Consider the following 115,343-nt stretch of genomic DNA (forward strand, 5'->3'; position numbering starts at 1 on the left):
AAGGAAATTTCCGTAATAGAAATATGCACAGGTGTTCCATTAAAGTGTTCCATGCTTATTAAAGGAAATAGTGCATTGATTGGCATATAAACAAAAGTATATAGTGTTCCTAAGAGTAATAAGGCAAACAATCCTTTGTTTTGTCTCAGAACCACAACTCCTTCTTTCATCTCCCTTATGAAATTTGGTTCTAAACTTTGCACTTGATTACCCAGCTTAGGTATACGTACAATTGCTACCGTAATAGATGCAATCACAGCACCCAATACGTCGATGGCAATAATAGCATTTAAATCCCAAACGGAGTATAAGAGTGCTGCAACTGCCGGACTAACAATATAGCTTATAGACTGCAAAGACTGACTATAGCCTGCGCATTTCGTTAGCTGTTCTTCTGGTACTAAAAGTGGTGTAACCGCATTGAGTGCTGGGGTATGAAAAGCTGTTCCAATGCTACGGATAAACAATACTATCATAATCATCCAGACAGGTAGCTCCATACAGAATGCAACAATAGCAAGCACTGCACCAGCTGCTGCGATAATTAAATCGGCACCAATCATTATCTTCTTCCTATCATGACGATCCACTAGCACACCAATGGCAGGTCCCAAAATCGCATAGGGTAAAAAACCTACTAATGAAGCCATAGACAAGACCATCGCAGATCCTGTTTTTTCTGTAAGGTAAAAAATAATCGCCATTTGCAGGATGGCACTAGTGATTAATGATACTGCTTGCCCTGCCCATATTGCATAAAATTTTCGTTTCCAATTGTTGTATTTTTCCATTTATATTATCTCCTGCATATTATTTTGCTTGAATTTCTATTTTGAATAGCATTCTAGGCAATAAAAAATGCAGGCCAAACCCCACAATGTGGCTTTTGGTCTGCATACATACAATTTGGAAACATTCATATTAAAGACATAGTTAAATAAAGGTATAGTTAAATAACCAATATCCTCACCGTAACTAATGAATGCTCAATATCGTATAAATAAGCACAACAAAAAAGCCTATCATCGGGTATAGATTCTGCTTTTTTTATTGCCAGCTTATCTTAAACGCATTGAGGCTGTCATAGTTTCGGTTCCTCCTACATCTTTGTTTATATCAATTTATAGTATAACACAACAAGATGATATGTTCAATATAAAAGTTATGGAATGAGACTCATACTTCCAATTCGATGCCAGATTTAAAGGATATGACGAAGTTTTCTTCATAGACTGTAACGCTCTGGATTATCTTCCTTAGTAGCAAGCGATTAGCTTTCACAAAATCTTCTGTTTGTAGTTTTAAAAATTCATCAGGATTTTCTAACTCAACCTCAAAATATTTCATTTTACATTCCCTCATTTCATTTATTGATAAATTGAGTTTGCAAAAAAGAGTGGACAATTTTTGTCTACTCTTAACCTTTAAAATAGTTTTTTTTAATCGATTTGAAGTTGCCTAAATTATTACTTATTATATAAAAAAATAGAGAAAATAAGATGGCTGGGGTACTAGGATTCGAACCTAGGGATGCCGAGATCAAAACCCGGTGCCTTACCGCTTGGCGATACCCCAACTGAAATTCTTTGATTGGAAATAAAGAAGATTTTATTTAGATAGTATGGCTGGGGTACTAGGATTCGAACCTAGGGATGCCGAGATCAAAACCCGGTGCCTTACCGCTTGGCGATACCCCAACTACTATTTGACTACAAGCTGATAAATGGTGCGGGACGAGGGACTTGAACCCACACACCTCTCGGCGCCAGAACCTAAATCTGGTGCGTCTACCAATTTCGCCAGTCCCGCAAATTTGGTGGCTACAGCGAGATTCGAACTTGCGACCCCAACATTATGAGTGTTGTGCTCTAACCAACTGAGCTATGTAGCCATCATTTGCTTTACCTTATCGGCTTTGCGGGGCGTATTATCCTGATTTGACCTATTCTCGTCAATCATTTTTTTGCAAAAAACGGATTTTTTGATTTAGTTGATTATAAATAAAACGCTTTTGCTATTTTTTGTTCACATCAAGAACGGAGATCATTCCCACAAAATGCTTCCAATGCAAAGAGCTAAATTGCCCTGGAATGTACCAATTAGAAATGGTTCCATCAAGATATAAAGCATCCTGGCAACCAATTTTAAGCAAACCTTGACTCAAGGTATAAAGATTAGGCTCACCTTTTATCGTCATCAAAAATAGTAATTCATTTTGCTTCGTCAAACACACTGCATTACGCTTATGATAGCTTTCTAGATTTGCTTTAAATTGCGAATTCATTTTGCCATGAATAATCAACATCGGGCCTGATTGCAACGCAAAATCCGGCTTGAGTTTGCTTTTCTGATAATCCGCTGTTGTTAAAATGTAGGGCTTATTTTTTGCAATGGCAAACACACCATTGGGTTGTACATGAAAGTTACCTTTGCCTGATTTTGTATTTAACGCATTGAGCTCTTTTCCATGCTCAATCCATAATCCCGCTGGCGTGTTATTCATGCTATAAATGCCTGCATTCATGATCATTTTCACGTTATAGCTAGGCTCTAAGGCATTTTTGAGACGCGTTAAACTTTGATAATCTTTACCTTCGGCATCTTTCCAATGTAGCTGTACTTCTTCGGGCTTTGCTTGAAAAATTCCGTAAGTAATATTGCCATCATCAAAAGTTCGGTATTCCGCTAGGGCTGGCACACTCATCAGTAACGATGCGCTACTGAAAAGTGCGGTCAAAAATTTAATCGTTTTTTTCATTTAAAGGATGGGTTAAATGCAACGCATTTGAAAAGGCATGCAACCCTTCTGCATTACCCGATCTCATCATGGATTGCATGGTTTGGGTTGGCGCATGAATGAGTTTATTCGTTAATTTATAACTCAATTCTTGCAGAATTTTTTCAGCATTCTCGCCTTGTTGAATTTGGTGTAAGGCTTTTTCGAGTAATTCTTGGCGAGTATTCTCTGCCTCATCACGATAATGACGAATCAAATTGGAGAACTGATGAACCTTCAACCACTCAAAGAAATCCGTGCATTCTTGTGTAATGATATCTTGCGCCTGCTCTGATGCTTGCTCACGTTGAGAAAGATTGCGTTGGATAATATCTTGCAAATCATCCACGGTGTAATGATACACACTTTCTAATTCCGAGACGTTTTCATCAATATCACGCGGTACCGCAATATCCACCATCAAAGTCGGTTTAAATTGGCGTGCTTTTTCCGCAATTTCAGCCATCGCTTTGGTGATTAAAACATTCGGGCTGCCTGTTGAGCTGATGACAATATCCGCTTGATTTAAAGGTGTTTGCAACTCTTCAAGAGAATACACCTCTATCGGTGTATTAGACGCTAAGTTTTCCACCAGCTGTTCAGCGCGAGATAAAGTGCGGTTAGCAATCATCAATTTTTTTACGCCGTGGCGTAATAAATGACGGCTTACCAATTCAATAGTTTCCCCTGCCCCAACAAGCAAAATTTGTAGTTCACGTAAAGATTCAAAAATCTGACGCGCCAGGCTACAAGCCGCATAAGCCACCGATACAGCGCTTTCACCAATATTGGTTTCAGTACGCACTCGTTTTGCTGTTGCAAAGGTTTTTTGGAACAAACGAGAAAGCGTGCTTGAAAGTGGAATATTCGCCGCTTGATAATAATCTTCACTGATTTGGAACGCTTGTTTCACCTGTCCTAAAATTTGCGGCTCGCCCAAAATTAATGAATCCAAACCACACGCCACGCGCATTAAATGATTTGCTGCTTGTTGATTTTGATGTGTGTAAATACTTTTATTTAATTCATCTACAGAAAGCTGATGAATGTTAGCAAACCAATTTATACAGTTCGTTTGCCATTGCTTACACTCTTGGGGTGAAATTTGACGATGGTGAAGATAAATCTCTGTACGGTTACAGGTAGAAAGAATAACCGCACTTTCAGCCAAATCTTGTTGGTGAATTTGTTGTAAGGCAAGCTGCCGCTTTTCTTCAGAAAAAGCGACTTTCTCACGAACAGCGACAGAAGCTGTTTTATGATTAATGCCTAGAACAAGAAGGGTCATAAAAACCTAATAAAAACAACCGCACTTTTATGAATAGGCGGCTTAAGTAGAAAGTAAAAGTTTCGCTATTTTAATGAATTGTTGAGAATTGAGCAAATTTCAAGAGAAAAAACTCAAACAAATAACTAAAATGAGTTAAAACTTATCTTTCGCTAAACGCCATTGTGTAAATTCGTCTAAATTTTTTGCTTGTAAAAACGGGTTAATTTGTTTCTCTAATCCAATCGTTGTTGGCAAACTCGGTTTACCCTCTGCTCGATAACGTTCCACCAAAACACGTTGATTTTTGACCGCACTTTTATCCGCCAATACGGTTTCCGCAAAAGCTAAATTACCCAGCGTATATTCATGAGCCGGGCAAACCACGGTTTCATTCGGTAATTGCTTAAAACGCTGCATGGTTTCAAACATTTGAGCAAAATTTCCCGTGAACACGCGACCACAGCCCGCAGAAAATAACGCATCGCCGCAAAATAGATGCCCATCCACCAAATAGCTGACATGCCCTGCCGTATGTCCACCACTTGGTAAAACCTCTATATGATAATGTGCCGTATCAATCACTCCCCTATCCGCGATATCGGTTGCCCCTTTATCTGCACATTCTGTTGGACCGAAAACTGGCACATTGGGATAATATTGCTTAAACGCCGCGACACCTTGCACATGATCATCGTGATTATGGGTTAATAACACCGCCTCTACGCCTAGCTTATGGGATTCTAAATACGGAATTAAACGGGTTATTTCTGGGATATCGATCACAATTACGGGGAAATTTTCTCGTCTATAAAGCCAAATATAGTTATCATTGAGCGCAGGAATAGGAACTAGCATAAATTACCTTATGAAAATAGGATTAACATTGAATTGGAAAGCCAAATGGCACAAACCACTTCTTTCACCTGAAAGTTGGCAAGCATTACCACAAGGTGAAGCCTATTGTAACGTATTAACCGATTATTTTGCCCAATGGACACCAAAAATTTTAGGCTATCAAATTCTGAAAATCGGTGCTTTAAGTGGTGAAATCGCCTTTGACTTGCCTTTACGTCACCAAATTGTCTTAGCTGAAAAAACAGTGCATTTTTCTACCGCACTTTTAAATGAAAGTGATAGCTTGCTCCAAGCATCGCCGTTAGCCTTGCCTTTTATTGAAAAAGAAATGGATGCCTGCTTGTTGGCAAACACCTTAAATTTTGCGCAAGATCCTCATCAAATATTGCGTGAAGCACATCGTGTTTTAAAGGATGACGGCTGGATTTTCATCACGTTATTTAATCCGATGAGTCCATTACTTTTCAAACCGAAATTAGGTGAGTTTAAATTCCGACAATATGCTACTTGGCGAGTCATTGACTGGCTATCGTTATTAAATTTTGATGTGATTGCAGAAGAAAGACTAGCCATAAAACAAGAAAAGAGTACGCTCTGCTCTCCGCTTACTGTAATCGTTGCCCAAAAACGAACTTATCCCTTAACACTGAATCCAGAGAAAGCGCGATCAAAAATGCCGGCGTTTTTAGAGCCGGCAGGTGCATTTAAAGAAATCAGAACAGAATGATTATTCTGTCACTTCTTTGATTACTGCAGAAGATGCATTATTCATTACAGACTCAACGCCTTTTTCTGCTGCAGCTTGAGAAGAATAATATTGGCTACGACCAATTTCTTGGTGGTTAGCCGCTTTTAAAATGAAGTAAGGTTTGTCATTTTTCGCTACGCGATATTCAAAGTTTTTCGCATCCACACCATTTTTTTGCACTGATGCAATGCCGTTTTCAGCTGATGCTTTTGTTTTGTAAAGTTCGCTAGTTAAAATAACTTGTCCGTTTGCTGCTTTTAAGTTGAACATAAATTGTCCGTCTTTAGCCACTTTTAATTCATAAAATCCTTGAGCCATGATGTCTCCCAATTGATTGATTTGTTTATAATTTTACCTACACAGAAAACGCCTTTCTGCGCCAAGCTAATTTACCCTTAAAAATCAAGGAAAACAAGCGCTAAAGCGTATAAATTTTATGCTTGATTAGCATCTCAAACTCCCCTATGATCCGAAAGTTTTTTATAACAGGAACAATTATGAACGAACAAACATTTATTCTCGGCAAAGATGCCGCACTTGAAGACAGTATTTCAAAATTTCAACAAAAATTGACCGCACTTGGTTTCAATATCGAAGAAGCCTCTTGGCTTAATCCTGTGCCAAATGTCTGGTCTGTACATATTCGTGATAAAGATTGCCCACAATGTTTCTCTAACGGTAAAGGCGCGAGCAAAAAAGCTGCGTTAGCATCTGCATTAGGTGAATATTTCGAACGTCTTTCCACCAACTATTTCTTTGCCGATTTCTATTTAGGGCAAGAGATTGCCAATAGCGATTTCGTCCATTATCCCACTGAAAAATGGTTTCCTATTGAAGATGAAGCCCTTTTACCACTAGGGATTTTAGATGATTACTTATGGGATTATTTCGATCCAAATCAAGAACTAACCCCAGAATTGCTTGTGGATCTGCAATCTGGTAATTACGATCGCGGTATTGTCGCGATGCCTTATGTGCGTCAATCCGATCAAGAAACCGTCTATATTCCACAAAGTATCATTGCGAATTTGTATGTGTCTAACGGAATGTCTGCCGGTAACACAAAAAATGAAGCACGAGTGCAAGGGCTTTCAGAAGTTTTTGAACGTTACGTAAAAAATCGCATTATTGCAGAAGCAATCAGTCTTCCTGAAATTCCAAAATCCGTGATGGATCGCTATCCATCTATTCAAGCCTCTATTGAAAAATTAGAGGAAGAAGGCTTCCCTATTTATGCCTTTGATGCGTCACTAGGTGGCAAATATCCTGTCATTTGCGTGGTATTACTCAACCCAAATAACGGCACTTGCTTTGCTTCTTTTGGTGCACATCCAAACTTCCAAGTGGCATTAGAGCGTACCGTAACGGAGCTTTTACAAGGTCGCAGTTTAAAAGATCTCGATGTATTCTCGCCTCCATCATTCAATAATGATGATGTGGCGGAGCATGCTAACCTTGAAACACACTTTATTGATTCTAGCGGTTTAATTTCTTGGGATTTATTTAAAAATACGCCAGATTATGAATTTGTAGATTGGGATTTCTCTGGTTCAACGCAAGAAGAATATGAAAACTTGATGGCAATCTTTAATGCAGAGGAAAAAGAAGTCTATATCATGGATTACAACCATTTAGACGTTTATGCTTGCCGCATTATCGTACCAGGCATGTCTGATATCTATCCTGCTGATGACCTCATTTATGCCAATAATAATATGGGTATGGATTGGCGTGAGATCTTATTGGATCTACCGCACCATCATCATGATGCTGAAACTTATGAAGAATTATTAGCAGAATTAGATGAGCAAGATATTGACGATGCCACACGCGTTCGCGAATTTATCGGTATCGTTGCACCAAAAGCAACCGGTTGGACAACATTACGTGTTGGTGAACTTAAATCCATGCTTTACTTAGCATTAGGTGAATTAGAATTAGCCTTAGATTGGGCAAACTGGACGATGAATATGAACAGCTCGGTGTTTACACCAGAGCGTGCAAATTACTATCGTGCCTTAATCAGCATCATTGAATTACATTTAGACAATACTCGCGATCCACAACAATATCGCAGTGTATTTGAAAGAATGTATGGCAAAGAAGCCGTTCAACAAGCTTGGGCTGCGGTGGCGGAAAAAGGTAACCCGTTCTATAACTTGCCAGCCAGCGATGAAACGCTTGAAAACTTCAAAGAACACCAAGCTTTACTTGGTGCCTATGCGAAATTACAAAAAGCCAAACGAGAAAATTGGAAATAGACGATTTTTTCTCAATCATAAGGCGGACTTAATGTCTGCCTTATTTATTTCCGCATTAAAAAAACGCTTTAAAATCAACCGCACTTTTCACACAAAAACGCTTAAATTTATGCTATAATCCGTCACAATTTTTTGATCAAAAAAGGAATAAAAATGACGGATTCAATCCATTCCTCTATTACCCCAGTCAATATTGAAGAAGAACTCAAATCTTCTTACCTTGACTACGCCATGTCGGTGATTGTTGGGCGTGCTTTGCCTGATGTGCGTGACGGTTTAAAACCGGTGCATCGACGTGTGCTTTTCTCCATGGATCAATCTGGCATCACTGCCGGCAAAAAATACGTAAAATCTGCCCGTGTGGTAGGTGATGTAATCGGTAAATATCACCCGCACGGTGATTTTGCGGTGTATTACACCATTGTGCGTATGGCACAGCCGTTCTCATTGCGCTACATGTTGGTAGATGGGCAAGGTAACTTCGGTTCAATCGACGGTGATGCGCCAGCGGCAATGCGTTATACCGAAGTCCGTATGCAAAAAATCACCCAAGCGTTATTAACTGACTTGGATAAAGAAACCGTGAATTTCTCGCCAAACTATGATGGCGAATTAATGATTCCAGACGTGCTACCGACCCGTATTCCGGCACTTTTAGCAAACGGTTCTTCCGGTATTGCGGTGGGGATGGCAACCAACATTCCACCGCATAACTTAAATGAAGTTTTAGATGGCTGCTTGGCTTATATTGATAACGAAAACATCACCATTGATGAATTAATGCAATATATCCCGGGCCCAGACTTTCCGACAGCGGCATTAATTAATGGCCGTAAAGGAATTGAAGAAGCTTATCGCACGGGGCGCGGCAAAGTGTATGTTCGTGCTCGTGCTAGCGTAGAAACAACGGATAAAGGCAAAGAGCAAATCATCGTGACCGAATTGCCTTATCAAGTGAACAAAGCGAAATTAGTGGAAAAAATTGCTGAGCTTATCAAAGATAAAAAAATCGAAGGTATCAGCAATATTATCGACCTTTCGAACAAAGAAGGGATCCGCATTGAAATCGACATCAAACGTGATGCGGTGGGTGAAGTAGTTTTAAATCACCTTTATGCCCTCACCCAAATGCAGGTGACCTTCGGGATCAACATGGTGGCCTTGGATCACGGTCAACCACGTTTATTCAACTTAAAACAAATCATTGAAGCCTTTGTGATGCACCGTCGCGAAGTGGTGATTCGCCGTTCTTTATTTGAATTACGCAAAGCCCGTGAGCGTACCCATATTTTAGAAGGTTTAGCGGTTGCAACATCAAATATCGATGAAATCATCGACATCATCCGTCAATCGAAAGAGCGTAAAGAAGCGGCAGAAAAATTAATCTCTCGCCCTTGGAAACTGAATAACGACATTTTAGGCTTGCTTGATGCGGCGGCACGTCCGGCTGAATTAGCGGCTGAATTTGGTATTCAAGGTTCTGATTACTATCTTTCTCCAGAACAAGTTGATGCAATCTTAGAACTTCGCTTGCACCGTTTAACCGGTCTTGCTACCGAAGAAGTGATCAATGAATACAAAGAGTTATTGGTTAAAATTGCAGAACTTCTCCACATCATCAACAGCCCTGAGCGCTTGATGGAAGTGATTCGTGAAGAGCTTGAACAAGTACGTGCTCAATTCGCTGACGAACGTCGTACCGAAATTACTGCCGCTTCCGGTGATATTGATTTAGAAGATTTAATTGCTCAAGAAGATGTGGTAGTGACCCTTTCTCACGAAGGTTATGTGAAATATCAACCGCTTACCGACTACGAAGCACAACGTCGTGGTGGTAAAGGTAAATCCGCAACGAAGATGAAAGATGAAGACTTCATCGAAAAACTCTTAGTGGCGAATACTCACGATACAATTCTCTGTTTCTCGAGCCGTGGCCGCTTATATTGGTTGAAAGTCTATCAATTACCACAAGCGAGCCGTGGTGCGCGTGGTCGTCCGATTGTAAATATTCTACCGTTACAAGAAAACGAGCGTATCACCGCAATCCTACCAATCTCTGCTTATGAAGAAGATAAATTCGTTATCATGGCAACCGCTGGCGGTATTGTGAAGAAAATTGCGCTAACTGAATTCAGCCGTCCACGTTCAAGCGGAATCATCGCCTTGAACTTACGTGATGAAGATGAATTAATCGGTGTGGATATCACTGACGGTTCTAACGAAATCATGTTGTTCTCTTCTCAAGGTCGCGTGGTACGTTTCGCTGAAAGCGCAGTACGTGCAATGGGGCGTTTAGCAACAGGTGTACGCGGTATTAAACTCGCTCTCACCAACGACATCGCTGACGATGAAAGTGCGGTCGAAATTGAAGAGGTTTCTGACGATAATGCAGAAGAAACCCTCGATCTCAACATCGATAAAGTGGTTTCCTTAGTTGTACCGAAAAATGATGGTGCAATTCTTACCGCGACACAAAATGGTTACGGTAAACGCACGCAATTAAGCGAATACCCAACCAAATCCCGTAATACCAAAGGGGTGATTTCGATTAAAGTGAGCGAACGTAACGGTAAAGTCGTTGCCGCGACACAAGTAGAAGAAACCGACCAAATTATGCTTATTACCGATGCGGGTACCTTAGTGCGTACTCGTGTAAGTGAAGTCAGTATCGTTGGCCGTAACACCCAAGGGGTTCGTTTAATTCGTACCGCAGAAGATGAGCACGTAGTCAGTCTTGAACGTGTTTGTGATGTGGATGATGAAGACGAAGGCACTGAAGATGTAACTTCTGAAGAATAATTGATCTTCTATTAAATAAAAGCCCTGCGTTTTGATTCGCGGGGCTTTTTTATTGGCATCTAAAAATCTCTTTTAGAGATCTATTCTATTGATGAAAACGACTCACCTTCCTCTAACTCATCAGCCATTGCCGCAAGAATTTCACGGGTTAAATATGCCAATGAGCGATAGAAAGGAAGCGTTGCATAAGTTTCTACTTGGGTTAAGAATTTCGCTGCACAAGGTAATAAGAAATCACCGAATAAATCTTGTTGAGCAGATAGCGATTCCGTGTTGTCTTCTAACCAAGAAGCCGTAAGCAATAACAAGGCGAAATGATCAACATTCTCTGCTTCAGGCACATTACGCGCATGACGAAAATCCACAAAACGTTGCACATCCATATCATAACTTGAAATAGCCGTTGGTACGTTACCGTTTGGACCAAACAATTTTTGATATTCTTGATCAAGCAACGTTAAATCAATTTTCATTTGTAAATTATCAATGGCCGCTTTGCTTTCTTTATCCGTAGAAAGTGCCCACACTTGACTTAAACCTTGTTGCTGCAGCCAATCAAATACCCCACTCAAAATTGGATCTGTAGGGCTGCGATAAAATAAATTGCCAAATAGACGGCTTATTAAAGAAAAATTATTCACTTGAGTTTCTGACATCTGTTGCTTTCCTATGATTGTGCTCACGATTGAGCTAAAAGTGCGGTCAATTTTGCCGTTGTTTTTTCGGCGGCTTCGTCAAGCATCGCTTGGCGAGCAACATCATCGATAATATGAATATCACCGAATAAAGTGTAATCCACATTCTCGATACCGCAATAATTAAATAAACCATTGATCAAACAATGATTAAGAGATTTATCCACGCCGTATTCTTGATATTTTGCTACGCTACTCCCTATAGTGATAAATTGTTGCATCACTTTACCTTGAAGCAGACCTTTGGATTCACCATTTTCTGTTTTATAAGCAAAACCATGGCTTAATACACGATCCAAATAGCCTTTTAGCATTGCAGGAAAACCCATCCACCATAAAGGATAAACCATCGTAATCAAATCTGCTTGGCGAATAAACTCATGCTCTTGCTGAATTTCTACCGGAATAATCCCTTTATTGGCCGATTGTAATTCTTCAAAGGAAATAATCGGATTAAATTCCATGGTGTAAAGATCGCGCAAATGGGTTTCAACACCAAGCTGTTGGCTTGCTTTTACAATGCGATCCACGATGGCGCGACCAAAACTTTTTTGGCTATTGGGATGTGCAAAAATAATTAAATGATTCATTCTGTGACCTTTTTCACTAACAATGTGATGCCATCAACGCGTTCTACTACCACAAGATCGTTCACTGTTAAATGCTCGCCTTGAATACGCCATGTGGTATCGCCAAAGGCACCACGACCAATCCCGTTAGAACCGATTTCTAATACCGTGCCTTTTTTACCTAACAAAGTATGATCTCGTTGATTTAAGGTTGTACGTGATTGATCCTGATTATCTTTGCTATGTTGGTATTTCCACCAAAGCAGCGAGAGAATAATCGCTAAAATCGCATAAAAAACGGCTAAAGCGGTTAAGGATAAACTTGGCACCAACGCCATCACGCCAGCAGCCACAATCGCGGCCAAGCCCCACCACAATAAAAATACGCCAGGTACGAGGGTTTCAGCGATTAATAATACAAAACCTAATACTAACCAATGCCACACCGACCAAGTTGTCAACCAACCTGCCATATCAACTCCTTGAGAGAAAAAGTGCGGTCATTTTTAACCGCACTTTAGGAAATTATGCTTTTTTGTCGCCTTTTAACAGTTCGGCAATGCCCGCTACCGAGCCGATTAAATTGCCGGCTTCAAGCGGCATCATAACCACTTTGCTATTCGGTGAACCACCGATTTGTTTTAAGGCTTCTGTATATTTTTGTGCGATGAAGTAATTGATTGCTTTGGTATCACCGCTAGCAATCGCTTCTGACACCATTTGAGTTGCTTTCGCTTCCGCTTCTGCCGCACGTTCACGCGCTTCTGCTTGTAAGAAAGCTTCTTGACGCTCCCCTTCCGCTTTCAGAATTCGGGCTTGTTTTTCCCCTTCGGCACGTAAAATTTCCGCCTGACGAATACCTTCCGCTTCCAACACTTCCGCACGTTTATTACGTTCCGCTTTCATTTGTGCATTCATGGAATCAATCAATTCACGTGGTGGACGCACATCACGAATTTCAATACGGGTGACTTTAATCCCCCAAGGATTGGTCGCTTCATCCACAATTGCCAATAAACGGCCATTAATGGAATCACGTTGAGAAAGCATTTCATCCAACTCCATCGAACCTAATACAGTACGAATGTTGGTCATGGTTAAATTGATAATTGCTTGTTCCAAATGATTTACTTCATAAGCTGCACTGCGAGCATCAATCACCTGTACAAAACAAACCGCATCAATGGATACGTTCGCGTTATCCTTAGAAATAACTTCTTGTGAGGGAATATCTAATACCTGTTCCATCATATTGATCTTACGACCAACACGATCCACAAACGGCACCACAAAGTTCAAGCCCGGCATTAAGGTGTGGGTATAACGCCCAAAACGCTCAATCGTCCAGTTGTAACCTTGCGGTACGGTTTTAAGTGCCGAAAATAGCACAACAACGGCTAATACAATAAAGACGATTGCGGCAATAGATAAGCCTTCCATAGATTGCTCCTTAATGATGAGGAAATATAAGAAAAGTCTATCAAATTAGACCGCACTTTGTATATAAATATATTTATCGTTTTCTCTTATAAATTCAAAAAGATGCGTAATGCAATTCGGGGCATCTAAATCTTGATGAGAGACAAATAAAAGTTGGGTTTTACTATTATTGACCAGTTGCTCAATAAAATTTTTTACGAGCTTGCGATTTAATCCATCAAGCCCTTGAAAAGGTTCATCTAAAATCAAAACAGGTGGATATTTCACCATCGCACGAGTAATGAGCAATAAACGTTGCTGTCCCCAAGAAAGTGAACGAAATGGCTTTTTGGCTAAATGAGTCAGATTTAAACGAGCTAACCACTGCATGGCTTTTAAACGAATTGCCTCTGGCACTTGTTGATAAATCCCAATACTATCAAAAAAGCCTGAAATAATGACATCTAGCACGGAACAATTCACACGATAATCTAAATGCAGTTGGCTGCTTACGTAGCCAATTTTTTGTTTAATATCCCAAATGGTTTCACCTGATCCACGTTGTTTACCAAAGATCACTACATGATTCGCAAATGCTTGAGGATGATCACCTGTAATTAACGAAAGTAACGTAGACTTTCCTGCGCCATTAGGTCCTTTAATCCACCAATTTTGATTTGGCTGAACAACCCAGTTTAACTGCTCCAAAATGACTTTATCGCCATACTGGACCGTGACATTTTTAAGCTCAAAGTGCGGTTGGTTTTCAGGCAATTTTAGTAATGGTGAGGCTGGCTCAGGCAAAGCTACATCAACAGACTGTTCCGCATAAACTAATTGTTGATAAATACTTTGTTGCTCAATGAATTGGCGTTCACCTTCTAATACTAACTCTAAATTTTCCAACATGGCTAAATGAGTCGCTTCAGCAGGAATATCGGCCAAACGATTAACAATTAGAACAATTGCACATTCTTTTTTCAGTTCGTTTAACATCGTCATCCAATCTTGCACAGATTGTTGATCTAGCCCTTCAAAAGGCTCATCTAAAATCAACAAATCAGGCTTTTGTAATAACGCTTGTACCAATAACACTTTACGCGTTTCCCCAGTAGAAAGTTTGATAAAGAAACGATCTAAGAGATAAGTAATTCCTAATTTTTCTGCAATTTGTTCACAAAAAGTAAGCGCCGTACTACCATTTAAAATGGTTTCTCTTGCTGTTTGACCAAAAAAATCGGGATCGGTATCATCGTTATTTAAGTTCTTTAATGTCGCTTCAAGAATTTCTCGTTGTTTTTCAAAAGAAAAGAAGTGAACACGTTTAAAGGAATTATGGTACTCCCCTTCCTGTAAAGGCAACTCATTTTGCAAGGCTAAAGCAAACGCCGATTTCCCACTCCCATTGCTCCCCACCACAACCCAATATTGCTGTGGCTCAATCGCAAAGTGCGGTAAGTTTAAGGCCTGTTTTTGATGAAGTTCAAATTTTGCTTGCTGAATTAAAAGTGTCATTCTCTTTCCCTTAAAAACAAAAGGCGAGCAATTGCCCGCCTTGTTAGATGAATTTAATTAACCGTTTTTACGCTCTTCTTCGATACATACTGCCGCAGTAAATAGTACATCAGTTGAAGAGTTAAGTGCAGTTTCTGTTGAGTCTTGTAAGATACCGATAACAAAACCGACACCGATCATTTGAGCTGCAATGTCATCATTAATACCGAATAAGCTACAAGCTAATGGGATTAACAATAATGAACCACCTGCCACACCAGACGCTCCACACGCACAAAGCGCAGCAACAATACTTAATAACAGCGCACTAATGAAAGAGACTTCGATACCTAATGTATGAACAGCTGCTAGCGTTAATACAGTAATGGTAATTGCCGCCCCCGCCATATTGATATTTGCACCCAATGGAATCGCCACAGAATAGGTTTCTTCATCAAGATTTAAGCGTTTTGCTAATTCAATGTTTACAGGAATGTTTGCTGCAGAACTACGCGTAAAGAATGCAGTTACACCACTTTCGCGTACACAAGTCCACACTAATGGATATGGATTACGACGAATTTTCCAATAAACGAGAATGGGGTTAAGTACAAAGGCTGTAAATAACATTGTACCAATTAACACGAATAATAAATGAACATATCCACCTAACGCAGATAAGCCTTTGTCAGATAATGTTTCAGCTACTAAACCGAATACACCGAAAGGTGCAAATGAAATAATCACGTGAACAATTTTAGAAATGCCTTCTGCAAAATCAGCCACCACTTGTTTTGTTGCATCTGATGCATGACGAAGGGCTAAACCTAAACCGATAGACCACGCTAAAACACCGATAAAGTTTGCTTTGAAAATTGCATTTAATGGGTTATCAACCACGTTCAATACTAAAGCAAGCATCACTTGGCCAATAGATTGAGGCGCAGAGCTCGCATCTTCTTTTACCGCAAGCGCTACATCTGATGGGAATGCCATACTTGCCACTACCGCAGCAACAGCGGCTAAGAAAGTTCCCACAAGATAAAGCACGACAATTTCTTTCATATTGCTTTTAGAACCCACTTTCTTATTAGCCAGTGCAGCCATAACAAGGAAGAAAATCAAAATTGGTGCAACTGCACGCAATGCTTTCACAAAAATTTGACCTAACACACCAAAGCTAGATGCAAGATCTATACCTGCTGAATTTTTTACATTCTCATTCACCAACGCAACAAGGATCCCGAGTACCAAACCAATAGCAATTCGTTTTACCAAATTACCTTGAAACAAAAAATGAAATAAACGTGATGTATTCATAATAGTTTTAAATGAAGATTAAGTTGAACCTCAGATCGTTACGATCCACCGAAACAGAGTAAAGATAGCTTAAATTTTGTTTAAAAGAAAATTTTTTCTTTATTATTTTGTTAAAAAATTGAACTTTTTAAGATTGGAATGAATTTTTTCTAAAATTTCCGCCTATAAAAAAATTTTTTCTATGCCCTATTGACATACTGTATTTAACTACAGTATATTGCACCTGTATAAACAACCAATGATTAAAAATACACTAACTAAAAGGAACACAAGATGATGAACTACGCAAATACAGTTGCACAAAATGATATGACGTTTTCTTATCATCCTATGCCATTTTTCAATGATGTTGAAAGTAAATCGACATTTAATAAAAAATTAGATCTCAACCTTTATTGCATAAAACGTCCACAACAAACTTGCTTCATTCGTGTTACCAATCCGAATATGCTTGCTTGGGGAATTGAAATGGGCGATATGTTAGTGGTTGAAAAAAATGACAGCCTTTTCATTGGTGATCTTGTAGTATTAGAAAAACAAGATGAATTCCATATTTATGAATTTGCCGGCGTAAGCGGTAATGAATTTGTATTCATGGCATTAGATTCTAAAGTGGAAAATATTAAAACAACACAATGGACAAACCTTCCATTAGTTGGCACGGTAACGAATACCATCCATCAAATGAAACCAAGAAGAGACTTAATGAAATTTGCGGCTTAAGCCAATAAATGATCTACGTAAAGAAAAAATGCGGTTAAAATTAACCGCACTTTTTTGTTGAAACAAAATTGTCATTACATCACACGACGAGATTGTGTGTAGGTTCTTGCCCAGTAATCTTCATCTAATGAACTAATTGTTACACCTTGGCTTGAACTTGCATGCATAAATTGGTTGTTACCAATATAAACACCTACATGGTTATTTCGACGGAAGAATACTAAATCGCCTTTACGCAATTCATTTTTTTGGATTTGACGACCTAAATAACGCTGTTCTGAAGTTGAACGTGGCAGTTCCATACCGTAAGCATCAAGGAAAGCTGTTTGCATAAATGCAGAGCAATCAATACCACGTTTTGTAGTTCCTCCCATTCTATAACGTGTTCCCACCCATTCGTCATAAACTTGATCAAGTGCTTTATCACCAATTAAACCAGATTTAGGACGGTTTGTTCTTAATTTAGGGTGAAGTCCACCTTTTTTTCCATCTAAACCAGCAATTAACCCTGTTAGCTCCACATCATCAGTCTCTGTAATTACACCATTATGGGCATGCCTAGGACCGTTAGAACAGGCTGTTGTTAATACAGCCAACCCTACAATAATCAAAATCTTCTTTAACATCGCTTTCAAATAATAAAAAAATATAAAAAAAACTGGGTGGATTCTACCAAAAAGTCATTATGCTCGCCAGTCTTTATTGAATTTTTATGCAATTTTGTGAGTGAGATCTCAAAAAAATAAGGGCGGCTCAATGAGCCGCCCTTAAAAAGATTAGAATTGATTATTTTTTCTTCGCTTTTGCATTTGGAAGATCGGTAATTGAACCTTCAAATACTTCAGCTGCAAGACCTATAGATTCATGAAGTGTTGGGTGAGCATGGATAGTTAATGCGATATCTTCTGCATCACAACCCATTTCAATCGCAAGACCGATTTCACCTAATAATTCACCACCGTTAGAACCTACGATAGCCCCACCAAGTATACGGTGAGTATCTTTATCGAAGATTAATTTAGTCATACCTTCAGCACATTCTGAAGCAATCGCACGACCAGAAGCTGCCCAAGGGAATTTAGCCACTTCGTAGTTTAAACCTTCTTGTTTACATTCTTTCTCAGTTTTACCCACCCAAGCCACTTCTGGTTCAGTATAAGCAATAGAAGGAATGACTTTTGGATCAAAGTAATGTTTTTGTCCTGCAATCACTTCTGCCGCAACATGACCTTCGTGCACACCTTTGTGAGCTAACATTGGTTGACCAACGATATCACCGATTGCAAAGATGTGAGGCACATTGGTACGCATTTGTTTATCAACATGAATGAAACCACGCTCATCCACTTCAACGCCTGCTTTACCTGCATCAATCAATTTACCGTTTGGCGTACGACCGATTGCGACTAATACTGCATCATAACGTTTAGTGTCGTTGCATGCTTTACCTTCCATTGAAACATAGATACCATCATCTTTTGCTTCAACTGCAGTCACTTTAGTTTCAAGCATTAACTTGAATTTTTTCTCAACTTGTTTGGTATAAATACCCACCACATCTTTATCTGCCGCAGGAATTACTTGGTCAAACATTTCAACCACTTCAACTTCAGAACCTAATGCATCATATACAGTACCCATCTCTAAACCGATGATACCACCGCCCATGATTAAAAGTTTTTTCGGTACTTCTTTTAATTTAAGTGCATCCGTTGAATCCCAAACGCGTGGATCTTCATGTGGAATGAATGGTAATTGAATTGGACGAGAACCCGCTGCGATAATCGCATTATCAAATTTAATTGTGGTTGGTTTACCATCACGATCACGTGCCACTAATGTATGTGGATCGGTAAACGCCGCTAAACCTTCAACAACGGTTACTTTACGTTGTTTAGCCATGCCTGCAAGACCGCCTGTTAATTTCGCCACAACCGCTTCTTTACCTGCGCGCACTTCATCTAAATCAATGCGAGGCTCGGCGAAATACACGCCGTTTTTGTTTGCGTGTTTTGCTTCTTCAATTACTTTCGCTACGTGAAGTAATGCTTTAGAAGGGATACAACCTACGTTTAAACATACCCCACCTAATGTTGAATAACGTTCAACAAGTACTGTTTCTAAACCTAAGTCCGCACAACGGAATGCCGCTGAATAACCTGCTGGACCAGCACCAAGTACCACAACTTGGGTTTTAATTTCTTTACTCATTTTTACCTCGTAAAAACGTTCAAATTTTTGACCGCACTTGCGATCCTTTCTGTAAGATGTGAGCCTAATCACTCACATCTTACTGCGTTAATTACATCACTAAGCGACGTAAGTCAGCTAATACGCCATTGATATAGCTTAAGAAACGAGCACCATCAGCACCATCGATCACACGGTGGTCGAAAGATAATGATAATGGAAGCATTAAGCGTGGCTCAAATTCTTTACCATTCCATACCGGTTGCATTTCTGATTTAGACACACCTAAAATAGCTACTTCAGGTGCATTTACGATTGGTGTAAAGTGAGTTGTACCAATACCACCTAAGCTTGAAATGGTGAAACAACCACCTTGCATATCAGAACCTGAAAGTTTACCGTCACGTGCTTTTTTGGAGATTTCCATTAATTCACGAGAGAGTTCGATAATACCTTTTTTGTTCACGTTTTTAAATACAGGTACAACAAGACCGTTTGGTGTATCTACCGCTACGCCAATATTGATGTATTTTTTAAGTGTTAATTTTTGTCCGTCTTCAGAGATCGAGCTATTGAAACGTGGGAACGCTTCTAATGCTTTTGCTACCGCTTTCATAATGAACACAACAGGTGTAATTTTCACATCCAATTTTTGTTTTTCAACAATTTTGTTCTGTTCTTTACGGAATGCTTCTAAATCGGTGATATCTGTGCGATCGAAGTGAGTAACATGTGGAATCATTACCCAGTTACGATGTAAGTTCGCTCCGGAGATTTTGTTGATACGGCTTAATTCAACTTCTTCTACTTCACCAAATTTGCTGAAGTCAACTTTCGGCCATGGTAATAAACCTAAGCCCGCACCATTTGCCACACCATTACCCGCAGCTGCAGAAGATACAGTGCCTGTTTCAAACGCTTTAACAGCAGTTTTCACGTAAGCTTGAATATCTTCTTTCACAACACGACCTTTACGACCCGTACCTTTTACGCGATCAAGGTTAATACCGTATTCACGCGCTAAGCGACGAATCACCGGTGTTGCGTGTGCATAGCCTGCGCTTGCGACAACTTGTTCTTGGCTTAAACCAGATACATTACCTGATTGTGCTGCCGGCGCTGCTGCAGATGCTGCTTGAGGCGCAGGAGCTGCCGCTGCCAGATCTGCTGCAGGAGCGGGTGCTGCGCCTGCCACTTCAAATTTCATAATTAATGAACCAGTTGAAACTTTATCACCTGATTTCACTAAAATTTCTTTTACCACACCCGCAAACGGAGCTGGCACTTCCATTGAGGCTTTATCACCTTCAACGGTAATTAAAGATTGGTCTTCAGAAACGCTGTCACCAACTGCAACCATGATTTCAGTTACATTAACTTCATCGCCACCGATATCTGGTACATTCACTTCTTTAATGGCTGAAGCTGTTGGTGCTGCTGCAGGCGCTGAAGCTTGTTGAGCAGGCGCTGCGGCTGGTGCTGCACCCGCTACTTCAAATTTCATGATTAATTTACCAGTAACAACTTTATCGCCCACGTTGATTAAAATTTCTTTTACTACGCCAGCAACCGGAGCAGGCACTTCCATTGAGGCTTTATCACCTTCAACATTGATGATTGATTGGTCTACTTCAACGGTATCGCCTACTTTCACCATAATATCAGTCACGTTTACTTCGTCTGAACCGATATCTGGTACATTCACTTCAACTACACTTGCAGCTGCTGGTGCGGCTGCCGGCGCAGATGCTGCTGCAGCTGGAGCAGGCGCTGCCGCATCCGCTGACTCTAAAACAAGCATTGGGGTGCCAGTTGTGACTTTATCACCCACTTTTACTAATACTTCTTTTACTACACCAGCTTCTGGTGCTGGTACTTCCATTGAAGCTTTATCACCTTCAACATTGATAATACTTTGATCAGCTGTAATGGTATCACCTACTTTCACCATCACTTCTGTTACGGTAACTTCATCACTACCGATATCAGGAATTTGAATTTGTTTTGACATGTTATCTTACCTTTAAAAAACGCAGTTAAAATTAACCGCACTTTATTTGTAGATGATCCTGTGTGCTTTCACACACAGGATATTCTTTATTAAGCGTAAAGTGGATTTAAAATTTCAGTTTTTAAACCAAATTTTGCGATTGCATCAGCGACCACTTTCGCATCAAATTTGCCTTGTTTTGCAAGCTCATGCAATGCTGCAACCACAACATAACGCGCATCCACTTCGAAGTGTTCACGTAAGTTTTCACGGCTATCTGAACGACCGAAACCGTCAGTACCTAATACGTGATAGCTTTGTGCTGGAATGAAGGCACGAACTTGTTCTGCGAACAACTTCATGTAGTCAGTAGCCGCAACTGCTGGTGCATCATTCATTACTTGAGCAATGTAAGGAACACGTGGTTTTTCAGTTGGGTGTAGCATATTCCAACGTACGGCATCTGCACCTTCACGCGCCACCTCTGTGAATGAAGGTGCGCTATACACGTCAGAGCTTACGCCATATTCATTTGCAAGGATTTGTGCCGCTTCACGAACGTGACGGAAGATAGCACCGGAACCTAATAATTGAACATGACCTTTGTTGCCTTTCGCTTCAACGGTTTCAAATTTATAAAGACCTTTACGAATACCTTCTTCTGCGCCTTTTGGCATTGCTGGTTGTTCGTAAGTTTCGTTTAATGTGGTGATGTAATAGAACACATCTTCTTGTTTTTCACCGTACATACGGTTGATACCGTCTTGTAGGATAACGGCCACTTCATAAACGTAAGCGGGGTCATAAGACACACAGTTAGGAATAACCAGAGATTGAATATGGCTGTGACCATCTTCGTGTTGCAAACCTTCACCATTTAATGTTGTACGGCCAGAAGTACCACCGATCATGAAACCGCGAGCTAATTGGTCACCCGCTGCCCACATTAAGTCACCCACACGTTGGAAACCAAACATTGAGTAGTAGATAAAGAATGGAATCATCGGAAGATTATTTACAGAGTATGAGTTCGCTGCCGCTAACCAAGATGATGCCGCACCTAATTCATTGATACCTTCTTGTAATACTTGACCATCTTTCGCTTCACGGTAGTAAGCGACTAACTCACGGTCAGAAGGCACATAGTTTTGACCATGCGGGTTGTAAATTCCGATTTGACGGAATAAACCTTCCATACCGAAAGTACGCGCTTCATCAGCAACAATTGGCACAATTTGTTTACCAATATTTTTATCTTTCAATAAGGTATTTAAGAAACGTACAAATGCCATTGTAGTTGAAATTGGACGCGCTTGCTCTTCCAATAATGGCGCAAACTCTTCCAATGCTGGCACTTTAAATTCGGTCGTAAATTTTGGTAAACGTTTTGGTAAGTAACCGTTTAACGCTTTACGTCTGCCGTGAAGATAATTGTACTCTTCCGAACCTTCTGGGAATGTGATGTACGGATAGTTAGGAATATCTTCATCTTTAATATCTAATTGGAAATGGTCGCGGAAAGATTTTAAACTCTCAATCGACATTTTTTTAGATTGGTGCGCAGTGTTTTTACTTTCTGCTTCAGGAATTTTATAACCTTTAACCATGTGCGCTAAGATCACAACAGGTTTACCTGCAGTTTGCGCTTTATGGAATGCGGCATAAAGTTTTTCTGAATCGTGACCACCACGTCTTAATGCCCAGATTTCATCATCTGTCATATCAGCCACTAATGCAGCAGTTTCTGGATAACGACCGAAGAAGTGTTCACGAACATATGCACCATTCTTAGATTTGAAGGTTAAATAGTCACCATCAAGCACTTCCATCATTAATTGGGTTAATTTGCCGCTAGTATCTTTTGCAAATAATTTATCCCAGCCACTACCCCACATGACTTTGATCACTTCCCAACCCGCACCAGCAAATAAACCTTCTAATTCTTGAACGATTTTGCCATTACCCGTTACTGGACCATCTAAACGTTGCAAGTTACAGCTTACAACGAAGATTAAGTTATCTAAGCCTTCACGTGCTGCGAATGTTAAATCACCTTTTGCTTCGATTTCATCCATCTCACCGTCACCAAGGAAAGCATACACTTTTTGATCTTTAGTGTCTTTTAAACCACGATTATCTAAATATTTTAAGAAACGAGCAGAACGGATAGCATTCACTGGACCTAGTCCCATAGATACCGTAGAGAATTGCCAGAATTCAGGCATTAATTTCGGGTGTGGGTAAGAAGAAAGGCCTTTACCTGGTTCACATTCCTGACGGAAATTATTCATTTGTTCTTCAGTAATACGACCTTCAACAAATGCACGAGCATACATACCTGGCGCTGCGTGGCCTTGGAAGAAGACTAAGTCACCGCCATTCTTATCTGTCGCCGCTTTAAAGAAGTGGTTAAAACAAACTTCATACATGCTTGCTGCAGATTGGTAAGTTGAAATGTGGCCACCTAATTCAAGATCTTTTTTCTGTCCACGCAATACCGCCATGATAGCATTCCAACGAACAGCACTACGAATACGACGCTCAATCGTTTTATCACCTGGATATACAGGTTGCTCAGAAGCGGGGATTGTATTGACATAAGGGGTAGTAAATCCACCTTTAGCAATATTCACACCACCGTTACGAGCCTGTTCAATTACTTGATTCATAATGTAATGCGCACGCTCTACGCCTTCTGCACGAATCAATGAATCAACTGCTGACAGCCAATCCTGCGTTTCAATTGGGTCAATATCGTTTACTAAGGTATCTGACATAGTCTTTCCTTATTTTTACTGAGTGAAAATAAAATTTGGTTCATAACCAAACGCGAAAATGAAAATTAAGCTTGCATCCATGTTACAAACATTTAACAAATGTTGTAAATTTTATAAGATTTTTTATAATAAAGATAGTAAATTTTCATTATACTGGTGCATTTACCCGTATTATTTTTATGCAGATTGTCAATCGTACGATTATTTTAGTACAATTCTGATACTTATTGCCTATTAATATGATAGCGCTGACTAAGATTAATTTAAAGCGTCAATAAAGATTTTTCATTTAGTCCAAGGAAAAATAATGAACACCACTACTCGCCGAATCTTTTCCTATAAGCATATAGCCTTAGTAGCTCATGATAGTTGTAAGCAAAATTTACTTACTTGGGTTCAAAAACATAAATCCGTGCTCACCCATCATCAGCTCTATGCAACGGGCACGACAGGCCATCTTTTATCGAAAGAAACAGGACTAAAAATAACTTCGCTATTGAGTGGCCCTATGGGTGGAGATCAACAACTTGGCGGACTGATTGCTGAGAAAAAGATTGATATGATGATTTTCTTTTGGGATCCGATGAATGCGGCCCCCCATGATCCTGATGTAAAAGCCTTAATACGTATTGCAACCGTTTGGAATATTCCCATTGCGATCAATCAAAGTACAGCCGATTTTCTGTTAACATCAAGCTTATTTGATCAAGAAATCAATATTGATATCCCCGATTATGACGGGTATTTAAAGGCGCGTTTAGATTAAAAATCAAATAATCCCGACCAAATAAAAAAGGAGATAAATCACTTTATCTCCTTTCTCATTATTTAATCATTAATTACTGACCTTGCGCTGCTGCACCCATCATTAACATAAATAACACGCCTTGAACTTGCTCTTCTGGAATCACTTGACCATTAAGTTTAAGTTCGCCCTTTTCAAGCACTAAGTTAAGCGTCACATTTTTATCATTATTTACCACAATATTTTGTGCTGCCGCTTGTTTAGCTTGCTCTTCAATTTGTGCTTTAATCAAAGCTCTCTCTTCTTCTGGTACAAATTGTGCAAGATTTTTTTCAACCATTTCTTTATCTACGTGAATATTTAACGCAAAATCCGTAAATTGTTTATATAAACTCCCCGCCATTAAATCAAATTTCGGATCTTTCGCTAACGCCACATTTAAATCTAATGAGACTTTACCCTGACTATTTGAAATTGAAATAGGGTTGAGTTTAATTTGAGGCTGATTATTAAAAATAGCCATACCATGATTTTCAGCCCATGAACTTAAAATTTCAGATACCATTTCCTGATTAGCATTTTCATCATCACTGACTGATTTGAAGACGGTGAAGAGTGCTTCAATTAACGCATTAGCCGCATTTGCTTCAATATGATTTAACTCGCTATTGTAAGTTAATTTTCCAAAATCCTTCCCATCAATAGCTATCGAGTCTACCGTATTTTCACTTTTAGCACTCACGAAATCGCCGTCGAGTGAAATATCAGATATTGCTTTAAAACCCTTTTGGACTACAGTGCTCTCTTTTCCAGCATAATCGAGCGTAGCCATTTCAAAACTGTCAACTAAAGAAGTAGCTTTCCCCGTATAAATGTAAGCCCACTTAGTTGGATTATATGAGCCTTCGACTTTCATGCCTTTCATTTTCATTGTGATTGATTTAGGTATATCTTCGCTATCGTGTTTCTCCATAACTTCTGACAAGACGGTAGCACTCACTTCATTCAAGACGGTAGCACTCACTTCATTTAAGGTCATATCATATTTGCCAGCGAGATCTTTATTGACATCAAAGCCCATATTGATATTTGACCAAGTGACTTTAGTTCTTGGTGACTCTGGATCAGTTAGCTCCCCCCCCGCTAATTCAACTTTACCTTTTGTCGATAAGTTATAGCTAGTAGTGGCTTGATATTGAACAGGTTTATCTGATTTAAGTAAATCAAATAAAGGTTGGGTTGTTTCATTTTTACCAATCACACCTTGTGCTGAAAACATTACTGGCATGAAATTAAATTTGGTTAATTGATCGAGTGGGAATGGTCCATGATAAAGTTTCGTTGAAAGGGGAATAGTGAATACTTTCCCTTCTTTAGGTAAAGAAATAACCACTTCATCTTCTACTTGAGAGGTAAAGAAACCGCGTTCAAACTGTTTATTTTGATAAACAACTTTAAATGAATCAGATAAGCCTAAAGCTTGAGCTTGTTTATTTGCTAATTCAATTTGGCGTAAATATTCAGTTTGTGCTTTTTCCCCGGTAAACCAAGCCCCACCGACACCTACCGCACCGAGAGCCACAATCACACCTAATGCTACGACTGATTTTTTCATTTCGATTCCTTTGTTAAATTAATAGATGATTAAAATTGTCGACAATTTACCACAAAACACAAATTTTTTCTTATTTTTTCAAAATAATTTTATATTTCCCCCTTGAACTTTGTTCAGCTGGACTTATTTTGTGAAACAAGAACGGAAATGACCGCACTTTAAAAGGAAGAAAAAATTTAAATCTTGCCTCTTGAAATGCGGAAAAGTATCCACATCTTATTCATCGTAATGATTTACAACGAATTTAAAATTTACTTAGGAGTAACAAAATGGGAAAAATTATTGGTATTGACTTAGGTACAACAAACTCTTGTGTGGCAGTAATGGATGGTGATAAACCACGCGTAATTGAAAACGCAGAAGGTGATCGCACTACTCCGTCAATTATTGCTTATACAAATGATAACGAAATTTTAGTGGGTCAACCGGCAAAACGCCAAGCAGTGACCAACCCGAAAAATACATTATTTGCAATTAAACGTTTAATCGGTCGTCGTTTTGACGATGCTGAAGTAAAACGTGATATCGACATTATGCCATTTGAAATCACCAAAGCAGACAACGGTGATGCATGGGTAAATGTAAAAGGTGACAAACTTGCGCCTCCACAAATCTCTGCAGAAGTATTGAAAAAAATGAAGAAAACTGCAGAAGATTTCTTGGGTGAGCCAGTAACTGAAGCAGTAATCACTGTTCCCGCATACTTTAACGATGCTCAACGTCAAGCGACAAAAGATGCAGGTCGTATCGCTGGTTTAGAAGTTAAACGTATCATCAACGAACCAACAGCAGCAGCATTAGCTTACGGTTTAGATAAAGGCCAAGGCAACAAAACTATCGCAGTATATGACTTAGGTGGTGGTACATTCGACTTATCTATCATCGAAATTGATGAAGTAGGTGGCGAAAAAACCTTTGAAGTATTGGCAACCAACGGTGATACTCACTTAGGTGGTGAAGACTTCGATAACCGTGTAATCAACTACTTAGTAGATGAGTTCAAAAAAGAACAAGGCGTTGATTTACGTAATGACCCACTTGCAATGCAACGTTTAAAAGAAGCGGGCGAAAAAGCGAAAATTGAACTTTCTTCTGCACAACAAACTGATGTGAACTTACCTTACATCACTGCAGATGCAACAGGTCCTAAACACTTAAACATCAAATTAACTCGCGCTAAATTAGAATCTTTAGTAGAAGATTTAGTGGCGAAATCACTTGAGCCTGTAAAAGTGGCATTAAACGATGCGGGTTTAAGTGCATCACAAATTGATGATGTTATTCTAGTGGGCGGTCAAACCCGTATGCCATTAGTACAACAAAAAGTAGAAGAATTCTTCGGTAAAGCACCTCGTAAAGATGTGAACCCAGATGAAGCCGTTGCTATCGGTGCAGCAGTTCAAGGTGGTGTATTAGCAGGTGATGTAACTGATGTATTATTGTTAGACGTAACACCGTTATCTTTAGGTATCGAAACCATGGGTGGTGTAATGACTACCTTAATTGAGAAAAACACGACGATTCCAACTAAGAAATCACAAGTGTTCTCAACAGCAGAAGATAACCAAAGTGCAGTAACCATTCACGTGTTACAAGGTGAACGTAAACAAGCATCAGCGAATAAGTCTTTAGGCCAATTCAACCTTGAAGGTATTAACCCTGCTCCACGCGGTATGCCACAAATTGAAGTAACCTTCGACATCGACGCTGACGGTATTATCCACGTTTCTGCGAAAGATAAAGGTACAGGTAAAGAACAACAAATCACCATCAAAGCCTCTTCGGGTTTAAGTGATGAAGAAATTCAACAAATGGTTCGTGATGCAGAAGCAAATGCTGAAGCAGACCGTAAATTTGAAGAATTAGTACAAGCGCGAAACCAAGCAGATCACCTTGTACACAGCACACGTAAACAATTAGAAGAAGCAGGTGACAAAGTTCCAGCTGAAGATCGTGCCGCAATTGAAAGCGCATTAAGCGATTTAGAAACTGCAGCGAAAGGTGAAGATAAAGCAGCAATCGAAGCTAAACTTCAAGCACTTGCAGAAGTGGCTCAAAAACTTGCTCAAGCTGCACAACCACAAGGTGATGCACAACAAGCTCAAAGTAGCAATCCAAATGATGATGTTGTTGATGCTGAGTTTGAAGAAGTGAAAGACAATAAATAATTCACCGCTCTTCTTACCATAAACAAAGGGCGTGGAAACACGCCCTTTTGGTGTATCTAACAAGTTCCCCTCTTTAGAAAAGAGGGGGGGGGGAGGGGTGATTTGATAGCGATATCAAATTTTCTTATGAGCTAAATTTACTTCTGCCAAATCTCCCCCCGCCCCTCTTTGCTAAAGAAGGGAGTATGTTACAAGCGGTCAAATTTACCCAGAATTTTGTAAATTTAAGTAATGGTTATGCCACTTACACTTTATCCACTTGCTAAAATTCGTACGCATAACACAAAGGAAAATCCCGCAGAAAAGATTGGACAGCTTTGGCAGAATAATTTTACCAAATTGCCTCAAAATGAGCCTTATTATGGTGTTTATCTGAATTACGAATCGGATTTTACGGGCTATTATGATGTTGCTGTTGCTCAAGAAAGTAAACCTGAAGGCAGTTTTTCAACCATTGAAATTGAAGATCTGACTTGGTATGAAATCTTCCCTACGACTTATAAATCAGTAGTTCAAACGTGGCAACATATTTGGAATAAAGAAAAGCAAGGCTTATTAAAACGTGCTTATAACGTGGATTTTGAAAAATATTATCCAAATGGAAAAGTGGATATTTACATTTCAATTTGCCCACATTGCTAAAAATAGCGAATGTAAGCGGTCAGAAATGACAAAATATTTGCAAATAAAAATACGGAAACATTATGGCAAAGAAAGATTATTACGACGTTCTTGGTGTTGAACGTGGCGCAGATGAAAAAGCAATTAAACGTGCTTACAAAAAACTCGCCATGCAATATCACCCTGATAGAACCAAAGGTGATAAAGCCAAAGAAGAAAAATTTAAAGAAATCCAAGAAGCCTATGAAATCTTAGGCGATAAAGAAAAGCGTGCTGCTTACGATCAATACGGTCATGCAGCCTTTGAACAAGGCGGCATGGGAGGCGGTGGCTTCAGTGGTGGATTCAGCGGCGCTGATTTTGGTGATATTTTTGGTGATATGTTCGGCGATATCTTTGGCGGTGGCGGACGTGGTCGTCAGCGTGTAGTTCGCGGTGAAGATTTACGATATGACATCCAAATTACGTTAGAAGAAGCCGTAAAAGGTACAACCAAAGACATCCAAATCAATACGCTTGCTCACTGTGATAGCTGCGATGGCACTGGTGCAGAAAAAGGCTCAAAAGTTGAAACATGTCCAAGCTGTCATGGTTCTGGTCGTATTCGTCGTCAACAAGGTTTCTTCGTAACCGAAGCCGTTTGTCCTACTTGTCATGGTTCTGGTAAGAAAATTGAAAAACCATGTAAAAGCTGCCATGGCGAAGGTCGTGTTCACAAGAAGAAAAACCTTTCTGTTAAGATCCCAGCAGGTGTGGATACCGGCAACCAATTACGTTTAAGCGGCGAAGGTGCAGCGGGCGAAAATGGTGCACCTGCAGGCGATTTATATGTGGTGATTCACGTTAAAGAACATCATATCTTCGAACGTGATGGAAACAACCTCTACTGCGAAGTGCCAATCAGTTTCTCAATGGCTGCGTTAGGTGGTGAAATTGAGGTCCCAACCTTAGACGGTAAAGTGAAACTCAAAATCCCTCCTGAAACCCAAACAGGCAAACTCTTCCGTATGCGTGGTAAAGGGGTGAGCTCTACTCGTAGCGGCTACGCAGGCGATCTTATTTGTCGCGTAGTGATTGAAACACCGGTGAACTTAAATAAAGAACAAAAAGAATTATTAGAAAAACTGGAAGAAAGTTTGAAAGGACAAAAATCGCATAGTCCGAAATCTTCAAGCTTTTTAGATGGTGTGAAGAAATTCTTTGATAACTTAGGTAAGTAAACCTAAACAGAAAGTGCGGTCAATTTTAAAACTGTTTTGAAATTGACCGCACTTTTACTTTATACGACTGAAATGGCTTTTATTTGCACATAAACATCCATGCCTTGAGCGAAATGCAATTCATTAAACGCCCATTTACTGATACTTGCCCAAACTTTATGCCCCTCCACCAACACCGCAATGTCAATGCGATTCTCTTGCGGAACGATTTGTACTATTTGCCCACGTAAGATATTACGAATGCTCGTTTGCTCTGGCTTGCTGAGAGTGAGTGATACATCGGAACTATAAATACAGACGCGCACTTTTTCATTCGCTTGATGATGCACTTCGTTAATCCAAAGCTGTTGTTCGCCTAAAGAAAGTGCGGTCATTTTATAGGTTGGATTATGCAAATAGACAGGCAACGCCAACACACTACTCTGCTCCGATTCACCTTTCCAAGGGGCAAATAACGGACTGTTCCAGACATTTTCTAAGGTGTCATAGGCTTTCACTTTGCCATTTTCCATCAGCACAACGCGATCGGCCAAACGTAATAATTCGTCCAAACTGTGCGTCACATATAAAATCGGCACATTAATTTCTTTGGATAAGCTTTCCAAATATTGCATAAGCTCACGTTTGCGAGGCACATCTAAAGCAGAAAGCGGTTCATCCATCAGCAAAATATCAGGATCCGTTAATAAGGCTCGCCCAATCGCCACACGTTGTTTTTCTCCGCCTGATAAAGTAAGCGGATAGCGTTTGAGCAACGGTTCAATACCAAGTAGCTGAACGATATAGTCAAAATCTTCATGGCTGACATTCTTCATGCCATAACGTAAATTGCCTTTGACATTGTAATGCGGGAATAAACGCGCATCTTGGAATACATAACCGATTTTGCGCTGATGCACAGGGAGATTCTCACCGTTCTCCACATCCACCAAAGTGCGGTCATTTAAACGAATAAATCCTTGATCGGGATGAGTTAAACCACTCACCAAGTTAATCAATGAGGTTTTACCCGAACCTGACAAACCAAAAATAGCCGTCACACCTTGAGTTGGCAACTGCAGATCCGCACGTAAGGTCAAGCGACCTAATTGTTGTTGTACATTAATGTGTAGCATCGCCCTGCCCCAATTTTTTCTGCATCCGTTTGCTCAATGCTTCGGAAAGCAATAAAGAAATTAATGAAAGGATCACCGCAAACAAACAAAGGCGTGCAGTTTGTGCTTCGGCGCCTGGTGTTTGGATAAACGAATACATTGCTAAAGGAATGGTTTGAGTTTCCCCCGCAATATTAGATACGAAGGTAATGGTTGCACCAAACTCTCCTAAAGAGCGAGCAAACCCTAATACTAAACCTGCCAATACACCAGGTAGAGAAAGGGGCAATGTAATCGTAAAAAAGACTCGCCAAGGCGAAGCGCCAAGCGTCTGTGCAGCTTGCTCTAATTTAAAATCAATGCTTTCTAAGGAAAGACGTATCGCTCGTACGACCAATGGAAATGCCACCACCGCTGAAGCTAATACAGCCCCTTTCCAGCTAAAGCCGAAGGATAAGCCAAACCATTGATATAAATACTTGCCAATAAATCCATTACGTCCCATGGCGACTAATAATAAATAACCGATAACCACTGGCGGCAATACCAAAGGCAGATGAATAATTCCTGTAATCAAAGACTTACCGTAAAATTCCTTACGAGCCACTAACCAAGCAATAAAAATTGCGAAGGGCAAACTCCAAAGCATAGAACTCAATGCAACACTCATGCTTAAGTGAATCGCATCCCATTCCATCGGGCTTAATTGAAACCAAGAGAGCAAAATATTTCCTTGTGTATATGTCGATATGTCGAAATTTCTTTAGAGATAACAAAAAGGACAGTTGCCTGTCCTTTCTTTATAAAGTCTAGCTCATTATTTCACAGAGAAACCATATTCAACAAATATTTTTTTCGCTGCGCTCGATTCTAAGTAATTAAGGAAATCACGGGTATCCGCATTGTCATGATCTTTTAAAATCGCAACGGGATATTCAACCGGTTTATAACTGTCTTTCGGGAATACACCGACTGCTTTCACGTCTTTACTCACTTTCGCATCGGTACTATACACAATACCATAAGGGGCTTCAGCACGTTCAACTAAGGCTAATGCACCACGTACGTCTTTCGCACGCGCTAATTTATCTTTAACTTGATCCCATAAATTCAATTTGGTTAATGATTCTTCTGCATATTGTCCTGCAGGAACGTGCGCAGGATCACCTACGGATAAATAGCTGTCTTTTAAGCCTTTGATCCATTCACCTTTGGCAATATCCACTGAATTAACAGCACTTTTAGCCGGCGCAATTAATACTAATTCATTGCCTGCTAATACTTTTTCAGTTTCTTTTACAGTGAGATTTTTGTCTGATAAATATTTCATCCATTTGTTGCTAGCTGAAATAAATAAGTCTGCAGGTGCACCTTCTTCAACTTGTTTTGCAAGGGTGGAAGAAGAAGCAAAAGAGAAAACCACGGTATTATTTGGCTTCTCAGTTTGGTATTGATTCGCAATTTGTTGTAACGCATCAGTCATTGAAGCAGCAGCAAACACAGTCACTTTTGCTGATGCAGCAAAAGATACGCCCATGCCTGCAATTAAAAGTGCGGTTGCAAATTTAGTTAATTTCATTATTTATCTCCTATATAAATGAAACTATATATAAAAAAATATACTACGAGTAAATTATAACTTGAATTTTCAAATAAGCATACAGAAAAACTTAAAGATCAAGTAAAATAAACAGAATTGTGTATTAGGAGGAGATGATGAAACAAACTGAAATTTTACTGACGATCAAACTTCATCAAGAATTATTTATTGATCCAAAACGTGTTCGCCTCTTAAAAGAAATTAAAGAATGTGGCTCAATCAACCAAGCAGCTAAAAATGCGAAAGTGAGCTATAAAAGTGCTTGGGATCACCTTGAGGCGATGAATAAAATCAGTCCCAAACCGCTTTTAGAACGCAATATTGGTGGAAAAAATGGGGGCGGTACTTCATTAACCACTTATGCCGAGCGTTTACTGCAGCTTTATGATTTGCTCGAACAAACACAGGAACACGCTTTTCATATTCTGCAAGATGAGACGATCCCACTAAACAGTCTACTTTCAGCAACGGCAAAATTCTCCTTACAAAGTAGCGCGCGTAATCAATTTTTCGGTAAGGTGGCAAGCCAACATATCGTTGACTCCCGCTGCATTGTTGCAGTAAATATTCAGGATTTAGCTCATCCATTACATGTTTCAATCACAATGCGCAGTGCTGAGCGTCTCAGACTCATTACTGAAAAAGAAGTGATGGTGATGTTTAAAGCCCCTTGGGTGAAAATTAGTGCTACCCCATTAGAAGAAAAAAATAACCTTTTCCAAGCAACAATTCTTTCAATAGAAAACGAAGAAGCCATTGTGCAATTAAAGCACAGCTCAATTGAATTTTGTGCCAGCATTCATAGCAAAGATGGTTGGAAAGTGGGACAAGATGTGTGGTTACATGTGGATCCAGAACAGATCATTCTAGCGACATTGAAATAATCCTCAAACAAAAAGTGCGATCAAAATTTATCGCACTTTATTATTTGCGCTTATAACGCAATCTCATCAATCGAGCGTCCAAAACTTGGTAAAAAGACTTGCAAAAAATAATCCATTTCTTGGCTGTGCCATTGTTCCATTAGATGTTCTAAGCGTTTTTTCGCGGTTTTAAATTCATGGTTACCATGCTCTAATTCAAATTGAGCTTTAATATACGCACAAATCAAGTCCGCTTGTTTTACTAAATGCTTTTCTTCTGGGCTAAATTGCTCACTATCTAAATATGGAGCAAAACTCTCTTGCAATTCAGTCGGGAGCAAACTAATTAAATGCAATTCTGCAGCTGCTTCAATATCTTTATAAGCATGCGTGATTTCAGAGTTGAAATACTTAATTGGGGTCGGTAAATCACCAGTGAAAATTTCAGAGGTATCATGATACATCGCCATCACTGCAATACGTTCAGGATTGACTTTACCATCAAAAAAGTGATTTTTAATAATGGCTAAAGCTTGTGCTACAAAGGCTACTTGCAAGCTATGCTCCGCCAAGTTTTCCTTTTCAATATTGCGCATTAATGACCAACGCTGAATTAAGCGAAGACGATCTAAACAGGCAAAAAAGTGGCTGGTTTTAACTTCCACAATACATCCTTAATTAAACGGTAACTCTTCAATAATCACAGGAAGATCAATTACTTTACCTAAGCGAGAAACGGTAACAATGACCTCTGTATGCGGTTTAGTATCACTGATAATTTGCATCATTTCACGAATAGAGAGGTTATCTTGTTTATTTAACCGCAAAATCACATCACCGACTTGTATACCTGCTTTTGCGGCAGGACTATTGGCGGTCACGCCAGTAATCACGATACCACCGTTTGAGTTAGAAGTAATTTCACTTTGCACCCCAAAATAACCACGAATCACGCGTCCATCGCGAATAATTTTATATAACACATCATTTGCAATACTAATTGGAATCGCAAAATTCAGCCCTTCTGCAATTTCATTGGCTGTTTTACCAATACTTAACGTGCTGATCCCCACTAATTCGCCCGCAGAGTTAATCAACGCGCCACCAGAGTTACCACGGTTAATTGATGCATCTGTTTGAATAAAGTTTTGACGACCTAAAGAATCCCCTACGGCACTACGCCCTACCGCACTGATAATCCCTTGGGAAACACTTTGACCGAGGTTATACGGGTTACCAATAGCAAGAGCAATATCACCAACTCGTACCTGGCGTTCTTTATTTTGCGGAATGGTAGAAAGATTGGTTGCTTTGATTTTTAATACCGCAAGATCCGTCAAATTATCCGAACCAATTAAATTCGCTTCATAAATATTGCCGTTTTGCAGTGCCACCACAATTTGATCCGCATTTTGGATAACGTGTTTATTGGTAAGAATATAACCGTCTTTGGTCATAATCACGCCAGAACCTAAGTTATTTACCTGTAATTGATCGCTATCATTAATGCTGGCAGAAGAAAAAGATCGGTTGTACACGTTCACCACAGCAGGCGAAGCAATTCTCACTGCACTATTGAATGAAACAATATCATCAGCAGAGAAAAGGCTGCTGTTATTGAGCTTAGGAACGGCAAATAAAATAACGCCTGCCGCAGCAAGCCCCCAAAGGGCGGAATGGAAAAGTTTTTTAAACATTTTTATTCTTTTATTAATAAGTTAGGTAAATAACTGAGCTTTAAATCATCCCCAATTCTTTCACATTCTTGCAATTGCCACAATGGGGCATCCGCAAGTTTTTCTAAATGCGGGAGTTGGCATAATCCTCGAGCGTTATCCCCCAAGAGTTTCGGGGCGACATAAATGATTAATTCATCTACAGCATGTTGTTCAATCAGGCTTCCCGCTAAATTGGCGCCCACTTCAACCCAAATGGAATTCACTTGTCTCTTGCCTAATTCTGTCATCAATAGATCGAAATCATAGTTTTCTGGCAGTAACATTTGCTCACAGAAATCAGGGAATAGAGACATATCTCGTGGAATTGAACCCACAAGCCAAACTGGCGAATGGGTGCGGAATAATTGATGACTTGGTTGAACTCGAATTTTAGAATCTAAGATTATGCGAATAGGCTGACGCACAGTATCTTCAGCATATTCCGCTTTTAGATCGTCGGGGAATTGATTCCAACGCACGTTCAAGCTTGGATCATCGGCTAACACGGTAGCACTTGTAGATAAAAGTGCGGTCGCTTTGGCTCGCATTTTTTGTACATCCGCACGGGCTGCTTCACCCGTGATCCACTTGCTTTCACCGCTCGCCATAGCTGTTCGGCCATCTAAACTCATGGCTAATTTTAGCTGTACATAAGGCTTGCCAGTTCTCATACGTTTGAGAAAACCTTTATTTAAAGCTTCTGCTTGTTCGTTCAATAAATTGACCGCACTTGGTATGCCTGCATCGGCTAACATTTTTAAGCCCTTGCCCGCCACTTGAGGATTAGGATCAGCCATGGCTGCGACAACTCGACTGACACCCGCTTCAATTAAACCTAATGCACAAGGCGGTGTACGACCATAATGAGAACAAGGTTCAAGCGTCACATAAGCAGTTGCGCCTTTCGCTTTCTCACCGGCATCTGCCAACGCTACTCGTTCTGCATGAGGCTGACCGGCTTTAAAATGAAACCCTTTCCCGACAATTTCACCGTTTTTAACCAACACACATCCTACGGATGGATTCGGCGTAGTGGTGTACTGCCCTTTTGCTGCAAGCTCAAGAGCCAGTTGCATAAATTTCACGTCATCAGGGGAAAAGGTGTCACTCATATTAATCCTTTAAGCTTTCAATTTCTTTGGTAAATTCATTGATATTATCAAAGCTCAAATAAACGGACGCAAAACGGATATACGCCACTTTATCTAATTCTTTCAGCTCATTCATGGCTAATTTACCTACGAGATGACTTGGTACTTCTCGTTCACCCGTCGCACGTAATTGGATAATAATATGGCTGATGGCTTTTTCCACATCATCCGAACTTACTGGGCGTTTTTCTAATGCATGTTGAATACCGCTACGCAATTTATCTTCGTTAAACGGCTCGCGTGACCCATCATTTTTAATAATTTTTGGCACCACTAATTCGGCCGTTTCAAAGGTGGTAAAGCGTTCATGACAATTCCCGCATTCCCGACGACGACGTACTTGATACCCATCAGAAACCAAACGGCTGTCAATCACCTTAGTTTCTTCAGTTGAACAAAACGGACAACGCATTTTAGATCCTTTTCAAAATTATTCTTAAGCCATTATCTTATCAAAAATCCAAGATCTTTTCGATCTGAAGATCCGCTTTAAGACAACATTTCTCCAAACCAAGATGTGGTTTGTTTCACCAACTGCAAAAGGCCTTTCTCTGATTTAAATTGTTCTGTTTGCCCTAACACCCTCGCCCAATAAGGATCAGCTTTTCCATAGCCATAAGGATCATCTTTCGCAAGGGATTCGATATTCGTCAAAACATTGTCAAATTTGACCGCACTTTCATCTTTTTCAATAAACTTCGCTATATTTTCCGTTGGAATGAGCTGAATTTGTTGCTGGCTTTGTAAATAAGCCTCTACATACATTTTCAGTTTCTCAAGTGCGGTTGATTTTTCTATTGTTTTTAATGTTAAATCCTTATCTTTAGCGATAATACGTGGTGGCAGTGCCTGCTCTTTTGTCGCCAGTTGAATGAGATAATAGAGCCATGGGCGAATACGATAACGCTCTTTATATTTTGCAAATCGCCATTCGATTATCTGATTTTCATCGCCAAATAATGGCTCCATATAGCCAAACAAGCGAATACTGCCTTGTGCCGTTTCCACCACAAAATCAACACTCTCACTGTGGGGTGAAGAATAATCCTTAATTTTCTCTTTAAAAGCCAATACATCAGCACGAATGGATTGCGCACAAACTTCCGCAAACTCGCCGCGTGGCATGATGCCTTTTACTCGCTGTTTGGCGAAATAATCGTTAAATTTCGCTTCCTCTAAATGCAATAACTCATTACTAATGCGATAATGATCCAAACCATTTAACGTAAAGTTTTCACTTTCTTCAATGCGATCATCTTCATCTCGGAAATATACGCCAAGCTGCTTTTCAAAAAAGAATTTCACTGGATTTTCAACAAAACTCACAAAACGATCGAGTTCAATTTCCGTTATTGGCTCTTGATTTTCTGCCATCGGCACAACAAATTCATGACATTTTCTTTCTTGGAATTGCGCAATCGGTAGCCATTTTTTTGCAAAAGAGCGGTTAATTTTCCCTTCATTTTGGAAATTACTTGGGCTAAACGCCGTCATTGGATGTTGTTCAATTCTCAAGCCATTGTCTGAATAATGATTAATATAATCAATTAACTGGCTCACCAATACTGAAGGCTCTTTGGGTTGATTATCAATAATTGAACAACCCACATAACTCACATAAAAATGAGATCTTGCGGCCAGCAAGGCTTCAAGGAATAAGTAACGATCATCATCTCGACGAACACGATCGCCTTTTTGATGATGATATTGCATCAAGTCAAAACTATTTGGTGTATGACTGCGTGGGTAATCTGCCTCATTCATCCCAAGCAAACACACCACTTTGAAAGGAATAGAACGCATTGGTAAAAGCGTGCAGAAATTCACTTTCCCCGCTAAGAAACGAAGGCTGTTTGGTGTTTCTTCTAAACGAGCAGACATCACTTCCGCAATCACATCCGCTTGCAAGGTTTCTTCAAAATTGACGGTCTGCAAATCATCGGCAAAGGCATTGATACAATCTTGAATATAAAATAAGGTATCCGCTGTTTCTTCATTTTGCACAAAGAAATCCATCAAAAGTGCGGTCAATTTTTCACGCCATTTTTCAATATTGTGTGCCTTTTGCAAATCTTGATGCCATTTATTTAAGGCCGTAAAAAATTGATTCACTGCACCAACTAACTGCCCTTTCAATCCATAGCTACTATCAAGTCCAAGGCTGTCTTGCCAAACACCTTGCTCTTCACGCATCGCATAGCCTAAAGTCATACGTTCAAGCCCCGCCTGCCACGCATTAAAATTCAGTGTGTTCTGCAGTTTTTCTAAACCAAAGCGAATACCCGACTCTTTCACCCATTCACGAATTTGTTCGAGATCTGCAAGCGCAATGTTAAAACGATCACGGATAGCAGGAATATCCAATAAAGCCAGTACTTCTTCCGCGCCAAACTGACTTTCTCTTAAATTTAACAGGGAAAGATAACTCGACACGATCACATCACTTTCAGACAATTTACTGTCAGAAATTGAGAATGGAATAACAGGTGCGTCCGCACTATTCGCACCAAAGACAGCCTGAATATAAGGCGTATATTGGTTAACATCGGCCACCATGACCACCACATCTTTTGGTGTAATCTGTTCTTCTTTTGGTTTATGTTGATTCTGATTGAATAAATCCAACAAATAATCATGCAACACTTCAACTTCTCGCATCGCGCTATGGCAAGATTTCACGACCAAAGAGCGGTCATTTTTCGCGACATTTAATGCACCATGACTTAACGTCAAAATTTGATTTTGGATCTGCCCTAACAACGTTTTTTCGGGAAGTTCTGCATAGTAATCACGGGAAATAGCTTGAATATTCTCCTCATCTCGCACTAATTGATAGAGAAAATCCCGTCCCATTTTTCCCCAAGAGGCTAAAAGCGGATTTCCGCTGAACAATTCTTCTTGTTGATTGGTGTAATCAAGGTTAGCAGATTCCCATGACACTTGCTCGGCTGAAATTAAAGGCTTCACATCATCACTTGCTTGCACGAAACGCTGTCTTTCTAATAAATAGGATTTACTCAGATCTCGCAAGTCGCCCCAATATTCTTGACATGGATTATTGAAGAATAAATGCACGTCTGTTTTAGCTGAAATACCTTGGAAAATATTGAGATAAACCGTTGGCAATGCTGGAATACCAAAAATAAAAATACGTTCCGGCAAGTTGAGTGTCGCATTGGGATCACGACATAATGCTAAAAATTGTTGATTGAGTGCAGCACGATGCTTTGCTTTTCCACCGAAATCACGTTGAACATCATCCACCAAGGCTCGCCATAAAATTCCCTGCCAGTGAATATTGCCTTTAATTTGAGAAAGAAAGGTAGGATTTAATGCCGAAAGCCCCTGCTTTTGCTGATCAATTTGAGCCAAGATCTTTTCATCGTTATTTTCCTCCCATGCAGCAATCCATTCGGGACGATAGACGAGATATTGGTCAAATAAATCGGCAACTTTTAGGCTTAATTGATAAAGCTTTTGCTGTTCTGATGCAGGTGAAGACGCTAAATATTTTTTTAATGGTTCAAATTCTTTTTGCTGTAAAAAGGTAGGGATTAATCGCATTAATCGCCATAACGTTGAATCTTTTTCAAAAGGGTTTTGCGTAGAAACATTCGGCAAATTATCGGCGTAAAGTTTCCAAATAAAACTGGAAGGCATGGGGAATTGGAAATTCGCTGCAACGCCGCGTTTTTTAGCCATTTCCATTTGCAACCATTGTGCCATACCTGGACTTTGCACCAACACAATGTCAGATTGAAACGGATCATGTTGCGGTAAATTTTCCAACAGCGAAACTAAAATATCCTTTTGAATTTCTGGTTGGTTTGAATAATAAGTAACGAACAAAGTAACGCCCTTTTGAAAGCAAAAACAATGCGTTATTTTACTCGGTTTTCAATAAAAATTCACCTTGAGGATAGCGTATATTCACTTGATGATGACTGCATTGAATTGCAAATTGAATGCCATTTTGTTCTACGCTATTTTCACAAGACAAGCCTAAAAACTGACGTTGAGCCTGATTTTCAGCGATTTGAATCGCCTGAAATTCTTGAAAAATTCTGACCGCACTTTTTCGTTGCTCAGTCGTCCATCGGTTAAAAATCAAAAATAACCCGCTGAAAATCGATAAGGCTAATAAAAGTGACATTAACGACATGCCTTTATTCACTTTGATCTTGCGCACTCAAATCACTCCAACTTTTATCCACCAAACGCCATTGGCTATATTCTTGTACGAGTTTTGTCACCACGGCTTTACCGTAAGCTACCGTCACGCCTCCCTCCAACTTAAGAGAGCCTCCAGTAATCACAGCACCGCTAATACGCCCTTTGCCGATTAAACTTAAATCTCCTTCTGCTAGCAGAATACCACTCACATTCCCTTTAATTTCTAATTGGCTTTGCGTTATCCAATACACTTGTGGTGTTTTTTGAACAGTTAAAGTAGTATCTACTTTCACAAAGTGCGGTTGAAAATCAGCTTGTTTTTCGCTGGAAATAAAATCTCGCAGCATATTTTCATTAATGCCTTTTGTGGGCGATTTCTTAAACAACTCTGCACGTTTACACCAAACAGAATAGGCCACTTTATCCTCTGCCCCTGAAGACTCGAAAAAGATTTGTTTCACTTTTTCAGTACCATTTAAAGGCAAGTTTTGGCAAATGTGTGTTTGTTGTTGCTGACTGATTTTCTGTAAAGGAAGGCTCTGTTCTACGTAATATTTTCGCAAACTCATTTGAGCTCGAAAAAACGCAAAGATCTGTTCATCAAATAATAAGATCAGCGCCAATAAGCCCGAAAGTAAAATCAGTGCCGTCAGTGTCACAATCCCTTTTTTCATCATTCTTCTTGATTTAATAAAGGCACCACAAGCGAAGTTTCATATTGAATATGCTTATGTGTTGCAAGATTTCCCGCGAGTTTGATTTCAATCCCTTTCCCTGCCTTTAACCAATCAAAACGTAATTGAGAAATCTCAAACTCTTTTTCATCCAATAAATCTGTCCATCCACCACCAGCATTACAAGTAGATTGCATTAGAGCACGCTGACATTCTTCCGAGCGACAATCTGCATTTACCGCATTTTTATAAGTTTGTTTGGTTTCGATCATTTTGCCGTTAAGTTTGTAACCAAATAGCTCTTTTTCGATATTTTTTGCCACATTTTTAACGCCATTTACGCAGGTATTTTTTGTGTATTTTTCACCAATACAACCATTAGTATTTAAATCATAAAAAAACAAGACACAACTATTTGATGGTGCATTGTCTGCTTGAGCAATGGTTATTGAAGTACCCTTTTCGTCTAATTCGAATAAAACCAGATTATCCTCGATGAGTTTTTGGTTTACGGCTCGAAAACCTACGCGACGCAGATCTTTACCGATGAGTTGAATGGTACGTTGCAATTCAGACTGTAATTTGAGTTGTAACATTAAACGCTGATTTTGCTGTTGAGTTTGGGCATAAAATTGTGCAACTAATAACAATAATAAAGCGGATAAGCCAAGTGAAATCAACAAACTCACCAATGTTTCGCCTTTTAATGGTTTCATCTTGTACATGCACTCGCTGCTTGATCAGACTTTAATTTAATACTGCCTACATTGAAAAAAGAGAACAATGTTCGATGCTCTTCAGCCTGTAACATAAAACAATTCGTTTCCATGGTATTTCTGGCCCCATTAAATTTCACCGCCACTTCTGACGGATATAATTTAGGGCCGATAAGCATCGTTTTTTCTTCAAAATAAGGATAGTAAAAATGCGCATAAAGGTTTTTAGGACAATTCTGGGGATGAAAACAATCACAAAAATGATCGCTTTTTACTTGAGCTGTGATACACCAACGTTGATTTGCTGTATCTCGATTGGCCAAAATAAACCAAATCGCCGATGAGTTTTCTGCCCTCGCTTGAATATTACGTAAGAAAAAATAAAGCCGTTGTTGCTCTTTTTCAAGAAAATATTTGGGATCGTTTTTCTGCCATTTAGGCAATACAAACGCTAACGTTAAGCTTAAAATAAATAACGCAATCAAGGTTTCTAATAAGGTTATCCCTTTATACATAAAATGCCTTCTTTTTTGACCGCACTTTAAAAGTCCTTTAGAAGAAAGCCAAATTGGCTACTTTATTTTTGCGATACCGATCGCAAATTTCCTTTAAAAAATGGGAAAAACCGTGAATTAAACATTTTCAACTGGCTATTTACTAAAACTCCCTTATAATAGGCGACCTATTTATCTGTTCTTTAAAATCTGGTGGAAATATGAATCCAATGTTAAATATCGCTATTCGTGCGGCACGAAAAGCGGGCAACGTGATTGCTAAAAACTATGAGCGCCGTGATGACATCCAAACAAGTAAAAAAGGTATTAATGATTATGTGACTAGCGTCGATAAAGCCGCTGAAGCTGAGATCATTGAAATTATTCAGAAATCTTATCCTGATCATACAATTATCAGTGAAGAGCGTGGTGCATTAGAAGGCAAAGACAGTGATATTCAATGGGTGATTGATCCACTAGATGGCACAACCAACTTTGTAAAAGGCTTGCCACATTTCTCTGTTTCTATTGCTATCCGTGTAAAAAACCGTACCGAAGTGGGAGTGGTTTACGATCCTATTCGTAATGAATTATTCACTGCTGTGCGTGGCGAAGGCGCAAAATTAAATGAAGTGCGTTTACGTGTAGATAGCCAAAATGAACTTAACGGGGCGATTTTAGCCACCGGTTTCCCATTCAAACAACCAAGCTTGATGCCAACTCAATTTGCTATCATGAATAACTTAATTGATGAAGCAGCCGATTTCCGTCGTACGGGTTCTGCCGCATTAGACCTTTGTTATGTCGCTTCAGGTCGCGTTGATGGTTATTTCGAAATGGGCTTAAAACCTTGGGATTGCGCAGCGGGTGATTTAATCGTACGTGAAGCTGGCGGTTTAGTGTGTGATTTCAATGCGGGTCATGGCTATTTACGCTCAGGCAACATCGTGGCTGCTCCAGCACGTATTTTAAAAGAAATACTAAATAAAATTCAGCCTTGCCTAACGGAACAAGTTAAGTAAACCTTAACAAAAGTGCGGTGAAATTTCACCGCACTTTTTTTATGACTAATTTCTGTCGAGTGGCTTTCTATTTTCTTCCGTTTCTGGCTCAAGATCTAATTTAGCCATGAGCAGCTGATCGCCATCTTCTTCTGGGTTGCCTGTCACTAACAATTTATCGCCATAGAAAATGGAATTTGCGCCAGCCATAAAGCACATGGCTTGCATTTCTTCACTCATGCCTTGACGACCTGCTGAAAGGCGAACATAACTTTTCGGCATAGTAATACGCGCAACGGCAATAGTGCGAACAAACTCTGTCCAATCTAAATCAGCTGCATCTGCCATTGGTGTGCCTTCTACTTTCACTAATTGGTTAATTGGCACGGACTCTGGCTGCGGATCAAGATTTGCCAAACTTGCAATGAGACCAGCTCGCTCTTTACGGGTTTCGTTCATGCCCACAATACCACCACAGCAAACTTTTAAACCAACACGACGAACTTTTCCTAACGTACTTAAACGATCATCAAAACGGCGTGTACCAATGACATTGTGATAATTCTCTGGCGCGGTATCAAGATTGTGGTTGTAATAATCCAATCCCGCATCTTTTAACTCTTCCGCCATACCATCTTGCAACAACCCAAAGGTGCCGCAAGTTTCTAAGCCAATATCTTTTACCGCACGAATAATCGCCGTCACTTTTTCCATATCTTTAGGCTTAGGACCACGCCATGCTGCGCCCATACAAAAACGTCCTGCACCACGTGCTTTCGCAATTTTGGCTTTTTCGACAATTTCATCGATATCCAAGATCTGCTGATTTTGCACGCCGGTTTGATAACGTGCCGATTGCGGGCAATAACCACAATCCTCTGGACAGCCACCCGTTTTAATCGACATCAACGTCGATAACTGTATCGCACCAGGGTTGAAATGCTCTCGATGCACTTGAGCCGCACGATAGACTAATTCTAAAAACGGTGTTTCAAACAACGCTTCGACTTTACAAACAGACCAATACTCTACTGATGGATGGGGCGTAATAGATGAAAGCTGTACTACATTTGTTGTGGTCATTATATTTTCCTCGTTTAAGCTATGTAGCTTTTATTAAGTTGAGCATATTACTCTGCAATATGATAAAAAGAGATCAGATCACTTTTCCTTGATGAATTTCAACCACTCGATCAATATGCCGTTCAATTTCTTGGGGTTGATGCGTCACCAATAACATGGTGAGCTTTTTCTCTTCACATAATTGATCCATTAAATCCTGCATTTCAATACGTAATTTAGGATCAAGGGCTGAAAAAGGTTCATCCAATAATAAAATGGGTTTATCTCGTAGCAAACAGCGCGCTAACGCCACTCGCTGTTTTTGTCCACCCGAAAGTGCGGTCGGTTTTCTCGTTAAAAAATCCTGTAAATTGACCGCACTTGCAGCTTGTTCTACAAGGGCTTTTTCTTCTGCATTTAAGGCTAAATTCGGTTTTAAACCTAAGGCAATATTCTCTTCCACAGAAAGATGAGTAAAGAGATTGTTTTCCTGAAATAACATGGAAACGGGGCGTTCAAAAGGTGCTGTTTTGGTATGATTTTCACCATTTAGCCAAATCTCGCCACTATCCGCATATTCAAAGCCAGCAATTAAATTCAGTAAGGTACTTTTTCCTGCGCCACTTTCACCAATAATGGCGATTTTTTCCTGGGCTTGAATATGTAAATCAAATATCATCGGCATGGATTGATAATTGAAGACCACATTATTTAATTTAATCATGTTGTTCCTTCTGCCCTTCAATAAACATAAATAAACCTAAACATAATCCCAATAAAATCAATGCCGTCACTGCTGCTTCTTGGCTTCGATATTGCCCGATTTGTTGATAAAGCAAATGAGGCAAAGAAGTAAAATCAGGACTACCAAATAAGGCTATCGCTGTAAAATCGCCGAGTGATAAAGTCGTTGCGAGTGCCAAGGCATATTTCAACGGGGCTTTTAGTAGCGGATATTCAATTAAACGAAAACGCTGCCAGCCTGTAATATTCAGCGATAAACAGAGTTTTTCATAATATTGCATCGATTGACTCATTGGTGTATTGAGAATTTTGAGCACAAATGGCAAGGCAGCCAAGGCGTTACAAACAGATACCACTACAAACAAATGCCCTGCTGAAAAATCAATATCTTGTAACCAAAGGAATAAGCCGACTGCTAAGACAATCGTCGGAATGGCTAAAATCATCATCCCCCCCGTTAAAATTAAGTGGGCTAATTTGGGATGAGATAACCATTGCAGTTGACGGGAAAGTAACAATAAGAAGAACCCAAATAATACCGATAAAATCCCTGCAGTCGGTGCCATGGTTAATGAATAAGCAAGCGCTTTCCATAATTGTGGGTTTTGCCAATAGCCAAATAATTGGGTTGCAGATAAACCTTGAAAAATAATATTGAATAAGGGACTTAAAATAAATAAGCACACCGAGAATAAGACAAAAACATGTCCAAATTTGACCGCACTTGAAGAAGGCAAAACCCATCGATAACGTTGTGAAATCTGCGTTTCAGGTGCTTTCGCCCAATATTGTGAAAGTGAAAATAACGCAAAACAAAACGCAAATTGCACTAACGCAAAAAGTGCCGCTTTAGGTAAATCAAATTCAAAGAAAATAGCTTGGTAAATGGCGACTTCTAATGTGCTGTTTTGTGGCCCACCACCAAGTGCCAATACAATCGTAAAGCTAGTGAAACACAGCATAAAAATCAGTACAAAGGCAGACACGATTTGGCTTTTCAAATAAGGCCATTCAATTAAACGGAAAAATGTGAAACCTTTGATATTTAATTGTGCCGCGAGTTGATGCTGTTCGGTTGGTACACTTTGCAAAGCCTGCAAACTCATTCGTGCCGCTAAAGGAATATTAAAAAATAAATGGGCAATGAGAATGCCACTTAAACCATAAATGGAGGGTTTCCATGAAATACCTAAGGTTTGCAGCAGTTGTGTTAGCCAACCGGCTGTGCCATAAATACTAATCAAACCGAAAATAGCCAGTAATGCCGGCAAAACAAAGGTGAGGGAAAAAATACGTAAAATGAGCGATTTGCCTTTGAAATCTAAATAGAAAAAAGCGCGTGCAAATAAAGTACCAATTATGCTAGAAAGCAAGGCAGACAAGAATGCCTGCCCGACACTAAAGGCGATAACTTGATGCAAATAATCGTCTTTTAAGAAGTCAGATAAGGCATAATCACTTCCAACTGAAAAAACCGCAGAAAGTGAAAATCCATAGAGTAAAACAATGAAAAAAATGACCGCACTTCCGCCCAAATAATGGCGAGGACGAAAATGCGGATGTTGGAATAAGTGCATCAATACTACTTAGATAACGCTTTTTGCCATTGATTGATCCAGCCTTTCAGCTGCTCACTTGTTACCGTAGTAGTATCTAAAATACGCATTGATTTTGCGCGAGAATTAAGCGCATCAATATGACTTTCGATATTGGTCTCTACCACGGGTAACATGACATTATTTTTAGCAATATCCGCTTGAGCTTGCGGTGAAAGTAAGAATCCTAGAAACTCATCAGCACAGGCATTATTACGGTTAGCGACTTTTGCCGCGACTTCAACTTGTAAGACGCTCCCCTCTGCAAATTCCGTTGCCACATAATTATCTTTTTGTTCAGACAGAATATGGTAAATCGGTGAAGTATTGACGCTTAAAACTACATCACCTTCCCCTTTTAAGAAGGCCCCATAAGACTCAGTCCAACCTTTGGTGACCGTTACCGTATGTTTAGAAAGGGTTTTCCAAGCATTTGCTATATCTGCTGCTGGATAAACTGCATTTATCCAAAGTAATAAGCCCCGTCCAATACTGCTTGTACGCGGATCTTGATATAACACTTTAAGATCTTGACGCTCAACTAATTCTTTTAAGCTTTTTGGTGGATTGACCAATTTATTTTTGTCATAAATAAACGCATATTGCGCATAATCAAATGGTAAAAAAGTTTTATTTTTCCATTTAATCGGTAAGCGTAACTGGCTTAAATCTACTTTATTTGGCTCAAAAATATTGAGTTTTTGTGCGTCCTCAATTTGATAACTATCTAAACCGAGCACGACATCCGCCTTAATTTTTTTACCTTCTAGACGAACACGGTTAAACAAAGTGCCATTATTATCAAAAGCCACATAATTCAGCTTACATTGCGGGAATTGTTGTTCAAAAGCTGCTTTAACTTTTGGTCCAGCACTCCAATCAGCACTAAATGAATCATAAGTATAAACATCTAATGTTTGAGGTGCAGCAGCTTGTGCGAAAGCGGAAGCGGTAAAAAGTGCGGTTAAAATGGGAAGTGTTTTGTTCATTATGCGTTCTCCTTATTTTTGCATAACGAAACAGCATAATGAGATAATTAGTTTCCTACGCCAGCATTATCTGTTTCAGGTTCACGGGTGTTTCTCAGCCATTAATATTGGCACCCCGACTAAGTTCGACGTAGTCTAACGTAAGGGAATTTTATCAACAAGTTATTTAACTTAAAAATGTTAATCTGATCACATTTTTATAACAGGTTTATCATTTTTTGAGCAAAAGAAAACCTACTAAAAAGCAGGTTTATCTTGTAATCTATCGTCAATTAAGCTTGATGTTTAGCCGCGACTTCGCTTAATAAAGTTTGAAGTTCGCCCGTTTGGTACATTTCTAAAATAATATCACAACCACCAATTAACTCACCTTCTACCCATAATTGTGGGAAAGTTGGCCAGTTTGCATAAGCCGGTAATTCAGCACGAATATCGGGGTGTTGAAGAATATCAACATAGCCGAAAGGTACTTTGCAATTCATTAATACTTCAGATGCACGCGCAGAGAAACCACAAGAAGGCAATTTGGGAGAACCTTTCATGTAAATTAAAATTGGGTTTTCAGCGATTTGTTTTTTGATTTTGTCTAATGTTTCCATAATGTTCCTTGTTCAAATAAGTCTGAATAAGACGCTATTCTAGCATAAGATAGAACCTGAGTGAAAGACTTGGTCTTACCAACTTCCACCCGCTCCGCCGCCGCCAAAGCCACCGCCACCAAAGCCACCACCGGAAGAACCACCGCCACCGAAGCCTCCACCAAATCCGCCTCCGAAACCAGAACCGCCACCACGACGACGAGAAATCGTACTTTGACGAATGATTTTATTCAGTTGATCACGTTGATTCGGGCTAATATAGACTTCATCTTTGTGATATTGGAATTCACCAAATAATACAATAGCAATAAACGCCAATACCATTAAGAATGGGATGTACTTATCAAACGCATCATCTTCAACTTGTGATGCATCAAACTCGCCTTTACTTGCCGCAATAATTTGGTTTAAGCCATCATTAATACCTTGGGCATATTGCCCTTGTTTAAATTGTGGCAAAATGGCCGAACGGATGACTTGCGATAAAAAAGCATCCGGCAATACACCTTCTAAACCTTGCCCTGTTGCGATAAAAACTTTGCGATCATCCTTCGCAATCAGCATCAACACGCCATTGTTCAGATTTTTACGTCCTATACCCCATTTATCACCTAAAGCAAAGGTATAATCAGCAATTTCATATTCACCAGTTGTAGGAACCAAAACAACCGCGATTTGTGAACTCGTTTCTTTACTATAAGCAATTAGTTTATTTTCTAAAATTTGCTTATGTTCTGCAGAAAGCGTGTTGGTGTAATCGTTAATGTAATGAAAAGGATTTGGTGCAGGCGGAAATTCTGCCGCAACAACCATTTGAGCAAAAAAAATAAGACTAAAAATAACCGCACTTTTCATAAAAGATAAAAGCTTAGCCATTAATAATTACCTCATTAGATAATTCATTCACATCATCAGGCTGAATAGGAAAATGGCGAGATAAAATATCACAGATACGATCAATCGCATCGACAATGCCCTGTGTATAAGCTTTTTGTTTAAACTGCTCAATCATTAAATCGCATTGTAACTGCCAATAAGCCACATCAACAAATTGATGAATGCCTTTATCACCTACGATTGCACAGAGATGATTTTTATATCCCACATAAATCAACACGGCATTTTGTGCCGCTGTTTTATGCATTTCCAGTTCATCAAATACTTCTAAAGCACGTTCCATCGCAGACAGTTGTGTTGAAACCTTGGGTACTTTGCGTTCAATATAAACACGTAACTCAGCCGAACTTAAGCTTTCGAGGCGACTAATCGCCGCCTCGATTTGCTTTTTATCTACCGGAATTCTGGAAAAGAATGGCATAGATAAACCTTAGTTAAAGTTTACAGTTGGTGCATTTTCTGAGCCAGCAGCTGATTTAAAATAAGGTTTTGCTTTAAAACCAAAAATCATTGCCGCTAATTTTGTTGGGAATTGACGTACTTTTTCATTATAAATACGCGCGGCTTCATTGAATTTATTACGAGCGACATTGATACGATTTTCTGTCCCTTCAAGTTGAGATTGTAAATTCATAAAGCCTTCATGAGCTTTTAATTGGGGGTATTGTTCTACCGAAACAAGTAAACGAGATAATGCTGAACCCACTTGATTTTGGTTTTGTTGGAATTCGTTTAATTGTTCTTCCGTTAAATTAGACGGGTCAATTTTAGTTTGTGTCGCTTTCGCACGAGCTTCGATTACATTAGTTAATGTTTGTTGTTCAAAGTTAGCTTGACCTTTCACTGTATTCACTAAGTTTGGAATTAAATCTGCACGACGTTGATAAGATGATTCAACATTTGCCCAAACAGAATCGATTTCAGTTTCTGCTTTAACTAAGCCATTGTAGCTAGACATTAAGCCTAAACCTACAGCAACCGCGATAATAATCAAGATAATCCACTTTTTCATTCAAAAATTCCTTCAATTTATAGGTTTAATTTATATAAGAAAAGACCTAAACCGAAGTTTAGGTCTTCTAATGTTAATCCGTTAATGGATAACTAAATAAAATTATTTAGTACCGTTAACTGCGATTTCAACACGACGGTCTGGTGCTAAACAAGCGATAAGTGCTTTACGACCTTTAACCGCATCACAAGTTGCACCTGTAACTGGGTTAACTTTACCATAACCAGTTGCTGAGATGTCTTGTGCTGGAAGACCACGAGCTACTAAGTAGTTAGCAACAGAGTCTGCACGTTTTTGAGAAAGTTTCAAGTTAAATTGTTCAGAACCGATACGGTCAGTATAACCTGCAACAGCTACTTTAGCACTTTTAACTTGTGCGATTTCACCGTAGATACCTTCTAATACAGCTTGTGCTTGAGGTTTTAAGTTAGCTTTACCGAATGCGAAAGTCACATCATTGTTTAAGCTGAAAGTTTTGCTTACCACTTCAGGTGCAACAACTGGAGCAGCACCTTGACCGAAACGGTAAGATACGCCAGCGTTGATAGAACCGATCCATGGGTTGTAATCAAGTGCTTGACCTTCAACACCATTGTAATTACGTAATTTACCTACGCGAGCTAACCATTGGTATTCTAAACGTAATGCTAACTCAGGTAATGAAGGTAATGCATATTCAACACCCGCAGCAAATAACGGAGAAACACGTAAGCTGTGCTCTTTGAAAGATTTACCACCTTCAGCTGCATATTCTTTATAGTCAGAACGAACTAATGCTGCAGCTGCACGACCATACACATCTAAACCGTCTAAAGCTGATACTAAACCACCAACATTATAGCTACCTTTTAAACCTAAGTGAGCACCATGGTTAGTGTGTTTGAATGAGGTTTCACCTGCATCACGGAATTTAACACGACCGAAATCGTCGTAACCAACTTCTGCTGCTAAACCGAAGTTATCACGATTTAAAATTTGGTAACCACCGAATACACCGTAAGTTAAAGTGTTACGAAGATAACCTTCACCAAAGTTTAAGCTGCTTGGGTTAGTAGCTTCAGTGTTTGATTTGATACCATCGTGGAAAGATGCTTGACCTGCTTTAGCACCTACATAGAAAGTATTTTCTTGAGGAGCTGCTTGAGCTACTGAGGCTGCTGCTAAACCAGCAACGACTAATGCGATTGCAGTTTTTTTCATTTTGATGTCCTCTATTTAGTCATCGTTATTAATAATAAAAGTTTCCTTGTTTATTGTGAACTTTACGAAAAAGAAACACTCTAAACATTTGCTTAACTAGGGTTTTGAATTTGCCCTAACTTATCCTTTTGACAAATTCAATTCCTTTGCCATAGCCAAAGGAACGTTCAAAAGTAAGTCTATTATCCTATAAAAACATTAAAGATCAAACTTTTTTTGCCTTTCTGGTTATTTTATGAACAGATAGTTAATAAAATGAACATCTATTCACAAAAAAACAGGATGATTCGTAACCCATCTCTAATTTTAACAAAAAACAGCTATTAAAATCGACTTTTTTTTGAGCTTCATATATCATCAAATTCACTTTCTTCTTTATATTATATAGGTGAGTGATTTTATGTTGCCCCGTCTTTCTAATGTACCTCAACTTAATCATGTAGTAAGCGATTATCTTAGCGAACTCCAAAAACAGCATTTTGAAGGTGATATTGCCTCAAATTATGCTGACCGTTTAAGTCTTGCTACGGATAACAGCGTCTATCAACAGCTTCCACAGGCTATTTTGTTCCCTAAATCTGTTGCTGATGTAGTACGCATCACCAAATTAGCCAATAAAGAGAAATACCTTCACTTAACCTTTACACCTCGCGGCGGTGGCACGGGCACAAATGGGCAATCTATTAATAACAATATTATTGTGGATCTCTCTCGCCACATGACAGGCATTTTAGAGCTTAATATAGAAGAACGTTGGGTTCGTGTGCAAGCAGGTGTTGTAAAAGACCAACTCAATCAATTTTTAAAACCTCACGGCTTATTCTTTGCGCCAGAGCTCTCTACCAGTAATCGAGCAACTCTCGGTGGCATGATTAATACCGATGCATCTGGTCAAGGCTCATTACAATACGGTAAAACTTCTGATCACGTTTTAGCATTACGTTCTGTTTTGATGAATGGTGAAATATTAGATACAAGTGCGGTCAAATCTGACGATGTTTTAGAAAATTACCCGCTTGCAGAAAATGGAAAAACGCTACATCAAACAATTTTCCAACGTTGTAAAGAGAAGCGCGCCTCAATCATTCAAGATTTACCACAACTCAATCGCTTTCTTACCGGTTACGATCTTAAGAATGTCTTTAATAAAGATGAAAGTGAATTTAACCTCAGCCGAATTCTAACAGGATCAGAAGGTTCACTTGCGTTTATCTGCGAAGCTAAACTCAATTTATTGCCGATTCCTAAATATCGTACCTTAATTAATGTGAAGTACAGCTCATTTGATGCCGCACTTCGCAATGCCCCTTTTATGGTGAAAGCCAATGCCCTTTCAGTTGAAACTGTCGATTCCAAAGTGCTGAACCTTGCTAAGCAAGATATTATTTGGCATTCAGTGAAAGAACTTTTAACAGAAGAAGAACAAAATCCAATTCTGGGTTTAAACATTGTAGAATATGCGGGCAACAATCAAGCTAAAATCGACAGCCAAGTGACCGCACTTTGTCAGCAATTAGATGAAAAAATTGCACAAGGCAAAGATCATATTATCGGCTATCAACTTTGTTCTGACTTACCTTCTATTGAACGTATTTACGCTATGCGTAAAAAAGCGGTGGGGCTATTGGGGAATGCGAAAGGCGCTGCCAAACCCATTCCTTTTGTGGAAGATACCTGTGTGCCACCAGAACATCTTGCGGATTACATTGCGGAATTTAGAGCTTTATTAGATAGTCATAATCTGCAATATGGGATGTTTGGTCATGTGGATGCCGGTGTATTACACGTTCGCCCCGCTTTAGACTTATGCGATAAAGAACAAGTCAAACTCTTTAAACTAATTTCAGATGAAGTGGCAGAACTCACCGTGAAATACGGCGGTTTGCTATGGGGGGAACACGGTAAAGGTGTACGTTCTCATTATGGCGAGAAATTCTTTACACCTGAACTTTGGCAAGAATTGCGTTATGTGAAATTCTTATTTGACCCAAACAATCGTCTCAATCCAGGTAAAATCTGTACGCCACTTAATAACGATACAGAACTCTATTCCATTCTCTCGCCAATGCGTGCGGACAATGATCGCCAAATCCCAATTCAGATGCGAGACGAATTCAAAGGCGCGATGAACTGTAACGGCAACGGGCTTTGCTTTAACTTTGATGAGCACAGCATTATGTGCCCTTCCATGAAAGTGAGTAAAAATCGCGTATTCTCGCCAAAAGGACGAGCCGCGATGGTGCGTGAATGGTTGCGATTAATGGCCAATGAAAACGTCTCTCCTGATCAATTAGATTTTCATAAAACACAAGTCAAATTGACCGCACTTGTGGAACGTTTCCGCAATAGCGTGCAGAAATGGCGTGGAGAATATGACTTCTCACATGAAGTAAAAGCGGCAATGGATACTTGTCTGGCTTGTAAAGCCTGTGCAAGCCAATGCCCGATTAAAATTGATGTACCCAGTTTTCGTGCGAAATTTTTCCATTTCTACCACCGTCGTTATTTACGCCCAGCTAAAGATCATCTTGTGGCAAATTTAGAAGTTGCAGCACCTTATATGGCGAAAAAACCGGCATTATTCAATTATTTCACCAAACTGAAAATTACTCAAAGCTTGGTTGAAAAAACACTGGGTATGACCGATTTGCCTCTCCTTTCAGAGCCAAACCTTCAACAGCAATTAGTTGAAATTGGCTACCAAGGCAAAAAATTAGAAGAATTGGAAGGTCTCAGTGCTGTCGAAAAAACCAATATGCTCTTTATCGTACAAGACCCCTATACCTCTTATTACGATGCCAAAGTGGTACGGGATTTCGTGGCTCTCACGCAAAAATTAGGATTCGATCCAATCCTTCTACCTTTTAAACCCAATGGCAAAGCCATGCACATTAAAGGTTTTTTAGCTCGCTTTAGTAAAACCGCTAAAACACAAGCGGAGTTTTTAAATCGCGTCGCCAAATTAAATGTGCCTTTGGTCGGCGTAGATCCAGCTATTGTGCTTTCTTATCGTGATGAATATAAAGAGGCTTTAGGTGATTCTCGCGGTGATTTCCATGTACTCACAGCACATGAATGGCTGACCAATCAATTAGAAAGTAACGCATTACAAAGTGCGGTGAAAAATATCGCAAAATCTGACCACACTTTTGAGTGGCATTTATTCCCTCATTGTACTGAATCCACCTTTATGCCAAACAGTCCCAAAGAATGGCAGCATATTTTTGCGCAATTTGGACAAACCTTGAAGGTAGAAAAAGTCGGCTGCTGTGGTATGGCGGGCATATTTGGTCATGAGGTTCAAAATCAAACCATGTCGAAAGATATTTACGACGTATCATGGGGCAAAAAATTACAAGGTAAAGATCCGAATCATTGTCTCGCGACCGGCTATTCCTGCCGTAGCCAAGTAAAGCGATATGAAAAAGCCATCTTGAAACATCCTGTGCAAGCATTGCTTGAAGTATTGAATAACTAGAATAGATTTTCTACTTACCACAATATTTAAGAAAATAAAAAGCGGCCAGATTTTAAATCTAGCCGCTTTTTTTATTTAAAGACTACAACGCTTCAATCGCTTTATACTGCTCTTGGATTTTTTCTAATCCAGATTGGTATTCCGCTTGTTTTTCGCGTTCTTTGCCGATAACCGCTTCCGGGGCTTTGGCGACGAAGGCTTCGTTGCTGAGTTTGTTTTCGATACGTTTAACTTCGTTTTGATATTTTTCAATCTCTTTAGCTAAACGGGCAAGCTCTGCTTCTTTATTGATAAAGCCAGCCATTGGTACAAGTAATTCAGCATTGCCAACGAGTTTCGCTACCGCAAGTGGTGCGGTTTCGTTTGCGGCTAATACTTGAACGTTATTTAATTTCGCCATGGCTTTTAAAAGAGCGGTCTGTTTTTCAAGAATTTTTGCGTTTTCTACGCTTAAATTACGGAATAACAGATCTAAGCCTTTACTTGGTGCGATGTTGCTTTCTGCACGAATATTACGTACCGCAACGATCACTTCTTTTAACCACTCAATTTCAGCTTCCGCCTCTGGATCAAAGCCGTTTTCTTCCACTTGTGGGAAAGGTTGTAACATAATGCTGTCAGCAGTAATATCGACGAATCCTTTCACTTTTTGCCAAATTTCTTCGGTAATAAATGGAATCAGCGGATGTGCTAAACGTAATAATTTTTCTAACACGTGAACCAAGGTTTGGCTTGCCGCACGGATTTGTGCTGCATTGCCATTTGCAAATACTGGTTTAGTCAATTCTAAATACCAGTCGCAGAATTGGTTCCAGGTAAATTCATAAATTGCATTGGCACAAAGGTCGAAGCGGTATTGGCTTAATGAGTTACGGAAAGTTTCGACTGTGCGATTGAATTCTGATTGAATCCAACGATCCGCTAATGAGAATTCGATCTCGCCTTCGCTTAAATCTAATTTTTCATTCGTTAAGACGAAACGGCTTGCATTCCATAATTTGTTACAGAAGTTGCGGTAGCCTTCTAAACGTTTCATATCCCAGTTGATGTCACGACCATTTGAAGCCAATGCCGCTAATGTGAAACGCAATGCATCTGTACCGTGAGCCGCAATACCTTCAGCAAATTCTTTGCGCGTTGCTTTAGCAATTTTCTCTGCTAATTGCGGCTGCATCATGTTGCCAGTACGTTTTTCAAGTAAATCGTCAAGGCTGATACCGTCAATCATATCGATTGGATCAAGTACGTTACCTTTCGATTTCGACATTTTTTGGCCTTGTTCATCACGAATCAAGCCTGTTACGTACACCGTTTTGAATGGCACTTGTGGTTTGCCATTTTCATCTTTCACGAAGTGCATCGTAAACATAATCATACGCGCAACCCAGAAGAAGATGATGTCGAAGCCTGTGATTAACACATCGGTCGGGTGGAACATTTTGAGCTCTTTAGTTTGCTCTGGCCAACCTAAGGTAGAGAACGTCCATAAGCCTGATGAGAACCACGTGTCTAATACGTCTTCATCTTGTTTAAGTTCAACCGTAGAATCTAAGTTATATTTTGACCGCACTTCTTCTTCGTTACGCGCAACATAAACATTGCCTTCCGCGTCATACCACGCAGGAATACGGTGTCCCCACCAAAGTTGGCGAGAGATACACCAATCTTGAATATCACGCATCCAAGAGAAGTAAAGGTTTTCATATTGTTTCGGCACGAATTGGATTTCGCCATCTTCCACCGCTTTAATCGCCACATCGGCAAGCGGTTTCACGCTCACATACCATTGGTCGGTTAGCATCGGCTCGATTGGCACACCACCACGGTCACCATAAGGCACTTTAAGATCGTGTGGTTTAATTTCGTCTAATAAACCCAGCGCTTCAAAATCTGCCACAATTTTCTTACGTGCAGCGAAACGCTCTAAGCCACGGTAATCCGCAGGAATCGTCGCTTCATAGCCAGCAAGTGGTTTGCCGTCTGTGCCAATAATTTCCGCTTCATCACGAATATCTGCGTTTAAGGTTAACACATTAACCATCGGCAAGCTGTGACGTTTACCCACTTCGTAGTCGTTGAAGTCATGCGCAGGGGTGATTTTTACCACGCCTGTACCGAATTCACGATCGACGTATTCATCGGCAATAATCGGAATTTCACGGTTAGCCAGTGGCAGAACGACCGTTTTACCGATTAAAGATTGATAACGTTCATCTTCAGGATGCACCGCTACCGCAGTATCGCCCAACATGGTTTCCGGACGCGTGGTTGCCACCACTAAATAATCTTTACCGTCTGCTGTTTTTGCACCATTGGCTAACGGATAACGGAAATGCCAAAGCGAACCTTTGCTCTCTTTGTTTTCCACTTCTAAATCAGAAATCGCGGTGTGAAGTTTTGGATCCCAGTTTACTAAACGTTTGCCTCGGTAAATCAAACCTTCTTCATGCAAACGAACAAATACTTCTTTTACCGCATTGGATAAACCATCGTCCATGGTGAAGCGTTCACGTTCCCAGTCAATTGAGTTCCCTAAACGACGCATTTGTTGGCTGATTGTGCCACCTGAATAGGCTTTCCAATCCCAAATTTTGTTGATGAACGCTTCACGGCCATAATCGTGGCGGGTTTTGCCTTCTTCTGCGGCAATTTTACGCTCCACCACCATTTGAGTTGCAATACCCGCGTGATCTGTTCCCGCTTGCCATAAGGTGTTATGCCCTTCCATACGGTTAAAACGGATTAAGGTATCCATTAAGGTTTGTTGGAAAGCATGCCCCATGTGTAGAGAACCCGTTACGTTCGGAGGCGGAATCGCAATGCAATAGCTCGGCGCGTTTTCATTTTCAGACGGTTTAAAATAACCGCTCTCTTCCCAATGTTGATAAAGGGCTTGTTCTACCGCAGACGGATTAAAACGGTCTGCCATTTCGAATTTTTGTGTCATTGTTATTCTCTTTTTGTAGGGTGGGCTTTAGCCCACCGTTTAAATTGAAATGGTGGGCTAAAGCCCACCCTACATTACTACATTACTAATTATTGTAAGGACTTATAAAAATCATTTATTTGTTTATCTATATCTAAATTATATTGGTTGCAAGAATCTATTTTTTCTTGCTCAGATATACTTGAAGGATAAACCCATGCACTACATTTTTTCTTTTGACTTTCCAATTCTTTTATTCTAGTCAGGATAGAACTATTTTTTGAAGGTGCATTTTTGATCAGTTTAGTCTTTTCATTCTTTAATCTTTCATAATCACTTTCTAGTAAGTTATATTTCTTATTAATTTCATCTAGGACTATTTTTTTATTTTCTATGGCACTTTTAAGAATTTGATTCTCACTATTTAATTTATTGATAACACTTTCTTTCTCTATTTCCATCTGAGAAAAATGCTCAATTCTATTCTTTAAGGTCTCATTATTTGTAGAGTTTATATATTGCATAAGAAAAAACATTCCTGTACTGACTGTCATAGCTGTCGCGACTACAGAACCTAAAAGCCATTTAATAGGATTATGACTAATGTTATTCTCAAAACTCATTAATAATCCCCTTGTTTATTTTAAATCTAATAACATAAAACAGTTCTTCAATCGGATAAATCCTCCGAATCACCTGTTTCAATTCCGCCAAACTCATATTCTCCTGCTTCGCATGCTGTTCCGTCAGTTCATCAAGAGTAATCGGCGATACACTTAACACTTCAATCGTGCAGAAATATTGATTATCTTCAAAGCGCCCCACACGTAAAATATCACCTGCTTTAAAATGGCTTTCGGATTTATCTCGAATCGTGATGGTTTTACGCCCAGCGAGAATATCGGCTTCAAAGCGTTGATAAAAGGTAATATCGTTCATAAAGTGCGGTCAATTTTTAAGTGTTTTTTGTAACCATCCCTCTCTTTGGCAAAGAGGGGTGTTTTTTATATCGTTATACCTGCTCCGTGCTCAACGTCCAGCCTAACTGTCTCAGTTGTTTATAACGTTCACGCGCTTGAGCTTTTTGCGTTTCTTCTACCGGTACAAAATCAATTAATTGTGTAAAGCTGTGACTAAAATCCGGCACTTCCATTTGCAAATTGATCAGCAAGTCACGACGTTGGGCATTGCGTTTGCCTTTCCAACTAATCTCAATTGGCGGTGCATATTGTGTTGCTTCGCCTGAAAGATTATGAGGAACAAACTCATTCGGATCCCGTTGCCATAATGCTTCATCAATTAAAAATGCTTGCTCTTCTGTTTCGCACGCGATTAAAACTCGCTTGCCTAAACGCCACGCTTGAGCGGCAAGATCACAGGCAAGTTGCTCAACGGTTATCTTCTTTTCTGGATTTAAGAGATAAAATTGTGCGTTTTTTGCCATGATTGTGACTTCCCCATTTATCGTTTTGTAAACTGGCGGATTTTATCAAAAAAGCACTAAAAAATAAATCATCAACAAAGTGATTAACGTAAATAGAAAAAACACGGAAATTTTTTACCGCACTTTTATGATCTACATCACAAAAGTAACTTTTAACCTTTATGTTACATTCCATTCATAACTCGTAGGTGTTAGAATTTCGAAGATTTATTTTTATTTTCGATGATAGGAGTATCACATGGCATTTCGTATTGAAAAAGACACTATGGGCGAAGTTCAAGTTCCTGCAGATAAATACTGGGCAGCACAAACCGAACGTTCCCGTAACAACTTCAAAATTGGTCCGGCTGCCTCTATGCCGCACGAAATTATTGAAGCGTTTGGTTATTTGAAAAAAGCCGCTGCTTTCGCAAACTGTGATTTAGGTGTATTACCTGCAGAGAAACGTGATTTAATCGCAACCGCCTGTGATGAAATCCTGGCAGGGAAATTAGACGACCAATTCCCATTAGTCATTTGGCAAACTGGTTCAGGTACACAATCAAACATGAACGTGAACGAAGTGGTAGCAAACCGTGCTCACGTTTTACATGGCGGTAAATTAGGTGAAAAATCATTCATCCATCCAAATGATGATGTGAACAAATCCCAATCTTCAAACGATACCTTCCCAACTGCAATGCACATTGCCGCATATAAAAAAGTGGTTGAACACACCATTCCTTGTGTGGAACGTCTACAAAAAACGTTCGCACAAAAATCAGCAGAATTTAAAGATGTGGTAAAAATTGGCCGTACTCACTTAATGGATGCCACCCCATTGACATTAGGTCAAGAGTTCTCTGCATACGCCGCACAATTAGATTTCGGTTTACGCGCACTAAGAAACACCCTTCCACACTTAAGCCAATTAGCGCTTGGTGGTACTGCTGTGGGTACCGGTTTGAACACACCAAAAGGCTATGATGTGAAAGTAGCGGATTACATTGCAAAATTCACTGGCTTACCATTTGTAACTGCAGAAAATAAATTTGAAGCGTTAGCCGCACACGATGCGATTGTGGAAACTCACGGTGCAATTAGACAATTAGCGATGAGCTTATTCAAAATTGCAAACGACATTCGTTTATTAGCATCAGGCCCGCGTTCTGGTATCGGTGAAATCTTAATTCCTGAAAATGAACCAGGTTCTTCAATCATGCCAGGTAAAGTGAACCCAACTCAATGTGAAGCATTAACCATGGTGTGTGCACAAGTATTCGGTAATGATACCACTATCGCGTTCGTTGGCTCACAAGGTCACTTCCAATTAAACGTATTTAACCCTGTAATGGTGGCGAATTTCTTACAATCTGCACAATTATTGGGTGATGCTTGCGTATCATTTGACGAACACTGTGCAACCGGTATTCAACCAAACTACCCACGCATTAAACAGCAATTGGAAAATTCATTGATGTTAGTGACTGCACTTAATACACACATCGGTTACGAAAATGCAGCAAAAATTGCAAAAACTGCACACAAAAATGGTACAACCTTACGTGAAGAAGCGATTAACTTAGGCTTAGTTTCAGCCGAAGATTTCGACAAATGGGTTCGTCCAGAAGATATGGTGGGTAGCTTAAAGTAAACTCCCCCAATAATTTGATGTCAAAGGCAGGTATTCCTGCCTTTTTATTTGTGTTTTTTTAGAGGGCTTTTTTGTTATAATCACGGCAATATTTTTGATATGAAAAAAACTATGAAACTGAAATTTATTATTGCTGCCATTTCAGCCTTATTTTCCACCGCACTTTTTGCCCAATGGCAACCTGTCGGCAATGCTGAATACACATGGGGGCCATTCCATGTTTATACTGTCGGCTTATATTCTGAAACGGGTTCCTATGAAAAAAATGAACGTCCGTTAATGTTTTCGATTAAATATGAAAAACCAGTAGAAGGAAAAAACTTCGCCATTGCTTTAACCAAAGAAATGGAATCACAAAATTTAAGTAAAGATGACACCACGGCATGGCTCAAAAAAATGCAGGAAATCTTCCCTGATTTTTCACCAAACGACATCTTAAATTTTGTTGCCTTAGCCGATAAAGGCTATTTTGTATTAAATGACACGGTGTTAGATCACGAATTCGATCAAAAGTTTACACAAGCATTTATTGATGTGTGGCTTTCAGATAAAAGTAGTTTTATCAAATTACAACCGCAATTATTAGGTAAAGAAAAACCGGCTCACGATAGCAAAGAATTTCAACATCAACCTGCAAGCGAGCCTTTTGATGAAGAAAATACGATGCCGGAATTACCACCAAATTACGATTTTAAACAAGACGCAAAAGGATAAACAACAAGGGCGAACATGATATGGTTCGCCCTTTTCCTTTATTGTTTCACTTGCTGTTCTAAAAACAAGATCATCTGCAATGCAATATCAATGCCACTGGTCTTCTCAATCATTTCTAATCCTGGACTAGCATTTACTTCCAGCACCAATACCCCTTCTTTTGAGCGAATCAAATCAACACCGGCTACCGCAAGTCCTAAGGCTTTAGTTGCACGGATGGCGATGGATTTTTCCTCTTCTGTGAGTTTAACTTTTTCTGCAGTGCCTCCACGATGAAAATTTGCACGAAACTCGCCATCTTGTCCAATACGCTGCATTGTGGCGACGACTTTATCACCGATCACAAAGCAGCGAATATCTGTTCCTTTTGCCTCTTCTATAAAATCTTGTAACAAGACAGGCACATTCGCATCTTTTAACGTTTCTAAAATACTGACCGCACTTTGTGGACGTTCCGCCAAGATCACCCCAATACCTTGTGAGCCTTTTAAGGTTTTAATAATCATTGGCGCGGTTGTTTGCTTAATGGCTTGTTTCGGCTCAACTTCACAACCTGATAAGACTGAATTTGGTACTGCAATACTTTGCTCTAATAACATCTGCAAACTGCGCCATTTATCGCGAGCGGCTAAAAATGCTTGTTCTTCATTAAGGCAATAGACGCCTTTTCCTTGGAAATGTCGCAATACCGCACAGCCCATTTGAGTGCTTGTCGTCCCAAAACGTGGTAACACAGCATCATAATCAGGCAATAAATAAAGTTCACTTTCTGCATTTTGTTGATAATACAACGAAAAGTGCGGTTGATTCTTGTCGAGTTTTAAAATGCAACGATTAGGATCCAAAATATCCATTTGATGCCCACAACTTTCTGCTGCTTCTTTTAAACGCTGGCAGCTATAAAGGCGAGGCTCACGGCAAAGCATCAATAATTTCATTCAGTTATATCCTTAGGAAAAGAGGAGTTGATATATTACACCAATCACAATAATCCTGAAAAATGATTTCTGCTTTTGTGGAAATAGAGTAAAATCGTTAGGAATTTTGTTTAAATAAAAGGAAAATTTTATGTTCGTAGTTATTTTTGGTCGTCCAGGCTGCCCTTATTGTGTACGTGCAAAAAACCTTGCTGAAAAATTAAAAGGTGAAGTGGCGGATTTCGATTATCGCTATGTAGATATTATCGCTGAAGGCATTTCTAAAGCAGATTTATCAAAATCTGTCGGTAAAGAAGTGGAAACTGTGCCACAAATCTTTATCGATGAAAAACCAATCGGCGGTTGCACTGATTTCGAAGCATTAATGAAAGAACAATTTAACGTTGTGGCTTAATTTATTCTATTCATATTAAAGTACGGCTTGTGTAAAAAAAACATCAAAAGACGTTTTTCTACACAAGCCGTACTTTTTCTTTTTATCTTATTTTTGATCTGCATCACAAAACCCATTTAATATCACTCTTTATAATTAGCCATTGAATAAAAAACCCTTTAGAATGCACCTTATTTTACTTATTTTTTATTACTAAAGGGAAATCATTATGAAGATAACCAAAGCCGCTGTCGCTGGAACACTTGAGTCTAGCGATGCTTTAATTCGTATTGAACCTGCTCACACGTTATCTATTGAAATCAATAGCTCTGTCGGAAAGCAATTCAGTGAAGCCATTGAACAAACGGTCAAAAATACACTCGCTCAACTCAACGTCACAGAAGCGCTAATTATCATAGAAGACAAAGGCGCATTAGACTGCGTATTACAGGCGCGCGTAAAAGCCGCCGCATTACGTGCAAGCGATGAAACCGTTAACTGGGAGGCCGTGCTATGAAATTAAGAAGAAGTATGCTGTTTGTACCAGGCTCAAACGCTGCGATGTTGAGCAATAGTTTTATTTATAAACCAGATTCCATCATGTTTGACTTAGAAGACGCAGTCGCCCTCAAAGAAAAAGATTCTGCCCGCTTATTAGTCGCACACGCACTTCAACACCCGCTTTATCAAGAAATCGAAACTGTGGTGCGGGTTAATCCGTTGGATTCCGAATTCGGTTTATTGGATTTAAATGCCGTAGTGCGCGCCGGTGTTGATGTGGTGCGGATGCCGAAAACCGAAACTGCACAAGATGTGGTTGATATGGATAACGCAATTACCGACATTGAGAAAGCCTGCGGTCGCGAAGTAGGTTCGACCAAAATGTTAGCGGCCATCGAATCGCCATTAGGTATCACTCAAGCAAACCAAATCGCCACCGCCTCCAAGCGTTTAATCGGTATCGCTCTTGGTGCGGAAGACTATGTGCGCAATCTTAAAACCGAACGTTCGCCGGAAGGCATCGAATTGCTCTTTGCCCGCTGTTCGATTTTACAAGCAGCGCGCGCCGCCGGTATTCAAGCCTTTGATACCGTGTATTCCAATGCCAACAATGAAGAAGGTTTCTTAAAAGAAGCGGCATTAATTAAACAGTTAGGCTTTGATGGCAAATCCTTAATCAACCCGCGTCAAATCGAACTCCTGCACAACTTGTTTGCACCGACACAAAAAAATGTGGAGCAGGCCAAACGTATTATTGAAGCAGCTGAAGAAGCGGAAAAACAAGGTTCCGGCGTCGTTTCCTTAAACGGAAAAATGATTGATGCGCCGATTATTGATCGTGCAAAACTCGTGTTAGAACGTGCGAAATCAGGCATTCGTGAAGAGTAAGGGAGAAAAAAGATGACAACAAGAGAACAACGCATTGCCAAATTCAATGCCAATCGTCCGGTGTATCAAGCAGTTCCAAAAGCCGAATCCCTTGCCCGTACGGCGAAAGACCGCAAACTTTGTGCCTCTTTGGAAGAAGCAATTAAACGCTCCGGCTTAAAAGACGGCATGACCGTATCTTTCCACCACGCCTTCCGCGCTGGTGATTTCATCGTTAATATGGTGATGGATAAAATTGCCGAAATGGGCTTTAAGAATCTGACCCTCGCCTCTTCATCCTTAATCGACAGCCACCACCCGATTATCAACCATATCAAAAACAGCGTCGTAACCAAAATCTATTCTTCCGGTTTACGCGGTGAGCTCGCCGAACAAATTTCCCGTGGTTTATTGGACGAGCCGGTAAACATTCACTCCCACGGCGGCCGCGTACATTTGGTCAAATCTGGCGAACTGAAAATCGACGTCGCCTTTTTAGGTGTGCCTTGCTGTGACAAATTCGGTAACGCTAATGGCTTTAGCGGCAAAAGCAAGTGTGGCTCTTTAGGTTATGCCCGCGTAGATGCCGAATACGCCGACAAAGTCGTATTGCTTACCGAGGAATTCGCCGATTATCCGCACCACCCGATCAGTATCGGCCAAGATCAAGTGGATCTCATTGTGCAAGTGGATGCTGTCGGTGATCCGAAAAAAATCGGTGGCGGCGCTACCCGTATGACCTCCAACCCACGCGAATTATTAATTGCCCGCAAATGTGCCGAAGTAATTTTCGCCAGCGGTTATTTTAAAGACGGCTTTTCCTTACAAACTGGTACCGGCGGTGCTTCCTTGGCGGTAACCCGATTCTTGGAAGAAAAAATGGTACGTGACGGCATTAAAGCTGACTTTGCTCTCGGTGGTATCACTGCCAGCATGGTAGATTTACACGAAAAAGGCTTAATCAAAAAACTCATCGATGTGCAAAGTTTTGATGCGGTTGCCGCCGAATCCCTTGCACGTAACCCAAATCACATTGAAGTATCCGCTAACCAATATGCCAACTACAGCTCCAAAGGCGCCTCCGTTGAGCGTTTAGACGTAGTGATTCTTTCCGCCTTGGAGATCGACACAAAATTTAACGTGAACGTATTAACTGGCTCCGACGGCGTAATTCGCGGTGCATCCGGCGGTCACTGCGATACGGCGTCTTCCGCACAAGTGGCCATTATCGTGGCGCCATTAGTTCGTGGTCGTATTCCAACGGTAGTGGAAAACGTGATTACCTGCGTAACGCCGGGTGAAAACATCGACATCTTAGTGACCGACCACGGTGTTGCCGTTAATCCGAAACGTCCAGATTTAATCAATGCCTTATCTGATGCCGGCATCCCGTTATTTACCATCGAACAACTTTGCGAACGCGCTTACAGTTTAACCGGCAAACCAAAAGAAATTGAGTTTACCGATAAACCGGTCGCCGTTGTTCGTTATCGTGACGGAACGGTAATTGATACGGTGTATCAAGTCAAAGAATAATGCTACAAAAAATCGCCTCCTTAACCCTCCTTAATAAAGAGGCGATTTATAGCATCCACAAAAGTGCGGTCATTTTTAAACACGTTTTTAGCGCAATATGACAATTTCCCTAAATCATTTTTCCACCGATGGAACAGAGATTTCTCTAGAACAGCTTTTAACGGCGCGTGAGGAACGAGCAAGTTTACAGCAACAGCTGTTAACCCAATATGGGCAAACCTTGCTTTGCGTCACCCTAACAGCGGTGGGCGGGGTGAAGAAAAATGCCCTGTTGGATTATGTCTTTACAAAAACATTGGAAAATCTGACCGCACTTTTTATGCAGTTGAACATCACGCCCACAAAGGAAATTATTCGTCCGTTAGCAACGGGGCATGAGGCGTTTTTTGTGTTGCCGATTGATGGTCGTGCGCTGAAAGCGGCAACGATCGAATTGGAGGAAAGCATACCCCTTGCCCGTTTATGGGATTTGGATGTGTTCGATGCGAAAGGTAATCTGCTGAGCCGTGCAGATTTTGATATTCAGCCAAGAGCCTGCCTAGTGTGTGGCAATGAAGCGAAAATCTGTGCCAGAACTCGTAAACACGCCGTTGATGAAATTGTGGCAGAAATGCAATCCCGCGCCCAACGCCATTATATCGCGGAATATATCGGTGGGCAGGCTTATTCAGCATTGGTGCAAGAAGCACGCTTGTCGCCGAAACCGGGGTTGGTGGATACCATCAACAACGGTTCGCACAAAGACATGAACCTGCATACCTTTGAGCAAAGTGCGGTAAGTTTACGCCCTTTTTTTACGCAATTCGTACTCAAAGGCATGACCACCGCCCATTTGCCTGAAAAACAAATCTTAGCAGAGATTCGTCCAATTGGTCTATCAGCAGAAAAGGCAATGTTTGAAGCAACAAATGGCATTAACACCCATAAGGGAGCCATTTTTTCCTTCGGCTTGGTGTGTACTGCAATGGGGCGTTTATTAGCTCAACAAAATGTAATTCAAAGTTCAGTAAAGTTTGATATAAACTCAATCTGCTCACTTGTTGCTCAATTTGCTCAGGGTTTAACAGATGAACTCAAACATTATCCCGAGCATTTTCCAGTCACAGCCGGCGTACGCTTATTCAGAAAATACGGTTTAACCGGCGCTCGTGGTGAAGCGGAAAGTGGTTTTAATCTTATTCGAACGTTGTTACCTCAATTTGATGAGTTTCATCAATTGGATGAAGAACATCGTTTACTGATTCTGTTGTTGCATTTAATGGCGACCAATCCTGACACTAACGTGGTTCACCGTGGCGGTTTGGATGGGTTAAATTTTATACAACACACAGCTCGAGATCTGCTTGCAGATCATAAAATTGTATTAGATAAAAATATACTGATACAAGCATTAATGAAATTTGACATCGCCTGTATTGAACTAAATTTAAGTTCAGGTGGTAGTGCTGATTTACTAGCACTGGCAATTTTCTTTTTATCATTTAGAGGTAATTAATATGGCATTATCAAAAAATGCAAAATTGGCGATCTTAGCGGTTATCCCTTTGATCACCTTCTTATTGCCTGCTCCAGAGGGGCTTTCTCTGATTGCTTGGCGTTTACTCGGAGTTTACATTGCTACTATTGTCGGGCTTGTAATAAAGCCTTACGGAGAACCAGTAATTTTACTCGCAGCAATTGCTGTTTCAGGTATCATTATAGGTAATACTGAAGGCGCAAAAGAATTAGTCAAAGTAGGGAATATGTTGGATGGTTATAAATCAGGCACAACATGGCTTATCTTTACGGCTTTTACCTTAAGCTCAGCATTTGTAATTACTGGATTAGGCAAACGAATTGCCTATCACATGATTGGCGCCATGGGTAGCACGACCCTACGACTTGGTTATGTAACCATGTTCTTGGATTTACTGCTTTCACCTGCAACGCCATCTAATACAGCGCGTTCAGGCGGTATCATATTTCCAATCATTAACAGTGTGGCGGTAGCACTTGGTTCAGATCCTGAAAAAAGCCCGAAGAAGGCTGGTCGTTATTTGATGATGAACGTATATATGGTGGTAAAAACCACGTCCTACATTTTCTTAACCGCAATGGCGCCTAATGCTCTCGCACTTTCATTAATGGCTCCAATTTTGGGGTTTGAAACTACCTGGATTAAATGGTTCTTAGCCGCCTCTGTGCCTGGTTTAATTTGCTTATTCTTAATCCCATTAATTTGTTACTGGGTCTCTCCACCTGAATTAAAAGAAGTCGATAATAAAGCTATTGCAAAAAAAGGTTTAGAAGAATTAGGGCCAATGTCTTTCCGTGAAAAAGCACTTAGCGTGTTGTTTGTCATTGCCTTATTCGGTTGGATCTTCTCTGATACGCTTCATGTGAATGCGACTATCGTAGCCATTATCGTAATGGTTCTTTGCATTATGTTAAGTATTGTAACGTGGGATGATATTCTAAAAAGTAAAGGGGCATGGAACACCTTAGTCTGGTATGGTGGTATCATTGGTATGTCGGGTTTACTGGAAAAAGCCGGATTCTTTAAATGGTTGGCTAACACATTAAGTACCACTCTTCAATTTGAAGGACATGGCATGATGGCTCTCATCGTGATTCTGACTTTAAGCGTTGCAGTACGTTATTTATTTGCTTCAGGCGGTGCATACGTAGCAGCAATGGTACCTGTATTTGCAACTGTTGGGCATGTTGCGGGAGCACCTGCTGAGTTACTTGCACTAGGCTTAGTTTTTGCCAACGCTTACGGTGGTTCTGTAACACACTATGGCGGTGGTCCTGGACCAATTGCATTTGGAGCGGGCTATAATGACATTAAATCTTGGTGGATCGCTGGCGCAATCATTGCATTTGGTAGCTTAATTATCCACTTAACTATCGGTATGGCATGGTGGAAATTATTAATTAGCTTAGGTTGGTTATAATATAAATTCAAAAGTGCGGCTAGATCCTTATTTCAACCGCACTTTCCTGCTCGGTTAAACTGCAATCATAAGTACAGCTCATTGTACGATCGTAACTCACAGCAAACCAATGAGTATCATTCCATAGCGTGGAAATAATCTTCTATGTCTACGCAAAAATTCTCCATCACATGCAAGTATTCACAGAAAATTTCGACATTAAAGATCCGATGATACATGCTAAAAGCATTTTCAATGGGCGCATAAAGTGGATCAAATGGAAAAGGATAATTCTCGTTATTATATTGATGGTTAATCTAACGATGAGCTCACAAATCGTGATACTCATTACATTAATTTTCTGGCAATTTTGCCAAGAAAGCATAACCGCCTTTTTCACTCATTATTTCAACATTAGAATCCGCTGTAATAAATGCTGACTCACCTTGTTTCAAGGTAAGTGCGGTTGATTTTTCTTGTATTTTTAGCTCGCCTTGCATCACCAATAAAATGCCTGCACTTTGAAGATTTAATTCAGTATGTTGTTGTGGTTCAACACGAATTTGAGCTAAAGCAAAATCGTTTACTGGCGTTTTATAAGTAAATTCTGACTGATTTTGAGGTGCCGCTGAGATAATTTGAGGTGTTACTTCGCGACAATCCACAATTTTTAATAATTCGACAATATCGACATATTTTGGTGTTAAGCCACCACGAATCACATTGTCAGAACAGGCCATTAACTCCACATTTTGTCCGCGAAGGTAAGCATGAGGAATACCCGCATCTTGGAAAATGCCCTCTCCTTCTTTCAAATACACGATATTAAAGAGATAAAAACACACCAGGCCGGCATCTAATTTTTCAGGCGAAATCGCCATGGCTTCCATGGTATAAAGCACCCAATAATCCGGGTTATCTAGCGCCAACTCGCCATTTCTATAAGGCTGTTGGTTAGCTTCAATAATAGGTAATAGCCAATTTGCGAGCGTTGATTGATCCGCCAACATAACATCTGCATAAAATTCAGCAAGGCTTTGTGTGTCAAGTTTTTCAGTCAAAGGTTGCAAAGGGGGTCGCGCATTTAATGTCGCAAGGATTTGAGCTTTTGTTTTAAAACCATGTAAAAGCCAGAAATCAGATAAGGCAATCATCATTTCTGGTTTATGATTTCTATCTTTATAAGTCCGCGTGCTGTCTGTTAAGGCCACGCCTTTTGCATTTTCAGCCTCAAAGCCCTTTTCAGCTTGCGCTTTAGTTGGATGCAATTGAATCGATAACGGCTTTTCAACATCTAAAATCTTTAACAAATAAGGGAGTTCATCACCAAATTGCTGGCGGCTTGCTTGCCCAAGTGCGGTTGGATTTTGCGATAAAAATTCAATAAGAGATTCTTGGTTACTTACATTCTCAATCACGGAAGGCGCAGATGGATGCGCACCTAGCCACCACTCAGCACAAGGTTGATCTTGCTCTGAATTTAATCCAATCAATGATGCAATATAGTTTTTTCCGCCCCATGCATAATGCTGTACTTGGCCAGTTAATCGATAAATCATTTTTGCCTTCCTCAAAAAGAATAAGTATAAAAAAATCCGCTCATTTAAAGCGGATCTTTTAATCAGTGAATCTTATTTCTTTAAAGTTAGAACAATAGATTCTCCAGCAATCACCTCACCCGATTTTTTCTCAATGCATGAAATTTCATCCATGTTAGAGATAACCACTGGTGTTAAAACTGATTTCGCTTTTGATTCTAATGTTGCTAAATCAAATTCGATTACTGTGTCGCCGCGTTTCACGCTTTGCCCTTCTTGTGCAATACGAGTGAATCCTTCACCTTTTAATTCAACAGTATCAATACCAAAGTGAACAAATAATTCAACTCCCTCTTTTGATTCCATTGAAAATGCATGGTTGGTTTCAAAAATTTTACCAATAACACCATCAACAGGCGCCACAATTTTGTCACCTGTTGGGCGAATTGCGATACCATCACCCACGATTTTTTCAGAGAAAACAACATCTGGTACATCTTCGATATTCACAATCTCACCAGAAAGTGGCGCATAAATTTCCACTTCCACAGCTTTATTTTCTTTTGAACCAAATAATTTGTCAAATAAGCCCATTTTAATCTCCTATCTATTAAAGATGGCTGATATTTTAACGTAAAACTTTGTTTTTGTATCTAGTTTAACGATTTTTCTGCTAAAAAAGCCTGAATTAATTGTTCAATTTCAGCAGATGTTGGTTTTTGTAATGCTTCATCCGCCAAGGCTTTTACCTCTTGATAATTCACATGACGCACTAATTTTTTAATACGAGGTACAGAAATTGCACTCATACTAAATTCATCCAAGCCCATACCGAGTAACAATAAGGTCGCGCGTTCATCACCGGCTAACTCGCCACACATCCCCGTCCATTTGCCTTCTGCATGAGAGGCATCAATCACTTGTTTAATCAAACCAAGTACTGAAGGTGACATTGGATTGTATAAGTGAGAAATTAATTCGTTACCACGGTCAACGGCTAAGGTATATTGCGTTAAATCGTTTGTACCAATACTAAAGAAATCCACTTCTTTCGCTAAGAATTTCGCATTCACTGCCGCAGATGGGGTTTCAACCATGACACCTACTTGAATACTTTCATCAAAAGCCTTACCTTCTGCACGTAATTCGGCTTTTAACGTTTCAAGCACAGATTTTAACTCGCGAATTTCTTCTACCGAAATAATCATCGGGAACATCACGGCAAGTTTACCAAATGCCGAAGCACGTAATACCGCTCTTAATTGCGCATGTAAAATCTCACGACGATCAAGGGCAATACGCACTGCACGCCATCCAAGAAATGGGTTCATTTCTTTTGGTAAATTTAAATATGGAAGCTCTTTATCACCACCAATATCCATGGTACGTAATACTACTAAGCGGCCTTCCATTGCTTCAACCACTTCTTTATAAGCAATGAATTGCTCTTCTTCGCTTGGTAATTGATCACGATCCATAAAGAGGAATTCTGTACGGTATAAACCTACCCCTTCTGCACCATTACGATGTGCCCCTTCACAATCACGAATCGTACCAATATTCGCAACCACTTCAACTTTATGGCCATCAAGGGTCACTGCCGGTAAATCTTTTAATTTCGCTAATTCTGCTTTTTCTTCAGCGAGTTTTACTTCTAGTGTTTTTAATTCGTCAATTTCAGCTTGAGTCGGATTCACGTAAACACGGTTGTTCACGGCATCTAAAATAAGATAATCACCGGTATTCACTCGCGCGGTCACATCATTTGTCCCAACAATGGCCGGTAATTCAAGTGAACGAGCCATAATAGAGGTGTGAGAGGTTCTACCACCAATATCCGTGATAAAACCTAATACTTTTTCTAAGTTTAATTGAGCAGTTTCTGATGGGGTTAAATCGTAAGCCACAAGGATAGACTCTTCGGTAATATCACCAAGATCGACAATGTGCATACCTAAAATATTTTTGATTAAACGATTACCAATATCACGAATATCACCCGCACGTTCTTTTAAGTATTCATCATCAATCTCAGACAACATTTCAACTTGTTGATCGATGATTTTACTTGCTGCCACACTCGCATTTACTTTGTGTGAACGAAGATAATCAATAATCTCTTCTTCTAATTCTTCATCTTCAAGGATCATTAAATGGCCTTCGAAGATAGCCGCTTTTTCTTCACCTAAAGATTTTAACGCGCGTTGATGAATAGAATTAAGTTGCTCAACGGCTGCTTCACGGCCCGCATAAAAACGAGCAACTTCTGACTCGATTTGATCTTCTGAAATTTTTTGGAAATCCAGAACAATTTTTTCTTCTTTTAATACTAAAGCTTTACCAAAAACGATACCTGGCGATGCTGGGATACCTGTAATCATAATTTTACATTCCGAAATAATTTATTAAAAGCTAAATAAACAATAGCCACAGAATAGGAATTCTGTGGCTATCGTCAATTATTCTAAAGTAGGAATTAATGCTACTAAATGTTCAACGGCTTGTTGTTCGTCTTCACCTTCTGCCGAGATGGTAATTACAGTTCCTTGCGTCAAACCTAAGGTTTGTAGCTTAAATAAGCTTTTAGCACTTGCGCTCTTGCCTGCAGAAGTAACAGTTACATCCGAAGCAAAAGCTTTTGCTTCTTTTACGAACTGTGCCGCAGGGCGAGTATGTAAACCATTAGGAGCCGTAATCTCTACATCTTTTGAGAACATAATGTTACCTCTACATAGTAATAGTAAAATTCAAAAAACAATCTTATAAATCCGCAGTAGTATCCCTGTTAAGTATAAAATAATCAAGGAAAAACATAAAAAAAATTGAGCGATATCACAAAATTTAAACGTTTGCTTACTAAGTAAGAATAAAACATATACTACACAGAAAAATGACGTTGTGATTTTGTCTCACTCAGGCTTTCAATGAGGCGATGATAATTTTCATAGCGTATTGGTGAAATCCGCCCTGCCTCTACCGCTTCGCGTAATGCACAGCCAGGATCGTTCAAATGCTTACAATCTCGGAATTTGCACGTCCCTAAGAAATATTGAAATTCACGATATCCTTTGGTGATCTGATCTGGCTCCAAATGCCATAAACCAAACTCACGAATACCCGGTGAATCAATCAAATTGCCGCCTTGTGGTAAGTGGTATAAACGAGAAGAAGTCGTGGTATGTTGCCCTAAGCCTGAGGTTTCACTGATACCGCCTACCTGCGCATTAACTGTTGGTAAAATATGGTTAATTAAACTGGATTTACCTACCCCTGACTGCCCCACAAAAATGGATGTGCCATCACTTAAAAGTGCGGTCAATTTTTCCATATTTTTTCCGGTTTCAGCAGAAATGATGATGGTCTGATAACCAATATCACGGTAAATCTGTAATTGGCTTTCCACTTCCTGCTCTTGCTCGGCATTCAGTAAATCGCCTTTATTCACCACAATGACAGGTTCGATCCCTGCATTTTCACACACCACTAAATAACGATCGATAATATTGAGTGAAAGTACCGGTACAACGGCAGACACAATAATAATACGATCGATATTCGCCGCGATTGGTTTCAACCCATCATAATAATCTGGGCGAGCAATTTCATTTTGTCTTGGGTGAATGGCTTCAATCACCCCACTCACTCCTTGGAGCTGTTCATTGCCTTGTCGCCAAATCACTTTGTCTCCAACCACAAGACTAGAAAGTGTACGACGTAAATTACAACGGAAAATTTCGCCTTGTGCATTTTCCACATCTGCATGAACTGAATAACGCGTAACGACTATCCCATCTTGGCTTTCACCTAGCATATCATCTTGCCATTCCACTTCTTTCTTCTTGTGGCGATGCAAGGCTTTCGCGTTATTTGATTGAATTCGACGAGTTTGATTTTGCGTTAGTTTACGTTTGCTCATAAAGTGCGGTCGTTTTTTCCGATGTTTTTCGTTAAAATAAACGGGATTAAAAATGTTTATAGGATACCTTATATTATGCAATTAGATAAACAAAATCTGATTTGGATCGATTTAGAAATGACAGGATTAGATCCTGAAAAAGAACGCATTATTGAAATCGCAACCATTGTGACCGATAAAGATCTCAATATTTTAGCTGAAGGACCTGTGATTGCAGTGCATCAAAGTGATGAATTATTAAACAAAATGTCGGAATGGTGCGTAAAAACCCACACAGCTAACGGCTTAGTGGAACGTGTTAAAGCGAGCAAACTCACCGAACGTGCAGCAGAATTACAAACATTAGATTTTTTAAAACACTGGGTGCCGAAAGGTGCTTCACCGATTTGTGGCAACAGCATCGCACAGGATAAACGCTTTCTTTACAAATATATGCCTGATTTAGCGGATTATTTCCACTATCGTCATGTGGATGTCAGCACATTAAAAGAATTGGCTTCTCGCTGGAAACCAGAAATTTTAGATGGATTTAAAAAAGGCAATACTCATTTAGCTCTTGATGATATTCGTGAATCAATTAAAGAGTTAGCTTACTACCGTGAGCACTTTATTAATCTGGGTTGATGAAAACTTAGGCAAACTCAATCATTTGCAAAATCTGCGCTTGCGTTGAATAAATTTTTTCGTATAATGTTGCCTCATTCACCAATGTGAAATGCGGGAATAGCTCAGTTGGTAGAGCACGACCTTGCCAAGGTCGGGGTCGCGAGTTCGAGCCTCGTTTCCCGCTCCAAATTTTCACATGGATACCATGCGGGAATAGCTCAGTTGGTAGAGCACGACCTTGCCAAGGTCGGGGTCGCGAGTTCGAGCCTCGTTTCCCGCTCCAAATTCTCAATCCGTTGCTGAAAAGCAGCGGATTTTTTATTGTATTTTCCCTACATATTCCCTTCAAAATACGATAAAATCCCCTAGAAACTTTAACCTAAAAAATCACGCTAAGAATGACCAAATTAACCCAATACATTCCTGATGAAGGCACTATGCTCCGTTTTGGTAAAAAACTCGCAGAAGTGCTTGTAAAACAACCGAAAGATAACGCTATTGTGCTTTATTTTAATGGCGATCTTGGTGCAGGTAAAACCACCCTGACTCGTGGAATGGTGAAAGGTTTAGGCTACCAAGGCAATGTCAAAAGTCCTACTTATACGTTAGTGGAAGAATATAGCATTGCAGGAAAAATGATTTATCACTTTGATTTATATCGTCTTGCCGATCCTGAAGAATTGGAATTTATGGGTATTCGTGATTATTTCAGCCAAAATTGCATCTGCTTAATCGAATGGGCTGAAAAAGGTGAGGGCATCTTGCCTGAGGCTGATTTACTAGTGAATATTGATTATTACGACGATGCTCGAAACATTACGCTAATTGCTCAAAACTCAGTAGGCGAGCATATTTTGGCACAACTATAAAACTGACTTACATGAAAGCAAAATTTTCGTTTCTTTTTGGAATATTTTCTCTAATTTCTACTACCGTATTTGCCGCACCACAATGGACAATTGCGATTGATCCTGGCCATGGCGGTAAAGATCCTGGTGCAATCGGAAAAAATTTAGGTATTTATGAAAAGAATGTCACGCTTTCTATTGCTCGAGAACTAAAAGCTTTATTAGATAAGGATCCTAATTTCAAAGGTGTCTTAACACGTAGTAGCGATTACTACATTTCTGTTCCTGAGCGCTCTGAAATTGCACGAAAATTTAAAGCAAATTTTCTTATTTCAATTCATGCCGACTCTTCGTTAAACCCTAACCAACGTGGAGCGTCTGTCTGGGTACTCTCCAATCGCCGTGCTAATGATGAAATTGGGCAATGGTTAGAAGATGATGAAAAACGTTCAGATCTTCTCGGAGGCACGGGTAAAGTACTTTTAAGCCACAATGATAAATATTTAGATCAAACAGTGCTCGATTTGCAATTTGGACATAGTCAACGTACTGGCTATGAGTTAGGAAATAGTATTTTACGTCGTTTTGCACGTGTAACACCTTTAAGCCGAAGCACGCCTCAACATGCTAGCCTTGGCGTATTACGTTCACCGGATATTCCTTCTGTTCTCGTGGAAACGGGGTTTCTTTCTAATATGGAAGAAGAACAAAAACTGAATACTATTACTTATCGTCGCCGTATTGCTTATATGATTTATGAAGGCTTAGTCGCTTATCGCAACGGTAATTTAAAAACGATCGTAGTTCTACCTAGTGACGAGCAAGACAGCAAATCTACAAAATTAAACAATCAAAACAATGAAAAATCTGACCGCACTTCTGATGTGAAAGACAGCGGTATTCGCCATAAAGTGAAATCAGGCGAAAGCATTGGTAGCTTGGCGAACAAATATGATGTCAAAGTCAGTGAAATCATTGAGTTAAATAAACTGAAACGCAAAGAACTTTGGCTAAATGAAACCATTAAGATTCCAGATAATGGCAAAGGCAAAAAAGCGGAAGAACCAACTAAAAAAGAAGAGAAAAACGCCGAAAAATCTGACCGCACTTCAAGTGTTAAAGACAGTGGCGTCCGTCATAAAGTGAAACCTGGTGAAAGCATTGGTAGCCTGGCAAACAAATATGATGTAAAAGTCAGTGAAATTATTGAATTAAATAAACTAAAACGTAAAGAACTTTGGCTGAATGAAACTATTAAAATCCCAGATAACGGCAAAGGCAAAAAGATAGAAGAAAAACCTAAATCGGATGATAAAGCCAAAGCTGATAACAAAGGGAAAAACAGCAAGATTGTTGAAGCTGAAAAAGCCGTTTCTAAAAAAGATAAAAAACAAGAAAAAACCGAGAGTAAAAAAGAGCCTGAGAAAAAAGGCAACGATAAAAAAGACACTTCTTCAAAAGGAAATGAGAAAAAAGATAATGGCAAGAAAGAAATCCCGCTTTACCATACGGTGAAAGCCGATCAAACTCTCTATGGCATCTCTCGTGAATACAATGTACCGGTTAATCGTCTTTTAAAACTGAACCCAGTATTGAAAAACGGCAAAATCGTGACTGGGCAAAAAATCAAACTTAAAGAAAAATAAGGAATCCTATGGCAATCAAAATTCTTTCTCCACAGCTGGCTAATCAGATTGCCGCAGGTGAAGTGGTCGAACGCCCTGCTTCTGTGGTGAAAGAATTAGTGGAAAACAGCCTTGATGCCGGTGCCAATAAAATTCATATTGATATTGAAAACGGCGGCGCCAGCCTGATTCGTATTCGAGATAATGGCAGTGGTATTCCTAAAGAAGAATTAAGTCTCGCACTCGCTCGACACGCAACCAGTAAAATTACCGATCTTGATGATCTCGAAGCCATTTTAAGTTTAGGTTTCCGCGGTGAAGCCCTTGCCAGTATCAGCTCGGTTTCTCGTCTCACGCTTACTTCTCGCACTGCAGAGCAAAATGAAGCATGGCAGGTTTATGCACAAGGACGAGAGATGGAAACTACAATTAAACCTGCGTCTCATCCAGTCGGCACGACAGTTGAAGTCGCAAATCTCTTTTTTAACACGCCAGCTCGTCGTAAATTCTTGCGCACTGATAAAACAGAATTTGCTCATATTGATGAAGTCATTCGCCGAATTGCTTTAGCAAAATTTAATATTGCTTTTACGCTCACTCATAACGGCAAAATGATTCGACAATATCGTCCTGCAACGAATGAAGAGCAACAACTAAAACGTGTTTCTGCTATTTGTGGCGATGATTTTGTTCAGCATGCCTTGCGCATTGATTGGAAACATGATGATTTGCATCTTTCTGGCTGGGTGGCGGCACCTGAATTTACACGTTCTCAAAATGATTTGAACTATTGCTATATCAATGGACGAATGGTGCGTGATAAAGTGATCACCCACGCCATTCGCCAAGCTTATGCGGAGCATTTACATACTGAGCAATACCCTGCATTTGTGCTATTTATCGACCTCAATCCACATGATGTCGATGTCAACGTGCACCCAACAAAACACGAAGTTCGTTTCCATCAAGCCCGCTTAATTCATGATTTTATCTGCCAAGGCGTAACAAATGCGCTCAATGCTATTCCTCAAGCTGAATTGGATTTAGCGCCAGCGATAAATGCAGCAAGAGAGCCTTCGGCTTCATATAAACCTAACTATGAACCGAAACCCAATCGGGCGGCAGCGGGACACAATATTTTCGCTTCGAATTATCATCAGCCTCGCGAAAAACAATCAGAAAATCGACCACACTTTTCAAACCGTAGTGAATACGTTCCGTCATATGGTTATCGTGAACAACCTACAAAGACGGAACAACGCTTATATGGTGAATTAGTACGTCCTGTGGAAAATTCTCAAGTTTTAACAAAGTCAGTCGTTGAACAACTCCCACAGACAAGTGAACCAGGCTATTTACGCGCATTAGCATTAATTGAAAATAAAGCATTGCTTTTACAACAAAATCAGCAGTTTTATTTGATGTCATTAGCTAAATTGCAAACCTTAAATTATGAATTAACCTTACAACAAGGTGAAATTTCACAACAACCGCTGCTCATTCCGATTATTTTCCGCTTAGATGAAAAACAATTTGAACAATGGCAAAAACAAAAAGCCTTTTTTCAGCAAAGTGGTTTTGAATTTATTGAAAATGAAGCCCAGCTACGTCTCACTCTAAACAAAGTGCCTACGGTTTTACGTACACAAAATTTACAAAAATGTGTGGTAAGCCTACTTGCGGAAGATCTAGAAAATATGCCTGATTTTCTGACCGCACTTTGTCAGACGCTAGAGATGAAACCGATTCAAGTATTAGCGGATGCGGTCAGCTTATTAAGCGAAACGGAACGCTTACTGAATAAAGCTCATCAAGAGAAATTTAATACATTACTGAAACCGATTAACTGGCAACCTTTTTTAACTGATTTGTAATATGACACAAAAAACTGACTCCAAACCGACCGTACTTTTTCTAATGGGACCAACAGCCTCAGGAAAAACAGATCTTGCTATTCAATTACGTCAAAGCCTGCCAGTGGAAGTGATCAGTGTCGATTCTGCATTAATTTATAAAGGCATGGATATTGGTACGGCAAAGCCTTCTAAAGAAGAACTTGCTCTTGCCCCTCACCGATTAATCGATATTTTAGATCCCGCGGAAAGTTATTCTGCGATGAATTTTCGTGACGATGCGCTCAGAGAAATGGCCGATATTACCGCACAAGGTAAAATTCCGCTTTTGGTTGGCGGCACGATGTTGTATTACAAAGCATTGATTGAGGGGCTTTCTCCTCTTCCATCTGCTGATGAAAATTTACGCTTAGAAATTGAAGAAAAAGCGCAAAAATTTGGCTGGCCAGTACTTCATCAAGAATTACAAAAAATTGATCCTATTTCAGCAAAGCGTATTAATCCAAATGATTCACAGCGCATTAATCGTGCACTAGAAGTATTCTATTTAACGGGCAAATCATTAACGGAATTAACCGAACAAAAAGGCGAAGAATTGCCTTATCAATTTTTACAATTCGCTATTGCACCAGAAGATCGCGCGGTATTGCATCAACGTATCGAACAACGTTTTTATAAAATGATCGAATTAGGTTTCCAAGAAGAAGTGGAAAAACTCTATCAACGAGAAGATCTCCATCCTGATTTGCCTTCTATACGCTGTGTTGGCTATCGCCAAATGTGGGAATATTTACGTGGTGACTATGATCATGAAGAAATGGTCTTCCGCGGTATTTGTGCAACTCGACAATTAGCCAAACGACAAATCACCTGGCTACGCGGCTGGAAAACACCACTAAATTGGCTAGATAGTCTGCAACCGCAACAAGCCAAAGAAATCGTACTACGCAAGATTGACGAACATTTTAAAGGGTAAATTATGGCACTTTCACTTCCGCTTTCGACTGAAAAACTCATTCAACTTGGCGAAGTGCTTTGCCAACATTTCCCTGAAATGAATCTTGATGAAATAACCCAACAAATCGAGCGGGACGCAACAAATCTCACGACACCAATCGGACAAATCAACTATGCCATCAGTCTGTCTGATTTCTTGGAAAAAGTCTTAAAAAAACACCCGCACTTTTTAGCCCAATGGTGGCAAACACCTCCTCAATTTTCAGATTGTCAACATTATGCTAGCCGTTTAGCTGACCAACTCTCCACTATCCAAAACGAAGAACAGCTTTACAAAACATTACGAAATTTTCGTAATCAAGAAATGGCAAAACTTAGTTTCTGTCAAAGCTTGAATCTTGCCACCGTAGAAGACATTTTTATTCGTCTTTCTCAACTTGCTGAAAGCCTTATCATTGGTGCGAGAAATTGGCTATATAAACAAGCTTACGAAGAAATGGGCACGCCTTGTGATGAAAATGGCAATCCTCAGCAACTCTATATTCTTGGCATGGGAAAATTAGGTGGTTTTGAGCTAAATTTCTCCTCTGATATTGATTTAATTTTTACCTATCCTTCACAAGGCGAAACCGTTGGAGCAAGACGAGCCATTGATAACGCCAAATTTTTTACCCGTTTAGGACAACGTCTGATTAATGCATTGGATCAATTTACGCCAGATGGTTTTGTCTATCGTACGGATATGCGCCTTCGCCCTTTTGGCGACAGCGGTACGCTAGCCTTAAGTTTTTCTGCAATGGAGCAATATTACCAAGATCAAGGGCGAGATTGGGAACGCTACGCCATGATCAAAGGGCGTATTTTAGGCGCAAATGAGCAAGATCCCAATGTAAAAACCTTGCAGCAATTACTTCGCCCCTTTGTGTATCGACGCTATATTGATTTTAGTGTGATTCAAGCTTTACGTGAAATGAAAGGTAAAATTGAGCGTGAAGTGCGTCGTCGTGGCTTAAAAGACAATATTAAGTTAGGCGCAGGCGGGATTCGAGAAATCGAATTTATTGTGCAAGTTTTTCAGCTAATTCGCGGTGGACGTGAGATTAAGCTCCAACAACATGAATTGCTTAAACTTCTCCCTGAAATACGAGATCTTGGTTTAATTACGCCTCAACAATACCGTGAATTAAGAGAAGCTTATATCTTTCTACGACGTATTGAAAACGTGCTTCAAGCCATTGATGACCAACAAACGCAACTTCTGCCAACAGATGAAAAAAATCGCCTTAGATTAATGGTCGGTTGTCGAGAATACACTTATTTAGATGAGAACAATCAGGCTACGATAAAATCTTATCCAATTGAAAACTGGGATGATTTCTATCAAACATTACAGGCACACCAACAAAAAGTGCGGTCAGTTTTTGATGCATTAATTGGTGAAGAAAAAGATGAACCTAACGATGACAATAATCAGTGGATTGATTTTTTAGAAGGTGATCTCGATGATATTGAACAAATGCTAGTCGATAATCACATTGATGAAGATGCGATTTCCGATATCTTAGATAAACTTATTCAATTTAAAGATGGGCTTTCGCGCCGGGTTATTGGCTCTCGAGGTCGAGAAGTTTTAGCTCACTTATTGCCAAATATCTTCACTCAAATATTTGAACAAAAAAATTACCGCACTTTATTGCCACGCATCCTCAATATTGTGGATAAAATTGCGAGTAGAACGACTTATTTGGAATTGCTCTTAGAAAATCCTCAAGCCATTGAGCAGCTAATTGAACTATGTTCGCAATCCCAGATGATCGCTGAACAAGTGGCTCGTCACCCTATTCTACTCGATGAATTATTAAATACTGAAGCGCTACGTAATCCATTGCCATTCACACAGTATCCTGACGAATTAAAGCAATATATGCTGCGATTACCGCAAGATGATGAAGAACAATTTATTGACGGGTTACGCCAATTCAAACAGTCCATTTTATTACGTGTTGCAGCCGCCGATATTCTCGACGTATTGCCTGTTATGAAAGTAAGCGATCATCTCACTTATCTGGCAGAAGCAATCATTGATGCCGTTGTCAATTTTGCTTGGCAACAAGTCAGTCAACGATTTGGGATCCCCGAACACCTTGCAGATAAAACTGAAAAAGGTTTTTTAGTTATTGGCTACGGCAAATTAGGTGGAATTGAACTCGGTTATAAATCTGATTTGGATTTAGTCTTTTTATACCAAGCTGTTGAAGGCCAAACCATTAGTGGGAAAAAATCCATTGATAGTAACCAATTCTATTTAAGACTGGCTCAAAAAATTGTCAGCATTTTTAGCATGAATACCAGTGCAGGCGTACTTTACGATGTTGATATGCGATTACGACCTTCAGGCGATGCTGGCTTACTAGGCTGTTCGCTTCAAGCATTTGAAAACTATCAACTCAATGAGGCATGGACTTGGGAAAAGCAAGCGCTTGTCCGCAGTCGTGCCATTTTTGGTGAAACTGAATTAAAAGCAGAATTTGAAAACATTCGCTGTAATGTACTTTCAGCTCAAAGAGATATTAATCAGCTAAAAATTGAAGTAAGAGAAATGCGTGAAAAAATGTACGAACATTTATCTCACACAAAAGAAGGCTTTTTTAATATCAAAACAGATCGTGGCGGCATTACCGATATTGAATTTATCGCCCAATATCTGATGCTTGCGAATGCTCCAGCTAATCCAATATTAACAAAATGGTCTGATAACGTCCGCATCTTTGATTCAATGGCAGAACATCACATTATTTCTCTAACAGAATGTGAAAAGCTCAAATTCTGCTACGTAACACTACGTAATAAAATTCATCACCTGAACTTATTAGGAAATCCTGTCATTGTTGATGATTCGGCGTTTACAGAAGAAAGGGAATTTGTTTGTTCTTTTTGGAATAAGTTATTTTCTTAAAAGATTAAAGGAGTCTATTCTCAGATATTTGGGATAAACTCCTTTTTATATATTCTCTACGTAAAAACAGCCTAACTTTCTACCGCACTTATATTGTCAAAGTAATCTTTAACAAAACTCCATAAACAAAAACCCCAAGCTCTTTAGCTTGGGGTTCTACATTCAGACCTGGCGGTGTCCTACTCTCACATGGGGAAGCCCCACACTACCATCGGCGCATCGGCGTTTCACTTCTGAGTTCGGTATGGGGTCAGGTGGGACCACCGCTCTATCGCCGCCAGGATTATTCCTTTAATAACTTTTCTCTCTCTGCTCCGCTATCTCTAGCGTCTCACAACCAAACAAGCTGATTCACCTAAAAACTTTCTTCTTCTCTTTCTTCTCTGAGTTTTTTATTTTAATCTCACAACCTCAAAAACCCTTGAGCGTTGTATAGTTAAGCCTCTCGGGCAATTAGTATCTGTTAGCTCAACGGCTCGCACCGATTACACACCAGACCTATCTACGTCTTAGTCTTAAACAACCCTTACAGATTTATAATCTGGGAGAACTCATCTCTTGGCAAGTTTCGTGCTTAGATGCTTTCAGCACTTATCTCTTCCGCACTTAGCTACCCGGCAATGCGTCTGGCGACACAACCGGAACACCAGTGGTGCGTCCACTCCGGTCCTCTCGTACTAGGAGCAGCCCCAATCAATTCTCCAACGCCCACGGCAGATAGGGACCGAACTGTCTCACGACGTTCTAAACCCAGCTCGCGTACCACTTTAAATGGCGAACAGCCATACCCTTGGGACCTACTTCAGCCCCAGGATGTGATGAGCCGACATCGAGGTGCCAAACACCGCCGTCGATATGAACTCTTGGGCGGTATCAGCCTGTTATCCCCGGAGTACCTTTTATCCGTTGAGCGATGGCCCTTCCATTCAGAACCACCGGATCACTATGACCTACTTTCGTACCTGCTCGACTTGTCTGTCTCGCAGTTAAGCTTGCTTATACCATTGCACTAACCTGACGATGTCCGACCGTCATTAGCAAACCTTCGTGCTCCTCCGTTACTCTTTGGGAGGAGACCGCCCCAGTCAAACTACCCACCAGACACTGTCCGAGACCGCGTTTCGCAATCTTCGTTAGAACATCAAACGTTAAAGGGTGGTATTTCAAGGTCGACTCCATAATCACTGGCGTGACTACTTCTAAGTCTCCCACCTATCCTACACATCAAAATTCAATGTTCAGTGTCAAGCTATAGTAAAGGTTCACGGGGTCTTTCCGTCTAGCCGCGGGTACACCGCATCTTCACGGCGATTTCAATTTCACTGAGTCTCGGGTGGAGACAGCCTGGCCATCATTATGCCATTCGTGCAGGTCGGAACTTACCCGACAAGGAATTTCGCTACCTTAGGACCGTTATAGTTACGGCCGCCGTTTACTGGGGCTTCGATCAGGAGCTTCTCTTTCGATTACACCATCAATTAACCTTCCAGCACCGGGCAGGCATCACACCCTATACGTCCACTTTCGTGTTTGCAGAGTGCTGTGTTTTTAATAAACAGTTGCAGCCAGCTGGTATCTTCGACCGGTTCAACCTTCGCCCGCGAGGGACTACAATCTACGCCGGCGCACCTTCTCCCGAAGTTACGGTGCTATTTTGCCTAGTTCCTTCACCCGAGTTCTCTCAAGCGCCTGAGTATTCTCTACCTGACCACCTGTGTCGGTTTTCAGTACGGTTTAGTAAAGCCTGTCGCTTAGTGGCTTTTCCTGGAAGTGTGGTATCGGTTACTTCAGCTCCGTAGAGCCTCGTCATCATCTCTCAGTGTTAAGGAAGTTCGGATTTGCCTAAACTTCCCACCTACCAACTTAAACGCACATATCCAACAGTGCGATAACCTAACCTGCTCCGTCCCCACATCGCAGCTTTACCAAGTACAGGAATATTAACCTGTTTCCCATCGACTACGCTTTTCAGCCTCGCCTTAGGGGCCGACTCACCCTGCCCCGATTAACGTTGGACAGGAACCCTTGGTCTTCCGGCGAACGGGTTTTTCACCCGTTTTATCGTTACTTATGTCAGCATTCGCACTTGTGATACGTCCAGCATGCTTCTCAACACACCTTCATCCGCTTACACAACGCTCCCCTACCCAACAGTATTGCTACTGATGCCGCAGCTTCGGTGCTATATTTGAGCCCCGTTACATCTTCCGCGCAGGCCGACTCGACTAGTGAGCTATTACGCTTTCTTTAAATGATGGCTGCTTCTAAGCCAACATCCTAGCTGTCTAAGCCTTCCCACTTCGTTTCCCACTTAATATAGACTTTGGGACCTTAGCTGGCGGTCTGGGTTGTTTCCCTCTCCACGACGGACGTTAGCACCCGCCGTGTGTCTCCTGAGTATCACTCTTCGGTATTCGTAGTTTGCATCGGGTTGGTAATCCGGGATGGACCCCTAGCCGAAACAGTGCTCTACCCCCGAAGGTGTCCGCTCAAGGCTCTACCTAAATAGATTTCGGGGAGAACCAGCTATCTCCCGGTTTGATTGGCCTTTCACCCCCAGCCACAAGTCATCCGCTAATTTTTCAACATTAGTCGGTTCGGTCCTCCAGTTAGTGTTACCCAACCTTCAACCTGCCCATGGCTAGATCACCGGGTTTCGGGTCTATACCTTGCAACTAGACGCCCAGTTAAGACTCGGTTTCCCTTCGGCTCCCCTATTCGGTTAACCTCGCTACAAAATATAAGTCGCTGACCCATTATACAAAAGGTACGCAGTCACCCTTAAAGGGCTCCCACTGCTTGTACGTACAAGGTTTCAGGTTCTATTTCACTCCCCTCACCGGGGTTCTTTTCGCCTTTCCTTCACAGTACTGGTTCACTATCGGTCAATCAGGAGTATTTAGCCTTGGAGGATGGTCCCCCCATCTTCAAACAGGATATCACGTGTCCCGCCCTACTTGTCGTTAGCTTAGTACCATGACCTGGACTTCGAGTACGGGGCTATCACCCTGTGTCGCTAAGCTTCCCAGCTTGTTCCTCTGTCTCTGTCATTATCACTAACAGGCTCCTTCGCGTTCGCTCGCCGCTACTAACGAAATCTCGATTGATTTCTTTTCCTCGGGGTACTTAGATGTTTCAGTTCTCCCGGTTTGCCTCACTTACCTATGTATTCAGTCAGTGATAGTAGATTCTTCATCTACTGGGTTTCCCCATTCGGACATCTTGGATTAAACGCCTCTTATCGACTCATCCAAGCTTTTCGCAGATTAGCACGTCCTTCTTCGCCTCTGATTGCCAAGGCATCCACCTTGTACGCTTAGTCACTTAACTATACAACCTCAAAAATTCTTGATGTTGTGTTTTCAACTAAACACTTGATTGCTTTTGTTCAATCAAGATTTTATTCTTACTCAGACTTTTTCTTATCCTTAAAGGACTTGAAAGTCTCTTCAGTTTTTCAGCTTGTTTCCTGGTTGTTAAAGAACAGAAATAAATAACATTTTCAGTTATCATCGTTAAATAAACTCATTAAAGCATTTTAAGCATTAAATCAGTCAATTTACTTAACGATGATAAGTGGTGGAGATAAGCGGGATCGAACCGCTGACCTCCTGCGTGCAAGGCAGGCGCTCTCCCAGCTGAGCTATATCCCCATATCATCGTTTATTTACCACCCTATTCACCTTCATCACTCACTCAGTTTGAGTGGTGGGTCTGAGTGGACTTGAACCACCGACCTCACCCTTATCAGGGGTGCGCTCTAACCACCTGAGCTACAGACCCAAGGGAATAACGGCTTTCTGCTCGATATTGTCTACAATATATCAATCAATCTGTGTGGACACTTATTGTCTCTCATTTTTAGTAAGGAGGTGATCCAACCGCAGGTTCCCCTACGGTTACCTTGTTACGACTTCACCCCAGTCATGAATCATACCGTGGTAAACGCCCTCCAAAAGGTTAAGCTATCTACTTCTGGTACAACCCACTCCCATGGTGTGACGGGCGGTGTGTACAAGGCCCGGGAACGTATTCACCGCAACATTCTGATTTGCGATTACTAGCGATTCCGACTTCATGGAGTCGAGTTGCAGACTCCAATCCGGACTTAGACGTACTTTGTGAGATTCGCTCCAGCTCGCACTCTCGCTTCCCTCTGTATACGCCATTGTAGCACGTGTGTAGCCCTACTCGTAAGGGCCATGATGACTTGACGTCATCCCCACCTTCCTCCGGTTTATCACCGGCAGTCTCCTTTGAGTTCCCGACCGAATCGCTGGCAACAAAGGATAAGGGTTGCGCTCGTTGCGGGACTTAACCCAACATTTCACAACACGAGCTGACGACAGCCATGCAGCACCTGTCTCAGAGTTCCCGAAGGCACCATTCCATCTCTGGAATGTTCTCTGGATGTCAAGAGTAGGTAAGGTTCTTCGCGTTGCATCGAATTAAACCACATGCTCCACCGCTTGTGCGGGCCCCCGTCAATTCATTTGAGTTTTAACCTTGCGGCCGTACTCCCCAGGCGGTCGATTTATCACGTTAGCTACGGGCGCCAAACTCAAAGTTCAACCCCCAAATCGACATCGTTTACAGCGTGGACTACCAGGGTATCTAATCCTGTTTGCTCCCCACGCTTTCGCACATGAGCGTCAGTACATTCCCAAGGGGCTGCCTTCGCCTTCGGTATTCCTCCACATCTCTACGCATTTCACCGCTACACGTGGAATTCTACCCCTCCCTAAAGTACTCTAGACTCCCAGTCTGAAATGCAATTCCCAGGTTAAGCCCGGGGCTTTCACACCTCACTTAAAAGTCCGCCTGCGTGCCCTTTACGCCCAGTTATTCCGATTAACGCTCGCACCCTCCGTATTACCGCGGCTGCTGGCACGGAGTTAGCCGGTGCTTCTTCTGTAGTTAACGTCAATTGGCTAGCCTATTAAACTAACCACCTTCCTCGCTACCGAAAGAACTTTACAACCCGAAGGCCTTCTTCATTCACGCGGCATGGCTGCGTCAGGGTTGCCCCCATTGCGCAATATTCCCCACTGCTGCCTCCCGTAGGAGTCTGGGCCGTGTCTCAGTCCCAGTGTGGCTGGTCATCCTCTCAGACCAGCTAGAGATCGTCGGCTTGGTGAGCCTTTACCTCACCAACTACCTAATCCCACTTGGGCTCATCCTATGGCATGTGGCCCGAAGGTCCCACACTTTAATCTTTCGATATTACGCGGTATTAGCTACAGTTTCCCGTAGTTATCCCCCTCCATAAGCCAGATTCCCAAGCATTACTCACCCGTCCGCCACTCGTCATCAAAGAAGCAAGCTTCTCTATGTTACCGTTCGACTTGCATGTGTTAAGCCTGCCGCCAGCGTTCAATCTGAGCCATGATCAAACTCTTCAATTCAAGTTCAATCGCTCAATACTGCTGACACAAAATGTCACTACTTAAAAAGTATTATGAATTTCTAGTTAGCACCTATTAAGACTTCAAAATTAAAAAATATTTTTAAAACAAGTCAATCAACAAGTGCCCACACAGATTGTCTGATATATTGTTAAAGAGCTTTAGCTTAATCGCCGTGGATTAAAGACTAAAAAACGACGCGGTCGATTTTCGTTGCCGAGCAACGGTGCGTCGTTGTGTGGGGCATATTATAGGGATTTTTGCCGGCTTTGCAAGATCTTTTTTGGCAAGAAAATATCGTTAGCTTATAAAACATGCAACGATAAATTTAACTCATTGATCTTTCGTTAAGATTCAAAAGCAATAATTTGTCAAATCCCCAATATTTTAATACGTTCTGAAATTTGTTTTCCTCCGCGAAATGTCTGGTACAAAAAATTAAATTACAAAATTTTTCATTTTTTGACCGCACTTTTTGCTCGGCCAGCAAGGCATGTACGCGTTTTGCAACGGCTTTGGCAGGATCGACAAAATACTTCACCTGCGGCAGACACAAACGAATTTCCTCTTCCAGCAGAGGGAAATGCGTACAGCCTAAAATGACCGTATCTAATTCCTTATTATCCAGCCATGCTTTCACTTCGTGCCGTACCGCAATCAAATCCACGGAATAACCGTAGATCTTCTGTTCGGCAATTTCGGGGAGCTTTGTCGAACCGATACGTTCCACTTTGCAATCATTTGCATAATTTTTAATAAGATCATCAACATAAGGCCGTTTAACGGTTCCTTTCGTGGCAAGTAGACCGATTGTTTTGGTACGGCTGATGGCCGCCGCTGGTTTAATTGCCGGAACCGTTCCGACCACGGGACAATTAAAAACGGCGCGCAGTGCCGGCAGCACTACCGTACTTGCCGTATTACAGCCGATAACGATAATATCGATAGGATATTGTTCGTTAATAGTGCGGCAAATCGATAAAGTGCGGTCAATAATCGCCTGTTCCGATTTTTCGGAATAAGGAAAAAACGCATTGTCAAAACAATACAGATAATGCACCTGCGGCAGTGCAGCCTTGATTTCCCGATATACGCTCAGCCCGCCCATACCTGAATCAAAAATTAAAATTGTGGGTTTCATATCATGGCCAAATTAGAAAAATTGGCAATATATTACTATGCTCACCGCATTAAACAAGCACTAAATCAAAATCGCGGGATTCCATCTCGGCTTTTTGTTCGGCCAGTAAATTGGTATCGGTAACAATGGTTGAAAAGCGGTTTAACGGCGATACGCCGAATAAGGAATATTTTCCGTATTTGCTACTGTCTGCGACTAGTATGCGTTGTTTGGCATTCTGTGACAATATGCGTTTTAGGTTAGCTTTTTCTTCTGTGGGGGCCGTCACGCCCTCTTTCATCGCCCATGAATTACAGCTTACAAATGAGAAATCGGGATGGACGGTCTCCAACAAATGCTGCCCGTGCGAGCCAACGCAGGATTGGCTGCTGTTATCCACTCTTCCGCCAGTCATCAGCACTTCGATTTGTTTATATTCGGACAGCAATAATGCGATACGTAAATCCGTAGTAATAACCCGCAATGCCATATGGGCGATTTTTTTGGCTATCAGCATTGTCGTCGTGCCGGCATCCAGCACGATGGAATTGCCCGGTAAAATTAATGACGCCGCATAGGTCGAAATTCTTTCCTTTTCAGATATCTGCTTGGTGATTTTTTCATCCGTTGTCGGCTGATAGGCAATAAATTGATTTAAACTGACACCGCCGTGAGTGCGTAAAATAGTCCCTTCATCACTGAGTTTAATCAAATCTCGGCGGATCGTTGCCGGTGATGAATTCGTTACTTTGACCAGTTGATCCACAGTCGCAATGGCGTGGTTTTTAAGGAAGAGGATTATTTGTTCGATTCGGTTATTTTGCATAAAATATCTCCATATTCAGAGTGGGGATTCCCCACTCTGAATTTATTAGAAGCATATTTTACATTAAAATGACTTCATTATGTATTAAAGGTTATTTTTCATCATATTTATCAGTAATTTTTTATCGCCAAATCCTCCAGATTTCGTCATTACTTTTAACCCTTGAAATTTTCCAGCCTTAATGATGCAAAGCGGTACACCTGGTAAAATAGAACGAAGTAGCTGTAATTCTGTTACACCTATTTCATCTAATAAGGCTGCTGCACCATCACCGCCAAATAAAATAAGGGAATCAAACGACTTATGCTCCAAACAATATTTTGCTAATTCAGCTAAATACTTGGATATCAATTTTGCTATTTCGTGAATACTGATGTCCATATTTATTTTCGCGGGATTAGCCCTAATAATTACATTATTTTTACAATTACTAATCAACGCGTAAAGCTGTTGTTTTAAGGACGTGTTCGAAACATCATAATTGATTAGCTGAGATGGAGCTGGATTAAAAACTATTGAATTTCCACCAACTGACGAAATATATTCATCCACTTGAGTTTGGCTAGTTTCATGAATGGATGTAACCAAAATTAATGTTCTTCCTAAATTAATAGGCTCAGATTGATATTGTAATTTCGAACCATTATTTTTTAATTTTTTTGCTAAACCAGCAGAGCCTACAGGAATAATTCTATTACCAATACGATGAATAACTTTTGCTATAACCTCTAGATCATGATCCGTCTCAGCATTTAACACAATCTGATTTTGTTTGGTTGATAAGATTTTTTTATATAAATCATCTTCATTTATATAAGTTAATATATATGAATCAGGCAAAAGTTCCTTCATATCTGATGACAAAACCGGACAAATAGGATCCTTTCCTGATGCCGACTCATGTACTGGCACGCCGTTAACATATAAATACCCGTTCTCAATTGTTCTTCCCATATCTGGATAAGCACAGCATATAACCGCTTTAGCTTCAGGATATTTTTTAGACCAAGCAGCTAGAGCCCCTTCAATTTGATATTGAACTGAGCCTCGCATTGTCGAATCTATTTTCAAATAAATTTGCTCAACTTTATTATCTATAGCTGCCGCCACTGTTTGTTTTGTTATTTCCACAGCCCGCTTTCCTAATGCGCGGGAATCAGTTGATACCGTAAATACATCTGCATTATCTAAATACGTAGTAAGCAAGTTGGTTAAGTTAGTCTTTAAAATCGTAGATAATCCTGATTCTGCAAACATAATACCCGTATCATTTGCACCGGTCAGATCATCTGCAATGACTAGTAATTTTTCTGTTTTCATTGGCTGTCTCCTTGTTGTGTGTCCAATCCGCCTTGACGTTTAAGAACCCATGCTGCTACCAGTGGTGCTAATATTGCGGAAACTAATACTGACGCTGCAATTTGTGCCGTTGCCGTTTGTACATAAGGAGTGAAACTGGCATCTGCTTGAGCGACAATTTCCGGAGTAATGATTGCATTACCTGCCGTAGAGCCTGCGGCAAAACCTATACCTGATTGATTGCCTCGTTTTAAAATTGATTTATAACCGATAAAAACGAGAAAACCTGTAAATAAAGAAGCTAATATTCCTAAAATAATGCCAGTAAAACCTCCAGTGACAATGGAATGTAAATTAATTCCTGTTCCTAGAGCAAAAGCGAAGAACGGTATTACAATCGCACCTGTTGGTTTCATTAAATTAGTCCATTTAGGATCTAAATTACCAATCACCATCCCTACCAACAAAGGAACTACCGCCGCAACCATTAATGAAATAGGAATATCTGCCAATCCTGAGGCACCTAAAAACAGTAAAACAAAAAACGGACCGTCATTTACTGCTGAAGCAATATAGGCCCCCCTGTCTCGGTAATCGCCATATTTGCCAGTAAACGCTAACCAAATTCCTCCATTTGAATTAGCTACAACCGTAAGCATTGCTAATAATGAAATCCCCCAAAAGCCATCATTACCAATAAAAAAACCAAGCAATGTAACTAACGCTGCGGGGATTAATGTTTTACACAAAAGAACCACACCTGTATGTGCAAGAACAGGACCTGAATTCCGCACTGTAATTTGCATACCAGTTGAAAAAATTAATAACGCAATTAAAGGGCCAGCTGAAGATTTAAAAAGTGCGGTAGTAAAAGAACCTAAATTTAAAAAATCAGGGAAGAATGTGCCAATGATAGATCCTAAAATCAAAGGGATTACCATTGGTCCACCAGGGATTTTATTCATTCCGTCATATAATGGAATAACAGATTTTTCTTCATAATTAGACATAATCTACTCCTATTTAATACTCAATTTACAGATTGGAATATTTTATATTTGCCATCTTCGCCGCAAGATACAGCGCTTCGGTCATGCTTTTACTGTCCGCCGTGCCGCTGCCGGCAATCGGGAATGCAGTGCCGTGATCCACGGAGGTGCGGATAAACGGTAGCCCTACGGTTACGTTCACGCCGGAATCGAAACCGAGCAGTTTAATCGGGATATGACCCTGATCGTGATACATCACCACCACAATATCGAATTCGTTTAAATTCACCGCCCGGTGAAACACGGTATCCGGCGGGATCGGGCCGATGGCGTTAATGCCTTGGCGCTGCGCCGCCGTAACGGCCGGTACGATTTCCTTATCGTCTTCGTCGCCGAACATGCCGTTTTCGCCGCAATGGGGATTGAGCCCGGCAACCGCCACCCGCGGTGCGTTGAAACCCAGCATTCTGGCGTTTTCGTCGGCAAGTTCGATGACTTTCAAGACCCGTTCTTTTTGCACTAAATCGCAGGCTTTGCGCAGCTGCACATGGGTGGTCACGTGAATGACCCGTAATTTTTCGCTCACCAACATCATGGAATAATCTTTGGTGTTGCTCAGCGCGGCCAGAATTTCCGTATGACCCGGAAACATTTTGCCGCCCGCATGCAGCGCTTCTTTATTCAGCGGCGCGGTGACTATGGCGTGAATTTTGCCCGCCTGCACGTATTGCACCGCACGTTCGATATATTCATAGGCAGCTTTGCCCGCTACAGGGCTGACCTGTGAGAACGGCAAATCTACTGGTAAATTGTTTAAATCCACCACATCAATTACGCCGTATTCGCTTTCGGCTTCCGTCACATCGTTAATTACTCGCAACTGCAAATCGGATTTCACAATGCCCAATGCACGCTGCATAATTTTATAATCGCCAATCACCACGGGACGGGCCAATTCATAAATACGTTTGTCCGCCAATGCTTTAATAATGACTTCCGGTCCGATACCCGCACCGTCACCCATTGTGATACCTAAAATCGGATTCATTTTTCCTCCATTTAATTTCTAACAAAATCAATAATTTTTTCTAATACATTCGGACTGCCGAAAGCTCCGGCTTTGGTGATGACCGGAATATGAGATAACCGACTGTCGGCAAAATATCCCACGGGGACGCCTTGCTCGATTTCATCAACAACCCGATAACGCACCGCATTCAATACGTTTGCCACACCGATAGCAATATCACCACCGGTTAAAAACAAGGTCGCAATACGTAACTCGACGCCTTGTAAAATTTTCGCCACCGCGGCGGATAAATTCGCGCAAACTTTTTCTCCCAGTGCGGCACGGCTTAATCCGTAGCGTTCGCATAACGCATCGATTTTTTTTCGTGCCGTTATGTCGCTCTCGGTTTTCAGCACTACGTCTCGACCGGCTTGAAGTGCGGTCAAAATCGACCGAATTTCCCGCTGTTTTACAAAATCCTCAGTAAAAAGCCGTTCAACCTTGATATTTACCGACACGACTTCACGACGACAAACCAACCGCTGTACCTGTTCGTTGTTTTTTTCACTTATTGAACCGACGACAAATAAAATCGGTAATGCGCGCTCCGATTCGATTTGTGAATCTTGTAAGTAATATTGTTTAGGCAAATAAGCGGCTAAGCCGGAAGAACCGACCAAAATCGACGTATTCAAGGAATCGCTTACGCCTAATTGTGCGATAACGGCTAAATCTCGCTCGGTTCGGGCATCAAAAGCAAAAATACATTTATGATGCTGGTTGGAAATATGATTGATTTCGCTCAAGATGGAATGACTATGTAGCTTCGCCGAATGGATTTCAATAACCGGTTTAATAATTTCACGCACATTGGAAGAGCAAATCGGCGTTTTAGGATCCGTCGCAAATTCGGTTTGCAGCAAAGGAACATCATTTACATAGCAAATTCCGTCACGCACGGTACGACCGGCAGACGGCAACGCCGCACAAAAAAAGATAATCCGATTTTCCGTATTCACCAATAAGGATTCTAATTCGGTGCCGATAGATACTTCCTCGCAACGTGGAATCAACCTTTTATAAATACGTTTATTTTCAATATGATATAAAGATAAAACGGTTCTAATACGCAAAGCGGCCTCAGCTATCGCAACGGCCCGACTATCCGTGTTCACTACGATGACATCGGATTGAACGGCAATCGGTTTGCGCCAGTCTAACACAATATCCACCACCGCATTATTTTTGATAAATAATACGCCCGTGTCGTTTGCACTGGTGAAATCATCTGCGATAACCAACACTCGTTTCTTCCCGCCATTATTTTTGTTGGCAAGAAGTATATAAAAATTAAAATCAAAAAACTGTGAACAATATCACAAATTTGATTATTTATATTCTTTATGATTAATTTTAATCAAATAAAGATGAAAAAATACGGTCAGAACCGACCGCACTTTAATGACTTTAAGCGTTAGTATAAATTTCCCGCTGACCGAGCCAGCGTTTTATCAGACTTTCGGCGAGTTCGGGAGACTGCCGCATTAATCGTTTGGCATAATGTTGGATCAGCGGGATCATTTTACGATCACGCATTAAATTCGCCACTTTAAATTCGGCAATTCCTGTCTGTTTGGTGCCTAACACCTCACCTGGACCGCGAATTTCTAAATCTTTTTCCGAAATCACAAAGCCATCTTGGCTATCACGCAATACCTGTAAACGTTTTTGCGACACTTTACCCAACGGCGGTTTATACATTAAGACACAAAAAGACGCCGTACTGCCACGCCCTACTCGTCCACGTAACTGATGGAGTTGTGATAAGCCCAAACGCTCTGCATTTTCAATGATCATTAGACTGGCATTCGGCACATCCACGCCCACTTCGATCACGGTTGTAGCCACAAGCAAATCGAGTTCTGCATTTTTAAAGGCAGCCATAATATCTTGTTTTTCTTGCGGTTTCATTCTCCCATGTACAAGGCCAATTTTAAGCATCGGCAAGGCTTTCGTTAAATCTTCCCAAATTGCCTCGGCTGCTTGCGCTTCTAATACTTCAGACTCATCAATTAAAGTACAAACCCAATAAGCCTGACGCTTTTCATTAATACAGGCATTTTTGACTCGAGCAACGATTTCATCACGACGCTCTTCTGAAATAACAACCGTCGTAATCGGCGTTCGACCTGGTGGCAATTCATCAATAATCGACGTATCAAGATCAGCATAAACCGTCATCGCTAATGTTCTTGGGATTGGTGTTGCTGTCATAATCAGTTGATGTGGATAAAATCCTGCTTTTTCGCCTTTTTCTCGCAACATTAAACGTTGATGCACACCAAAACGATGTTGTTCATCAATAATCACCAAGGCTAAATCGGCAAATTCTACTTCTTCTTGGAATAAAGCATGCGTGCCCACCACCATTTGTACCGCACCGGACTTAATTTTTTCCAATTCGGTTTGGCGAGCTTTCCCTTTCACCTTACCCGCTAACCAGCCTACTTCAATACTAAAAGGCTCTAACCAACGACGGAAATTATTGGCATGCTGTTCAGCTAAAATTTCCGTTGGTGCCATTAAAGCCACTTGTTTGCCATTATCAATCGCTAATAAGGCAGCTAAGGCGGCCACTAATGTTTTCCCCGAACCTACATCCCCTTGAACAAGGCGCATCATTGGATAATCTTTCGCTAAATCCTGTTCAATATCTGCCACAACTCTATTTTGGGCATTCGTTGGTTGAAAAGGCAAAGATGCAAGAAAACGTTGCTTCAAATCGGTTTGATAATGCAATGGCAACGCTAAAAACTGCTGCGTACCCAACCGCACTTTTTGCATCGCAAGATTATGTGCAAGAAGCTCTTCAAAGATAAGTCGTTGCTGTGCGGGATGTTGTCCTTTCTCCAAAATATCTAATGAGATATCTGGCGGCGGACGATGCAAAAATCGAATAGCCTCTTTTAGGCTAAAAGGATGTGGATTAAATTCATTAGGTAAAATTTCCGTTAATTGGATTTTATCGAGTAAAGCCAATGCTTGATCGGTTAGCTTACGTAATGAATTTTGTTTTAAACCTTCCGTTGTGGAATAAATAGGCGTGAGCGTTTCCTCTAAAACCAATGGCGTATTATCCCGTATGATTTGATATTCAGGATGATGAATTTCTGCCATAAAACGCCCGCGTTTAATTTCACCAAACGCTTTGACGCGCGTACCAATCTGAAAACTGTTTTTCATCCCCGAATTAAAATTGAAAAAACGGAGCATAATCTTGCTCGTTCCATCAGAAAGACTGACGGTTAAAATAGGACGACGCCCAAAGGCAACTTCACAGGTTTGGACAACCCCTTCAATGGTGGCATATTGTTCAGGACGAAGATCAGCAATGGGTGTTATTCTCGTGCGATCTTCATAACGGATGGGTAAATGAAAAAGCAAGTCTTGGAGATTATGAATTCCAATACGGCTTAATTTATCGGAGATTGCCGCACCTACACCAGATAAAGTCGTTAAAGGAACGGCATCGAGAAGTTGCGTGCTCATTATGCTTCATTAATATTGCGCTTTAAACGAATCACACTGGTAATTTGTTTGATTTTTCGCATAATGTTTTCTAAATGATAGATATCTCTCGCGCCAACTTGGATAATGACTAATAGCAGATTATTCTCTAATTCTTCAGTCCAAATACTTTGAATATTACTTTCACAAGTCGCGACCGCTGTCATGAGGCTACCTAATACATTTTGTTCATTAAGCATTTCAATGTGTAATTCGGCATCAAAATTGACCGCACTTTCAGCCTCTTCCCATTTTGCCGCGGTGAAATCTTTGGCATTACCTGACGTTAAATTAGAACAAGCTTGATGATGTACAACCACGCCTTTCTTCGCAGTACTTAATGCCACGATCGGATCACCCGGAATTGGATGACAACATTGAGCAAAAGACGCTTTCATTTCGCCATCTCGGCTCAGTGTTAGTGTACTTTGCGTATTTTCAGAAACTCCATCCACATCAATTTCAATGGCTTCATCCATTAATTGATGCGCAATGACACTCGACATTTGGTTACCTATGCCAATTTCCTCAAAAAGCTCATTGAGGCTTGAGAGATTCAATTCATTTAGTAACGCTTGGATTTTCTCTTCAGAAACCTCAGAGAGATAATGAGGTTTTAAGGCCATTTCTAGCTGTTTTTTACCCGTCTGAACCGCATCATCTGCACGCAATAATTTTAAGAAATGACGAATACGGGTTCTTGCGCGAGCCGTCACTACAAAGTTTAACCAGCTAACGCTTGGATGAGTATTTTCACTGGTCACAATCTCAACAGTTTGACCAGATTCTAAAGCTTGTGATAACGGATAAGGTTTATGCTCTACTACTGCCGCAACACAATGATTTCCCACATCAGAATGCACGGCATAAGCAAAATCGACAGCTGTTGCGCCCATTGGTAATTCAACGATACGACCTTTCGGCGTAAAGACATAGATTTCTTTCGGGAAAAATTCAGATTTTACGTTCTCAATAAACTCAAAGGAGTTACCCACGTTTTGTTGAATATCTACCAGGCTTTGTAACCAACGTTGTGCACGTACTTGAGCGGTGGTGCTATCGTTTTTACCACCTTCTTTATACACCCAATGAGCGGTAACTCCCATTTCAGCAACCTGTTCCATCTCTTCAGTTTGAAGATGAACTTCTACTGGGACACCATGAGGGCCAATCATTGAGGTCTGTAAAGCTTGGTAGCCATTTGCACGTGGCACGGCAATATAATCTTTCACTTTACCAGGACGAGGCTTATACAAACTATGCATTTGCCCCAACCCGCGATAGCAATCATCAACCGAATTCACAATAACGCGGAAAGCATAAATATCCATAATGGAATGGAATTTCTGATCTTTCATGCGCATTTTTTGGTAAATTTTATAGAGATGTTTTTCACGTCCCCAAATACGATTTGTAATGCCTACATTATCAAGACGTTGTGAAATATCATTAGAAATGCGTTGAATCAATTCTTGACGAGAGCCACGCGCTTGTTCGACGAGCTTTTTCAGTACTTCATAACGACGAGGATGCATTGCTTCAAAAGATAAATCTTCTAATTCATTCTTGATATGCTCAATGCCTAAACGGTGGGCTAATGGGCAGTAAATCTCTAGAGTTTCTTTTGCGATACGACGGCGTTTATCCGGACGCAATGAACCCAACGTTCGCATATTATGGGTACGGTCAGCCAGTTTGATTAAGACGACGCGAATATCTCGAGTCATCGCTAAAATCATTTTGCGGAAGTTTTCAACCTGTGCTTCTTGGCGGGTACGGAATTTCAATTTATCTAGTTTCGATACGCCGTCAACAATTTCGGCTACGCTAGCACCAAATTCATCTTTTAATTGGGATTCGGTATAAGGGGTATCTTCGATAACATCGTGCAATAACGCGGCCATGATTGCTTCATGGTCTAAATGCATTTCCGCAATAATTGAAGCTACTGCAACAGGGTGAGTAATGTAAGGTTCGCCGCTTGAGCGAAATTGTCCTTCGTGAGCATCTCGCGCAATGACGAATGCACGTTTGATTAATTCAATTTTATCGGCGGGCAAATACCCCTGAATAATTCGATCTAAATCTGCAAACAATTCCAAAGGACACCTGACTTTTTGTAGAGAGAAAGACTAGGCGATCAAAATAGCTTTAATTTTGACCGCTCTTTAATGAGATTATTCTGCGATTAACGCTACAGCCACTTCTTCATTACGTTGAGAAACTGCCGCATCTAAATACTCTTTTGCATCCATGATTTCTTGGTTGATTAACCCTTTTTCGATTTCACGTAATGCGATTACTGTTGGTTTATCGTTATCTTCCGGCACTAACGGCTCACTTTGATGTAACTCTAATTGTCTCGCACGACGAGCGGCGGTTAAAATTAAATCAAAACGGTTACCAATTTTTTCTACTGCATCTTGCACAGTCACTCGAGCCATGTTTTACTCCGATGTTAAAAATAATGTCTATAAAGGGAAAATATTGTACTCAATTCAAGCTTATTTTGCTAGTAGCTGATGAATTAAGTCTGCATTTTCTGTTTGTTGATAAGCTTTGGTCAAGCGTTCCGCCTGCAAAATACTTTGTAAATCTGCCAATGCCTGTTCAAAATTATCGTTCACAATAACATAATCATATTCATCATAATGCGAAATCTCGCTAATTGCTTTTGACATTCGCTCAGCAATGACCTCTTTGCTATCCTGTCCGCGTCCAACCAAGCGGCGCTCTAATTCTGGCAATGACGGTGGCAAAATAAAAATGCTTTTTACAGAAGGTACTTTTTGACGAATTTGCTGCGCACCTCGCCAGTCAATATCTAAAAACACATCAATGCCTTTTGCTAAGTTTTCTTCAATTGCTGGCAATGAAGTGCCGTAATAATTACCGCCAAACACTTTTGCATATTCTAAGAAGTGGCCTTTTTCAATTAAGGTTTCAAATTCTTCTACTGAAACAAAATAATAATGCACACCATGACTTTCGCCTAGTCGAGGAGAACGCGTTGTGTGTGAAATAGACACCATTTTTTTTGTGCCTTGATTTTTTTCTAATAACGCGGAAATTAATGATGACTTACCCGCTCCACTCGGTGCAGAAAGAATATATAAATTACCTTGAGACATAATTGAAACCTCTTGTTGTTGTTTGTTTTTATTATACAAAAAGAAAATGAAAAGTGCGGTCAAATTTTCATTTGTTTTTACAAATCATTAAAAAGTGATCGAGATCACAAAAAAGTGGTATATACCCTTTTTTTTATCAAAATGCCCATGCTATAATCGACGGGAACTCGTTAGAGCAACGATTTTGTTTAACTTAAAAATAGAAGGTGAAAATCTTATGGCTATTAAAATTGGTATCAACGGTTTCGGCCGTATCGGTCGTATCGTATTCCGTGCAGCACAACATCGCGATGACATCGAAGTTGTAGGTATCAACGACTTAATCGACGTTGAATACATGGCTTACATGTTGAAATACGATTCAACTCACGGTCGTTTTGAGGGTACTGTTGAAGTTAAAGACGGTAACTTAGTCGTAAACGGTAAAACTATCCGTGTTACTTCTGAACGTGATCCTGCGAACCTTAACTGGGGAGCCATCGGCGTTGATGTTGCAGTTGAAGCAACAGGTTTATTCTTAACTGATGAAACAGCACGTAAACACATCACTGCTGGTGCGAAAAAAGTCGTATTAACAGGTCCTTCTAAAGATAGCACACCAATGTTCGTACGTGGTGTAAACTTCGGTGCATACGCAGGTCAAGATATCGTGTCTAATGCTTCTTGTACTACAAACTGTTTAGCACCTTTAGCACGTGTTGTTCACGAAACTTTCGGTATCAAAGATGGTTTAATGACCACTGTTCACGCAACCACAGCAACTCAAAAAACGGTTGATGGTCCATCAGCTAAAGACTGGCGCGGTGGTCGTGGTGCAGCACAAAACATCATCCCTTCATCTACCGGTGCAGCTAAAGCTGTGGGTAAAGTATTACCAGCATTAAACGGTAAATTAACTGGTATGGCGTTCCGTGTTCCGACTCCAAACGTTTCTGTAGTTGACTTAACTGTAAACTTAGAAAAACCAGCAACTTACGAACAAATCAAACAGGCAATCAAAGATGCAGCTGAAGGTAAAACTTTCAACGGCGAATTAAAAGGCGTTTTAGGTTACACTGAAGATGCAGTAGTTTCTACTGACTTCAACGGTTGTGCTTTAACTTCTGTATTTGATGCTGATGCGGGTATCGCATTAACTGATTCTTTCGTTAAATTAGTATCTTGGTATGATAACGAAACTGGTTACTCAAACAAAGTATTAGACTTAGTTGCACACGTTTACAACTACAAAGGCTAATCAAAATCGCTAAAAAATTAACCGCTCTTTTTAGAGCGGTTTTTTATTTCCAATTCATTTCACTTGATCAATATTTTTAAATTCTTTATTTCTCATCCAGAGATAAAAATAGAAAATAAATATGTCTATTATTTATTCTATATTCACAAAATAACAACATTTCACTAGATTTTAAATTTATTTCGTTTATATTAGCGTACACTTGTTCGCTCAAATAAGGCTTATATGAATTTAGAACGTCATTTCGTCAATCGAATTCGCCAACAGGCAAAAACTCGTCAAAATGCAACCGCACTTCGCCATAAAATTAATGGCTTATGGAAAGATATTTCGTGGAACGCATTTCAACAACAGCTTGATCAGCTGTCATTAGCTTTTCTTGCTTGTAACATTCAAGCACAAGATAAAATTGCGATTTTTGCACAGAATATGTCACGTTGGACAATCGCAGATATTGCGGCACTTCAAGTCCGCGCTATAACTGTTCCAATTTATGCAACCAATACCGCACAACAAGCTGAATTTATTTTAAATCATGCCGATGTCAAAATTCTGTTTGTCGGTGATCAAGAACAATATGATCAAGCGTTAGAAATTGCGCATCAATGTCCACAATTACAAAAAATTGTGGCCATGAAAGAACAAATTCAATTGAGTGAAAATACTCTTTCTTGCCATTGGGACGATTTAATTAAATTAGGCAAAGCCGAATTTCAGGCTGAATTTGAAACTCGCTTAGCAAATAAAACGATGGATGATTTATTCACGATCATCTACACCTCAGGCACAACAGGTGAACCAAAAGGCGTCATGCTTGATTACAGTAACTTGGCGCATCAACTTGAAGCCCATGATATGGCATTAGATGTTAATCAAGATGAGGTTTCACTTTCTTTTTTACCGTTTAGCCACATTTTTGAGCGTGCTTGGATTGCCTATGTATTACATCGCGGAGCAATTCTTTGCTATCTCGAAGACACCAATCAAGTACGTGAAGCATTAACGGAAGTACGTCCAACCTTTATGTGTGCAGTACCGCGTTTCTATGAAAAAATTTATTCTGCTGTGCTTGATAAAGTTCAAAAAGCGCCTTTTATTCGTCAGATGATTTTCCACTGGGCGATTACAGTGGGACAAAAACGTTTTGATCTTCTCTCTCAAAATAAAAAAGTCCCGTTCTTCTTGCAAAAACGCTATGCATTGGCCGATAAGCTGGTACTTTCTAAACTGCGTTCATTGTTAGGCGGACGAATTAAAATGATGCCTTGCGGTGGCGCAAAATTAGAACCAAGCATTGGGCTTTTCTTCCATAGCATTGGGATTAATATCAAACTCGGTTACGGCATGACAGAAACCACGGCAACCGTTTCTTGTTGGGGTGACCATCATTTTAATCCGAATTCTATCGGTAAATTGATGCCAAATGCAGAAGTTAAAATTGGTGAAAATAACGAGATTCTGGTGCGTGGTGGCATGGTAATGAAAGGCTACTATAAAAAACCTGAAGAAACGGCTCAAGCCTTCACTGAAGATGGGTTCTTGAAAACGGGAGATGCGGGTGAATTTGATGCTGAAGGTAATTTATTTATTACCGACCGCATTAAAGAATTGATGAAAACCTCTAACGGTAAATACATTGCACCACAATATATCGAAGGTAAAATCGGTAAAGATAAATTTATCGAGCAAATCGCGATTATTGCTGATGCCAAAAAGTATGTTTCTGCCTTAATCGTACCTTGTTTTGATAGCGTAGAAGAATATGCGAAAAAACTGAATATTAAGTATCAAGATCGCATGGAATTACTCAAACACTCTGAAATTATCAAGATGTTTGAACAGCGTATTGAGAGCCTTCAAAAGGAACTCGCTCACTTCGAGCAAGTGAAGAAATTTACGCTACTCTCTCAAGCATTTAGCGTCAAACTTGGTGAAATCACCCCTACGCTCAAATTACGCCGAAAAGTGATTATGGAACGCTATCATCACATCATTGACTCGATGTATTCCAGCAATAAAGAGAACAAGGAAAATAAAGAATAAAAAAAAGTGCGGTGAATTTTTGATCTGCACCCCAAAAGTTGGACTCAACAAACCAACAATTGAGGTGCAGATTTTTTATGGGTAAACACTACACAATCGAATTTAAATTACAAATTCTTCAACCTATTTTGAATGGAAAAATGAGTATTAGAGAAGCAGCTCGTTTTTACAATATTCCTTCCAACGCCCTAGTCGGGACATGGTTGAAACGGTTTGAAAAAAGTGGCATAAAGGGACTTATTCCCCGTAAACCATCAGGACGACCGCCTATGAAACCTAAATATGCCAGAATGCCACCGCCACCCAAAACTGAAGAAGACCGTTTACGCCTGAGAATTTTACAGCTTGAAGCGGAGGTAGCCTACCTAAAGGAGTTGAGAAGGCTCAGACTTCAGGACGAAGCCGAGCAACGGAAATTATCCAAAGGTTAAGAACACGCTATCCGTTAAAATGGCTTTTAGGCTTTGCACAGTTAGCGCGTAGTACGTTTTTTGCGAAACTTCAGATTAAACCGGATAAGGATGAGGAGCTGAAAAAGGCCATTAAACGCATCAAAGCCAATCATCCTGATTATGGCTACCGACGTGTTCATGCCAGCTTGCCAGGCGTGAATCATAAAAAAGTTCAACGTTTAATGCAGACACTTGGACTTCAAGTGCGGTCAAGAAAAAGCAAGAAATTTACCACCTATCGAGGCACGATAGGGGTGATAGCACCGAATCATCTTGAACGCGATTTTAGTGCAACGGCCCCGAAACAAAAATGGGTGACCGATATCACCGAGTTTAAGGCAAAAGATGGGAGTAAAGTCTATTTATCCCCGATTTTAGACTTATTTAACAATGAGATAGTCTCCTATAACCTCAGCTATTCCCCAAACTGGGCGCAAGTAGAAGACATGTTAATGCAAGCCGTCAAAGGATTAAATAAAGCTTGTGGTGTCATTTTACATTCAGACCAGGGATGGCAATATCAAATGGTAGCTTATCGTCGAATTTTAGCTGAACATGGCATCATTCAAAGTATGTCGAGAAAAGGGAATTGCTTAGATAACGCCGCAATGGAAAGTTTCTTTGGACGATTAAAAACAGAATGTTTTTATGGTCGGGAATTTAAAACAAAAGAAGAGATAGTTGATGCCGTCAGGGATTATTTGGATTACTATAATCATCGACGGATTCAACTAAAATTAAAAGGACTGAGTCCGGTACAATATCGAAAACAATCCTTTAAATAACAGTCTAACTTTTTGGGGTCAGATCATTTTTCACCGCACTTTTTAGTTTAACAAAAATGATTTATTCGACTTCGACCAGCACACCTTCTTGGTGAGGTTTCAATACACCGACCTCACTAAGCTCGATACCGGCTTTTTTCGCAATCTCTAAGATTTCCGCTTCACTTTCAGGTTTAACCGCAATCAATAAGCCACCTGAAGTTTGAGGATCGCAAAGTACCGCCTTTTGATAATCCGTAAGAGGACCGATTTTATGGCCATAGCTTTCAAAGTTACGATTGGTTCCACCTGGTACACAACCTTCAGCAATATAATCCGCTACGCCATCTAATAATTTGATTTTATCAAAATGCACAACCGCATTAAGATTTGAGCCTTCACAGATTTCAGCCAAGTGTCCTAATAAACCAAAGCCAGTGACATCCGTCATGGCGGTTACACCAGCAACTTCCGCAAATTGGCTACCAATCAGGTTCATTTGACACATGGCTGCCGTTGCTAAGCCTTGGTGTTCTGGTTTTAACTTGCCTTTTTTCTCAGCAGTAGTCAGCACGCCGATACCTAATGGTTTGGTTAAATAAAGCTTACAATTTGCTTCTGCTGAGGCATTACGTTTTACACGTTCGGTTGCAATAACACCTGTTACGGCTAAACCAAAAATGGGTTCTGGCGCATCAATCGAGTGCCCTCCAGCAAGGGAAATCCCCGCTTGATGACAAGCAAAACGTCCTCCATCAACTATTTTCTGCGCCACTTCTGCCGGTAATTTATTAATCGGAAAACCTAAAATAGCAATCGCCATAATCGGTTTACCACCCATTGCGAAAACATCGCTAATGGCATTGGTCGCCGCAATACGGCCAAAATCAAAAGGATCGTCCACAATCGGCATGAAGAAATCCGTAGTACTAATAATTGCAGTACCATTACCAAGATCATAAACTGCTGCGTCATCCGCTGTTTCGTTCCCAACCAATAAATTAGGGTCGGTAAATTTTTCGATTTCTGTCTGTAAAATTGTCCCTAACACCTTAGGCGAAATTTTACAGCCTCAACCTGCGCCGTGGCTGTATTGTGTTAAACGAATCTCATCCGTCATGCTAAACCCTTGCTAAAATCACATACCTTTTAAGCTAAAAGTGCGGTCAGAAATCTGGCATTTATGATGCCAACTTCTCCACTTTCGCTTGTTTAATCATATTATCGCTGACTTCCAAAATCGTAATTTTCAAGCCATCAATTTCACAAACTGTTCCTTCATCAGGAATATCTTCAAGATGCTCAAGAATCAAACCATTAAAGGTTCGAGCATCTTCCGTATCCAATTCCCAACCAAACATTTTATTTAAATCACGAAGATTCGCCGAACCTTCAATAATCATTGAACCATCAGATTGATGCACCACTTCTTGCTCAATAGATGGTGCCATAGAAGTGGTGAAATCACCCACAATTTCTTCCAAAATATCTTCAAGTGTGACCAACCCCTTAATATCACCATATTCATCCACCACTAGTCCAATACGTTCTTTTTTCGTACGAAAGTTAGCTAATTGCATTTTAAGTGGTGTTCCCTCTGGAATGAAATATACTTCATCCACTGCACGTAATAACGTTTCTTTTGTAAATTCATTCTTTTCTAATAATAGCCGGAAGGCTTCACGTACTCGTAAAATCCCTAGTACTTGGTCATCAAGACTGCCTTTGTATAAGACAATTCGGTTATGGGGTGCATGGTTGAGTTGACGCATAATGGCTTTCCAATCATCGTCAATATCGATTCCGCCAATTTCATTACGTGGCACCATAATATCATCAACGGTAACCGTTTCCATATCTAAAATAGAAAGTAGCATTTGTGGATGCTGTTCATCTGGCGTGGCTTCACCTGCTTCAGAAACGATACTTCTCAGTTCCTCACGACTAATCACCTGTTTTTGCAAATCGAGTTTTAATCCAACCATTCGCATTAAAGTTTTGGTAAAAATATTCATCAACCATACTAATGGATAGAATACTTTTAACAATAACGACAAAATGTGACTTGAAAATAATCCCACTTTCTCTGGGTGCATTGCCGCAACCGTTTTAGGAAATATTTCAGAAAAAACAAGCATCACAAAAGTTAATAAACCTGTTGCGATTGCTACCCCCGCATCACCATATAAACGCATACCAATCATGGTTGCAATAGCTGACGCACTGATATTCACAAGGTTATTAAAGATCAGAATGAAACTTAACAAGGTATCAGGCTTTTCAAGCAGTTTTTCTGCTTTTTTTGCACCTTTATTGCCTTGTTCAGCAAGAAAGCGAAGACGATATTTATTAAGAGACAGTAGACCAGTTTCCGATCCTGAAAAATAGGCAGATAAAATTAAACAAATAATCAGTGTAATAAATAAAGTACTAAGGGGAATACTATCCAAGGGAAAATCCTTTTGTTTGTTAATCAACAAAAAGTGCGGTTATTTTTTACCGCACTTTTTACTTGTTTTTGATTTTTACTAAATCAAACGGCTACCAAAATAGCCAATCGTGAGCAGAATGATACCCGAAATTGCGTAAATAATCATCCTTTTTCCACGCCAGCCTAGTCGCCAATGACCAAAACAAGCTATACCAAAACTAATCCAAGCAAGGAAAGAGAAAATTGCTTTGTGCAGATTTTCTAGGGTCACCGCTTGTAACACATGATAAGTACCCGAAATTAAAGTGAGCGTCAGTAATGCTTCCCCCATCGCAAATAAACAGAAGAAATGACGTTCTACTGCCATCAATGGTGGAATTGCTGGTGAAAATTGGATTTTACGCTTTTTCAAATTACGGTCTAACCACACCAACTGGATCACATAAAGCGTTGCAATAAAACAAACTGCATAGGTAAACAGCGACAAGCCAATATGGAACAACATCAATGTGTTCTGATTCAACATTTGAATAATGTGACTTGATAAGAACGTCGTAAAGATCAAGCTAATGATTGAAAACGCATACACGATCAGTAAAACAAACCACATTGTGGAAACGAGAAACATTGAAAGCGTCGCTAAGGCAGCAATTTAAATGCCAAGATGGCGAAAAAGTGTTTAAAGCCTTATGGGATTTAGGAATTATTCTGCGCGACCAAAATAAAACGTTAAATTTACAAGACTGCATTCGTATCACCGTTGGCACAAAAGAAGAATGTGAACGTGTGGTTGAAGCCATCAAACAAATTAACTAATACACAGGAGAACAGCCCATGCAACCTATTCTTTTCATTGACCGCGATGGTACCTTGATTGATGAGCCAAAAACTGATTTTCAAATTGATAGCCTTGAAAAACTTAAATTCGAGCCGAACGTCATTCCGGCGATGCTGAAATTGAAAGAAAAATACCGTTTTGTGATGGTGTCCAATCAAGACGGGCTAGGCACGGATTCTTTTCCGCAAGAAGATTTCGACAAGCCGCATAACGCCATGATGGCGCTGTTTAAATCGCAAGGCATTGAATTTGACGACGTACTGATTTGCCCGCACAAACCGGAAGATAACTGCGCCTGCCGCAAGCCGAAAACCAAGTTGCTGAAAAAATACATCCAAAAAAACTTGTTCGATCCTGACCGCTCTTTTGTGATTGGCGACCGTGCTACCGAGGTACAGTTGGCGGAAAATCTCGGCATTCGCACACTGCAATATCACCCTGAAAAATTAAACTGGGATCTGATCGCAGAAAAACTGCTCGGCGACCCCGTCAGCAACATCGGCAACCGCCCACCTCGCTACGCAGAAGTCGCCCGCAAAACCAAAGAAACGGACATCAAGGTTCAAGTATGGCTGGATGAAACGGGCGTGAACCAAATCAGCACAGGCTTGGGCTTTTTTGACCACATGTTTGACCAAATTGCGACCCACGGCGGTTTCCGCATGAATGTCAGTTGCAAAGGCGACTTACACACTGACGAACACCACACCGTGGAAGACACCGCCCTCGCCCTAGGCACTGCATTAAAACAAGCTATCGGCGACAAACGCGGCATCGCGCGCTTCGGCTTTGTGCTCCCGATGGATGAATGCCGCGCCGAATGTGCCTTGGATTTATCGGGCAGACCTTGGATCAAATTCAACGCCAAATTCAAACGCGATAAAGTCGGCGATTTCAGCACCGAACTCACCGAACATTTTTTCCAATCCCTTGCCTTCTCGCTACTCGCCACGCTACACTTAAAAGCCATCGGCGACAACGACCACCACAAAATTGAGAGTTTGTTTAAAGTGTTTGGGAGAACATTGAGACAAGCAATTAGGATTGAGGGGGAGGAGTTGCCGAGTAGTAAGGGCGTGCTATGATTTGTAGGGCTGGCCCTGTGCCCGTCCGAAATTACTAATTTTGAGAATTTTTTTAGAAATTGATCTTTTAAAACCATAAATAGGAAACTTAAAAATGCAAGTAGAGACTGAAATAGATGGGAAAATACGAGGATTAATAGAATCTGATATCAGTAAAAAATCTAATAGGAGATGTTGTAGTGCTCGAGGATTATTTGGGATAGAGTGCAGTAAAAAAATTATAGAATCTCATACGTTATCAAAAAGTGGTTCTTTAAAGACAATTATGAATAAACAAAATAAAGTATGTGGGATTAATTTAACCTTTAATGCTTTAGAAAAAAATGGTGGCTATTTTGATATTTCTGAGTTTGGTATAAATAAAGCATCTACTTTTAAGGGATTTTGCTCTGAGCATGATAAAAAATTATTTTCTATCTTTGAAGATAGTCCCATTATTCCCACTAAGGAACAATTATGCATGCTATCTTACAGAGGTATATGTAGGGAATTGTATACAAAAGAAAATGAATCAAATACAGGATTATTACATAATATGTGTGATTTTTCTGTGTTTTCTGATTCTCCAATATTACCTATAGTAAAAAATATAATCTCAAAGAGAGATGAACTGTTGGGTATAGGATTAACAGAAATTAAAAATACTTATCATGAATTAAATAATATTATTTCAAATAATAGGTTTGACGATCTTGAATATTTCGTAATAAGTTTATCATATCCGTCAAAAGTGCTATGTAGTGGTGCAATTGTTCCAGATAGGGATTTTAATAATAAAATTCTTAAAGATTTATCTAATAAAAATGAAAAGGCGGAACATCTTTTTTAATATTATAAATTATGAAGATAGAGGTATGTGTATTTTTTCTTGGATTAAGAAAGAAGAGAATAAATATTTCTATGATTTTATTAAGACATTAGTTCAGCGGAAGCATAGAATTGAAGATAATCTTGTGAATTTTGTATTTTCTTATTTTGAAAATACGTACTTTTCTCCTGATTGGTGGAAGGGGCTTACAGAAGAGAAAAGAATGAAATACAAAGAAAGATAATGGAATATGACGGATGTCATAATTTGGCTGAACATAAGATAAAAAATTATTTAGCTTTTAAAATAGATAAATATAATTATTTAAAATAAATGAGATTTACAGTGACCAATATCACAATCATCAACACCGGCTGCGCTAACCTCTCCTCCGTCAAATTCGCCTTTGACCGCTTGGGTTATCGCGCTGAAATTACGCGAGATATTCACAAAATCCAAGCTGCCGATAAATTGTTGTTGCCCGGTATGGGCACGGCGATGGCAGCGATGCGGAATTTGCAGGAGCGCAAGCGAATTGATTGCATCCGCAACGCCACCCAACCGATGCTCGGTATTTGCTTGGGTATGCAGCTGATGACCAAATTTTCTACCGAAGGTAATGTGGCAACGCTCGGCTTAATGAACGGGCAGACGAATCTTATCCCTGACAGTGGGTTGCCGTTGCCGCACATGGGCTGGAACAAGGTGCGTTATATGCCAGACCATCCGCTGTTTGCCGGCATAGAACAAGACAGCCATTTTTATTTCGTACACAGCTACGCCGTGCAACCCAATGAAAACACGATTGCGACAAGCTGTTACGGCGCGGACTTCTCCGCCGCCATCGCCAATAAAAATTTCTACGGCGTGCAATTTCACCCTGAACGCTCGGGTAAAAACGGTGCGTTGTTGCTGAGGAATTTTGTGGAGAAGATTTGATTTTGCGATCGGGGTCGGAAAGTTGAGATAGTATGATTGCCGTTTCTTTCCGCCTAGGGTAACTGGTTTACCCTAGGCACATAAGACAGCCCAACAGGAGGATAGAAAATATATGCAATCCATCATCATCTCCGCCCTCGATCTTATCGACGGGCACGTTGTCCGCCTGCATCAGGGCGATTATGCGCAACAGACCACTTACAGCGATAATCCTATTGAGCAGTTTGCAAGCTATATTCAACAAGGCGCGCAGCAGTTGCATTTGGTGGATTTAACCGGTGCGAAAGATCCGTCCAAAAGGCAGACCGCACTTATCGGCAAGATTATCGCCGCTACGCAAAGCAAGATTCAGGTGGGCGGAGGGATTCGTACCGAACAGGACGTCGCTGATTTGCTGGCGGTGGGCGCGAACCGCGTGGTGATTGGTTCTACGGCGGTGACACAACCCGATATGGTACAAGGCTGGTTTAATAAATACGGCGCGGAGAAATTCGTGTTGGCGTTAGACGTGCGCATTGAAAACGGGCGGAAATTAGTGGCGATTAAAGGTTGGCAGGAAACCAGCACGCTGACCCTCGAAAACGTCGTGGAAAATTACCGCAATTTTGGCTTGCAACATGTGCTTTGCACCGACATTTCCCGCGACGGCACGCTGGCGGGTTCCAACGTGCAGCTTTATCGTGAAGTGTGCGCTAAGTTTCCGGATGTGCAGTTCCAGTCTTCCGGCGGCATCGGTTCGCTAGCGGATATTGAAGCTCTCAAAGGCACAGGCGTGGCGGGCGTGATTGTGGGTCGCGTGTTGTTAGAAGACAAATTTAATGTAGCGGAGGCAATCGAATGTTGGCAAAACGGATAATTCCTTGTTTGGACGTACGCGACGGGTAGGTGGTGAAAGGCGTGCAGTTTCGTAATCATGAATCCAAATAATCCCTTACCGCATTAACTATCTCCTCTCGTGTATTAAACTCCCAACCATAAAAGCATTCCGTTTTTAATCGTCCAAAGAAACTCTCCATTGCGGCATTGTCCAAGCAATTCCCTTTTCTCGACATACTTTGAATGATGCCATGTTCAGCTAAAATTCGACGATAAGCTACCATTTGATATTGCCATCCCTGGTCTGAATGTAAAATGACACCACAAGCTTTATTTAATCCTTTGACGGCTTGCATTAACATGTCCTCTACTTGCGCCCAATTTGGGGAATAGCTGAGATTATAGGAGACTATCTCATTGTTAAATAAATCTAATATTGGGGATAATTAGACTTTACTACCATCTTTTGCTTTAAACTCGGTCACATCCGTTACCCACTTTTGGTTCGGCTTGGTAGCACTAAAATGGCGTTCTAGATGATTGGGCGCGATATGGCCAATCGTCCCTCGATAAGTCGTCAATTTTTTGCTTTTTCTTACCCGCACTTGAAGTTCAAGCTCTCGCATTAAACGTTGGATTTTCTTATGATTCACGCCCGGTAAACAGGCGTGAACCCGTCGGTAACCGTAATCAGGATGCTTTACTTTAATCTGGATAATCGCGGCTTTAAGTCCTTTATCCTTATCTGGCTTAACCTGGCGTCGAGCAAAAAACGTACTGCGCGCTAAGCCTGCAATATCTAATAGATATTTTAGGGGATAATGGGCTCTTAACTTTTGGATAACCTCCGCTGCCTGGCTTCTTCCTGAAGTCTGAGCTTTCTCAACTCCTTTAGGTAAGCGACCTCAGCTTCAAGCTGTAAAATTCTCTGGCGCAAGCGGTCTTCTTCTGTTTTGGGTGGAGGGGGCATTCTGGCATATTTAGGTTTCATTGACGGTCGTCCTGATGGTTTATAAGGAATAAGCCCTTTTATGCCACTTTTTTCAAAGCGTTTCAACCAAGTTCCGACTAATGTGTCAGAGGGAATATTGTAAAAACGAGCGGCTTCACGAATGCTCATTTTTCCTTTTAGAATAGGTTGAAGGACCTGTAATTTAAATGCTATTGTGTAGTGTTTACCCATAAAAAATCTGCACCTCAATTGTTGGTTGTTTAGTCCAACTTTTGGGGTGCAGATTTTTACCTGTTCTTTGATTCTTGCTAAATCAAACGACTACCAAAATAGCCAATTGTGAGCAGAATGATACCCGAAATTGCGTAAATAATCATCCTTTTTCCACGCCAACCTAATCGCCAATGACCAAAACAAGCAATACCAAAACTAATCCAAGCAAGGAAAGAAAAAATCGCTTTGTGTAGATTTTCTAGGGTCACTGCTTGCAACACATGATAAGTACCAGAAATTAAAGTGAGCGTCAGTAATGCTTCCCCCATCGCAAATAAACAGAAGAAATGACGTTCTACTGCCATCAATGGCGGAATAGCTGGTGAAAATTGAATTTTACGCTTTTTCAAATTACGGTCTAACCACACCAATTGGATCACATACAACGTTGCAATAAAACACACCGCATAGGTAAAGAGCGACAAACCAATATGGAATAACATCAAGGTATTTTGATTCAGCATTTGAATGATATGGCTTGATAAGAATGTTGCCAAAATCAAACTAATGATTGAAAACGAATATACTATTGGCAAAACAAACCACATGGTAGAGACAAGAAACATTGAAAGCGTTACTAATACCGAAATAATTACACTCATTAAGGAAGCTATTTCCAGTAGTGTAAATGTTTTCCCTGATACTAAATGCTCTAATAGCGGCAAAGTAGTAATAACATGCAGTACGATTGCCGAAAGTGAGGTTAGAAAAAATGGAACTTTACGCTGGCTCAACTTTCCTTCTGATGAATTCATCAAAAACGGGGCAATCAACAATAGACTAAGAATGTAAAAAATAATCGAAAAAAGGGCAAACCACATAATGCATTCTCTTTACTAGGAATTATTCTTATTTTAACGGATCTTTTCTGTAGATCGCTAGAATTTTATTTGAAATGATGAAAAACGCCCAAATTTCGGTATAATCACGACAATTTTTAAAAAAAAACAGGATTTAAAATGTTTGAGAGTTTATCGGATCGACTTTCCAAAACGCTACGCAACATTAGCGGGAAAGGGCGTTTAACTGAAGATAATATTAAAGAAACCCTACGCGAAGTGCGTATGGCATTGTTAGAAGCTGACGTTGCTTTACCTGTCGTACGTGAATTTATCGCTAAAGTAAAAGAAAGCGCGTTAGGCGAAGAAGTCAATAAAAGCTTAACACCTGGCCAAGAATTCTTAAAAATCGTTCAGAGCGAACTTGAAAAAGCCATGGGTGAAGCCAATGAGAGCTTAAACCTCGCAACACAACCACCCGCAGTTATTTTAATGGCGGGCTTACAAGGTGCGGGTAAAACCACCAGCGTAGGTAAATTAGCAAAATTCTTACGCGAACGTCATAAAAAGAAAGTCCTTGTAGTCTCTGCCGACGTATATCGTCCTGCGGCAATCAAACAGCTTGAAACCTTAGCTCAATCTGTTGGCGTGGATTTTTTCCCATCTGATGTTAAACAAAAACCGGTAGAGATTGCAAAAGCAGCACTTGCTGACGCCAAACTCAAATTCTACGATGTTTTAATCGTGGATACGGCTGGTCGCTTACACGTTGATAGCGAGATGATGGATGAAATTAAGCAAGTTCATGCGACATTAAATCCAATCGAAACTCTCTTCACCGTTGATGCAATGACCGGTCAAGATGCGGCAAATACAGCAAAAGCCTTCAATGAAGCCTTGCCACTTACTGGGGTTATCTTAACCAAAGTGGATGGGGATGCACGTGGCGGTGCGGCGTTATCGATTCGTCAAATCACCGGCAAACCAATTAAATTCCTTGGGGTGGGCGAAAAAACAGAAGCCCTCGAGCCATTCCATCCTGATCGTGTAGCGTCGCGTATTTTGGGCATGGGTGATGTGCTTTCCCTTATCGAAGATCTTGAACGTTCTGTGGATCGC

95 protein-coding genes, 8 tRNA genes, 3 rRNA genes, 4 pseudogenes and 1 riboswitch (2 of these 111 only partly in view) are annotated in these 115,343 nt (G+C 40.4%); of the genes and pseudogenes, 37 read left to right on the forward strand and 73 right to left on the reverse strand.

Annotated features, from left to right (window positions below):
• The 8 genes from mef(A) to gloB form a co-directional block, all read right to left on the reverse strand.
• Window positions 1-791, reverse strand: partial view of a macrolide efflux MFS transporter Mef(A) gene (gene mef(A), locus QQS40_RS10405; RefSeq protein ID WP_000417519.1) — the 5' portion only. Its footprint begins 427 nt before the window's first position; 791 of the gene's 1,218 nt are visible here — the first part of the coding sequence; its start codon is at window positions 789-791; the stop codon falls past the left edge of the window.
• A 709-nt stretch (window positions 792-1,500) separates the two neighbouring features.
• Window positions 1,501-1,575: transfer RNA gene (locus tag QQS40_RS10415), tRNA-Gln, on the reverse strand.
• 47 nt (window positions 1,576-1,622) lie between these two features.
• A tRNA-Gln gene (locus tag QQS40_RS10420) sits at window positions 1,623-1,697 on the reverse strand.
• 27 nt (window positions 1,698-1,724) lie between these two features.
• Window positions 1,725-1,809, reverse strand: a tRNA-Leu gene (locus tag QQS40_RS10425).
• 5 nt (window positions 1,810-1,814) lie between these two features.
• Window positions 1,815-1,891 (reverse strand) — tRNA-Met (locus tag QQS40_RS10430).
• A 123-nt stretch (window positions 1,892-2,014) separates the two neighbouring features.
• A complete protein-coding gene (locus QQS40_RS10435) occupies window positions 2,015-2,758 on the reverse strand; it encodes a phosphodiester glycosidase family protein (protein ID WP_111406562.1) in 744 nt (247 codons plus the stop codon).
• A complete protein-coding gene (gene hemA, locus QQS40_RS10440; protein WP_111406563.1) occupies window positions 2,742-4,064 on the reverse strand; it encodes a glutamyl-tRNA reductase in 1,323 nt (440 codons plus the stop codon). The genes QQS40_RS10435 and hemA overlap by 17 nt, the downstream gene beginning before the upstream one ends.
• A 135-nt stretch (window positions 4,065-4,199) precedes the next feature.
• Window positions 4,200-4,901, reverse strand: coding sequence for a hydroxyacylglutathione hydrolase (gene gloB, locus QQS40_RS10445; protein ID WP_329505200.1), 702 nt, complete (start codon window positions 4,899-4,901; stop codon window positions 4,200-4,202).
• A gap of 10 nt (window positions 4,902-4,911) precedes the next feature.
• On the opposite strand from gloB, the gene QQS40_RS10450 reads away from it, so the two are divergent.
• Window positions 4,912-5,628, forward strand: coding sequence for a class I SAM-dependent methyltransferase (locus tag QQS40_RS10450; protein WP_329505202.1), 717 nt, complete (start codon window positions 4,912-4,914; stop codon window positions 5,626-5,628).
• Here the strand turns inward: QQS40_RS10450 and QQS40_RS10455 are convergent, their stop codons facing one another.
• Entirely contained in the window at window positions 5,629-5,967 is a 339-nt protein-coding gene (locus tag QQS40_RS10455; RefSeq protein ID WP_049381360.1) for a YegP family protein, read from the reverse strand. It abuts the gene before it with no gap.
• A 179-nt stretch (window positions 5,968-6,146) separates the two neighbouring features.
• Here QQS40_RS10455 and ycaO point away from each other — a divergent pair, with 179 nt between their 5' ends.
• Both ycaO and gyrA read left to right on the forward strand, forming a co-directional pair.
• On the forward strand, window positions 6,147-7,910 hold the full coding sequence (gene ycaO, locus QQS40_RS10460; RefSeq protein ID WP_329505205.1) for a 30S ribosomal protein S12 methylthiotransferase accessory factor YcaO: 1,764 nt from the start codon (window positions 6,147-6,149) through the stop codon (window positions 7,908-7,910).
• Window positions 7,911-8,063: 153 nt separating this feature from the next.
• Entirely contained in the window at window positions 8,064-10,709 is a 2,646-nt protein-coding gene (gyrA, locus tag QQS40_RS10465; protein WP_289902442.1) for a DNA topoisomerase (ATP-hydrolyzing) subunit A, read from the forward strand.
• 80 nt (window positions 10,710-10,789) lie between these two features.
• Here gyrA and QQS40_RS10470 read toward each other — a convergent pair whose 3' ends face one another.
• Genes QQS40_RS10470 through sstT form a run of 6 tightly spaced genes read right to left on the reverse strand, consistent with a single transcriptional unit; the run spans window position 10,790 to window position 16,206 of the window.
• Window positions 10,790-11,365 carry a TorD/DmsD family molecular chaperone gene (locus tag QQS40_RS10470; protein ID WP_128787103.1) on the reverse strand — a complete coding sequence of 192 codons (576 nt, stop codon included), beginning with the start codon at window positions 11,363-11,365 and terminating at the stop codon, window positions 10,790-10,792.
• A 23-nt stretch (window positions 11,366-11,388) separates the two neighbouring features.
• The gene (locus QQS40_RS10475; protein ID WP_128787102.1) at window positions 11,389-11,994 is read right to left on the reverse strand and encodes an NAD(P)H-dependent oxidoreductase; all 606 of its coding nucleotides are present in this window, start codon (window positions 11,992-11,994) and stop codon (window positions 11,389-11,391) included.
• Window positions 11,991-12,446 carry an NfeD family protein gene (locus QQS40_RS10480; RefSeq protein WP_329505210.1) on the reverse strand — a complete coding sequence of 152 codons (456 nt, stop codon included), beginning with the start codon at window positions 12,444-12,446 and terminating at the stop codon, window positions 11,991-11,993. Before QQS40_RS10480 ends, QQS40_RS10475 begins: the two co-directional genes overlap by 4 nt.
• Window positions 12,447-12,498: 52 nt before the next feature.
• Window positions 12,499-13,413 (reverse strand): SPFH domain-containing protein, encoded by a 915-nt coding sequence (locus tag QQS40_RS10485; RefSeq protein WP_049355362.1) that lies wholly within the window; start codon window positions 13,411-13,413, stop codon window positions 12,499-12,501.
• Between the two features lie 45 nt (window positions 13,414-13,458).
• Window positions 13,459-14,907 (reverse strand): molybdate ABC transporter ATP-binding protein ModF, encoded by a 1,449-nt coding sequence (gene modF / locus QQS40_RS10490; RefSeq protein ID WP_329505212.1) that lies wholly within the window; start codon window positions 14,905-14,907, stop codon window positions 13,459-13,461.
• A 57-nt stretch (window positions 14,908-14,964) separates the two neighbouring features.
• The gene (gene sstT / locus QQS40_RS10495; protein WP_049355364.1) at window positions 14,965-16,206 is read right to left on the reverse strand and encodes a serine/threonine transporter SstT; all 1,242 of its coding nucleotides are present in this window, start codon (window positions 16,204-16,206) and stop codon (window positions 14,965-14,967) included.
• Window positions 16,207-16,479: 273 nt separating this feature from the next.
• On the opposite strand from sstT, the gene QQS40_RS10500 reads away from it, so the two are divergent.
• Entirely contained in the window at window positions 16,480-16,929 is a 450-nt protein-coding gene (locus QQS40_RS10500; protein ID WP_075875252.1) for a LexA family protein, read from the forward strand.
• 74 nt (window positions 16,930-17,003) lie between these two features.
• On the opposite strand, the gene QQS40_RS10505 is transcribed toward QQS40_RS10500, so the two are convergent.
• The 4 genes from QQS40_RS10505 to aceE form a co-directional block, all read right to left on the reverse strand.
• On the reverse strand, window positions 17,004-17,555 hold the full coding sequence (locus QQS40_RS10505) for an NlpC/P60 family protein (protein WP_049355365.1): 552 nt from the start codon (window positions 17,553-17,555) through the stop codon (window positions 17,004-17,006).
• 160 nt (window positions 17,556-17,715) lie between these two features.
• Entirely contained in the window at window positions 17,716-19,140 is a 1,425-nt protein-coding gene (gene lpdA / locus QQS40_RS10510) for a dihydrolipoyl dehydrogenase (protein WP_049355366.1), read from the reverse strand.
• 91 nt (window positions 19,141-19,231) lie between these two features.
• Window positions 19,232-21,130 (reverse strand): pyruvate dehydrogenase complex dihydrolipoyllysine-residue acetyltransferase, encoded by a 1,899-nt coding sequence (aceF, locus tag QQS40_RS10515; protein ID WP_329505217.1) that lies wholly within the window; start codon window positions 21,128-21,130, stop codon window positions 19,232-19,234.
• Between the two features lie 89 nt (window positions 21,131-21,219).
• On the reverse strand, window positions 21,220-23,886 hold the full coding sequence (aceE, locus tag QQS40_RS10520; RefSeq protein ID WP_049355368.1) for a pyruvate dehydrogenase (acetyl-transferring), homodimeric type: 2,667 nt from the start codon (window positions 23,884-23,886) through the stop codon (window positions 21,220-21,222).
• 307 nt (window positions 23,887-24,193) lie between these two features.
• Between aceE and mgsA the strand changes: the two genes are divergently transcribed.
• Entirely contained in the window at window positions 24,194-24,652 is a 459-nt protein-coding gene (gene mgsA, locus QQS40_RS10525) for a methylglyoxal synthase (RefSeq protein WP_128787098.1), read from the forward strand.
• 73 nt (window positions 24,653-24,725) lie between these two features.
• Here mgsA and QQS40_RS10530 read toward each other — a convergent pair whose 3' ends face one another.
• Window positions 24,726-26,246, reverse strand: a complete 1,521-nt coding sequence (locus QQS40_RS10530) for a YdgA family protein (protein WP_329505220.1) — start codon at window positions 26,244-26,246, stop codon at window positions 24,726-24,728.
• 269 nt (window positions 26,247-26,515) lie between these two features.
• On the opposite strand from QQS40_RS10530, the gene dnaK reads away from it, so the two are divergent.
• From dnaK to dnaJ, 3 genes are all read left to right on the forward strand, one after another.
• Complete coding sequence (dnaK, locus tag QQS40_RS10535) at window positions 26,516-28,414, forward strand: molecular chaperone DnaK (RefSeq protein ID WP_329505222.1); 1,899 nt, start codon at window positions 26,516-26,518, stop codon at window positions 28,412-28,414.
• Between the two features lie 237 nt (window positions 28,415-28,651).
• Window positions 28,652-29,056: a GyrI-like domain-containing protein gene (locus QQS40_RS10540; protein WP_289902448.1), complete on the forward strand. Its 405-nt coding sequence runs from the start codon at window positions 28,652-28,654 to the stop codon at window positions 29,054-29,056.
• 62 nt (window positions 29,057-29,118) lie between these two features.
• Window positions 29,119-30,255 (forward strand): molecular chaperone DnaJ, encoded by a 1,137-nt coding sequence (dnaJ, locus tag QQS40_RS10545; RefSeq protein WP_329505226.1) that lies wholly within the window; start codon window positions 29,119-29,121, stop codon window positions 30,253-30,255.
• A 59-nt stretch (window positions 30,256-30,314) separates the two neighbouring features.
• Here dnaJ and modC read toward each other — a convergent pair whose 3' ends face one another.
• From modC to modA, 3 genes are all read right to left on the reverse strand, one after another.
• A complete protein-coding gene (modC, locus tag QQS40_RS10550; RefSeq protein WP_070592391.1) occupies window positions 30,315-31,370 on the reverse strand; it encodes a molybdenum ABC transporter ATP-binding protein ModC in 1,056 nt (351 codons plus the stop codon).
• Window positions 31,357-32,046: a molybdate ABC transporter permease subunit gene (modB, locus tag QQS40_RS10555; RefSeq protein WP_049355375.1), complete on the reverse strand. Its 690-nt coding sequence runs from the start codon at window positions 32,044-32,046 to the stop codon at window positions 31,357-31,359. The genes modC and modB overlap by 14 nt, the downstream gene beginning before the upstream one ends.
• Window positions 32,047-32,166: 120 nt before the next feature.
• Window positions 32,167-32,931 (reverse strand): molybdate ABC transporter substrate-binding protein, encoded by a 765-nt coding sequence (gene modA, locus QQS40_RS10560; RefSeq protein ID WP_128787091.1) that lies wholly within the window; start codon window positions 32,929-32,931, stop codon window positions 32,167-32,169.
• Window positions 32,932-33,065: 134 nt separating this feature from the next.
• Here modA and modE point away from each other — a divergent pair, with 134 nt between their 5' ends.
• The gene (modE, locus tag QQS40_RS10565; protein ID WP_149785903.1) at window positions 33,066-33,833 is read left to right on the forward strand and encodes a molybdenum-dependent transcriptional regulator ModE; all 768 of its coding nucleotides are present in this window, start codon (window positions 33,066-33,068) and stop codon (window positions 33,831-33,833) included.
• Between the two features lie 50 nt (window positions 33,834-33,883).
• Here the strand turns inward: modE and yfbR are convergent, their stop codons facing one another.
• The 9 genes from yfbR to QQS40_RS10610 form a co-directional block, all read right to left on the reverse strand.
• Window positions 33,884-34,480, reverse strand: a complete 597-nt coding sequence (gene yfbR, locus QQS40_RS10570; RefSeq protein WP_128787090.1) for a 5'-deoxynucleotidase — start codon at window positions 34,478-34,480, stop codon at window positions 33,884-33,886.
• 6 nt (window positions 34,481-34,486) lie between these two features.
• Window positions 34,487-35,509 carry an outer membrane-stress sensor serine endopeptidase DegS gene (gene degS / locus QQS40_RS10575; RefSeq protein ID WP_128787089.1) on the reverse strand — a complete coding sequence of 341 codons (1,023 nt, stop codon included), beginning with the start codon at window positions 35,507-35,509 and terminating at the stop codon, window positions 34,487-34,489.
• A gap of 2 nt (window positions 35,510-35,511) precedes the next feature.
• Entirely contained in the window at window positions 35,512-36,642 is a 1,131-nt protein-coding gene (ribD, locus tag QQS40_RS10580; RefSeq protein ID WP_329505231.1) for a bifunctional diaminohydroxyphosphoribosylaminopyrimidine deaminase/5-amino-6-(5-phosphoribosylamino)uracil reductase RibD, read from the reverse strand.
• A gap of 1 nt (window position 36,643) precedes the next feature.
• On the reverse strand, window positions 36,644-37,093 hold the full coding sequence (gene nrdR / locus QQS40_RS10585) for a transcriptional regulator NrdR (protein WP_005695670.1): 450 nt from the start codon (window positions 37,091-37,093) through the stop codon (window positions 36,644-36,646).
• Between the two features lie 77 nt (window positions 37,094-37,170).
• On the reverse strand, window positions 37,171-40,530 hold the full coding sequence (gene recC, locus QQS40_RS10590; RefSeq protein WP_297569274.1) for an exodeoxyribonuclease V subunit gamma: 3,360 nt from the start codon (window positions 40,528-40,530) through the stop codon (window positions 37,171-37,173).
• Window positions 40,531-40,567: 37 nt separating this feature from the next.
• The gene (locus QQS40_RS10595; RefSeq protein WP_049364346.1) at window positions 40,568-40,834 is read right to left on the reverse strand and encodes a DUF5374 domain-containing protein; all 267 of its coding nucleotides are present in this window, start codon (window positions 40,832-40,834) and stop codon (window positions 40,568-40,570) included.
• Between the two features lie 13 nt (window positions 40,835-40,847).
• Window positions 40,848-41,528, reverse strand: a complete 681-nt coding sequence (locus tag QQS40_RS10600; protein ID WP_289902453.1) for a DUF2572 family protein — start codon at window positions 41,526-41,528, stop codon at window positions 40,848-40,850.
• Window positions 41,528-42,244 (reverse strand): hypothetical protein, encoded by a 717-nt coding sequence (locus tag QQS40_RS10605; protein ID WP_369866785.1) that lies wholly within the window; start codon window positions 42,242-42,244, stop codon window positions 41,528-41,530. Before QQS40_RS10605 ends, QQS40_RS10600 begins: the two co-directional genes overlap by 1 nt.
• The gene (locus QQS40_RS10610; protein WP_297569283.1) at window positions 42,241-42,759 is read right to left on the reverse strand and encodes a prepilin-type cleavage/methylation domain-containing protein; all 519 of its coding nucleotides are present in this window, start codon (window positions 42,757-42,759) and stop codon (window positions 42,241-42,243) included. The genes QQS40_RS10605 and QQS40_RS10610 overlap by 4 nt, the downstream gene beginning before the upstream one ends.
• A 200-nt stretch (window positions 42,760-42,959) precedes the next feature.
• Between QQS40_RS10610 and suhB the strand changes: the two genes are divergently transcribed.
• The gene (gene suhB, locus QQS40_RS10615) at window positions 42,960-43,760 is read left to right on the forward strand and encodes an inositol-1-monophosphatase (RefSeq protein WP_289902456.1); all 801 of its coding nucleotides are present in this window, start codon (window positions 42,960-42,962) and stop codon (window positions 43,758-43,760) included.
• Window positions 43,761-43,805: 45 nt separating this feature from the next.
• On the opposite strand, the gene bioB is transcribed toward suhB, so the two are convergent.
• From bioB to ompA, 9 genes are all read right to left on the reverse strand, one after another.
• Window positions 43,806-44,822: a biotin synthase BioB gene (gene bioB, locus QQS40_RS10620; protein WP_102704187.1), complete on the reverse strand. Its 1,017-nt coding sequence runs from the start codon at window positions 44,820-44,822 to the stop codon at window positions 43,806-43,808.
• 73 nt (window positions 44,823-44,895) lie between these two features.
• Window positions 44,896-45,525: a thiamine ABC transporter ATP-binding protein gene (gene thiQ, locus QQS40_RS10625; protein ID WP_308602946.1), complete on the reverse strand. Its 630-nt coding sequence runs from the start codon at window positions 45,523-45,525 to the stop codon at window positions 44,896-44,898.
• Window positions 45,518-47,122, reverse strand: a complete 1,605-nt coding sequence (thiP, locus tag QQS40_RS10630) for a thiamine/thiamine pyrophosphate ABC transporter permease ThiP (protein WP_329505236.1) — start codon at window positions 47,120-47,122, stop codon at window positions 45,518-45,520. Before thiP ends, thiQ begins: the two co-directional genes overlap by 8 nt.
• 5 nt (window positions 47,123-47,127) lie before the next feature.
• Window positions 47,128-48,129 carry a thiamine ABC transporter substrate binding subunit gene (thiB, locus tag QQS40_RS10635; protein ID WP_329505238.1) on the reverse strand — a complete coding sequence of 334 codons (1,002 nt, stop codon included), beginning with the start codon at window positions 48,127-48,129 and terminating at the stop codon, window positions 47,128-47,130.
• A gap of 35 nt (window positions 48,130-48,164) precedes the next feature.
• Window positions 48,165-48,257: riboswitch (TPP riboswitch) on the reverse strand.
• A 144-nt stretch (window positions 48,258-48,401) separates the two neighbouring features.
• The gene (gene grxD, locus QQS40_RS10640) at window positions 48,402-48,728 is read right to left on the reverse strand and encodes a Grx4 family monothiol glutaredoxin (protein WP_049355391.1); all 327 of its coding nucleotides are present in this window, start codon (window positions 48,726-48,728) and stop codon (window positions 48,402-48,404) included.
• Window positions 48,729-48,803: 75 nt separating this feature from the next.
• Entirely contained in the window at window positions 48,804-49,604 is an 801-nt protein-coding gene (locus QQS40_RS10645; RefSeq protein ID WP_329505240.1) for a TPM domain-containing protein, read from the reverse strand.
• Window positions 49,597-50,046 (reverse strand): TPM domain-containing protein, encoded by a 450-nt coding sequence (locus QQS40_RS10650; RefSeq protein ID WP_049355393.1) that lies wholly within the window; start codon window positions 50,044-50,046, stop codon window positions 49,597-49,599. The genes QQS40_RS10645 and QQS40_RS10650 overlap by 8 nt, the downstream gene beginning before the upstream one ends.
• 9 nt (window positions 50,047-50,055) lie before the next feature.
• Window positions 50,056-50,637, reverse strand: coding sequence for a LemA family protein (locus QQS40_RS10655; protein WP_049355394.1), 582 nt, complete (start codon window positions 50,635-50,637; stop codon window positions 50,056-50,058).
• Window positions 50,638-50,739: 102 nt separating this feature from the next.
• Window positions 50,740-51,837 (reverse strand): porin OmpA, encoded by a 1,098-nt coding sequence (gene ompA / locus QQS40_RS10660; protein WP_329505243.1) that lies wholly within the window; start codon window positions 51,835-51,837, stop codon window positions 50,740-50,742.
• Between the two features lie 400 nt (window positions 51,838-52,237).
• Between ompA and ydiJ the strand changes: the two genes are divergently transcribed.
• Entirely contained in the window at window positions 52,238-55,315 is a 3,078-nt protein-coding gene (gene ydiJ, locus QQS40_RS10665) for a D-2-hydroxyglutarate dehydrogenase YdiJ (RefSeq protein WP_329505245.1), read from the forward strand.
• A gap of 82 nt (window positions 55,316-55,397) precedes the next feature.
• On the opposite strand, the gene valS is transcribed toward ydiJ, so the two are convergent.
• The 4 genes from valS to QQS40_RS10685 form a co-directional block, all read right to left on the reverse strand.
• Window positions 55,398-58,262, reverse strand: a complete 2,865-nt coding sequence (gene valS / locus QQS40_RS10670; RefSeq protein ID WP_297569310.1) for a valine--tRNA ligase — start codon at window positions 58,260-58,262, stop codon at window positions 55,398-55,400.
• Window positions 58,263-58,351: 89 nt separating this feature from the next.
• Complete coding sequence (locus tag QQS40_RS10675) at window positions 58,352-58,864, reverse strand: hypothetical protein (protein WP_289902465.1); 513 nt, start codon at window positions 58,862-58,864, stop codon at window positions 58,352-58,354.
• Window positions 58,854-59,180: a N(4)-acetylcytidine aminohydrolase gene (gene yqfB / locus QQS40_RS10680; RefSeq protein ID WP_289902466.1), complete on the reverse strand. Its 327-nt coding sequence runs from the start codon at window positions 59,178-59,180 to the stop codon at window positions 58,854-58,856. The genes QQS40_RS10675 and yqfB overlap by 11 nt, the downstream gene beginning before the upstream one ends.
• A gap of 73 nt (window positions 59,181-59,253) precedes the next feature.
• Complete coding sequence (locus QQS40_RS10685; protein ID WP_049364362.1) at window positions 59,254-59,685, reverse strand: DNA polymerase III subunit chi; 432 nt, start codon at window positions 59,683-59,685, stop codon at window positions 59,254-59,256.
• A gap of 238 nt (window positions 59,686-59,923) precedes the next feature.
• On the opposite strand from QQS40_RS10685, the gene fumC reads away from it, so the two are divergent.
• A complete protein-coding gene (gene fumC, locus QQS40_RS10690; protein ID WP_289902467.1) occupies window positions 59,924-61,318 on the forward strand; it encodes a class II fumarate hydratase in 1,395 nt (464 codons plus the stop codon).
• Between the two features lie 111 nt (window positions 61,319-61,429).
• Window positions 61,430-62,032 (forward strand): chalcone isomerase family protein, encoded by a 603-nt coding sequence (locus QQS40_RS10695; protein WP_054418949.1) that lies wholly within the window; start codon window positions 61,430-61,432, stop codon window positions 62,030-62,032.
• A 38-nt stretch (window positions 62,033-62,070) separates the two neighbouring features.
• Here the strand turns inward: QQS40_RS10695 and QQS40_RS10700 are convergent, their stop codons facing one another.
• On the reverse strand, window positions 62,071-62,970 hold the full coding sequence (locus tag QQS40_RS10700; protein WP_289902468.1) for a RimK family alpha-L-glutamate ligase: 900 nt from the start codon (window positions 62,968-62,970) through the stop codon (window positions 62,071-62,073).
• 130 nt (window positions 62,971-63,100) lie between these two features.
• Between QQS40_RS10700 and QQS40_RS10705 the strand changes: the two genes are divergently transcribed.
• The 6 genes from QQS40_RS10705 (at window position 63,101) to QQS40_RS10730 (ending at window position 69,183) form a co-directional block, all read left to right on the forward strand.
• Window positions 63,101-63,364: a GrxA family glutaredoxin gene (locus QQS40_RS10705; protein ID WP_005695639.1), complete on the forward strand. Its 264-nt coding sequence runs from the start codon at window positions 63,101-63,103 to the stop codon at window positions 63,362-63,364.
• Window positions 63,365-63,572: 208 nt separating this feature from the next.
• Entirely contained in the window at window positions 63,573-63,860 is a 288-nt protein-coding gene (citD, locus tag QQS40_RS10710; RefSeq protein WP_128787066.1) for a citrate lyase acyl carrier protein, read from the forward strand.
• Window positions 63,857-64,732, forward strand: a complete 876-nt coding sequence (citE, locus tag QQS40_RS10715) for a citrate (pro-3S)-lyase subunit beta (RefSeq protein WP_329505253.1) — start codon at window positions 63,857-63,859, stop codon at window positions 64,730-64,732. The genes citD and citE overlap by 4 nt, the downstream gene beginning before the upstream one ends.
• Window positions 64,733-64,744: 12 nt before the next feature.
• A complete protein-coding gene (gene citF / locus QQS40_RS10720) occupies window positions 64,745-66,247 on the forward strand; it encodes a citrate lyase subunit alpha (protein WP_329505255.1) in 1,503 nt (500 codons plus the stop codon).
• Between the two features lie 97 nt (window positions 66,248-66,344).
• Window positions 66,345-67,742, forward strand: coding sequence for a triphosphoribosyl-dephospho-CoA synthase CitG (gene citG, locus QQS40_RS10725; protein ID WP_289902471.1), 1,398 nt, complete (start codon window positions 66,345-66,347; stop codon window positions 67,740-67,742).
• Window position 67,743: 1 nt separating this feature from the next.
• Window positions 67,744-69,183 carry an anion permease gene (locus tag QQS40_RS10730; protein ID WP_289902472.1) on the forward strand — a complete coding sequence of 480 codons (1,440 nt, stop codon included), beginning with the start codon at window positions 67,744-67,746 and terminating at the stop codon, window positions 69,181-69,183.
• A gap of 332 nt (window positions 69,184-69,515) precedes the next feature.
• On the opposite strand, the gene manA is transcribed toward QQS40_RS10730, so the two are convergent.
• The 5 genes from manA to rsgA form a co-directional block, all read right to left on the reverse strand.
• Window positions 69,516-70,721: a mannose-6-phosphate isomerase, class I gene (gene manA, locus QQS40_RS10735; protein ID WP_289902473.1), complete on the reverse strand. Its 1,206-nt coding sequence runs from the start codon at window positions 70,719-70,721 to the stop codon at window positions 69,516-69,518.
• 72 nt (window positions 70,722-70,793) lie between these two features.
• Window positions 70,794-71,294: a PTS glucose transporter subunit IIA gene (crr, locus tag QQS40_RS10740; protein ID WP_049355414.1), complete on the reverse strand. Its 501-nt coding sequence runs from the start codon at window positions 71,292-71,294 to the stop codon at window positions 70,794-70,796.
• A 59-nt stretch (window positions 71,295-71,353) separates the two neighbouring features.
• Window positions 71,354-73,081 (reverse strand): phosphoenolpyruvate-protein phosphotransferase PtsI, encoded by a 1,728-nt coding sequence (gene ptsI, locus QQS40_RS10745; RefSeq protein WP_049355415.1) that lies wholly within the window; start codon window positions 73,079-73,081, stop codon window positions 71,354-71,356.
• A gap of 78 nt (window positions 73,082-73,159) precedes the next feature.
• Entirely contained in the window at window positions 73,160-73,417 is a 258-nt protein-coding gene (gene ptsH, locus QQS40_RS10750) for a phosphocarrier protein Hpr (protein ID WP_049355416.1), read from the reverse strand.
• 161 nt (window positions 73,418-73,578) lie between these two features.
• Window positions 73,579-74,616, reverse strand: coding sequence for a small ribosomal subunit biogenesis GTPase RsgA (gene rsgA / locus QQS40_RS10755; RefSeq protein WP_128787062.1), 1,038 nt, complete (start codon window positions 74,614-74,616; stop codon window positions 73,579-73,581).
• Between the two features lie 75 nt (window positions 74,617-74,691).
• Between rsgA and orn the strand changes: the two genes are divergently transcribed.
• From orn to glnE, 8 genes are all read left to right on the forward strand, one after another.
• Window positions 74,692-75,240: an oligoribonuclease gene (orn, locus tag QQS40_RS10760; RefSeq protein ID WP_128787061.1), complete on the forward strand. Its 549-nt coding sequence runs from the start codon at window positions 74,692-74,694 to the stop codon at window positions 75,238-75,240.
• A 93-nt stretch (window positions 75,241-75,333) separates the two neighbouring features.
• A tRNA-Gly gene (locus QQS40_RS10765) sits at window positions 75,334-75,409 on the forward strand.
• A gap of 20 nt (window positions 75,410-75,429) precedes the next feature.
• A tRNA-Gly gene (locus QQS40_RS10770) sits at window positions 75,430-75,505 on the forward strand.
• Window positions 75,506-75,620: 115 nt separating this feature from the next.
• Window positions 75,621-76,091 carry a tRNA (adenosine(37)-N6)-threonylcarbamoyltransferase complex ATPase subunit type 1 TsaE gene (gene tsaE, locus QQS40_RS10775; RefSeq protein ID WP_329505259.1) on the forward strand — a complete coding sequence of 157 codons (471 nt, stop codon included), beginning with the start codon at window positions 75,621-75,623 and terminating at the stop codon, window positions 76,089-76,091.
• Between the two features lie 11 nt (window positions 76,092-76,102).
• Window positions 76,103-77,716, forward strand: a complete 1,614-nt coding sequence (locus QQS40_RS10780; RefSeq protein WP_329505261.1) for an N-acetylmuramoyl-L-alanine amidase — start codon at window positions 76,103-76,105, stop codon at window positions 77,714-77,716.
• Between the two features lie 8 nt (window positions 77,717-77,724).
• On the forward strand, window positions 77,725-79,569 hold the full coding sequence (gene mutL / locus QQS40_RS10785; RefSeq protein ID WP_289902475.1) for a DNA mismatch repair endonuclease MutL: 1,845 nt from the start codon (window positions 77,725-77,727) through the stop codon (window positions 79,567-79,569).
• Between the two features lies 1 nt (window position 79,570).
• On the forward strand, window positions 79,571-80,524 hold the full coding sequence (gene miaA, locus QQS40_RS10790; RefSeq protein ID WP_289902476.1) for a tRNA (adenosine(37)-N6)-dimethylallyltransferase MiaA: 954 nt from the start codon (window positions 79,571-79,573) through the stop codon (window positions 80,522-80,524).
• A gap of 3 nt (window positions 80,525-80,527) precedes the next feature.
• Window positions 80,528-83,461, forward strand: coding sequence for a bifunctional [glutamate--ammonia ligase]-adenylyl-L-tyrosine phosphorylase/[glutamate--ammonia-ligase] adenylyltransferase (glnE, locus tag QQS40_RS10795; protein WP_369866784.1), 2,934 nt, complete (start codon window positions 80,528-80,530; stop codon window positions 83,459-83,461).
• A 166-nt stretch (window positions 83,462-83,627) separates the two neighbouring features.
• Here glnE and rrf read toward each other — a convergent pair.
• The 15 genes from rrf to gmk all read right to left on the reverse strand — a co-directional run bounded on the left by rrf (window position 83,628) and on the right by gmk (window position 100,807).
• A 5S ribosomal RNA gene (rrf, locus tag QQS40_RS10800) occupies window positions 83,628-83,743 on the reverse strand.
• 150 nt (window positions 83,744-83,893) lie between these two features.
• Window positions 83,894-86,791: ribosomal RNA gene (locus tag QQS40_RS10805) — 23S ribosomal RNA — on the reverse strand.
• Window positions 86,792-87,038: 247 nt separating this feature from the next.
• Window positions 87,039-87,114, reverse strand: a tRNA-Ala gene (locus tag QQS40_RS10810).
• Window positions 87,115-87,167: 53 nt separating this feature from the next.
• A tRNA-Ile gene (locus tag QQS40_RS10815) sits at window positions 87,168-87,244 on the reverse strand.
• A gap of 82 nt (window positions 87,245-87,326) precedes the next feature.
• Window positions 87,327-88,866: ribosomal RNA gene (locus QQS40_RS10820) — 16S ribosomal RNA — on the reverse strand.
• Together the 16S, 23S and 5S rRNA genes with 2 tRNA genes alongside form the textbook arrangement of a ribosomal RNA operon.
• A gap of 328 nt (window positions 88,867-89,194) precedes the next feature.
• Window positions 89,195-90,007 carry a glutamate racemase gene (gene murI / locus QQS40_RS10825; protein ID WP_049363676.1) on the reverse strand — a complete coding sequence of 271 codons (813 nt, stop codon included), beginning with the start codon at window positions 90,005-90,007 and terminating at the stop codon, window positions 89,195-89,197.
• A 49-nt stretch (window positions 90,008-90,056) separates the two neighbouring features.
• Entirely contained in the window at window positions 90,057-90,812 is a 756-nt protein-coding gene (locus QQS40_RS10830) for a DeoR/GlpR family DNA-binding transcription regulator (protein WP_329505264.1), read from the reverse strand.
• Between the two features lie 84 nt (window positions 90,813-90,896).
• Window positions 90,897-92,132, reverse strand: coding sequence for a four-carbon acid sugar kinase family protein (locus tag QQS40_RS10835; protein WP_049374644.1), 1,236 nt, complete (start codon window positions 92,130-92,132; stop codon window positions 90,897-90,899).
• Window positions 92,129-93,121, reverse strand: coding sequence for a 2-keto-3-deoxygluconate permease (locus tag QQS40_RS10840; RefSeq protein WP_049363682.1), 993 nt, complete (start codon window positions 93,119-93,121; stop codon window positions 92,129-92,131). Before QQS40_RS10840 ends, QQS40_RS10835 begins: the two co-directional genes overlap by 4 nt.
• A gap of 25 nt (window positions 93,122-93,146) precedes the next feature.
• On the reverse strand, window positions 93,147-94,148 hold the full coding sequence (gene pdxA / locus QQS40_RS10845; RefSeq protein ID WP_049363685.1) for a 4-hydroxythreonine-4-phosphate dehydrogenase PdxA: 1,002 nt from the start codon (window positions 94,146-94,148) through the stop codon (window positions 93,147-93,149).
• Window positions 94,149-94,159: 11 nt separating this feature from the next.
• Complete coding sequence (locus QQS40_RS10850; protein ID WP_329505268.1) at window positions 94,160-95,413, reverse strand: four-carbon acid sugar kinase family protein; 1,254 nt, start codon at window positions 95,411-95,413, stop codon at window positions 94,160-94,162.
• Window positions 95,414-95,576: 163 nt separating this feature from the next.
• Window positions 95,577-97,658 (reverse strand): ATP-dependent DNA helicase RecG, encoded by a 2,082-nt coding sequence (recG, locus tag QQS40_RS10855; protein WP_329505270.1) that lies wholly within the window; start codon window positions 97,656-97,658, stop codon window positions 95,577-95,579.
• The gene (gene spoT / locus QQS40_RS10860) at window positions 97,658-99,778 is read right to left on the reverse strand and encodes a bifunctional GTP diphosphokinase/guanosine-3',5'-bis pyrophosphate 3'-pyrophosphohydrolase (protein ID WP_329505272.1); all 2,121 of its coding nucleotides are present in this window, start codon (window positions 99,776-99,778) and stop codon (window positions 97,658-97,660) included. The genes recG and spoT overlap by 1 nt, the downstream gene beginning before the upstream one ends.
• 75 nt (window positions 99,779-99,853) lie before the next feature.
• On the reverse strand, window positions 99,854-100,120 hold the full coding sequence (rpoZ, locus tag QQS40_RS10865) for a DNA-directed RNA polymerase subunit omega (RefSeq protein WP_289901387.1): 267 nt from the start codon (window positions 100,118-100,120) through the stop codon (window positions 99,854-99,856).
• A 60-nt stretch (window positions 100,121-100,180) separates the two neighbouring features.
• Entirely contained in the window at window positions 100,181-100,807 is a 627-nt protein-coding gene (gene gmk, locus QQS40_RS10870) for a guanylate kinase (RefSeq protein WP_329506800.1), read from the reverse strand.
• A gap of 217 nt (window positions 100,808-101,024) precedes the next feature.
• On the opposite strand from gmk, the gene gap reads away from it, so the two are divergent.
• From gap to QQS40_RS10890, 4 genes are all read left to right on the forward strand, one after another.
• On the forward strand, window positions 101,025-102,044 hold the full coding sequence (gene gap / locus QQS40_RS10875) for a type I glyceraldehyde-3-phosphate dehydrogenase (protein WP_329505275.1): 1,020 nt from the start codon (window positions 101,025-101,027) through the stop codon (window positions 102,042-102,044).
• A 225-nt stretch (window positions 102,045-102,269) separates the two neighbouring features.
• Complete coding sequence (locus QQS40_RS10880) at window positions 102,270-104,087, forward strand: AMP-dependent synthetase/ligase (RefSeq protein ID WP_329505277.1); 1,818 nt, start codon at window positions 102,270-102,272, stop codon at window positions 104,085-104,087.
• Between the two features lie 77 nt (window positions 104,088-104,164).
• Entirely contained in the window at window positions 104,165-104,518 is a 354-nt protein-coding gene (locus tag QQS40_RS10885; protein WP_128787400.1) for a helix-turn-helix domain-containing protein, read from the forward strand.
• The gene (locus QQS40_RS10890; RefSeq protein WP_329506704.1) at window positions 104,506-105,324 is read left to right on the forward strand and encodes an IS3 family transposase; all 819 of its coding nucleotides are present in this window, start codon (window positions 104,506-104,508) and stop codon (window positions 105,322-105,324) included. Before QQS40_RS10885 ends, QQS40_RS10890 begins: the two co-directional genes overlap by 13 nt.
• Window positions 105,325-105,385: 61 nt before the next feature.
• On the opposite strand, the gene selD is transcribed toward QQS40_RS10890, so the two are convergent.
• From selD to QQS40_RS10905, 3 genes and pseudogenes are all read right to left on the reverse strand, one after another.
• A complete protein-coding gene (selD, locus tag QQS40_RS10895) occupies window positions 105,386-106,423 on the reverse strand; it encodes a selenide, water dikinase SelD (protein WP_329505279.1) in 1,038 nt (345 codons plus the stop codon).
• Window positions 106,424-106,484: 61 nt separating this feature from the next.
• Window positions 106,485-107,753: an HlyC/CorC family transporter gene (locus QQS40_RS10900; protein WP_329505281.1), complete on the reverse strand. Its 1,269-nt coding sequence runs from the start codon at window positions 107,751-107,753 to the stop codon at window positions 106,485-106,487.
• Window positions 107,754-107,831: 78 nt separating this feature from the next.
• Window positions 107,832-108,386, reverse strand: a pseudogene (locus tag QQS40_RS10905) (cytochrome C assembly family protein); the annotation flags it as partial.
• Window positions 108,387-108,388: 2 nt separating this feature from the next.
• On the opposite strand from QQS40_RS10905, the pseudogene QQS40_RS10910 reads away from it, so the two are divergent.
• The 5 genes and pseudogenes from QQS40_RS10910 to hisA all read left to right on the forward strand — a co-directional run.
• Window positions 108,389-108,550 (forward strand): annotated as a pseudogene (locus QQS40_RS10910) (histidinol-phosphate transaminase); the annotation flags it as partial.
• A gap of 18 nt (window positions 108,551-108,568) precedes the next feature.
• Window positions 108,569-109,657 carry a bifunctional histidinol-phosphatase/imidazoleglycerol-phosphate dehydratase HisB gene (hisB, locus tag QQS40_RS10915; RefSeq protein WP_329505285.1) on the forward strand — a complete coding sequence of 363 codons (1,089 nt, stop codon included), beginning with the start codon at window positions 108,569-108,571 and terminating at the stop codon, window positions 109,655-109,657.
• Between the two features lie 94 nt (window positions 109,658-109,751).
• Complete coding sequence (locus tag QQS40_RS10920; RefSeq protein ID WP_329505287.1) at window positions 109,752-110,486, forward strand: hypothetical protein; 735 nt, start codon at window positions 109,752-109,754, stop codon at window positions 110,484-110,486.
• 324 nt (window positions 110,487-110,810) lie between these two features.
• Complete coding sequence (gene hisH, locus QQS40_RS10925; RefSeq protein WP_329505289.1) at window positions 110,811-111,404, forward strand: imidazole glycerol phosphate synthase subunit HisH; 594 nt, start codon at window positions 110,811-110,813, stop codon at window positions 111,402-111,404.
• 112 nt (window positions 111,405-111,516) lie between these two features.
• Complete coding sequence (gene hisA / locus QQS40_RS10930; RefSeq protein WP_308602154.1) at window positions 111,517-112,260, forward strand: 1-(5-phosphoribosyl)-5-[(5-phosphoribosylamino)methylideneamino]imidazole-4-carboxamide isomerase; 744 nt, start codon at window positions 111,517-111,519, stop codon at window positions 112,258-112,260.
• 61 nt (window positions 112,261-112,321) lie between these two features.
• Here the strand turns inward: hisA and QQS40_RS10935 are convergent.
• From QQS40_RS10935 to QQS40_RS10950, 4 genes and pseudogenes are all read right to left on the reverse strand, one after another.
• Window positions 112,322-112,765, reverse strand: a pseudogene (locus tag QQS40_RS10935) (IS3 family transposase); the annotation flags it as partial.
• A 102-nt stretch (window positions 112,766-112,867) separates the two neighbouring features.
• Window positions 112,868-113,062: pseudogene (locus QQS40_RS11275) on the reverse strand (IS3 family transposase); the annotation flags it as partial.
• Window positions 113,050-113,403, reverse strand: a complete 354-nt coding sequence (locus QQS40_RS10945) for a helix-turn-helix domain-containing protein (RefSeq protein WP_128787039.1) — start codon at window positions 113,401-113,403, stop codon at window positions 113,050-113,052. The pseudogene QQS40_RS11275 and the gene QQS40_RS10945, both read right to left, overlap by 13 nt.
• A gap of 77 nt (window positions 113,404-113,480) precedes the next feature.
• A complete protein-coding gene (locus tag QQS40_RS10950) occupies window positions 113,481-114,266 on the reverse strand; it encodes a cytochrome C assembly family protein (protein ID WP_297567519.1) in 786 nt (261 codons plus the stop codon).
• 138 nt (window positions 114,267-114,404) lie between these two features.
• Here QQS40_RS10950 and ffh point away from each other — a divergent pair, with 138 nt between their 5' ends.
• A protein-coding gene (gene ffh / locus QQS40_RS10955) for a signal recognition particle protein (RefSeq protein WP_289901393.1) crosses the window boundary here: on the forward strand, window positions 114,405-115,343 show its 5' portion. The gene runs 453 nt beyond the window's last position; 939 of the gene's 1,392 nt are visible here — the first part of the coding sequence; its start codon is at window positions 114,405-114,407; its stop codon lies beyond the right edge, outside the window.

This window comes from Haemophilus parainfluenzae (assembly GCF_036288925.1).
Lineage (GTDB): Bacteria > Pseudomonadota > Gammaproteobacteria > Enterobacterales > Pasteurellaceae > Haemophilus_D.

What these genes read in the sequence shown, in the direction of transcription:
- fumC (WP_289902467.1), top strand. Translation starts at nt 59,924, where the DNA reads ATGGCATTTCGTATTGAAAAAGACACTATGGGCGAAGTTCAAGTTCCT.
- QQS40_RS10455 (WP_049381360.1), bottom strand. Translation starts at nt 5,967, where the DNA reads ATGGCTCAAGGATTTTATGAATTAAAAGTGGCTAAAGACGGACAATTT.
- QQS40_RS10950 (WP_297567519.1), bottom strand. Translation starts at nt 114,266, where the DNA reads ATGTGGTTTGCCCTTTTTTCGATTATTTTTTACATTCTTAGTCTATTG.
- bioB (WP_102704187.1), bottom strand. Translation starts at nt 44,822, where the DNA reads ATGACCACAACAAATGTAGTACAGCTTTCATCTATTACGCCCCATCCA.
- hisB (WP_329505285.1), top strand. Translation starts at nt 108,569, where the DNA reads ATGCAACCTATTCTTTTCATTGACCGCGATGGTACCTTGATTGATGAG.
- QQS40_RS10880 (WP_329505277.1), top strand. Translation starts at nt 102,270, where the DNA reads ATGAATTTAGAACGTCATTTCGTCAATCGAATTCGCCAACAGGCAAAA.
- citD (WP_128787066.1), top strand. Translation starts at nt 63,573, where the DNA reads ATGAAGATAACCAAAGCCGCTGTCGCTGGAACACTTGAGTCTAGCGAT.
- crr (WP_049355414.1), bottom strand. Translation starts at nt 71,294, where the DNA reads ATGGGCTTATTTGACAAATTATTTGGTTCAAAAGAAAATAAAGCTGTG.
- QQS40_RS10600 (WP_289902453.1), bottom strand. Translation starts at nt 41,528, where the DNA reads ATGAAAAAAGGGATTGTGACACTGACGGCACTGATTTTACTTTCGGGC.
- ompA (WP_329505243.1), bottom strand. Translation starts at nt 51,837, where the DNA reads ATGAAAAAAACTGCAATCGCATTAGTCGTTGCTGGTTTAGCAGCAGCC.
- modE (WP_149785903.1), top strand. Translation starts at nt 33,066, where the DNA reads ATGAAACAAACTGAAATTTTACTGACGATCAAACTTCATCAAGAATTA.
- grxD (WP_049355391.1), bottom strand. Translation starts at nt 48,728, where the DNA reads ATGGAAACATTAGACAAAATCAAAAAACAAATCGCTGAAAACCCAATT.
- gmk (WP_329506800.1), bottom strand. Translation starts at nt 100,807, where the DNA reads ATGTCTCAAGGTAATTTATATATTCTTTCTGCACCGAGTGGAGCGGGT.
- QQS40_RS10655 (WP_049355394.1), bottom strand. Translation starts at nt 50,637, where the DNA reads ATGAAAAAGTGGATTATCTTGATTATTATCGCGGTTGCTGTAGGTTTA.
- QQS40_RS10885 (WP_128787400.1), top strand. Translation starts at nt 104,165, where the DNA reads ATGGGTAAACACTACACAATCGAATTTAAATTACAAATTCTTCAACCT.
- orn (WP_128787061.1), top strand. Translation starts at nt 74,692, where the DNA reads ATGCAATTAGATAAACAAAATCTGATTTGGATCGATTTAGAAATGACA.
- QQS40_RS10435 (WP_111406562.1), bottom strand. Translation starts at nt 2,758, where the DNA reads ATGAAAAAAACGATTAAATTTTTGACCGCACTTTTCAGTAGCGCATCG.
- QQS40_RS10540 (WP_289902448.1), top strand. Translation starts at nt 28,652, where the DNA reads ATGCCACTTACACTTTATCCACTTGCTAAAATTCGTACGCATAACACA.
- thiP (WP_329505236.1), bottom strand. Translation starts at nt 47,122, where the DNA reads ATGCACTTATTCCAACATCCGCATTTTCGTCCTCGCCATTATTTGGGC.
- citE (WP_329505253.1), top strand. Translation starts at nt 63,857, where the DNA reads ATGAAATTAAGAAGAAGTATGCTGTTTGTACCAGGCTCAAACGCTGCG.
- dnaK (WP_329505222.1), top strand. Translation starts at nt 26,516, where the DNA reads ATGGGAAAAATTATTGGTATTGACTTAGGTACAACAAACTCTTGTGTG.
- mutL (WP_289902475.1), top strand. Translation starts at nt 77,725, where the DNA reads ATGGCAATCAAAATTCTTTCTCCACAGCTGGCTAATCAGATTGCCGCA.
- QQS40_RS10475 (WP_128787102.1), bottom strand. Translation starts at nt 11,994, where the DNA reads ATGAATCATTTAATTATTTTTGCACATCCCAATAGCCAAAAAAGTTTT.
- manA (WP_289902473.1), bottom strand. Translation starts at nt 70,721, where the DNA reads ATGATTTATCGATTAACTGGCCAAGTACAGCATTATGCATGGGGCGGA.
- QQS40_RS10650 (WP_049355393.1), bottom strand. Translation starts at nt 50,046, where the DNA reads ATGCCATTCTTTTCCAGAATTCCGGTAGATAAAAAGCAAATCGAGGCG.
- nrdR (WP_005695670.1), bottom strand. Translation starts at nt 37,093, where the DNA reads ATGCGTTGTCCGTTTTGTTCAACTGAAGAAACTAAGGTGATTGACAGC.
- QQS40_RS10595 (WP_049364346.1), bottom strand. Translation starts at nt 40,834, where the DNA reads ATGTCACTTTTATTAGCCTTATCGATTTTCAGCGGGTTATTTTTGATT.
- QQS40_RS10500 (WP_075875252.1), top strand. Translation starts at nt 16,480, where the DNA reads ATGATGAACTACGCAAATACAGTTGCACAAAATGATATGACGTTTTCT.
- miaA (WP_289902476.1), top strand. Translation starts at nt 79,571, where the DNA reads ATGACACAAAAAACTGACTCCAAACCGACCGTACTTTTTCTAATGGGA.
- QQS40_RS10705 (WP_005695639.1), top strand. Translation starts at nt 63,101, where the DNA reads ATGTTCGTAGTTATTTTTGGTCGTCCAGGCTGCCCTTATTGTGTACGT.
- QQS40_RS10470 (WP_128787103.1), bottom strand. Translation starts at nt 11,365, where the DNA reads ATGTCAGAAACTCAAGTGAATAATTTTTCTTTAATAAGCCGTCTATTT.
- aceE (WP_049355368.1), bottom strand. Translation starts at nt 23,886, where the DNA reads ATGTCAGATACCTTAGTAAACGATATTGACCCAATTGAAACGCAGGAT.
- valS (WP_297569310.1), bottom strand. Translation starts at nt 58,262, where the DNA reads ATGACACAAAAATTCGAAATGGCAGACCGTTTTAATCCGTCTGCGGTA.
- ptsI (WP_049355415.1), bottom strand. Translation starts at nt 73,081, where the DNA reads ATGATTACAGGTATCCCAGCATCGCCAGGTATCGTTTTTGGTAAAGCT.
- ribD (WP_329505231.1), bottom strand. Translation starts at nt 36,642, where the DNA reads ATGAGTGACACCTTTTCCCCTGATGACGTGAAATTTATGCAACTGGCT.
- thiQ (WP_308602946.1), bottom strand. Translation starts at nt 45,525, where the DNA reads ATGATTAAATTAAATAATGTGGTCTTCAATTATCAATCCATGCCGATG.
- mgsA (WP_128787098.1), top strand. Translation starts at nt 24,194, where the DNA reads ATGAACACCACTACTCGCCGAATCTTTTCCTATAAGCATATAGCCTTA.
- rsgA (WP_128787062.1), bottom strand. Translation starts at nt 74,616, where the DNA reads ATGAGCAAACGTAAACTAACGCAAAATCAAACTCGTCGAATTCAATCA.
- QQS40_RS10780 (WP_329505261.1), top strand. Translation starts at nt 76,103, where the DNA reads ATGAAAGCAAAATTTTCGTTTCTTTTTGGAATATTTTCTCTAATTTCT.
- QQS40_RS10485 (WP_049355362.1), bottom strand. Translation starts at nt 13,413, where the DNA reads ATGGAAGGCTTATCTATTGCCGCAATCGTCTTTATTGTATTAGCCGTT.
- QQS40_RS10530 (WP_329505220.1), bottom strand. Translation starts at nt 26,246, where the DNA reads ATGAAAAAATCAGTCGTAGCATTAGGTGTGATTGTGGCTCTCGGTGCG.
- QQS40_RS10505 (WP_049355365.1), bottom strand. Translation starts at nt 17,555, where the DNA reads ATGTTAAAGAAGATTTTGATTATTGTAGGGTTGGCTGTATTAACAACA.
- ycaO (WP_329505205.1), top strand. Translation starts at nt 6,147, where the DNA reads ATGAACGAACAAACATTTATTCTCGGCAAAGATGCCGCACTTGAAGAC.
- QQS40_RS10605 (WP_369866785.1), bottom strand. Translation starts at nt 42,244, where the DNA reads ATGAAACCATTAAAAGGCGAAACATTGGTGAGTTTGTTGATTTCACTT.
- ydiJ (WP_329505245.1), top strand. Translation starts at nt 52,238, where the DNA reads ATGTTGCCCCGTCTTTCTAATGTACCTCAACTTAATCATGTAGTAAGC.
- QQS40_RS10840 (WP_049363682.1), bottom strand. Translation starts at nt 93,121, where the DNA reads ATGTCTAATTATGAAGAAAAATCTGTTATTCCATTATATGACGGAATG.
- degS (WP_128787089.1), bottom strand. Translation starts at nt 35,509, where the DNA reads ATGTTTAAAAAACTTTTCCATTCCGCCCTTTGGGGGCTTGCTGCGGCA.
- tsaE (WP_329505259.1), top strand. Translation starts at nt 75,621, where the DNA reads ATGACCAAATTAACCCAATACATTCCTGATGAAGGCACTATGCTCCGT.
- QQS40_RS10695 (WP_054418949.1), top strand. Translation starts at nt 61,430, where the DNA reads ATGAAACTGAAATTTATTATTGCTGCCATTTCAGCCTTATTTTCCACC.
- aceF (WP_329505217.1), bottom strand. Translation starts at nt 21,130, where the DNA reads ATGTCAAAACAAATTCAAATTCCTGATATCGGTAGTGATGAAGTTACC.
- QQS40_RS10830 (WP_329505264.1), bottom strand. Translation starts at nt 90,812, where the DNA reads ATGCAAAATAACCGAATCGAACAAATAATCCTCTTCCTTAAAAACCAC.
- murI (WP_049363676.1), bottom strand. Translation starts at nt 90,007, where the DNA reads ATGAAACCCACAATTTTAATTTTTGATTCAGGTATGGGCGGGCTGAGC.
- QQS40_RS10610 (WP_297569283.1), bottom strand. Translation starts at nt 42,759, where the DNA reads ATGTATAAAGGGATAACCTTATTAGAAACCTTGATTGCGTTATTTATT.
- thiB (WP_329505238.1), bottom strand. Translation starts at nt 48,129, where the DNA reads ATGAACAAAACACTTCCCATTTTAACCGCACTTTTTACCGCTTCCGCT.
- yqfB (WP_289902466.1), bottom strand. Translation starts at nt 59,180, where the DNA reads ATGAACGATATTACCTTTTATCAACGCTTTGAAGCCGATATTCTCGCT.
- citG (WP_289902471.1), top strand. Translation starts at nt 66,345, where the DNA reads ATGACAATTTCCCTAAATCATTTTTCCACCGATGGAACAGAGATTTCT.
- QQS40_RS10685 (WP_049364362.1), bottom strand. Translation starts at nt 59,685, where the DNA reads ATGGCAAAAAACGCACAATTTTATCTCTTAAATCCAGAAAAGAAGATA.
- hisA (WP_308602154.1), top strand. Translation starts at nt 111,517, where the DNA reads ATGCAATCCATCATCATCTCCGCCCTCGATCTTATCGACGGGCACGTT.
- ptsH (WP_049355416.1), bottom strand. Translation starts at nt 73,417, where the DNA reads ATGTTCTCAAAAGATGTAGAGATTACGGCTCCTAATGGTTTACATACT.
- QQS40_RS10480 (WP_329505210.1), bottom strand. Translation starts at nt 12,446, where the DNA reads ATGGCAGGTTGGTTGACAACTTGGTCGGTGTGGCATTGGTTAGTATTA.
- suhB (WP_289902456.1), top strand. Translation starts at nt 42,960, where the DNA reads ATGAATCCAATGTTAAATATCGCTATTCGTGCGGCACGAAAAGCGGGC.
- gloB (WP_329505200.1), bottom strand. Translation starts at nt 4,901, where the DNA reads ATGCTAGTTCCTATTCCTGCGCTCAATGATAACTATATTTGGCTTTAT.
- lpdA (WP_049355366.1), bottom strand. Translation starts at nt 19,140, where the DNA reads ATGAGTAAAGAAATTAAAACCCAAGTTGTGGTACTTGGTGCTGGTCCA.
- sstT (WP_049355364.1), bottom strand. Translation starts at nt 16,206, where the DNA reads ATGAATACATCACGTTTATTTCATTTTTTGTTTCAAGGTAATTTGGTA.
- QQS40_RS10920 (WP_329505287.1), top strand. Translation starts at nt 109,752, where the DNA reads ATGCAAGTAGAGACTGAAATAGATGGGAAAATACGAGGATTAATAGAA.
- QQS40_RS10835 (WP_049374644.1), bottom strand. Translation starts at nt 92,132, where the DNA reads ATGAAAACAGAAAAATTACTAGTCATTGCAGATGATCTGACCGGTGCA.
- QQS40_RS10730 (WP_289902472.1), top strand. Translation starts at nt 67,744, where the DNA reads ATGGCATTATCAAAAAATGCAAAATTGGCGATCTTAGCGGTTATCCCT.
- gap (WP_329505275.1), top strand. Translation starts at nt 101,025, where the DNA reads ATGGCTATTAAAATTGGTATCAACGGTTTCGGCCGTATCGGTCGTATC.
- QQS40_RS10945 (WP_128787039.1), bottom strand. Translation starts at nt 113,403, where the DNA reads ATGGGTAAACACTACACAATAGCATTTAAATTACAGGTCCTTCAACCT.
- glnE (WP_369866784.1), top strand. Translation starts at nt 80,528, where the DNA reads ATGGCACTTTCACTTCCGCTTTCGACTGAAAAACTCATTCAACTTGGC.
- recG (WP_329505270.1), bottom strand. Translation starts at nt 97,658, where the DNA reads ATGAGCACGCAACTTCTCGATGCCGTTCCTTTAACGACTTTATCTGGT.
- modF (WP_329505212.1), bottom strand. Translation starts at nt 14,907, where the DNA reads ATGACACTTTTAATTCAGCAAGCAAAATTTGAACTTCATCAAAAACAG.
- QQS40_RS10450 (WP_329505202.1), top strand. Translation starts at nt 4,912, where the DNA reads ATGAAAATAGGATTAACATTGAATTGGAAAGCCAAATGGCACAAACCA.
- modC (WP_070592391.1), bottom strand. Translation starts at nt 31,370, where the DNA reads ATGCTACACATTAATGTACAACAACAATTAGGTCGCTTGACCTTACGT.
- gyrA (WP_289902442.1), top strand. Translation starts at nt 8,064, where the DNA reads ATGACGGATTCAATCCATTCCTCTATTACCCCAGTCAATATTGAAGAA.
- modB (WP_049355375.1), bottom strand. Translation starts at nt 32,046, where the DNA reads ATGGAATGGGATGCGATTCACTTAAGCATGAGTGTTGCATTGAGTTCT.
- dnaJ (WP_329505226.1), top strand. Translation starts at nt 29,119, where the DNA reads ATGGCAAAGAAAGATTATTACGACGTTCTTGGTGTTGAACGTGGCGCA.
- rpoZ (WP_289901387.1), bottom strand. Translation starts at nt 100,120, where the DNA reads ATGGCTCGAGTGACTGTGCAAGATGCAGTAGAAAAAATTGGTAACCGT.
- citF (WP_329505255.1), top strand. Translation starts at nt 64,745, where the DNA reads ATGACAACAAGAGAACAACGCATTGCCAAATTCAATGCCAATCGTCCG.
- hemA (WP_111406563.1), bottom strand. Translation starts at nt 4,064, where the DNA reads ATGACCCTTCTTGTTCTAGGCATTAATCATAAAACAGCTTCTGTCGCT.
- QQS40_RS10645 (WP_329505240.1), bottom strand. Translation starts at nt 49,604, where the DNA reads ATGGCTAAGCTTTTATCTTTTATGAAAAGTGCGGTTATTTTTAGTCTT.
- QQS40_RS10675 (WP_289902465.1), bottom strand. Translation starts at nt 58,864, where the DNA reads ATGAGTTTTGAGAATAACATTAGTCATAATCCTATTAAATGGCTTTTA.
- pdxA (WP_049363685.1), bottom strand. Translation starts at nt 94,148, where the DNA reads ATGAATCCGATTTTAGGTATCACAATGGGTGACGGTGCGGGTATCGGA.
- QQS40_RS10700 (WP_289902468.1), bottom strand. Translation starts at nt 62,970, where the DNA reads ATGAAATTATTGATGCTTTGCCGTGAGCCTCGCCTTTATAGCTGCCAG.